This is a genomic window from Mycobacteroides salmoniphilum (assembly GCF_004924335.1).
In the GTDB taxonomy this organism is placed as follows: domain Bacteria; phylum Actinomycetota; class Actinomycetes; order Mycobacteriales; family Mycobacteriaceae; genus Mycobacterium; species Mycobacterium salmoniphilum.
The window spans coordinates 4463188-4575651 of sequence record NZ_CP024633.1; the positions used below are offsets into that span (position 1 = coordinate 4463188).

Below are 112464 nucleotides of genomic sequence, written 5' to 3' on the forward strand. Positions count from 1 at the left end.
ATCGGCGAAGTGGTCGTCAAGGGCGACAACGTCATGCTCGGCTACTGGGAGCTACCCGAGGAGTCTGCGGCCGCCGCCCGGGACGGATGGATGCACACCGGCGACGCCGGGCGGATGGATGAACGCGGGTACGTCTACATCGTCGATCGCATCAAGGACATGGTGGTGACCGGCGGCGAGAACGTCTACTCGGCCGAGGTAGAGAACGCGCTGGCCAAGCATCCGGCGGTAGCGGCGTGCGCGGTGATCGGCATCCCCGACGAACGGTGGGGTGAACGCGTGCATGCCGTCGTCGTCACACAGACGCAATCCGAGTGCTGCGGCGAGGATCTCCAGGAGCACTGCCGCGAACACATCGCCAACTACAAGGTGCCGCGCAGCTTCGAGTTCGTGGACGAGCTCCCGTTGTCCGGTGCGGGCAAGATCCTCAAGCGCGTGCTCCGCCAGAAGTACTGGGATACCCGCGATGCAGGCGTCTCCTAACAAGACCTCATAATCGTGCATAGGTAGTCGTCAGAGGCACTCTTGGCCCCTTGACCACGCACTTTTAGAACGCGTTTCACTTTTTCCGTAAAGCCGCTATCCTCGTCCACGAGAGTGATCTGGTTCACGTGTATCTGGAAGGACTAGCCAGTCAATGAAGACAAAAGGCGCGCTGATTCGCGAGCTCAACAAGCCGATCGTCGTCGAAGAGATCACCTTCGGTGATCCGGCCGAGGGCGAAGTTCAGGTCCAGTTACACGCCGCCGGCATGTGCCACTCCGACTACCACGTGCTGACCGGTGCCACCCCGATGGAGCTGCCGGTGCTGCCCGGCCACGAGGGTGCGGGCATCGTCACCAAGGTGGGCAAGGGCGTCACCTCCGTCCAAGAGGGTGACCACGTCATCTTCGCCTTCATCCCGGCCTGCGGTAAGTGCCCACCGTGTATGCGCGGCTACCGGTCCCTGTGTGACCGAGGCGCAATCCTGCTGGGCGGCAAGGCCATTGCCGACGGCACCAACCGCATCCACGCAGGTGACACCCCCGTCTCCGCGATGAACCTGCTCGGCACCTTCTCGCCGTACGCCGTGGTGCACGAAGATTCCGTCGTCAAGATCGACGACAGTGTGCCCTTCGAGTCGGCCGCACTGCTCGGCTGCGCCGTGCCCACCGGCTTCGGCTCTGCCACCAACATCGCCGAGGTCAGGCCCGGCGAGGACGTCATCGTCATCGGTGTGGGCGGAATCGGCATGAGCGCCCTGCAGGGCGCCGTCGTCTCCGGCGCCCGCTACGTCATCGCGATCGACCCGGTGCCGTGGAAGCGTGAGCAGGCCCTCAAGTTCGGTGCCACCCATGTCTACGCCTCGATGGCCGAGGCCATCATGCCGGTTATGGACCTGACCTGGGGCATCATGGCACAGAAGACCATCATCACGGTCGGCGAGATGAAGGGCGAATACGTCGAAGAGGCCATGATCCTCACCGCCAAGACCGGCACCTGCGTGGTCACCGGTATGGGCGCGATGGTCGATGTGGATGTGAAGTTCAACCTGTTCCTCTTCACGATGCTGCAGAAGACGCTGAAGGGCAATATCTTTGGTGGTGGCACCACGCACACCGAGACCCCACGTCTGGTCGGCCTGTACAAGCAGGGTCTACTCAAGATCGACGAGATGGTCACCAGCACTTACAGCCTGGAGCAGATCAACGACGGCTACCAGGACATGCTCGACGGCAAGAACATCCGTGGCGTCATCAAGTACACCGAAGCCGACTGGTAACCCGACGCTTTCGCCGACAGTAACGCCACGCAGACGATTCCCCGGATTCCCTGCGTGGCGTTACTGTCGATATATGGCTATCGACGTCCGGCGCGCGAGTGAGCGGCTCGCCACCAAGATCTCGTGGCTGGACTCCAAGCACTCGTTTTCCTTCGGTGAGCACTACGACCCACACAACACGCACCACGGATTGCTGCTGGTCAACAACGACGACATCGTGCTGCCGGGCGCCGGGTTTGAGACGCACCCCCATCGCGATATGGAGATCGTCACCTGGGTGCTCCAGGGATCGCTGGTGCATCAGGATTCCGAGGGCAACGCCGGGGTGATCTATCCCGGTCTGGCACAACGAATGTCGGCAGGCTCAGGCATCCTGCACTCGGAGAAGAACGACTCCTGGCGGCTGTCCGGCGAGCGTCACTCCGACCCGGTGCGATTCGTCCAGATGTGGGTGAGCCCCGATGACTCGGGGATTGATCCCGGTTACCAACAGTTGGAGATCGATGGCGAGCTCCTCAGTGGGGGGCTGGTGACCGTGGCCTCGGGGATGCCGCGGCACCGTGATCAGACGGCAATCACCATCGCCCAGAAGAACGCGGCACTGCACGCGGCGCGCATCCCCGCCGGGGACAGCGTCGAGCTTCCGGCGGCACCCTTCGTGCATCTGTTTATCGCCCGCGGCGCCGTGATCCTCGAGGGAGCCGGTGAGCTTGCCGAGGGGGATGCCGTGCGGCTCAGCGACACCGGCGCTGCACGGGTCACCGCGACGACCGATGCCGAAGTCCTCGTATGGGAGATGCACACTCGCTTAGGCGGCTAGCGCACCTCATCGCGACGCTGCCGACGTCCGATCGATCCCCACTTGTTACCAAAGTTGACTGTGTTGCTGCTGTGATTATCGTTGACTATTCAAGATCGTCACAGGAGGGACCGCCGTGGGCATTTCACGCTTTTCGCGTCTTCCGCGAGCCGGTTCCGGACGTCGCCTGCTCAGCGTTGCGTTCGGCGTGATGCTGGCGGCGGCACTGCCCATTCCCACCACCCATAACACCGCCCGGGCCGAGGCGGCCCACGATGCGGTGCTCGCCGCCATCGCCAACACCAAGGGCACCTTCCTGGTCTACAACTTCGGCGGCGGCAACCCGGCCCCCTTCCGCAACGCCGCGGGCAACGAGTACACGCTGGACAATGGCGGCCACCTCATGGTCATCAAGAGTGCCTCGTCCCGACTGCGCGCAAACCTGTTGGTGGACACCCATTCCGGCTATCAGTCCCGGTGTGAACGCGATGCACGCGCCCGCACCGCCGAGGGTCTGTGGCAGGCCTCGGAGACATACAAGCCGATGGCGGCCTGGATGACCATGGGCAAGCCCACGTTCATCATCAACGCCAACTTCTTCGACGTCCGGGGCCAAAAGGGCGGCGACTGGAAGAGCACCGGATGTACCTCACCGCTGGGCGCCTATGTCGATACCGCCAACGGCAGCGCCAACTACAACAAACAGGTCACCGGAACGCGGGTGTACGCGGGCAAGCAGGCACTCTCCGGTGGCGACGAAGTCTGGACAGCGTTGGCCACCATGGTCTTTTCCCCGGGATCGGCGCCGGAGGTCATCGCCTCCGCAGGGCCCAAGGACTACGGGTACGCTACGGGCCCGCTAGAAGGGTTGATGGACAAGGGAGTTCAGTTCGTCGCGGTAAGCGGGTTGAAGTTACTTCTTCCAGGCTTCACCGAGCAGCTGAATGACCCGGGCCCCGCTGCCGCCCGCACCGCGCTCGGCTACAAGTCCGCAACCGATGAACTCATGGTCTTCCAGGGCGGCAGCTACACCCCCGACAACCTCCAGGACCTCTACCGCGGACTGGGCGTCGACAAGGCCATCGCCCTCGACGGGGGCAGCTCCTCGGCCATCGTGCTGCGGCGCGATGCCGGCGGCATGTGGGCGGGATACGGCTCCCCCAAAGGTAATTGCGATACCACCTACACCCTGTGCGATGCCGCGGGCGGCGTCGGACGCGCACTGCCCAGCTGGCTGGGATTCAGTTAAGCCACCTACTTCGGCGGCTCGATCGGGAGCGTCGGTCCACCGTACGGTGTGGGAATGGTGAAGCGTCCCTTGGGAGTCGGGTCGGCCAGCTTACCCAAATCGGCGCCCTTGGGTGGGCCGGCGGTATCGTCATCGGCCGGCCGCGGCGCATTCTTGGCACCGCGTATTAGCACGGCAGGGTCGTCATCTCGGCAGTAGCCCGCATACAGGAACGGCTCCGGGTAATCGGCCGCCGACACCGCGGTACGCGGATATCCGTAGTCACAGGTGTAGCGAGGGTAGATATCGGCGGTGGCCCACACGCCATGGTCGTAAAAGGTGTTGCCCACCGCCTCGATCACCGATCCGCGATACGCGGGGAACAGCGCATTGAGCGCCGGAACGCGCACGTAGGACAACTGCGCCACCGTGGTGAGATTCCCCAGCAGCTGCGCCATGTTGTCGGAGTTGTCGGCGAACACGGCGTCGGTGGTAGCCAACGGCCCGGGCACCCTGTCGATCAGCGTGCGAAAGCCGCCATCCATCCGGGCCACGCCGTTCAGGGACCGATTCAGGCCCTGTGTGGTGGCAGCGAGGCCATTGTTCATCTCCGCGAATGAGGACAACGTCACCCGGCTCTTCTTGAGAACGCTGACCGTTTCCGGAAGCACGGAATCCAGTGTCGACAGAAGGAATACGCCGCCGTCGATGATGTCGGTCATCTTGCGCGGCGCTTCGCGTGAGAGATGGAGTTCCTTCTTGATGATCTCCAATTTCTGCGTATCCGCCTGCGCAAGAGCACCGTCGGCGTTGGCAAGCATCTTCGACAGCGACACGGGAACGGTTGCCTGCCCGCGGGCGATCACACTGCCGTTGTCCAAGTACGGGCCGGTGGTCGTCACCGGCGCGAAGTCGACGTACTGCTCACCCGCCGGAGAAAGCCCGGACACTCGCACCGGACTCCCCACCGGAATCTTCACGTCGGATTCGATATGAATCAGCGCGACCGGTCCACGAGGAGATGGCGTCACCGAGTCCACCCGGCCAATCCGCATACCGCGCAGCGCCACATCCTGGTTGGGGATCAAACCACCGGACTCCGGCAGCTCGATCGACACCTCATAGGTCGAGGCGAATGCCCTGGCGCGCAACGCGCCCACCGCCAGGTAGGTGCACGCCACCACGAGGGTGGCCAGAAGGGCGAGGCCTGACAACCACATGCGGTTGCGGTGCCCCATCTTTACGGCGTCCACCACCGTATTCGCCACTATGTTGATCATCGCGGCGGCCCCTGGGGTACGGGCACAGCGCCCGGTATCGGTTCGATGACGCCGGGCTCGGTCGGACTCGGGCGCACCGGAATTGCCGGAGCGTCGGGCCCTTTACCCACGACACGCTCCTGCAGGCGCCACAGGGTGTACTTGAACGATCCGACCAACTTGGCCCAGTCATAGCGCTTCGGGCCGTGGAGCCCCGGATCGCCCTGGTAGCCGATATCGGGTATCGATCCCAGCACCAGTCTGTCTATTGATACCCGGGCGGCGAATGCCGAGCCTGCCATGATCTTGATAATGGGGGGCATCAGCCGATTGAGTGCGGCAAGGCTGGTGTCGGGACTGACCGCGATGTCATTGAATGAACCCGCCAAGGTATTGAAATCAGCGATGACGCTGCGGCCGCTGGTGTCGGTACCCGCGATCGACGGGAATTTGGAGAGCTGCTTGGTCACCGCACCCACCTGGTCGGCGAGGTCTGCGATATGAGATGCATTGGCTGACAGAGTGTCCGTGGCAGGCGCGGCAGCGACCAAGAGCTCCGAGAGCGTCTCGTGCCGCGTGTTCATCTCAGCGGCAAGCTGTGCGGTGTCCCGCAGCGCGGAATCCAGCTGACCGGAGCGGGCGTTGAGAGTGCCCAGCAGCCGGTTCGACTTTCCGATCAGATCGCCGAACGCCGCACCGTTGGGCCCGGTGGCGCGGCCGAGGCCGTTGACCGTGCCGGTGAGATTGCGTACCGCACCGCCGTTGACGACGATGGCCGCCGAACTCAGCACCGCCTCCACCGTCGCGGCGGCGGTGGTCGAATCCAGACCAATAGTGTCCCCGTCCCGCAGGAGGGGTGCGTTGGCGTCCGCGGGTCGCGGCGGTTTCAGCGCGGCGAACACGTCGCCCAGCGGCGTCGCGGTGCGCAGTTCCACGGTGGTCCCCTTGGGAATCTCCACATCCGAACGAATCCGCATCGTGACCACGGCGGTGTAGTTGGTGGTGCTCATGGAATCGACCTCGCCGACGTCGGCGCCGCCCAGTTTCACCTTGGCACGCGAGGGCAGGTTCAAGATGTTGGTGAACACCGCCGTCAGGCCATAGGTACCACCGGTCAGGCCCGGTGCCGGAAGCGGGAGGCTGGCCAGACCGTTAGTGCTGCAGCCGCTCGTCAGCAGCACAGCGAGCACCACCGCGGGCCCTGCGTATCTTTGCCATCTGTTCATTTCTGCCCCATCGCCGCAAGACCATCGAGCACATACGTCAATCCGAAATCGGGTCCGTAGTCCTGCAGAGTGCCTGTGCTGCATCCCAGTTGGCGCAGGCCCATGAGATTGCAGATCTCCTTGGCGGCCTGGGTGTCGAACAACAACCTGTCCACCGGCACGTGGGCACGCACCACGTTGTTGATCGGGTCGACGATGTTGTAGACGTTGTCCGCCATCAGTGGAAGCAGATCGAACCCTTCCGATAGCTCTCGCCGGTTGTCATATATCGCCTGGGCGATTTGGTTGGAGTTACCGACAGATTGCTTGATGGCATCGCGATTCTGCTCCAGAAGTGAACCCGCCTGCATCAGAATGTTATTCAGCTGCTTTCCGGTAGTGCCCGATCCCAACTGCTCCTGATCGAGCACCTGGGACAGCTGCCGCACCTGGGAGGAGAACTCCCGGATGTTCTGGTCGTTACGTGCCGCGGCATCGAAGAGCGAGCTGAGCCGGGTGATGATCTTGGTCAGCTGATCACGAGTCATCGCACCGCCGTCGGCACTCAGACGAAGCGCCTTGGATAACTCGTCCAGAGATGCCCTCATCAACTCACCGTTGCCGGACAGCGCATTGGCGCTGTTGTTCACGACATCCGCCAGCGGCCCGCCGCCCTTACCGTCGCCCTTCATCGCCTTGGCGAGCCTGTCGATCATGGCGAGCACCCGATCAAACTCCACGGGCGTCTTCGTGCGGTCCAGCCCGATGACGTCTCCGTTCTTGAGCGTCGGTCCACCGCGATAAACCGGTGTCAGTTCGATGTGACGATCGGTAAGAATTGAGGTGGACACCGTAACGGCCTTGGCATCTGCCGGAACCTTGACCTTCGAGTCGACTTCGAATTCAACTTCCATATAGGTGCCACGCGAGGTGATCTTCGTGACCTTGCCAATCGGCATGCCGAGCACCGATACCTTGTTGTCGGGGTAGAGGCCGGAGACCGATTCGAATTGGGCCGTGATGGTGAGCCTGTTGATCCGCTCACGCACGTAGGTCCACCCGACGGCCGCCACCACCACCGCGACCACCACCGCCAGTGCCCCCGCGATCCAGATGACTCGCCGCGTCCGTGTGCTTATCGGTGTGCTCATTGGCAGTCCTTGAAGTACGGGATCATGTTGAACTGCTTGGCCCGTCCACTGATCGCGCACATCCACGAATCCACCGCGAGACCACCCGGCGCGCTCAGCTCGAGTGCGTTTCCGTAACCCGTGAGATTGGTGAAGTTTCGGGCCGCGACCGCCGTCACCTGCAAGATGCTCCGGAACAAGTCATCATGGCCGCCGATCAAATTGCTGAAGGTCTTTACATCGGCGATGAGCGCATCGACCGCGCGCCTGTCCTTGACCACCACCTTGCTCAGGAAGTTCGTCAGCTCGGTCACCGCACGCATCATGGAGTGGAAACTCGCTTGCCGAGAAACGAACTCGCCGAGCAGATCACGGCCCTGAACGATCAGCTTGCCGATGTCGCCCTGTTGCCGGTACAGGGTGCCCGACACCAACTCGGTACTGGCCAGCAGCGTGCCGATCTGATCGCGGCGATGCGATATCACCGACGACAGGGTCTGAATGTTCTCCATGGCCTGCGGCAGTACAGCGGGTAAGCCCTCGAGCTGTTTACCCAGTATCGCCACCGACTCCGCGATCTTGTCCGCGTCTACCTGTTCGAAAGTGGCGGTTGCGTCCTGGAGCGTGGCCTGTAGGTCGTAGGGAACGTCGGTATGCGCAAGATCGATTCGGCGATTGGGCAACACACCCTCACCGCTGTTGCGCAACTCCACATACTGATTGCCGAGAATCGTGGTGATCTTGATCGACGCTTTGGCGTCCTTACGCAAAGTGATGTCGTCGCGGACCCGCATGCCGACTTCGATGTGATCGCCCGCCAGCTCGACACTCGTGACGTTCCCCACCGGAACCCCGGCATACGACACATTGGCACCCGGTTGCAGCGACGCCGCCTGCAAGAACTCCCCGGTGTAGTGGCTGTAACCGATGCCAATCGCCTTCACCAGCAGCATCGCCCCCACCAGGGAGCCGATCACCGCGAGCGCGATGGCGCCCAACCAGATCTTGTTATACGTCTCAACCGGGCGTCGCGAAATACGCTGCCACACTGTGGGTTTATCCATCTGCCAGGTTCCTGCATTTCGGAGTGTATTGAGCCTTGTTACCGGGGGTAGCGGCATTCACGATGATCGGAACGATGTCGTTGAGTCCGGGGAAAAAACCGGTGATGTTGAGATCGCAGACGTATCCGTTGATGAAGGCGCCTTCTTGGGTGGTGCGCGCGACACCCTTGAGGAGTAGCGGCAGGTTGGCGCCGGTGAAGGCAAGCTGGGGTTCGACGGAATTCAGGTGACCGACGAACCCCGGTTCCCGATAAAGTATTTCGTTCAGCTGCGGATACACAGAGTCTGAGATTTTCGACAACCGACGCACCGCGAAACCCGTCGAACCGATCGAATCCACCAACCCCGCCCGGCGGTTGTCCAGGATTGCCACCATCTCACGGGTATGCGTCAACACGCTGTCCAGGTTTTTATTCTGTCCAGCAAGGGTTTTCGTCAGGCCATTGAGGTTGGTGATCACATCGTCGAGAACCTTGTCGCGGCCCGCGAAGGTCTCGGTGAGCTGCGATGTCTGGTCAACCAGGCCGACGATCGAGCCGCTGTCCCCCTGTAGAGACTTGACGACACCGTCGGTGAGATTGTCGACCTCGGCGGGATCGAGCACACTGAAAAGGGGTTCAAATCCGTGTAGCAGCATGCCGATGTCGAAGGACGGCTCCGTCTGCTCCACGGGAATCACGCTCCCCGGCTTGAGCCGATCGGTGCCGCCGGTCTTCCCCAGGGATAGTCCCAGGTAACGCTGACCGACGATGTTCTGGTACGTGATCGTCGCAATCGTATTGCCGTACAACGGCTGCTCGGTCTGTACCCGGAACTCCACCTTGGCCAGATCACCGTCGATCGCGACCGATTCAATGCGCCCAACCCGAACGCCCGCCACGCGCACGTCATCCCCGTCCCGCAACCCGGTGACATCGGTGAACATCGCGGCATAGTCGTAGGTGGATCCGGCGACATCTCGGCGCAGGGTGGAGTACACCAGCCACGTCATCGCCACCGCGATCACCATGAACACCGACAGACCAATTAACGGTCCACGAAATTTCATCGCTGTCCCCCCGACTGAGCCTGCTGGGCAACAACGGGTTTGGTACCGCGCGCGACCGGCCCCAGCAGCAGCTGGGTGGACGAGGTTGCCGCGCTTCCGGTGATCATGCCCAGCTGCTCGCGTTCGGTCGTGCTACCGATCGGCCCAACGGCCCCACCGAACGAGGCGGGTGCAGTCGCAACGGGGGCGGGGGCGGCGCCACCGGGCAATGGTGGCGGTTCGGCGTCATCAGGGTCAGCGGTGCCGGGGATACGTGGCGACGGATTGGGCTGCCACCACGGCAACGGCGGGTTGGGGTCCTGCAAGTTCGGGGAGGGATTGTGCAGCGGCGGCCCGGTGACGATCAGATTCCCGTCCGGTCCGACCTCGGTTCCCGGCGGCGGCGCAAGATCGGGCGGTGGCTTGAAGTTCTGCGGCAGCAGTACTTCGGGGAGATCGGGGCGCACCACCAGCTCGGGTGCGGTGAAGCAGCTCGGCCCCTTCAGCTCCCCGTACCGCGGGCAATCGGCGCGCGTGTACATCGTCGACGGCGTGAAGGACAGATTTCCCCGGATATTGACGACGTCCCTTTCCGGATCCCACACGTCACTGAAGAACTTGTCGGAGAACACCTTCAGTCGCGCCGCGATCGGCAGGAAGTGCACAGAGTTCTGGGCGAGCACGCCGACAACCGGGGTCAACTTGGTGGTGATGTCGATCATCCGGTCGGTCTGGTTGTCCAACGACTGCCGGACGGTGCCGGTGGTGTGCAATCCGGCGTTGAGCAGAGTCTGCAACTGGTCCCGCCTTTCGGCCAGCGTCTGCATGGGCTTAACCGCCTGATGCAGTGCATCGACGAGCTCCGGAGCGGTCGTCTGCAGCCCCTTGGTCGCGTTCAGGAGCGCGGACAGGGTCGACGGGCCCGTATCCGTCGCGACGACGTCGTTGAGTTGGTCGATGATCCTGGTCAGTTGGCCGGCCGCGTTCAGAAGGGTCGCACGCCGACCCTCGGTCGCCGCGGCGATGACGGCGAAGATACCCACCGAATCGTCATCGCGGCCGCGCCCGTTGGCCAGGAGGATGTCACGGAGCTTGCTGATGGTCGTCTGGAACAGCACCGTCGGGAGCTCGGTGTCCTCGCCGATAACGGTTCCATTGGTGATCGCCGCACCGGGTCCGTGGTCTACCAGCTCCACCGAGGAGACCGCGAAGACGTTACTGGGGACCACTCTGGCGGTGACCGACCGCGGAATCGTCGGCGCCAGATCGGGTTTCAGATCGATGTGAACGACATTGGGCCTACCACGCTGCGAGGGGGTCAAATCATTGACCGAACCCACGAGCACGCCCTGGAATTTGACGTCCGACTTCGCGGGAAGGCCGTCTCCTACGTTCGTGAGTTCTGCCACCACACGCACGTAGTTGTTGAACCGGCCGGTCGACTTGATGACCAAGGCGGTACCTATCAGGGCGGCCACGAGGGCGATCGCCAGGCCGCACAGGAGGAGCTGGCGATCCGACGGACCGCGGCCGTCGGACTCAAAGGAGTTCGGCACACAGACCTCCTTCGGCATCTGGACGCACCACGGTGCGGCGCCACCACAGCATCCGAGACATCACCCGGTCCCTTTCGTCAGCAAACGTGGCCTGCAAATATCTACAGGTTCGGTCACGCCAACCCCTCCGATGTGACGGCGATTACAGGAATGTACATGACATACAGTTCTACGTATTACGCTTTACCAAACTTTTCTGAATCCAGATTCATGTTTGCTATCAACTGTCGCCGAACTGCTTGCGCAGCTCGGTTTTGAGAACCTTGCCCGAGGGGTTGCGCGGTAACGCGTCCACGACCACGAGATCCTTGGGGTGCTTGTAGCGCGCCAGCCGCGCGGTGAGAAAGCCATCGAGATCACCGATGGTCAGAGCCTCCCCGTGGATGGCCGCCACCGCGACCGGCACTTCGCCCCACTTCTCATGCGGCCTGCCAATCACCGCCACCTCGACGATCTGCTCGTGCTCAGCGAGCGCGTTCTCGACCTCCGCGCAATAGATGTTCTCTCCGCCGGAGATGATCATGTCCTTCTTGCGGTCCACCACCCATACGAAACCGTCCGCGTCCTGACGGACCAGGTCGCCGGAGTGGAACCAGCCACCCGTGAACGCGTCGGCAGTCGCCTCGGGGTTGTTCCAGTAGCCCTGCATCAGCGTCGGCGCGCGGTAGACGATCTCCCCCACATCACCGACCGGTACATCGTTCATGTTGTCGTCCACGACGCGCGCGGCAACCGTGGGAATCACCCGGCCGACGGAGCCCATCTTCCGGGTTGCGTCCTCCCCCATGAGCATGCAGGTGACCGGCGACATCTCCGTCTGCCCGAACGCGGCCAAGATCTTGGCGTCGGGGAACGTTTCGGACATCGTCCGTAACAACACATCACTGGCGGGGGCCGCGCCCCAGGAGAGCGTCTTGAGCTTGACCTTGCGCGGATTTGCTCGCTGCGCCGCACAGACGGCCTGCCACTGGGCGGGGACCAGGAAGATGCCGGTGACTCCCTCGGACTCCAGAACATCCAGCAGAGCGCCGGGATCAAAGGCGCCGAGGGGGTGAATGACCGTGGGCAAGCCCAACAACAATCCGGTGATCATGTTGCCCACGCCGGCGATGTGGAACATGGGTACGCCGATAAACCCCACATCGGAATTCAGATCAACGGTGGTGCTCAGCAAATAGGTCATCGCCTGCCCGGACAGATTGAGATGGGTCAGCACCGCACCCTTGGGCCGGCCCGTCGTCCCGGAGGTGTACATGATGAGCGCGGGAGAATCGCCGGGCAGATCCACCTCCGTGTGGGCTTCGCCCTCCTCGGCAATGACCTCTTCGTATCCGAGGGCACCGTCCTCGGATACCGAGCCGGCCACAATGACCGTCTCCAGCGCGGGCACCTGTTGGCGTACCGCGGCCGCCACCGGCGCCAGGACCGTCTCGGTGATCGCCACCTTGGCCCCGCTGTTCTCGACCAGGAATGCGACCTCCGGGGGAGTCATGCGGAAGTTCACCGGGATCGCGATGGCTCCGAGTTCGTTGATGGCCAGCCAGGATTCGACGTACTCGGGGCGGTTGAGCATGAGGATGAGCACGCGGTCCCCGAATCGGACACCGCGGCGAGACAGCGCATCGGCGAGTGATTGCACACGCTGATTCAGCTCGCCCCAGGAGATGCTGCGCCCGAGATATCGGATCGCCGTGGCGTTGGGTTGCATAAGCGCATGCCGAGCCAGCTGGTTACACCAGTTCTGCCGCCGCGCGCGGTAAGGCTGATCAAGGCCGGTGGTCACGGCGGTCACATCGATCGTGTCGGTCACAGACTCTCCTACTTACTGAAATTTGGGACGGCGGCCCTCAAGGAATGCGGCGAAGCCTTCTTGGGCGTCGGGTGAGGTCAAGAGCTCGATCTGCCCCTCACGCTCACGGGCAATGGCCTCGTCGAACAGCTTGAGTGACACCGAGTTCATGGCTTCCTTGGTCAGCTGCATCGCGCGGCGGGAACCGTGAGCCAGCTTGCGCGCCGATTTGTCGACGCGCTCGCGCAGCTGATCCCCGGTCAGTACCTCGTTGACCAGTCCGGCCGCACAGGCGTCGGCGGCATGAAGAGGCTGAGCCAGCAGGGCCATCGCATTGGCCTTCACACGGCCAATCGAGGCCGAGACCAACGCGCTCGATCCACCATCGGGCATGAGCCCGATGTTCGCGAAGGCCATCAGAAAGAAGGCAGTGTCGGCGGCGTAGATCAGGTCGCACGCCAGAGCCACCGACGCACCGATACCGGCGGCCGCGCCCGTCACTTCCGCGATGGTGGGGACCGGACAATTCAGAACCGCGCGTACCAGCCGTTCGGCGTTGTCCATGGTCAATTCAGCGGCTTGCAGCGGTGTCAGGTCCCCGGCCCCGGCCGCCAGCTCGGCGACATCGGCACCCGCCGTGAAGGCGTTCCCGGGTGCTCCTCCACTGATGACGACCACCCTCACGTCGCTGCGTTCCTGGACGGATTCCAGCGCCTCGATCAAGCCCGCGGTGGCCGGCCCGTTGAGCGCATTCATTCGATCGGGCCTGGTGAACGTGATCCGCATGATGCCGCCGTCGACGGCTACATCGGGTGCGCCGACCGATTCATGGGAACTCAAGTCGTTGCCTCCTGGATTGTCGCTTCGTCGCGTCAGGTCAAATATATTTGATATGACTTTAGATGCAAGTGCGTCACCACACATGGAAATGGCAGGCAGATCGGATGAATGCTCCCCGGACCCAGATCCGCGAGATCCGTAGGCCGCAGCTGTCCGAGGAGGTTGCCGGCCGACTACGCGCATCGATCATGACAGGCGAGCTGCGCCCGGGTGAGTACATTCGGATGGATGAGACGGCGGCCCAGCTGGGTGTGAGCGTCACACCGGTACGTGAGGCGCTACTCACGTTGCGTGGCGAAGGACTCGTCGAGGCCGTCCCGCATCGCGGTTACATGGCGGCCCCGCTGAGCCGGGCCGATATCGAAGACATCTTCGCCCAACAATCACACCTTGCCGTGGAGCTCGCGAAGACCGCTGCGAAGCGCATCAACCCGGAACAGGTCGACACCCTGGCAGATCTGAACGACACGCTTCGCAACGCCGGTTCTTCTGAGGCGATCTCCATGGCGGAGTTCGAGTTTCACCGATTTCTCAATCACGTCGCCGACCGCCCCAAGCTGGCCTGGTTCCTCCTACAGGCGACGCGGTACACCCCACACCTACTCTTCGCCTCTGACGCCGAATGGACGCGGCACGCGGTCGCGGCGCACGACAAGCTCATCGCAGCGCTGCGCGCCGGCGACAACGCTGAGGTGGTGGCTCAAACCGAGGTTCAGTTCATTGACGGCGCCCGCCGATTGATCGAGTACCTAGACCGCGCCGGGATGTGGTCCGGGGGGTAGATGCGGGTCAGCCGGGGGCTGATGGGCCGGGGCGGGTGCCGGCGGTTGCTGCGGCGCGATGGCCCCCGACGCGATTTGCTCGGCCCGATTTTTCAGCCCCTCGGCCAGGTGCTCGAGGACCTGGTTGGCGAGCTTCTTCACCATCGGCTTGGGGATCGGGAGCTTGGTCTCGACGTCCATATCGACCGTGAGCAGGCAGGTGGGCCCCATCGGGACGATCGAAAACGTCTGTTCCTGCTTCTCGAAGATGTCGCTCTCCAGCAGTCGCGTCGCCACCTGAGCGGCGTTGAGATAGGCGATCTCGGCGACGTTGGTCGAGGCCATACCCGTCATCTCCACCTTCAACCGCACGATGCGGGGGCGTCCGTCCGGGAGACGCTCCAGGATCTCGACGCTGGTGATCTCCTTGTTCCACTCGGGGTAGGCCTCGTAGTTGGTGACAATGGAGACGATCACCTGCGGAGGCGCGGCCACCTCGACGGTCTGACTGACGACTGGCATTGGTTCACTCTACCTTCGTAGTTGGCGGGCGCAGGAACTCACGCACGAGCTCATACACCTCATCCGGGCATTCAAGATGCACGAAATGTCCACCGCCATCGATGATTTCAACGCTGCGGTCGGGCAGATCCGGGCGCGCAGACTCTACCAGTCGCTGCGTCATGCACCCGTCGGCGCGACCATGTAGATAGAGCAGCGGAGTGCGCGCGCCATCCAGGAGGGATCGTTGGGTCTTCCAGTACTTTCGCGACGGAACCAGGGCCCGCCCGATGTTTGCACGGTAGTAGCCGATGACTGCCCTGCGGTTCCCCTTCTGAAGCATCGCATCACCGGTGTACAGCAGATCGGCATGCGCGTCGTACCCCGGCGACCACCGCCGCCAGTACAGGCGAAGTAGCCAGGGCAACAACAGCTCCGGCAGTACCGGAATCTGGTGGAACAACGTGTACCAACTCATCAACAGCTGCCGCCCGAGCACGCGGGGCCAGCCGGTCGGTCCGATCGACGCAAAACTTGAGCCGAGAACCTCAAACGGCGGCACGGCCATGGTGATGATGCTGGCGAACGGCGACAGGGCGCTACGGGCGAGGGCGTTACCCACCAGAGCTCCCCAGTCATGGCCGATGTACACCGCGCGCTCGTCGCCACCCAGCACCGTGTGGATGTCGAGGATGTCCTGCATCAGGGCACCCAGGCCGTATTCGGCGTCGGCCGGTATTTCACTGGGTGAGTAACCGCGGGTGAACGGTGCCACCACGCGCCACCCGTCCGCAGCCAATCGCGGACCGAGCAGGCGCCAGGTGTGGGCGGAGTCGGGAAAACCGTGTCCGCAGATCAGCAGCGGACTGTCCTGCGGACCCCAGGACAGTGCCCGCAGTCTGACATTGGGCAGGTCCAAGGTCAGGATGGAATCAGCGGCCACTACACGTCCGTCGCTACGGTGTGCCGTCAACAGACGTCGACGTCGCCACACCCAACGGATCGTTGATCCGAGTTGCCTCGTCCCGAATCAACCCCCGCAACAGCGTGGTGCTGAACTCCACGGCGATCTCCTGGGCACTGCGACGCCCGCTCGGATTGAGCCAACGGTAGGAGCCGAGAACCATGCCGATGTAACCGAGCGCCATGACATGCGAGTCACACTCGACGAACTCGGAGCTGGCGATGCCCCGTTCGATGATGTTCTGCACCCGTTCCTGCACCATGTCCTCGCGCTTGCGAATCTCGGCGACCTGTTCAGGTGAGAGCCATTCAGAAAGGAACGGGTTCTCCTGGAAGTACACCGCCCCCTGCTCGCGGTTCGAGAAGATGAGCGCGAGCATGCGGCTCGTGCATTGATAGAGCGACTCACGCGCGGACCATCGTGGATCGTCCTGCAGGCAGGCCAGAGTCTCCTCGGCGGCCTTGAAGTAGATCTCGTACAGGATGAGCGCCTTCGAGGCGAAGTAGTGGTACACCGTCGCCTTATTCAGGCCCGCGACATCGGCAATGTCGTCCATCCTGGTGCCGTGATAACCGCGCGCCGCGAACAACTTGGACGCCACCGCCACCAATTCCTCGCGGCGGCCAGCACGGCGCTGCGAGGGATTGCCTGCCTTCGAGGCAGCGGGGACCGGTTGCATGGTGCCTCACTATATGCGCAGGGTTTCCCCACGAGGACGGAATCCCGATCAACTGGTTGGATTAGTGAGGCCCGATGTTCGCCGGCTCAGTCGTCAAAAGCGCGTTAAGCTGCCTCCGTCCATCGCTCCTCCGACACCAGTAGGTAACCACATGATCAGTGGCCTGCGGGCCATGGTGGCACGCGATCCCGCACAACCGCATCGCGCGGCCACCCCGCTAGAACTGCTTTTCGACCTCGTCTTCGTGGTCGCCGTATCGCGCGCCTCCGGAGCCCTGCACCATTTCTGGGCCGAGGGTCATTTCGCCGAGGGACTGGCCGGGTATGCGATCGGCTTCTTCGCCATCTGGTGGGCGTGGATGAACTTCACCTGGTTCGCCAGCGCCTTCGACACCGACGACTGGCTCTACCGGCTGACGGTGATTGTTCAGATGGCCGGGGCCCTCACCGTCGCGGCAGGTGTCGAGCGCGCGATGACCGGGGCCGACTTCGGTATCGCCATCGGCGGCTACGTGCTCATGCGCATCGCCGCGGGCAGTCAATGGGTGCGCGCGGCCATCAGCGACCCCACCATGCGTGCCACCTGCCTGCGCTATGTCACGGGTATCGCCGTCGTCCAAGCGGCATGGGTCTGCTGGGGACTGTTCGCACCGGAACACCTGCGCTTGCCGCTGTTCGTGGTGATCGCACTGGCCGACCTGTCGGTGCCCGTATTCGCCGAGCGCGCCACCACCACGTCATGGCATCCGGAGCACATCGCCGAACGCTACGGGCTATTCACCCTGATCGTGCTGGGAGAATCGATCCTGGCCTCGGCGAACTCAATCATCGGCGGCGCCGAGGAAGCCGACCACACCGGCACCATGATCGGCATCGCGGCGTCGGCCTTGATCATCGTGGCCGCGGTGTGGTGGATCTACTTCGATCAGGAACAAGAGTGCAAGGACACGTCCCTGCGGTCGACCCTGTTGTGGGGTTACAGCCACTACTTCATCTTCGCCGCCGTTGCCGCACTGTCGGCGGGATTCGAGATCGCCGTCGACGAGGGGCTCGGCAAGAGTCACCTAAGTCCCACCGTTGCGGCCTTCACGATCACGGTGCCGTTCGCCATCTATCTGGTGCTGGCGTGGCTGGTGCTGCTCCTGCAACGTCGCGACACCATCCTGAACATCGGGCTACCGGCGATTGCCGTTGCGGCAGTGTTGGTTTCATCACTGCCACATCCGTTGTACTGGCTGGCCGGGTTGGCGGCGCTGGCCGCCGCGCTGGTCACCTGGCGACGTGTCGAGGACGCCGAGCCCTCGGCGTCCCCTTAACGCACCGGGCAGACCGCTTCCAACGCGGCCATGGTGTTGACCACGCGGGCCATATCGTCGCCGGGCGGCTCGAGCACACCGTCCACGGAGGTCGCGGCGGCCATCACGTTGGCGTAGTTCTCCGCCCCCGCAGCGGCGTCCATCGCCCGGTCGCGCACCGCGAGATCGGATGTATCGCCCGCGGCGGTCCGAAGGAGCACGGCGATCACCCGGTTTCGTGCGACAGCCGTCTGACGAACAGCTACCCCGTTCTGCCGTGAAAGGCCGCGGATCTGATCGCGCGCCCGGTCTACCGAGACGCAGTCATGTGGGTCGGCCGCTGCCATCGGAGTCAACAGCGCTGACGCCGCGACGACCGTCGCCATCACCCGGTACATGCGCGAAGCCTACGCCGAAACGCCGAGTGGGAACCCTACGAGGATTCCGATCGGATATCCGCGCGAGGTTCCCACTCGATCGCAAAGAGGTTGAGCTACAGCGCCTTCAGTTCCTCGGTAACCTCAGAGACCGACTTCTTGGCGTCGCCGAACAGCATCGAGGTCTTGTCGCCGAAGAACAGCGGGTTCTCGATACCTGCGTATCCGGAGGACATCGAGCGCTTGAGCACGATGACCGAACGGGCCTCATCGACGTTCAGAATCGGCATGCCGTGGATGGGGCTCGACGGGTCATTGCGCGCCGCCGGGTTGGTGACGTCGTTGGCGCCGATCACGATGGCGACATCGGTGCGGCTGAATTCGCCGTTGATATCGTCCATTTCCTTCATGGCGTCGTACTCGACATCGGCCTCGGCAAGCAGGACATTCATGTGTCCGGGCATGCGGCCCGCCACCGGGTGGATGGCGTACTTGACCTCGACACCCTTGGCTTCCAGCAGGCTGGCCATCTCCTTGACCGCGTGCTGGGCCTGCGCGACGGCAAGACCGTAGCCGGGGACCACGATCACCTGGTTGGCGTATGCCATCTGGATCGCGGCATCGGCGGCGCTGGTGGCCTTGACCGTGCCCTGCTCCCCGCCGGGGCCTGCCGCTGCGCCGGAATCGCCGCCGAAGGATCCGAACACGATCGCCGGGATAGACCGGTTCATCGCGACGGCCATCAGGTTGGTCAGGATCGAACCCGAGGCGCCCACGATCATGCCCGCGACGATCATCGCGGTGTTGTTCAGTGCCAAACCGGCTGCCGCAGCAGACAATCCCGTCAGCGCGTTGAGCAGCGAGATAACCACGGGCATGTCGGCGCCACCGATCGGGAACACCACGAACAGGCCCATGACACCGGCCAGCACCAACACCAGCACGATCGCCCACGCCGGAGTGCCCACTCCGGCGTTCAGACCGATCCACACCGCCGCCGCGACGGCAGCGATCAGCAGCAGGATGTTGGCGGCCTGGAAGATCTTGGCCGAGGAGACAAGTCGCTTCTCGACCTTCTTCGGAATCGACTCCTGCAGCTTGAGGAACGCCACCAGCGAGCCCCAGAACGACACCGAACCGATGATCGCGGCGAACAGCGAGCCGATGACCAGCGCGACGGTGGGGTGCTGGTCGACACGGAATGTCTTGAACCCGTGGGTCTCAATGAATTCCGCCCACGCGATCAAGGCGACGGTGCCACCACCGACGCCGTTGAACAGCGCGACCAGCTGCGGCATCGCCGTCATCTTGGTCTTCTTGGCCGGCGGTACACCGAGCGCGACACCGACCAACAGGCCGACGGCGATGAGTATCCAGTTGATCGGAGCGGTGTCGCGAACCTTGATCAGGGTCGCGACGACGGCGATGGCCATACCGGTAGCCGCGATCCAGTTGCCGCGGACCGCGGTCTTCGGTCCGGTCAGACCCGACAGTCCGAGGATGAAGAGCCCGAACGCGACAATGTAAAGAACGGTGACGAGGTAGTTCATTTGTCAGCCGCCTCCGGCTTAGGGGCTGCCTTGCGGCCCTTGAACATTCCGAGCATGCGGTCGGTCACCAGGAAGCCGCCGATCACGTTCAGCGTGCCGAAGATCAGCGCGACGAACGCGATGATCCGCACGCCCCAATGCGCGTCGGCGGGCAGGTCGCCCAGCACGATCAGCGCACCGAGGACCACGATGCCGTGGATGGCGTTGGTGCCGGACATCAACGGGGTGTGCAGGGTGTTGGGCACCTTGGAGATCACGGCGAACCCGACGAACCCGGCCAGAACCAGGATCGCGAGGTTGGCCAATAGCTGGTCATACATGAGCTATGCGTCCTCTCTTGCACGGGTCACGCAGGAGGACGCGACGATCTCGTCGTCGAAGTCCGGTGCGAGTGCGCCGTCTGTGATGAGCAGGTCCAGCAGGGTGGTGATGTTCTTCGAGTACAGCTCACTCGAATGCTCGGGCATCGTCGCCGGGAGATTGAGCGGAGAAGCAATGGTGACGTCGTGCTTGACGACGGTCTGGCCGGGCTCGGTCAGTTCGCAGTTGCCGCCGGTCTCGCCCGCGAGGTCGACGACGACCGAGCCGGGCTTCATGCCTTCGACCGCGGCAGCGGTCACCAGGCGGGGCGCCGGACGGCCGGGAACGAGCGCCGTGGTGATGACGATGTCGAATCCCTTGATGGCGTCTTCGAGCGCCTTCTGCTGCTGCGCACGCTCATCTTCGGTGAGCTCGCGGGCGTATCCGCCTTCGCCGGCCGCATCGATGCCCAGATCGAGCCACTGAGCGCCCACCGAGCGCACCTGATCGGCGACCTCGGGCCGCACGTCATAACCCGTGGTACGGGCACCGAGCCGCTTGGCCGTCGCCAGGGCCTGTAGGCCGGCCACGCCGACACCGAGCACCAGTACCAGCGCGGGCTTGACGGTCCCGGCGGCGGTGGTGAGCATCGGGAAGAACCGGGTGGACTCGGACGCGGCCACCAACACCGCCTTGTAGCCCGACACATTGGCCTGCGAGGACAGCGCGTCCATCGACTGCGCACGTGAGATGCGCGGAATCGCTTCCACCGCAAAGGCTTGCACGCCGGCACTCTGCAGCGCGCCAATGCTGTTCTCGGCATTGCGGGGCGCCAGGAAGCCAATGAGGGTCTGTCCCTCGCGAAGGCGGGCGACCTCGGCAGCCGAGGGCGGCGCGACCTTCACCACGACGTCGGCAGACCAGGCATCGCCCACCGTGGCACCGGCTTCGGCGTACAGCTCGTCGGGCAGCAACGCGCGCTCTCCGGCGCCGCTTTCTATGACGACGTTCACACCCTTGCCAATCAAGCCGGCGATCGCCTTGGGCACCAGCGCGACGCGGCGCTCGTCCTCACCCGACTCTCGGACAACTCCGATAGTGACTGGTTGATCGGTCATCTACTCGCCCTTCACCCTGTGGTGCAGCATGCCGACGGATACTAAGGAAAGGCATGCTTGTTAACAAGTCTTCCGTTTTTGTAAATCCTGCAAAGGTCGTTAACCAGGGCAATGAACGTGATCTGGCACGCGTTCCGACTCCCTAGGCGCCCCCGGCGGGGTGCCATCTCCGAATGGTCTACCACCCAGTGTCTCGCGTCCATGCGAGGTAAGCCAGTCACGCAGATCCGGCCCCTTCGGGACGATGCGCGTGGGGTTGATATCGGTGTGGACCACGTAATAGTGCTCCTTGATCTGTCCGAAGTCGACCGTGTCACCAAACCCCGGGGTCTGATACAGATCGCGCGCGTACGCCCACAACACCGGCATCTCGGTCAGCTTCTCGCGATTGCACTTGAAGTGTCCGTGGTACACCGGATCGAACCGGACCAACGTGGTGAACAGTCGCACATCGGCTTCGGTGATGGTGTCGCCTACCAGATACCGTTGTCCGGCAAGCCTTTCCGATAGCCAATCCAGCGCCGTGAACAGCCGATCATAGGCGGCGTCGTACGCCTCCTGACCTCCGGCGAAACCGCAGCGGTACACGCCGTTATTGACCTCGGTGTACACGCGACGGTTCACCTCGTTGATTTCGGTGCGCAGCGCCTCGGGATACAGCTGCGGGGCGCCGGGGCGGTGATAGTCAACCCATTCGGTGGAGAAATCCAACGTCATCTGCGCGTAGTCGTTGGTGACGACCTCCCCCGTGGACTCCTCCACCACCGCGGGCACGGTGATGCCGCGTGGATAGTCAGGGAACCGCTTGAGGTAGGCATCACGCAGGAAGTGGATGCCCAAGACGGGGTCTACTCCACCCGGGTCAAGATCGAAGGTCCAACTGCGCTTGTCATGCGTAGGACCGCAAAGCCCCAGTGACAAGACATTTTCCAGTCCGAGAAGCCTGCGAACGATCAGAGTCCGGTTGGCCCAGGGACAGGCACGTGCGGCGACGAGCCGGTATCGGCCCGGTTCTACCGGGTAGCCGTTGCGGCCGTCCGCGGTGATCCGCGATTCGATGTAGTTGGTGTCCCGCTTGAACTCACCGGGCTCGACGTACTTTGTGTTCTCCGGGGTTTGGCTCACACACTCCAGTGTGTCACTGCGCCTCGGAAGTGCGGCCGGGCTCACTGCGCTGTTTTGTCAGGTTCACCCTTCTCGTTCAACGGCTGACCGCCCTTAACGCCCTGGACAATTCCCAAGGGGAATGCCGATGTCGCATTGAGGCCGGCCGTGGGCGCACCCGGTATGGCCAAGCACGTGGTGTCCATCGGGATACTCGGCAGATTCGGCCAGCCCTTGTCCGAGTGATACTGCGCAAACGCGTTGATCTCCATGTTCACGATTCCTTGACCGCCCGGGTCCGGATCCGGGCGGAATGCCGTCAGCTGCGCCATCGCAGCATGCTCGGGGTCGGTCGGTGACTTTTCGAGATTCACTTCGACACCCGACAGTGTTTGTGGGGCACTGACCGATGACATCGGCCGGCTTACCGCGCCGCAGTGGGCATAGGTCAGCACCCATCCGTTCTGTAAGGCCTTCTGTGTCTCGCGGGTGACAACGTCCACGGGGTCACCGTGTGTCAACGACGCAGTCCTGACTACCGCTTGACGTGAGATGTTGTTCAGCCCGTTGTACGAGGCGCCGTACACCTTGGCGGGAGCAAGCCAGGCATCCGCCGCCAGCCGCGCGGATCGCGCCGCGTCCACATCATTGGGTTCGAAGGTCTCGGGGTGCTTGGGACACGACGCGGCTAGCACGAAAACCAGCAACAGCACCGGTGAAAGCCTTAGGCCCTTCACTTCGGGATCACCTCACCCCATGGCCGATAGCGCGTTTCGCCACCGAACGATATTCGGTTGTTGACGAAATCATCCTTCGGGATGGTCATCTTCTGCCCCGAAGAGGGCTCATAGATTTCCAGCGAGTCACCCTGCATTCCTGTCACCAGAACGATGTGGCCGTTCACTCCGCTGCCGACAAACAGCGGAACGGACTGCCCGGACTGGACAGCCGCACTGATCGCTTGGTAGTCCCCGAACGGTCCTAGCGGATTCGCCACCTCGAATCGATACGCGCTGCCGGGGACACCGGGACCACCGGGCTTGCCCATCTCGTCTGCGGCACCCCCTGGGGGTGTTCCCAGCGATTCGGGCCACGTGGTGCCCCAGCCGGGGACGATCGCATTGTTCGTCGAGTCATGCATTTTCCTGGCTTCGTCGGCGAACTTGGACGTGACCTCGGAGGTGGTCATCGACTGTCCCGCCCTTGGCGGATCGGACCCGGCCGCGTCGTACCCGGTGAGCACCTTCATCGCATACACCGGGTCGTTGATCATTTTGGCGACGACAAGCGACGACGATCCACACGTGGTGCCGTCGGGTTGCGTCAGAACGCCCGGATGATTCTTGGCGTACTCCACCGGGTCAAGCTCGCGCACCTGTTGATCATCCATGAGCGCCAACTTGTCCGAGAAGCGTTGCAATGTACTGACATCCGTACCCCTGGCGAGAGCCGAGACAATCCAGTTGCGCCGCGCCTCATCCTTCGCGTTGTCGAGCATCGCCTGCGCCTTGGCCCGATCCTCGGGACTCATCGCCGCCAGGTTTGCATCGGCATGTTCTTGGACGCCCGGCCGCAAACCGGTTCCGTCCCTATGACCATCTGGATCGCCCTTGACGCCCGACCAATTGTTCACCGAACCGATCGCACCCGCCGCGACAGACGTGTGGTCGGGCAAGGTGATGCCCCCCATTGCCTTTCCGAGTTCACCCTTGGCGGTGTTTACCGCCTTGTCGGCGTCCCCATACGCGCCGGCGAGCTCTTCGACACCGTGTACGACGTCGCCCACGAGCTTTCGGACATACGGAATGGCGTCCCACGGGGCCTTCGGAATGTTGTTCCAGTCGACATCGTCCTTCAGCGACGTGAACGCGTTATGCCAACGATCGCGTACCTTTTCCATCGATCCGCCGAAGGTCTCCAGGGAGGTCGCCACCCCTGTTGCCGCCGGACCTATCGTCGTGGATCGTGTCGTGAAGTTCGCGATGCTCGTGCGCGCCTTATCCCCGGTTGTCTCCCCGTTGAGATCACCCGGCGTCCGTCCCCAGACCGTTTCGGGGATGGTGTTCTGAGCCTGCCGAACATCGTTGGCATGCCACTCCCCCATCGCGGGCGCCATCTCCCGCCAGCGCGCTGCGACGTCACGCACGGTCGCCGGATCGGGCGGAGGTGGCTCGGTGGCCACCGCAATCACCTTGCGGACGGCACTGACAACCTTTCTGGCGATTGGCCAGACCGTGCTGATGGTGATCTCACCGATCTGTCGAAGGTCGGCGACTACCTGCTCAAGCTGCTTTTGTGTGTCTCCCAGCGTCATCCCGCACCGGCCCTAGTTGAGCACCGGGAACGTGATTCCGGCATCGCTGAGGTTGCCCGCGTTACGTTGATCCATCTCGACAAGAGCCTTCGTGCACGTCCTGATGTTCTGCGAAATCTCTTTCTGCACAGCCGCAACCGTGCCCAGCGCACCCGACACTCGGTTCCGTGTGGCGTTCATCGCATCGCTGAGGTCACCAAGGTCTTTGCCCTCGGTGGCACGCAGTTTTCCCTTGGCGAACTCGACGTGCGCGTCTGTCGCGTCAAGCTGCGACGCGCATCTCTCCGTCGCTACCGGGTCGATTTTCATGAGTTCCCCCTCCGAACATGCCCCTCTCGCATGTTAGCCCGGAACGCTATCCCCAACCAGCCCCTGGGGATGAGCCGGCTAGCCGGGCAAAACGGCGGTGAGGTAGTTGCCCTGCTTCACCAGTGCGACAACGTCCTCGGGCAGCTCCGGGATATCCACCCCGTAGGCGGCGGCCAGTTCCAGGGCGTGCGCACCCTGCACCGTCCACCCGCGTGCGGCCAGCCACTCCTCGACGTCGGCACGCTCTTCGTCGTAGAACAGTGAACTGATATCCACCTTCGACATGGGATGGCCGTCGTCGGCGTACTTCTTCATGATCTCGCCCCACTTGGCGATATCGGGCGTGCCGCGGGTTGCTTCCACGGCGATCTGGCTTCCCGGTGCCGACAGTGCGACGACCCGCTCGAACAGCAGATCCTGTGCCGCAGAGGGTAAATAGATGATCAGTCCTTCGGCCGACCACGCCGTCGGAACGTCAGGATCGAAACCCGCGGCAAGCAATGCCGCAGGCCAGTCGTCACGGAGATCAACGGCGACCTCCCGCCGATCGCTCGTGAGCGTGGCACTCTGTTCGGCAAGCACCCGGTCCTTGAATTCCAAAACCTGGGGCTGATCCAACTCAAAGACCTTGGTGCCCTCCGGCCACGCCAGCCGATGCGCACGAACATCGAGTCCCGCAGCCAGGATCACGGCCTGTTTGCAACCGGAATTCGTTGCACTCACAAAGAACTCGTCAAAAAACTTGCTGCGCAATCCGATCTGCCGCATCGCGTTAGTGGGATTCGACAAATCAACGGGATTCTCCAGAAGTCCGATCAGATGCGGTTCCCCTGCGGCGCGCACGAAATGCTCCGCGTACCGATCGCGAACCAGGGGCTCGGGCTGCGTGTTCTCAATCGCGCGCGCGGCGGCCACGCCCAGCGCGGTGAACCCGACGCTCGACACGATGTCCCAGGAGTCGCCCTCGCTGCGCGACCAGTCCTTGTCCTCGATATTGGTCATTGTGTGGTCCTTTCAGTCCGACAGCGTGCAGGTCAGGTAGTGCATTGCGCCGGCCAGCTCTCTGATGTCCTCGGGAACCTCCGGATACTGCACGCCATATCGCTCCGCGAGCTGAAACATGTCCAATCCCTGCGTGTTCCATCCGCGAACGGAGAACCACTCGACGGGCGGCGTCTTCTCCTCGTCGTAGAACAGCTCCGTGATGTCGATCTTGCCGAAGGTGTCCTTCTCGGAGCGGTACTTCTGCATGACCTTCGCGAACTGAGCCATACCCAACGAACCCGTGGGCCCCTCGATGGCGGCGCGGCTACCGGGGGCCGACAGTTCAACCATCCGCTCGAACAGCAGTTCTTGCGCTGCCGCAGGCAGATACGGCAGCAGCCCTTCCGCCGACCATGCGGTGGGCAGGCTCGGATCGAATCCGGCCTCCTTGAGCGCGGCGGGCCAGTCATTACGCAGATCCACCGCGACGGCCCGACGATCACACGTCGGTGAAGCGCCTTGCTCGGAGTACACCCGATCTTTGAAGGAGAGAACCTCCGGCTGATCCAGCTCGTACACCGTGATGCCTGCGGGCCACGGCAACCGATGCGCCCGCGAGTCCAGCCCCGCGGCCAGAATTACCGCCTGCCGGATCCCGGAAGCCGCGGCGGCCAGGAAGTACTCGTCAAAGAATCGGCTGCGCATGCCCATCCCACGTAAGTATTCGAACGGAGATGCTTGCGGTGCATCGCGTTTCGTTATCGTCTCGATCAAATGGGGTTCACCCGCCGCGAGCACGAAATGTTTGGCGAATGGGTCGATGATCAGCGCGTCCGGCCGCTCACTCTCCACGGCACGCTGCGCACTGACACCCAGCGCGGTGTACCCCACGCTCGATACGATGTCCCACGAGTCGCCGTCGCTGCGGATCGAATTCTTGTCCTCGACGTCAGTCATGGTGCCCTTTCAGCTTGTTCGGGTAGCGGTGAAAAACTTGGTGCGCAGCAATGTTTCGAACGAGCGTGGTTGCTCACCGAACGGCCGTCCGTATCCGACGGCCGCCTCGACAAGGTCGATTTCCGCAACAACCCAATCTCTTTCGGAAAGCCACGACTTGGTATCACGCCGAGGATCGTCATACCAGAGTTCGGACACCCGCGGACGGCCCGGAGAATCAACACCCGACGGCATGTCCTGCTCAAACTGTGCGATCTCTCCTGGCCCAGGACCCAGCTCCGCCGCAAGCCGGCTCCCCGGAGCCGACAGTGTGTGCAACCGCTCAAAGAGTGCGTCCTGAGCCGCACCGGGCAGGTAGGGCAGCAGCCCTTCCAGAGCCCACGCAGTGGGCTGCTCGGCGTCGAATCTCGCTCCTACCAATGCCTTCGGCCAATCATCGCGCAGATCGACGGCCACCGGTACCCGGCCGGCAGCAGGACCCGCATCAACCCCGGCGAGCACCTGATCTTTGAATTCAAGTACCCGCGGCTGATCCACCTCGAAAACCGTCGTCCCCGCGGGCCAGGGCAATCGGTATGCGCGCGCGTCTAATCCGGCAGCCAGAATGACTACTTGGCGCACGCCAGCACCCGCCGCATCGGCGAAGAAGTTGTCAAAGAACCGAGTCCGCACACCGACCCATCCAGCATTGGCCCCGGCGAAGCCACTGATATCACCGGCACCCACCGCCTCGGCGAGATGCGGCTCGCCAGCGGCGGCAACGAACTTCTCGGCGTACTCATCATGTGCCAGTGGCGGATCCAGCTTGGCATCGAGAGCGCGCGCGGCCGCGACCGCGAGAGCCGTGTAGCCGACACTCGTCACGATGTCCCAGGTGTCTCCCTCGGTGCGCGCCATGGCTACGCGCCGAGCACTGCGGTGAAGTACCGGCTCTGTCCCATGGCATCGGTGAGCTCATGCTCACCGGCCAATGGAGCCCGCTTGTATCGCTTCAACAGTTCACCCGCGGTCGTCGCCTCGACGGTCCAGCCGCGTCCGGTCAGCCATTGCGCCGGATCCTCACGCTCATCGCCGAACCACAGGCTCGACGGGGGCGCATCCTCTTCCACGATGCTCTTGAAAATCCGCTGCAGCGCACCGTCTTCCTTCTCCATCGCGTTCGACATCCGATCCGCCTGGGTGCCGGGGGCGCCGAAGTCCTCCACGGCAACCCGGCTTCCCGGCGCGGACAGGTCAACAATGCGCTGGAACAGCAGGTCCTGAGCGGCGCCGGGCAGGAAGGGAAGCAGCCCCTCGGCCAGCCACGCTGTGGGCCGCGCGGGATCGAATCCCGCCGCGCTGAGCGCCGCAGGCCAATCGTCGCGAAGATCTACGTGCAGCTCATGGACGGTAGCCGTCGCCCGCGCCCCATGCTCGTCAAGAACCCGCTTCTTGAACTCGAGCACCTTCGGGAGGTCTAGCTCGTAGACCGTGGTGCCGGGCGCCCAGGGCAGTCGGTATCCACGAACATCGAGCCCCGCCGCGAGAATCACGGCCTGCCGGACACCCGCATCCCCGGCCGCCACAAAGAAGTCATCGAAGTATTTCGTGCGGGCCCCGAGGTAGCTCGAGAACAGCTGCACGTCGGGCTCCAGAGCGACGGCGGGGTCCTCCAGCAGCTCGGAGAAGATCGGTGCCTCGACCTTGGCCGCGGCGACGAAATGCTGCGCGTAATCGTCTCGCGCGAGCGGCTCCGCCTTACGCGCCTCCACGGCACGCATGGCGGAGACGATGAGCGCCGTCGCGCCCACGCTCGTCACGATGTCCCAGGTGTCACCTTCGGTTCTGGCCACGGCAGGTCTCCCATCAAACGTGCATGTCAGGTGTGCGTACATTTAAAGACGCAGGTCAGTGGGCTTTACCCACGACAAGTTCGCACAACTAACTACAGTACGCCGATTGGCTGGGAGCGCCACCGGCCCCTTTCGTGGAGACCGATCCGACGCGCTACTTGCCCTTCCAGACGGGGGCGCGCTTCTCGGCGAAGGCCTTCGCGCCCTCCTTGGCGTCCTCGGACACGAAGATCGGCATGAGGATCTCGCCCTGCTTGACGAAGGCCTGCTCGGGCGCCCAGCTCGCCGACTCGATGATGATGCGCTTGGTGGCGGCCACGGCCAACGGACCGTTCGCGGTGATCTTGGCGGCCAGCTCCAGCGCGGTATCCAATGCCTGTCCGTCGTCAACGAGCCGGTTGATGAACCCGTACTTGGCAGCGTCTTCCGCGGTGAACGAGTCGCCGGTGAGCGCCAGCTCCATGGCCACCTGGTACGGGATCCGGTTCGGCAGACGCAGCAGGCCACCGGCACCGGCCACCAGGCCACGCTTGACCTCAGGGATGCCGAACTTGGCGCTCCGACCGGCCACCACGAGGTCGCACGACAGCACGAGTTCGGTGCCACCGGCCAGGGCGAAGCCCTCTACCGCGGCGATAATCGGCTTACGTGGTGGCACGTTGGTGAAACCAAGGCACCTCGGTGTGCGACAACGCGATTCGCTTGTTCGGAATGACGCCCGCGCCGCGGGGCCGCAACTCGACGTAACGCGAACCGAGCAGCGTGGTGGTCTTGATCGCGGCCTGCGTATCGGCGCCCAGCTTCACCTCGTCGCGCACCCGCATGTCGACGAGCACCTTGGTGCCATCGAGCACAACGCTTTTGACCTCGCCGACATCCACCCCGGCGACGCTGATGTAGTCACCCTTCTTGAGCTGCGCCGCCTGCGCGAATTCGGCCTTGTATCGCGTGTATCCGAAACCGATCTGGCGGTACAACAGCATCGACGCGATGATCGCGGTAACGACGCCGACGGCGATCATGCCGATCCAGAACTTGCTGCGGTCTTCTAACCTGCGTTCACGGGGGCTCATTCGGTCCCTCGGCATTTCGGTGTGTACTTGGCGACGCCGCCGTTCGTGGCGTGCCGGACGATGGCGGGCACAAGATCATTGAGCCCAGGGAAGAACCCGTTGAGGTTCAGCTGGCAGGCATACGAATTGCCGTACGCGCCATCCTGCATGGTGCGAGCCAGCCCCTTCAGGAGCAGCGGCAAATTGGAGCCCAGGAAGGCGAATTGGTCCTTGTTGGCAAGGATATGCGCGGCAGCACCCGGTTCGCGATAGATAAGCTCCTGCAGCTGCGGGTATACGTTGTCGCCGATGGTCTGGATCCGGCTCACCACATGCGTGGCCGAACCGATGGACGAGACGAGGCTCTGGCGGCGGTTGTCCAGTTCGCCGACGACGTTCTGACTCTGGACCACGAGCTGATCCAGGTTGTCGTTCTGCTTGGCGACGTTCTCCAGCACGGTGTTGAGGTTCTCAATGAGCCCCCCCAGCGACTGATCACGTCCGGCAAAAGATTTCGTGATCTCCGTGGTCTGCGCGACGACATGGGCCAGCGCGCCCTTGTCACCGGCGAAGGCGTCGATGAGCCCGTTGGACAGGTTGTCGACCTGCTTCGGATCCAGCAGGGTGAACAACGGCTCGAATCCGTTGAGCAACGCACCGACGTCGAAGGAGGGTTCGGTGCGCTCCACCGGAATCACGCTGCCTTCAGGCAAACGCTCCGGGCTGCCATCCAGCCCCCGGGACAGCGAGATGTACCGCTGGCCGATGATGTTCTGGTAGGTCACCGAGGCAATCGAGTTGCCGTACAAATTCTGGTTGCTCTTGACCCGGAACTTGAGCTTGGCGAGCGAGCCATCCAGCTCGATCGAGTCGACGCGGCCCACGCGCACGCCTGCGATGCGCACGTCGTCGCCGACACGCACACCGGTGACATCGGTGAAAATCGCGCTATAGCTCTTGGTCGAGCCCGTGGTGTCGCGGAGCAGGGTGCCGTACACCAGGGTCGTCACGCCGATGGCGAACACGACAAACAGTGACAGTCCGACCACCGCGGCCCGGAAGTTCTTCATCGTCCGCCTCCCTGGGCCGAACTGGCTTGGCCGGAATCGGTGTCCGACCCCTCACGACTGACCGAGATGGTTGTCCCACGAGCCACCGGGCCCAGGAGCAACTGCTGTGCGGCGCTCGGGTCCCCACCGAGCGCCCTGCCGAGTTGTGCGCGCTCGATCGCACTTCCCACCGGTCCGACATTTCCGCCGAACGAGGCCGGTGCCACTCCGGCAGGTGCCGGGTTGGGCGGCGGACCGAAGGGCGGCAGCACCGGGTTCGCGGCCCGGTCAACTTCCTGCGGGTTGGGACCTGAGCCGTGCAGCATGATGTCCGCGGCCGTCGGCGGGAAGATGGTTCCTGCCGGCGGAGCGATATCCGGCGGCGGCTTGTAACTACCGGGCTGCAGCACCTCGGGAATGTCGATCCACTGACGGGTCTCGGGTGCGGTGGTACAGCTGGGGCCGGCCAGCTCTCCGTACCTCGGGCAGTCGTCGCGGACATAGGTCCAGGCCGGGCTGAACGACAGGATCAAGTTCAGGCCCAGGACCTGGCGGCCCGGATCCCATCCGTTTGCGAAGATCGCGTCCGAGAGCACCCTGATGCGCGATGCGATCGGCACGAACTGGTCCGTGTGCTGCGCCAGAACACCGACAACCGGCGTCAGGTGCGTACCGATGCCGATCATCTGGTCGATGTGGTTATCAATGGCGGTAGCCGCGGTCCCGGTCGTGTGCAAACCGGCCGAAAGCAGCCCGCGCACATCGGATTGCTTCTGAGCCAGGGTGCGCAGCGGCACCAGGGCGTTCTCCAGGTTGTCCAACAGCCGCGGCGAACTGGTGCTGAGCGCCGCCGACACCTTCTCCAGCGCCGCGATCGTGGAGGGATCGTTGGGGCTGGCGGTCACTATGGCGTTGAACTCGGTGAGGATGGACTGCAGCCGAGCACCAGCGGTCAGCAACTTATCGCCACGGCCTTGGGTGGCCTCGCCGAAGACGCCGATCAAACCGATCGGCGCGTCGCCCCGTTGCCGTTCGGTGGCGGCGAGCACCTGGCGCAGCTTGTTGGTGGTGGTCTGGAACAGCACCGTGGGCAGCTTGGTGTCCTCGGTGATCACGGCGCCGTCGCGCATAGCGGCACCGTCACCGTTGTCGACCAGCTGCACAGAGGACACCGCGAACACATTGCTCGGCACCACGCGCGCCGTGACCGTGCTCGGAATTCCGCTGGCGTGCTCCGACTTCAGGTCGATGTGCACGATGTTCGGCTTGCCATCTTCGGCGGGTGTCACCGACGTGACGGCGCCGACGAGCATGCCCCGGAATTTCACGTCGGCACGCTCGGGCAGACCGTCACCGACATTCATGAGCTGCGCGTTGACCTTGACGGTGTCTTCCAGCAGGCCCTTGGACTTGGCGAGCAGCAGCCCGGTCACCAATCCCAAGATGGCCAGCACGGCGATACCGGAGAGGAGCAGCGCACGATCGGACCAGCCGCGCCCGTTTCCCGAGAATGAACCAGCACTCACGTCAACCACCGAACCTTGCGCCGGCATCGACTCCCCACAGGGCCATGGTGAGAAGCATGTTCACGATGATCACGACGGTGATGGCGGCCCGCATCGCGTGCCCGGCGGCCACACCCACGCCCTCGGGTCCGCCCGAGGCATTGAATCCGAAGTAGCACTGGATGGTTGACGCGATCCAGACGAAGATGACGGCCTTGATCACCGAGTAGACGATGTCGGTACCGCTCAACATCATCGTGAAGTAGTGATTGTAGGCACCACCGATCGAGCCGCCGCTGGAAATCCCGACAAGCAGGCGGCAGGTGATGTAGCTGATGACCAGGCACAGCAGGTACAGCGGAACAACCGCGACGGTGGAAGCCATCAGGCGGGTGGTCACCAGGTAAGGGATGGGCCGGATCGCCAGCGCGTCCAGCGCGTCGATCTCCTCGTTGATGCGCTGCGCGCCCAGCTGCGCGGTGAACCGGCAGCCGGCCTGCATCGCAAAGGCCAGGGCGGCCATCACCGGCGCCAATTCGCGCGTCGACACCAGAGAGGAGATGAATCCGGTGGCCGGGCCCAGGCCGATGATGTTCAGCAGGTTGTAGGCCTCGATACCGATCAGGGCGCCGATCGTGGCGCCCAGCACGGCGGCAACGCCGACCGTGCCGCCACCGGTGACCAGCGAGCCGTTACCCCAGGTGACGTCCGCCAGCAGCCGGAAGAACTCCTTGGAGTAGTAGCGCAGGGCGTTCGGAATGGAGGCCATGGCCTCCACGAAGAACGACAGCATGTGTCCGAGCCGCCGAATCGACTGAGCGACCCGATGCCCGGCGTCGATGATCGGCTGGACGCCTTTAGGACGGTACGTAGAGATAGTCACGGTGCGTCCCTATATCCCGTGCCGGGGGAAGACCATGACGTACACCTGGCTGACGAGCACGTTGATCAGCATCAACACCAGGATGGACTCCACGACCGCGGCATTCACCGAGTTGGCGACACCGGCCGGACCACCCTTGGTCGTCAGCCCCTTGTCGCACGCGACGATGGCGACGATGAGACCGTAAAGAATCGCCTTGAGCAGGGCCAGGATCAGATCGTCAACCCGAGTGAACGAGGCGAAGGTCGCGACGAAGCTTCCCGGTGCGCCGTGCTGGAAGTAGACGTTGAACAAGTAGCTGGCCAGGAAGCCGACAAAACACGTTGTACCCGTGAGGCCGACGCCGACCAGGACGGCCGCGGCGACGCGCGGGACGACGAGCCGCCGGATCACCGACACACCCATCACTTCCATGGCGTCTATCTCTTCACGCATGGTTCGTGACCCCAGGTCGGCGGTGATGGCCGAACCCACCGCGGAGGCCATCAGCACCGCAGCAACCAGCGAGGCGCCCTGGCGCACGATCGCGACACCACTCGCGGCACCTGCCAACGAGGCTGCGCCGACCTGGCCCGCCAGCAGAGCGAACTGGATGGACAAGGTGACACCGATCGGAATGGCCACCAGGAGCGTCGGGACCACGGCACTACCCGCCATGAACGCGCCCTGGTGGATGAATTCCTTCCACGGGAACGCGCGGTGGACGAGGTCCGTGAACATGTACTGCATCGCCCGTACACCGAGGACGATCTGACTGCCTGCGGTTTCTACCGCCTGAACCGGATGCTTGCGGACGTACTCCTTGAGGGCGCCGGATACGGCATCACGGGATGGTGTCGCGGGCCGACCTGCACTGGCCGTGTCGAACGTGGTCATCGCGCGCTCACAATCGAATGCACCGAATACCCCAGGGCAACACGTCCGTGTGCTGGCTGACCCACGTGATGCCCTCTCATCCAAACCTCTCGGGCCCACCATCTTCGCTGGTCACAGAGAATACAGAGCCCGAACTGAGCAGTAACATAACACCTGACTGACGTGATCTACACATCGTCGTAGATCACGGTGAGATTTTCGACACTCTGCGATATGCAGTGTCCAACTTCTTGACAATGGGCGACACACCGACGAGTCGCGATTTCATTGGGCGAGAATGGGTATCACGCCCACAACCGTGTTGACCTTCGCCTTTTCCGCAGGCTGGCCGAAATGCCCTGCGGCCCCAGATCTCTAACGCGGTGTTCCGATTGGCTACGCGATGTAGCGCGAAATCGACTCGGCCACACACGCTGGCTTGTCGGCACCCTCGATCTCGACAGTGGTCACAATCGTCACGTCCACGGCACCGGGCTTCTGCTCAACCTTGGTCACCTCGGCTCGGGCCCGCAGCCTCGATCCCACCCGGACCGGGTTCAGGAACCGAATCTTGTTGTACCCATAGTTGATCCCCATCGCGATGTTGTCGACGCGAATCAGCTGGGACTGGAACTGCGGAAGCAACGACAAGGTGAGCAATCCGTGCGCGATGGTGCCACCGAACGGGCCATCGGCGGCTCGTTCGGTATCGACGTGTATCCACTGGTGATCACCGGTGGCATCGGCGAAGGTGTTGACACGCCCCTGATCGACCAAGAGCCAATCGGTGATCCCGAGGTCACCGACGGCGACCTGGTCAATTCCGTTGAATACCTTGGTACTCACGGTACGAGCACCATCTTTCCGTACACCTTGCCATCGGCGAAGTCCTGGAGTGCCTGTCGGCCTTCCGAGAGCGGAATCCGCGCGCTCACCGGCGGTCGCATACCCTCGGCCACCAGCTTCTCCAGCCCTGCCTGCGTCTCGTACAGGTAGTCCGAATGGGTGCGCAGGAATTCGCCCCAGGCCACACCGATCAGCGAGGCGTTGCGCAGCAGCAGGCGATTCACCTTGATCGTGGGTATCGCACCGGCGGCGAATCCGACGACGAGCAGCCGTCCCTCGGAGGCCAGTGTGCGCACCGCGTCATCGAAGGCGGGCCCACCGATGGGATCCACCACCATGTCGACACCGACCCCGCCGGTCGCCTCGCGCACCGCCTTGGCCCAGCCCTCTTCTAGCGGCAGAACGATATCGGCACCGACACTCTTGACGAATTCCGTTGCGGCAGTCCGGTTAACCACGGCTATTACCTTGGCGCCCATACCCTTGGCAATCTGGATTGCCGCCGTACCGATTCCGCCCGCAGCACCGAGTACCAGCACCGTCTCCCCCGCGCGCAGCTGCCCTCGGCGGGCGTAGGCGAAGTACATGGTGTGGTAGTTGGCAATGAGGGCGACGGCCTCGGCATCGTCCAACTGGGGCGGGGTCGGCAGGATGTTGGACGGTGCCACCGCCACCCGTTCGGCATACCCGCCAATGAAATTGAAGGCCATCACCCGGTCACCGGGATTGATCCCGGAACCCTCCGGGGCCGAGCGCACCACCCCAGCGGTCTCGATACCGGGCACGAAGGGCGGCTCCATTTTCAGCTGGTACTCGCCCTTAGTCATCAGGTAGTCGGGAAAGCAGACTCCCGCGGCCTTGACGTCGACGACGACCACGTTGTCTCCGCGCGGCTCCTCGACATCGGTGTAGACCAACCCCTCCGGGCCCGATAGTGACTGAGCCTGTATCGCTTTCATGCGAGCGACGGGGGGCCGGCCTTGACGGCGTGAGAAAGATCCGCGATCTGCGACCACTTCTCGGCAACCTCGTCCACGGTGGGCGGTGCGTCGAAGTCCGCACCGGCGTTCTCAAACAGTGCGACACGTTGCACCTTGCCGCCCCCGACGACGAAAACCGAACCGTTGTCGGTGCTTTCCTCGGTGCACAGGTATCCGACGACCGGCGCGACGAAGGACGGTGGCAGCTTGTCCAGCACCGCCTCGGGGGCGATATCGGCGGTCATGCGCGTCGCAGCGATCGGCGCGATCGCATTAGCGTGGATGTTGTACTTGGCACCCTCCAGCGCGAGGGTGTTGATGAGCCCGACGAGGCCGAGTTTGGCGGCACTGTAGTTGGCCTGCCCGAAGTTGCCGAACAAGCCGCTGGTCGAGGTGGCGACCACGATGCGGCCGTAACCCTGATCCCGGAAGTGCTGCCACGCGGCACGGGTGATGTTGTATCCGCCGTACAGGTGAACCTGTTGCACCGCATGCCAACTGTCGTAAGTCATCTTGTGGAACGTGCCGTCCCGCAGGATGCCGGCGTTGCTCACCACACCGTGAATGGCACCGAACTCGTCGAGGGCGGTCTTGACGATGTTGGCCGCGCCTTCTTCGGTGGCGACGCTGTCATAGTTGGCGACCGCGCGGCCCCCGGCCGCCTTGATCTCGTCGACCACACTGTCGGCCATCGCCGACCCGGCGCCGGATCCGTCGCGGGCACCACCCAAGTCGTTGACAACCACCGAGGCGCCCTCACTGGCGAGGGTGAGCGCGTACTCGCGGCCCAGCCCCCCACCGGCTCCGGTCACGACAATTACCCGGTCTTGCACTCCCGGCATGCAGAACTCCTATTCACTTGGCACTTCATTGGGTTGCTGAATAATGCGGAGGACGAAAAGCTTTATTACATAAGCTTTTTCATCAACTTCAGGTTCTTCTCCAGGTACGGCGGATACGGCAGCTTGAGGTCCATCTTGGTGCTCTTGTACAGAGTCGACTTGAGATGGCTGAACTCATCGAAACCGGCCTTGCCGTGGTAGGCGCCCATACCGCTGGCACCGACACCGCCGAAGGGCAGGTTCGGGATAACAGCGTGGTAGAGCAGATGATTGATCACCGTGCCACCGGCAGGTACGTCATCGATAAATCGGTTGCCGATCCGCTTCGACTCCGTGAAGGCGTAGGCCGCCAACGGCTTTGGCCGAGAATTGATGAAGTCGATGGCGTCGTCGAGAGAGTCGGCGGTCAGCACCGGCAGGATCGGACCGAAGATCTCGTTCTGCATGAGTGGCTCGTCCGCGCTCGGATCCACCACGATCGTCGGCTCGATGGTGAGCGCGGAAGCATCGGAGGCACCGCCAGTGGCAACCTCACCTTCGGTCGCGGCCAGGTAACCCACCAAGCGATCGAACTGACGCTGGTTGACCACGCGCAGTCCCTTGGACTCCTTGTCGGCCTGGAACTCGGCCCACGCGGCCGTGATCTTCTCGACGAGTTCATCGCGAACCGCCGGGTCGACGAGGACATAGTCGGGAGCCAGACACACCTGACCTGAGTTGAGGCCCTTCATGTATCCGATGCGGCGTGCGGCGACCTCGATATTGGCATCGGCGGCCACGTAGACGGGTGACTTGCCACCCAACTCCAGCGCGACCGGCGTCAGATGTTGCGCGGCGCCTTCCAAGATGCGCTTGCCGATCTCGGTGCCACCGGTGAACAGTGCCTTGTCGAAACCCTGCGCCAGCAGTTCTTGCGTCACCGCACCGTCGCCCTCGACGACGGCCACTGCGTGCGGGTCGAGGTACTGCGGAATGAGTTTGGCCATCAACGCCGATGAGGCGGGCGCGATCTCCGAGGGCTTGATGGCCACGGTGTTGCCGGCCGCCAGCGCGCCAACCACAGGCCCAAGCGTCAGGTACAGGGGGAAGTTCCAGGCACCGATAACGAGCACCGTGCCGTACGGCTCAGGTACCGACCACGCCTTGGCGGGCTGCTGGGCCAGCGGAAGACCCCGCACCCGCTTGCGTCGCATCCAGCGCCGGAGGTTCTTGCGGGCATAGACGACCTCGACGACCGACCCGACAACATCGGCGATCCAGGCTTCGGCCGAGGAGCGCCCCAGGTCCTCGTGCAACGCGGTGGCGATCGCGGCCTCGTTCTCGGTGAAGAGCCGTTCCAGGCCGACGAGCTGCGCCTTGCGCCAATCGTATTCGCGAGTCCTACCCGTCGCGAAGGTCTCGCGCAGGCCCCGAACGATCCCCGGAATGCGTGAGGGCTCGGACGCGGCGTCCTGGTCGGCGGGCGTAGAGATCTCGGTGGTCATATCCGTTCCTCTCGATGGCACGCTCATCAATGAGCACATCTCCGCAGGTCACGTACGCGTACCCGGACGAGCGATGGCAGCTGAGTGAGCTGTATCACCGATGGTAACCAACCAGTTGGGACCTGAGAACCCCGCACCCCCGGGGGCCGAGCTCCGTCAGCCCTTGAGCTCGGCCTCTATCAGGGTGTTCCCGCGCAAGTCCTCTTCGCTGTAAGCCAGGCGGCCCGCATCCGACATCTCCACCTCGGCCGGAATCGCCCGAACCGTCCACCCACGACCGGCGAGCCATTGGGGGACATCGGTGCGGTTCTCGTCGTGGTACATCAGCGATCCGACGTCAAGAGACTCTCCGTCCATTCCCGCCAGCTTGCGGGCCCGGTCGAAATGTTCGCGCATCTTGCTGCGGAACTCGTGTCGCTTGGCGTTGTCCGGTCCGACGGCCTCGACGGCGATCCTGCTGCCCGGAGCGCTCTGATCCACGATCAGTTCGAAGAGCCGATCCTGCGCCTCGGTCGGCAGATACATGAGCAGCCCTTCGGCCAGCCACGCCGTGGGCGATGTGACGTCGAACCCCTCCTGCTGCAGCGCCGCCGGCCAGTCCTGCCGAAGATCGACGGGCACCTCGCGGCGAAGGCAGGCAGAACGCACATCGTGCTCATCGAGTGTTTGGCGCTTGTACTGCAACACGAGCGGCTGATCGATTTCGTACACGGTGGTACCCGCGGGCCAGTCCAGTCGGTACGCACGAGAATCCAGGCCGGCGGCCAGGATCACCACCTGGGTGATCCCCGCGCGCGACGCCCGTTCAAAGAATCCGTCGAAGAATCGAGTGCGGACCGCCTGGTAATCCACCGCGTACTGCATGATGCGGTCGGCTTCGGGGTCGAGCTCGGCGAGCTGCTGGCGCAGCTCATCGCTCGCGATCACTGACCAGGACCCGGCACCCGCACGTTCGACGAGGAGCTGCGCGAACGGATCCTTGATGAGCGGCGTGTCACTACGGGTTTCGGCCGCTCGCGCCGCGGCCACCATGACCGCGGTGGCTCCCACACTGCTCGCGATGTCCCAGCTGTCATCATCGGACCGGGCGGTGGTCGCGTCGGTCACCGCAGTTCTCCCTGGATCAGCTGGCCGCGGAATGTTCCCTGCTCAGCATCCTCGGGCACCGGCCTGCCCAGCCGCGCCATCTCGTCGTGCGCATCAGTCTTGGTCACCGACCATCCGTGTGCCCCAAGCCATTCCGCCGGGTCGGCCCGGTTCTCGTCCTCGTAGATCAAGTTCTCGATCGTGACATCGACATCGATGGCGGTCTTGAACGCGGCACGCACCTGCTCCCGGCGGGCCGCCTCCTCCTCGCTCTCATCCAGGATCAGCTTGCCCTCGTATCCCTCCACGGCAATGTGGCTGCCCGGGGCGCTCAATACACCGATGTTCACGAACAGACTGTCCTGAGCGTCGGCGGGCAAATACGGCAGCAAGCCTTCGGCAAGCCACGCGGTGGGTTGCCCGGAATCGAATCCGGCCGCACGCAGCGCGGCCGGCCAGTCCTCGCGCAGATCGATGGCCACGCCGCGTCGTTGCGCCTTCGGTTGATGGGCGGCAAGCACGGAGGCCTTGAATTCCAGAACCTGGGGTTGGTCGATCTCGAACACGGTGGTGTCGGCAGGCCAGTCGAGCCGGTACGCGCGGGAGTCCAGCCCCGAAGCCAGGATGACGATCTGCCGGACGCCCGCCGCGGTCGCCGCCAGAAAGTAGGCGTCGAAGAAATTGGTGCGCGTGGCCTGGTAGTCGACCATCCGGCCGTAGATCCGGCCCGCCTCGGGATCGGGCCATTCGATGTCGCCGGTCACCAACCGCTCCCAGCCCGTCGATTTACCGGTCGCGTCGACCAGTATCTGAGCGAACGGATCGTTGATGAGCGCGTCGGCACGCAGTGTCTCGGTAGCGCGAGCGGCCGCCACCCCGAGAGCGGTCGCGCCCACGCTGGAAGTGATGTCCCAGCTGTCCCCGTCGACCCGCATGTGGCTCCTCTCACGGCAAACTAGACCCAATAGTGAGCAATGCTACCGATCTCCATCGGTGGCCGGCATTGTGCCGCGGGTCACATTCGGCCTGTTCGGGCGCAGGTGACCGCACCATTCATTCATTTGCCCGCCACTTTGGATAGGCTGTGCTGCAGAACGTCAACCGCCCAGACACACTTGGTCAATTTATGCAGTTCCTACCCGGATCTGGCATAAGGTTCATCATCGAATCCGTTTGATGACCCACCCTGGCGAAGTTCGCTGGCAGAGGGCTTACTAAAATCCGGTCCAAGAGATAGCTCAGATGAAGTTCGAAAGGGGATAGAACGTGCTTGCCACGTACATGTCCACGGGGGGATGTCAATAATGGCCAAACCATCTACCGCAAATGGCGGCTTTCCGAACATCGTCGTGACCGGCATGGCCATGACGACGTCGATCGCACCGGATGTCGAGGGCACCTGGAAGGGACTGCTCGCCGGCGAGAGCGGCATCCGCACCCTCGAAGACGACTTCGTGGCCCACTACAACCTGCCGGTGAAGATCGGCGGGCACCTCAAGGTCCGCGACTTCGACAAAGGCATGACGAAAATCGAGCACCGTCGTCTGTCCTACGTCCAGCGCTTGGCAGCGATTATGGGCCGCCAGGTCTGGGAGGACGCCGGGGCTCCCGACGTCGACCTGGAACGTCTGGCGGTGTCGGTCGGCACCGGTCTCGGCGGCGCCGAGAAAATGGTCGAGGCCTACGACGATATGCGCGCCAAGGGTACGAAAGTCGTTTCGCCCCTGGCTGTTCAGATGTTCATGCCCAACGGAGCGGCCGCCGTCATCGGGCTGGAGCGCAAGGCCCGTGGCGGCGTCATCACTCCCGTATCGGCATGCGCGTCGGGCAATGAGGGCATCGCGCACGCGTGGCGTCAGATCGCCTACGGCGATGCCGATATCGCCATCTGCGGCGGTGTCGAGGCGGCCATCGAGGCCGTCCCGATCGCGGCGTTCGCCAACATGCGCATCGTGATGTCGACCGATAACGACAACCCCGCAGGTGCCTCGCGTCCGTTCGACAAGAATCGCACCGGCTTCGTCTTCGGCGAGGGCGCCGCACTCATGGTCATCGAGACCGAGGAACATGCCAAGGCGCGGGGAGCTCGGATTTACGCTCGCCTACTCGGTGCAGGCATCACGTCGGACGGTTTCCACGTCGTGGCACCGCATCCGGACGGCATCGGCGCCGCCAAGGCAATGAACCGGGCCCTGGAGACCGCCGGACTGGACGCCAAGGACATCGACCACGTCAACGCCCATGCCACCGCAACAAGCGTGGGCGATGTCGCCGAGGGCAAGGCCATCCATAACTCGAACCTGCACCACGCCGCGGTCTACGCACCCAAGGGCGCCCTCGGGCACTCGGTGGGTGCGGTCGGTGCCGTCGAAGCCGTCATCACAGTGAAGTCGTTGCAGGAGGGCATCATTCCGCCCACCCTCAACTATGAGACGCCTGATCCGGAGATCGAACTCGACATCGTCAGCAAGGAGCCCCGCAAGGGCAACTACAAGTACGCGATCAACAACTCGTTCGGGTTCGGTGGCCACAACGTGGCAATCGCCCTCGGCAAGTACTGATCCATTTCTCTTCCCTGACTCGCCGTCTGGCTGCGGATTCGTATCGCACGATTCCGCAGCTAGGCGGCGTGTCGGCGTTCGGGCGCTGGCCTACCGGAACGCCGGGATACCGGTGAGTGCCTGGCCGATGACCAGCGTGTGCATCTCGCTGGTGCCCTCATAAGTCAACACCGACTCCAGGTTGTTGGCATGCCGCATCACCGGGTACTCCCCCGAAATACCGTTCGCACCAAGGATTGTTCTGGCCGTCCTGGCGATCTCGATGGCCTCGCGCACGTTGTTGAGCTTGCCCAGGCTGACCTGCGGTGTGGTCAACGTGTCCGCGTCCTTACGACGGCCCAGATGCAATGCCAACAACAGACCCTTGCCGTACTCGAGTGTCATGTTGGCCAGCTTCTCCTGGGTCAACTGGAATCCAGCGATCGGGCGATCGAACTGTTCTCGGGTCTGGGCGTAATCGAGTGCGGTACGTAGGCATTCACGCGCCGCACCCATCGAGCCGAAGATGATGCCGAAGCGCGCCTCGTTGAGGCATGACAGCGGTGCCTTGAGCCCGATCGCCTCCGGTAGCCGGTTCTTCTCCGGCACCCGCACATCGCTGAGGTTGAGTTCGGCGGTCACCGACGCGCGCAAGGACATCTTGGACCGGATGGTCTGGGCGTTGAATCCCGCTGAATCGGTCGATACCAGGAATCCACGAACACCCTCGTCCGTCTGCGCCCAGATGACAGCGACGTCGGCGATCGACCCGTTGGTGATCCACATCTTGGTGCCGTTGACGATCCAGTCGCTGCCATCGCGCCGGGCATGGGTGCGCATTCCGCCGGGGTTGGACCCGAAATCGGGTTCGGTCAGACCGAAACACCCCAGCTCCTCCCCCGTCGCCATCCGCGGCAGCCACTTCTGTTTCTGCGCATCACTGCCGTAGGCATAGATGGCGTACATCGCCAGTGATCCCTGCACACTGACCAGTGACCGGATCCCCGAGTCGCCCGCCTCGAGCTCCATACACGCCAGTCCGTATGCGAGAGAGGATGTTCCGGAGCATCCATAACCCTGCAGGTGCATACCGAGCACACCGATCTTGCCCAGCTCCAACGCAAGCTTGCGTACCGGTAGGTCACCGTCTTCGTACCAGCGCTGAACGTTGGGAACCACGCGCGCCTGAACCAGCGCACGCACGCTGTTGCGAATCGCGCGTTCCTCGTCGCTGAGCAACGCGTCGATACCGAACAGCTCGTCGGGGTCACTTCGGTCAGCATCCGCAGCCATGTCGCAGACCCTAGCGCCCGGGGGCCTTGCCCCGGCCAGGAACTGAAGCGGTACAGCCGCTCAAACCTGCGGAGCCAGGGAAGCCTACCCTCGGAAATATGTCCTCCCCCGACAGGCCGCATCTGGTTCCCGGCCCGGACCACCCCATCGACATCGCGCCCTCCGGTACCCGCGTCGTGGTCACGTCCGGCGATGTCACCATCGCCGACACCACCCACGCGCTGCGGCTGCAGGAGTCCACCTATCCGCCCGTGTACTACCTCCCACCCGACGCGGTGAACTGGGAGGTGCTCCAGCGCACCGATACCCACACCTACTGCCCGTACAAGGGCGAGGCGTCGTATTACTCGGTGCACACACCAGAGGGAACGATCGAAGACGCCGTCTGGACCTACGAAGACCCGTATCCGGCGGTCTCCCCGATCGCCCGTCATCTGGCCTTCTATCCCGACCGGGTCAACGTCACCGCGCAGTGACCGCACCCGTATGGCGACCCCCTGGTTGCTGGCGTACCTTGTGCGCATGACGACGGTTCAACGGCGAGCTTTCAACGACCAGGTGACGCGGTTCTGGGGCCGTGCCGCCAAGGCATACGACTGGGCACCGCTACAACAATGGGTGTACCGACCCGCGCAGGACGAGATAATCGCCCTACTACGTCAACACAAGTCCCAGCGGGTCGTCGATATCGCCTGCGGTACCGGCATTCTGGCGACACGCATCCAGGAGGAACTCGGACCCGAGCGGGTGCACGGGGTCGATATGTCCGAAGGGATGCTCGCCCAGGCGAAGGCCCGATCGGCGCTGGTCGACTGGCAGTTCGCGCCTGCCGAGAAGCTGCCGTTCGACGACGGTGCGTTGGACGCGGTGGTGTCCACCTCGGCGTTCCACTTCTTTGATCAGCCCGCTGCGCTCGCCGAATTCCATCGGGTGCTGGCTCCCGGCGGATTCACCGCCATCACCACATTCACCCCCGACCGCGCCTCCGCCCCGATCCTGCGCCGAATCTTCGGTGACCGCGTGCCCGCAAGCGTTCCGTCGAAGGCCGAGATGCGTCAGATGTTCGAGACCGCCGGATTCGAGGTTGCGGTGCAGCGACCGGTGCGCCACCCCTTCACTCTCCCCTTCGTGGAGTTCGATCGACTCACGGTGGGCATCAAGCAATGACCCGGTGGCTGCTGCTACGCGGCCTGAGCCGCGAGAAGCGCCACTGGGAGCAGTTCCCGCAAGTCTTCGCCGAATCGCTTGGTGTTCAGGTGGAATGCCTGGACGCACCAGGATTCGGCACCGAGTTCCAGCGCACCTCGCCCGCGAGCATCTCCGCGATCACGGACGACATCCGATCCCGGCTGGACCGTGGCGGTGACACGTGGTCACTGCTCTCCATATCTCTGGGCGGCATGATCGGACTCGACTGGTGCGCGCGTTATCCCGGGGACTTCGAGCGCGCCGTCATCATCAATTCGAGCACCGCCGCGACCCCGGTGTGGCAGCGGTTTCTGCCGTCGTCGATTCCCAACCTGGTGCTCGGACGGTTCCGTGCCGACGTGCCGCGCGAGCGCGCGATCCTGGCGCAGACCGCCAACAACCCCGACCTCGATCTCGAGGCACTGTCCCGGCGGTGGGCCGGGTACCTGCAGACACAGCGCCCCTCCAGCGCCAGCATCGCCCGCCAGATCACTGCGGCCATCGCCTTCCGGATACCGAAACGCATCGATACCCCGCTGTTGGTGCTGACCTCCGCCAATGATCGGCTCGTGAGTTCCTCTGCGTCGGGCACGATCGCCAACACATTCGGCGCCCCCTTGGCGGTGCATACTTCCGCCGGGCACGACCTTCCCCTCGACGACGGCGTATGGATCGCCGAGCAGGTAAGACGGTGGATCGACTAAATTCACCAGCTGTGCCACAACGTCTTTCGGCTTGGCGATTCGTCACCACTTTTGGCGTCATCAGCATGTTCGCCGATATCGTCTACGAGGGCGCGCGCTCGATCACGGGGCCGCTCCTGGCGTCACTCGGGGCAACCGCTCTCGTCGTGGGCGTGGTGACCGGAATCGGCGAGGCCGCGGCGCTGGCGCTGCGCCTGGTGTCGGGCCCCCTCACCGACCGCACCCGCATGTTCTGGAGCTGGACCATCGCCGGTTACGCGCTCACGGTGGCCACGGTCCCGTTCCTGGGTCTGGCCAGCGTGCTCTGGGTTGCCGCCACTTTGGTAATCGCCGAACGTGTGGGCAAGGCGGTACGCAGCCCCGCCAAGGACACCTTGCTCTCGCACGCCACCTCAGTCACTGGCCGCGGCAAGGGTTTCGCGGTACATGAGGCCATGGACCAGGTCGGCGCAATCACCGGTCCATTGGTGGTGGCCGGCATGCTCGCACTCACCCAGGGGAACTACCTGCCGACATTCGCCGTCCTGGCGATTCCGGGAGCCGTTGCGCTGGCCCTGCTGTTCTGGCTTCGCCGGCGGGTACCCCATCCCGAACGGTATGAAGACACTGCGGACACACCTGACACACCGGCCGTGCGCCAGAAACTCCAACTGCCGATGAGATTTTGGCGGTATGCGGGATTCTCCGGGATCACCGTGTCCGGATTCGCAACCTTTGGTGTGCTGTCATTTCACATGATCGACCGGGGCGTCCTCGTACCCGCCGCAGTGCCGTTGGTATACGCCGTCGCGATGGCCGCCGCCGCCGTCGCTGCCCTGTTCTCCGGCTGGACGTACGACCGGATAGGACCGAAAACCCTTGTGGTTCTGCCCATTGTCGGCGCCGCCGTACCGATGCTGGCATTCACGGACTCCTTGGTGGGCATCGTGCTCGGTGCACTGCTGTGGGGCACCGCCGTCGGGATTCAGGAATCCACCCTGCGTGCTGTGGTCGCGGACCTCGTGCCGCCGCCGCGTCGGGCCACCGCGTACGGGGTTTATGCGGCCGTGCTCGGCACGGCAACCGCGATCGGCGGGACGCTCACGGGTTACCTCTATGAGGTGTCCATTCCCATGCTCATCGCGGTGGTCGGTGTGATTCAGTTGGTCGCATTGATCGCCGCCGCACCCACCGTGCTGCGGCACGCCGATCAGGTGTAGGGCAGGCGGCTGCTGGCGTCCTCGTCGACGTGGACACTGCGGCCAATGTAGGGAAACGCACGCTGTGCGCAGGATTCGCGCACGCACACCTTGCAGCCCGGACCAATCGGCACGGCGGTTGCCGGATCGTCGATCGCGATTCCTGTCGAGTACACCAGGCGATGTGCGTGGGCGATATCGCATCCGAGCCCGATCGCGAACGACTTCGGCGTGCTGAGGAATCCACCTGTTGACGTGCTACTGGTGCGCGCGACCCAAAAGTACGTACGGCCATCGGGCATCTCCGCGACCTGGGTCACAAACTGCCCGGGGTTCGAAAACGCCTCGTGCACGACCCACAGGGGGCAGTTTCCACCCACCCTGGAGAAGTGAAATGCCGTGGCGGATTGACGTTTCGAGATATTTCCCGCGCGATCGGTGCGCACCAGGATGAACGGAACCCCACGCATGGAGGGACGCTGCAGGGTGGACAACCGGTGACAGACGGTCTCGTGTCCGACCTCGAACTGCCGTGCCAGGATGTCGACGTCATACCGGCTGGACTCCGCCGCATGGTGAAACTGTTTGTACGGCAAAAGGAATGCACCGGCGAAGTAGTTGGCCAGACCGATCCGGGCGACGCCAAGGGCCTCCGGGCTCAGCTGCTCGGCACCCGAGAGGATTGCCGCCATGGTCTCGGTCTGCGTCAACAGAGCCAATTGGGTGGCCATTTGGAATGCGCGCTGGCCGGGCGTGAGCCAATGCGCGATGCGCAGAACCCCGGCTTCCGTGTCGAACCGGCGCTTGGACGAATCCGAAAGTGCCCCACCCTTGGTCACCGTGGCCGCGATGCCATGATCTTGCTTCAACACCGTGGCCAGCTGCGCGTCGAGCCCGCCGATGTGCAACCCGTAATGCTCGAATAGGTCTTCGGCGGCGGTATCGAGCTCACCGAGATAATTCTTGTGATCGTAGAAGAAGTCGCGAACCTCTTCGAACGGCATAGGACGCAGCGGCTCTCGTATCGAGTCACCGATCGTTGCCGCGTTCTCGGTCGCGCGGTAGCTCTCCAGCTCCGCAGTGACATCTCGCAGCCTGCGGTGCATGCCCACCAGGGTCTGACCCACCGATGGCATTCGGGCGACCAGCTCTTCGAGCTGTAGATCACTCACCTCGCCCACCGCCGCTTCGGTGAATATCTCGCCAAGATCCGCGACGAGCCGCGCATCGGAGTCCGGGGAGAAGTAGTGCGGCGACAGGTCGAACCGTTCGGTGAGCCGCAGCAGCACCGCGACCGTCACCGGACGCGCGTCGTTCTCCAGCTGATTGACGTAGCTCGTCGACAAATCCAGAACGCGCGCGAGCGCCGCTTGCGTCAGGCCACGCTCCTCGCGCAACCTCCGCAACCGCGCTCCGGCGAACGGTCTGGACATGTCGTCAGGATAACTCCATATCTATTTGCAATGTTTGCAAGATATGCCGACTAAGGATACAGAAATACGCATTTACATGGTCTTTCTATCTCCTAACCGCGTGCGTAATGTGCGGATCATGCACGTTCACTCCGTACACACGCGCCGCAGCGCCGACGACTTCCCCCGCGACCAACACCTCGCCTGGAAGATCGCCGAGGTCGCTTCGGACCCCGTTGCCGTTCCCGCCGACACCGAAGCGATGGTCATCAACCGGATCATCGACAACGCCGCCGTCAGCGCCGCCTCGGTCATCCGCCGCCCCGTCACCGTCGCACGCCGCCAGGCGCAGGCACACGCGGTGTCTTCGGGTGGACGCGGCGCCAATGTCTTCGGTGTCAGCGGTGGCTACTCGGCCGAGTGGGCGGCATGGGCCAACGGCGTCGCCGTACGCGAGCTGGATTTTCACGACACCTTCCTGGCCGCCGACTACTCACACCCCGGCGACAACATTCCACCGTTGGTGGCCGTGGCCCAGCAGCTCGGTATCGGCGGAACCGATCTCATTCGGGGTCTGGCCACCGCATACGAAACTCAGATCAACCTGACCCGCGGAATCTGTCTGCACGAGCACAAGATTGACCATGTCGCACACCTCGGCCCCTCGGTGGCCGCCGGCCTGGGCACCATGCTGAAGCTCGACACCGAGACGATCTATCAGGCCATTGGTCAGGCCCTGCACCTGACAACCGCGACCCGGCAGTCCCGCAAGGGGCTCATCTCCAGCTGGAAGGCCTACGCGCCGGCCTGGGCCGGGAAGGTCGCCATCGAGGCCGTGGACCGCGCCATGCGCGGCGAGGGTGCGCCGTCCCCGATCTGGGAGGGTGAGGACGGCGTGATCGCCTGGCTGCTCGGCGGGCCCGAGAAGGTCTACGAGGTTCCGCTGCCGGGTCCCGGCGAGGAGAAGCGCGCGATCCTGGACAGCTACACCAAGGAGCATTCCGCCGAGTACCAGAGCCAGGCTCCCATCGACCTGGCCCGCAGGATGCGCGAGCGCATTGGCGACCTGGAGCAGATCGCAACGATCGTTCTGCACACCAGCCACCACACCCACGTCGTCATCGGCACCGGATCCAACGATCCACAGAAGTTCGACCCCGACGCCTCGCGCGAGACACTCGACCACTCGGTCATGTACATCTTCGCCGTCGCCCTGGAGGACGGCACCTGGCATCACGAGCGTTCGTATGCACCCGAACGCGCACACCGCGCCGAGACGATCGACCTCTGGAACAAGATCAGCACCGTCGAGGATCCCGAGTGGACTCGTCGCTACCACTCGAGCAACCCCGACGAGAAGGCATTCGGCTGCAAGGCCGTCGTCACTCTCAAGAACGGCGAGGTGATCACCGATGAGCTGGCGATCGCCGACGCGCACCCGCTGGGGGCACGCCCCTTCGCCCGGGAGAACTACGTCAACAAGTTCACGGTGTTGTCCGACGGCGTTATCGAACAGCATGAGCAGAATCGATTCCTTTCCGTAGCACAGGGATTGGCCGATCTGAAGGCGGGCTCACTGGGTGCGCTCAATCCGCTCGTGGATGCCGTTGTCCTCGACAAGGCGCCCACGACTCCCGAGGGGATCTTTAAGTGACCTCACTTCTTGCCTCCGCCACGGATGCGGCCGCCAAGCGCGCCGCGTTCCGGGAAGGCTTGGCCTCGGGGGACCTGCTGCGCCTACCCGGAGCGTTCTCGCCGCTGGTGGCCAAGCTGATTCAGGAAATCGGGTTCGAGGGCGTCTACGTCTCGGGCGCGGTGCTGTCTGCCGATCTAGGGCTCCCCGATATCGGTCTGACAACACTCACCGAGGTCTCGGCCCGCGGCCGACAGATTGCCTCGGTCACCGACCTGCCGACGCTGATCGACGCGGACACCGGCTTCGGCGAACCGATGAGTGCTGCTCGTACGGTGACCGTGCTCGAAGATGCCGGGCTGTCCGGCTGCCATTTCGAGGATCAGGTGAATCCCAAGCGGTGCGGGCATCTTGACGGCAAGGCCGTCGTCGAGACCGCGGAGATGGTTCGGCGGCTCCGTGCGGCGGTTTCCGCCCGGCGCGACCCCAATTTCGTGATCTGCGCCCGCACCGACGCGGCGGGCATCGAGGGGTTGCCCGCGGCAATCGACCGCGCAAAGGCCTATGCCGATGCGGGCGCGGATCTCATCTTCACCGAGGCACTCAGCGATATCGGCGAATTCGAGAAGTTCCGTGCCGCGGTCGATGTTCCCCTGCTCGCCAACATGACCGAATTCGGAAAGTCTGAACTCGTGACGGCAGGCCAGCTCCGCGAGGTCGGGTACAACGTCCTCATCTATCCCGTCACGACCCTGCGGCTGGCGATGTTCGCAGTGGAGCAAGGTCTTCGTGAAATCGATTCGGCGGGAACACAGTCGGGCCTGCTGGACCAAATGCAGCATCGCAGTCGCCTGTACGAGCTGCTCCGCTACTCCGAATACAACCAGTTCGACACCGAGATCTTCAATTTCAGCCTCAATGGAGGAGGAGCCCGATGACCACCGCGACCCCGACCATTCACAAGGGACTTGCCGGCGTCGTGGTGGACACCACCGCCATCTCCAAGGTGGTGCCCGAGACCAACTCGCTCACCTACCGCGGATATCCGGTCCAGGACCTGGCCGCCCGGTGCAGCTTTGAGCAGGTCGCCTATCTGCTGTGGCACGGCGAGCTGCCGAATGAGGGCGAGCTCGCGCTGTTCAACCAACGCGAGCGCGCGCAGCGCCGCCTGGACCGCTCCCTGATGTCCCTGCTGGCCAAGTTGCCGGAGACCTGCCACCCGATGGACGTCGTGCGCACCGCGATCAGTGTTCTGGGTGCCGAGGATCCTTCCGAGGACGACAGCACCCCGGAAGCCAATTACGCCAAGTCACTTCGCATGTTCGCGGTGCTGCCGACGATTGTCGCGGCTGACATGCGCCGCCGCCGTGGGCTCGACCCCATTCAGCCCCACAGCCACCTCGGCTACTCCGCCAACTTCCTGCGGATGTGCTCCGGCGAGGTTCCGGACCCGGTGATCGTCACGGCGTTCGAACAATCGATGATCCTGTACGCCGAGCACAGCTTCAACGCCTCGACCTTCGCCGCCCGCGTGGTGACCTCGACACAATCCGATATCTACAGTGCGGTCACCGCCGCCATCGGCGCGCTCAAGGGCTCCCTGCACGGCGGTGCCAACGAGGCCGTCATGCACGACATGATCGAGATCGGGGATGCCGCCAAGGCCGCAGAATGGTTGCAGGGCAAGCGGGCCCGCAAAGAGAAGGTCATGGGTTTCGGGCATCGCGTGTACAAGAACGGCGATTCTCGGGTGCCGACGATGCGTGCCGCCCTGGAGGACGTGGCACGGGTTCGTGATGGTCGTCAGTGGCTCGAGATCTACAAGGTGCTCGAGTCCGAGATGGACGCGGCCACCGGTATCAAGCCCAATCTGGACTTCCCCACCGGGCCAGCCTACTACCTCATGGGATTCGACATCCCCTGCTTTACACCGATTTTCGTGATGAGTCGGATCACCGGCTGGACCGCACACATCATGGAGCAGGCAGCGGCGAACGCCCTGATCCGGCCGTTGAGCGAATACTCCGGAAAGCCTCAGCGCTCACTCGCGTCGTAGGTTGACCGCCGAGTGTGCGGTTTGTGTCGACATTTCGCTGATTATCGACACAAACCGCACACTCGATTCGGTTAGTTCGGCATTCTGTCACACAGCAATTGGATGAACAGCTCATCCGGCGGGGCTGCCTCCGGGTCGATGTTGAGGAAGCCGGTGTAGAGCCCATCTGGTGAGTGCACCGTACGACTAACTTGCCCGGCAATGCCCGTGACAACACCCACATAGCCGCGCATATCGTCCACGCTCAGCCGAGGGTCTGCGAGATCGACTGTCACTCGATCTCCCCGTGACGGAATCGCCGCGCCAAACACTTCCGGCGGCCCGTAAACAAACAGCGTTCGTCGGCCTCGGTCCCGCGCGTCGCGCAGCGCCTCAATGTCACCGTCGGTTGGCTCGACCAACGCGGTCACGCGCAGCCCCACAACCGATCCCGTGATCACCCGCTGCCCGATCTCACCCACCGATGGCTCCTCGGGCCATCGCGTCGCAAGCTCGACGGGTCGGTACTGAAACGATGTCGGCCGATGGTTCATGCAACCGGACTCGTCTCGATACGTGGTGGCCGACACGTCGTACAGTTCCTCAACCACGCCAAGCAGCCGGGGCCAGCTTTGGCTCTCATGCCACGTGGCCCAGAGGATTACCAATCCATTCGCGGGATCTCCGTATGTTGGATCCCAGCTTGCACAACCGTAGGGAAACCGAACAATCTCGCGGTCCTCGTCCCAGTTGACTGCCGCCGCTGACGCAAGTAGGTAGCCATTCTCAGCGGGATAGGCGCAGATCTGCCAATCGACGGCCTGGCCTATCTCGGGAGTCCTACCGCAGCATTGGTATTCCCAACGTGAAATACCCAGGTATACAAGAGATTCGTTCCGAGCCGGAACCCTGTTGATCACTGAAAGCATCGAGTGTTAGGCGAACGGAGCACGAACGCTCCGGACCCGATGTACCGAGCGTAAGGTTAGCCAGCATCGCACCAAGCGTCAACACCGTTCATTCGGGCCGCGACAACAGCCCGCCTACCCACCAATCAGCCGGTTCCTCTCGCCGATACGCGCGCTGGCGCAACAGCCCCTCCATCTCGAACCCGACCGCTTCCGCCACGGCCCGCGAACCGTCGTTGCCGACTACGGCCCACCACTCGATGCGATGGGCGGCCAGCTCATCAAATCCCCACTGGCACAGTCGCCGAATCGCCTCGGCAGTGAGCCCCTTGCGGCGATATTGCGCAGCCGACCAATACCCCACCTCCACCACGCCAGGTGTGATCGACTTGAGCGAACAGGTACCGACGAGCTCGCTTGTCTCCCTGAGAAAGAACCCGAACCCATATCGGGAGTTGTCTGCCCACTCCTGCGCTGACCTGGCCATGAAATTCCGCGCATCCTCACGGGAGTACGGCGCTGGGAGCGGGAGGTAGTACGTGATCTCCGGGTCATTGCACGCTTCGACAATCGCAGCCCCGTCCGCGGCGTTGATGGCGCGCAGAACCAACCGGTCCGTGCGCAACTCGACAGGTTCCATGCGACCAGTCTCGACCACGAATTCGGATGTGGTCAAAGGAATTCCGGGCGACCGCGTTCCGTCAGGCACTCTCGCCGACGGGTGACCAGTACTCCAGCATCTCGGCGAAGGTCTCGAAGGCCGGCCTGGCGAGACCGTATGGTGCTTCGAAATGCACGCTCAAGGGGAAGCCGAGGTCTGCCACGCCGTCGATGACTCGTTTGTAGAGATCGACAAGCTGTGGACGTCTGGCATCAGGTTCGCAGGCAGCGAGCGACTTGACGAAATTCTGTTCGCGCGCAACGGATTCATTGCCGGGATCCTGGATCAGCCAGTCGATGAGCCCGACCTTGGACTCCAGCTTCGGCACGAAACCGAACGACAGCAGAACCTCCGGCCGGTGGTCGCTTGTGCGTGCGAACTCTTGCAGAAAGCCAACCACCGCATCGGAGTACAGCAGCTGGGTCATGGCGAAGGTGGCGCCCTTATCGCATTTGAAGGAAAAGCGACCCTGTTCCCCACTACGGGTTGGGATCAGAATCACTCCCCTGTTCTCGACGATGTCATCGAACTTCGACAACGCGTCGGTCGGTGGAATGCCCGAGCCTTCGCCATCGCTCATGGTGCGCGGTACACCGACGAAGATCACGCCGTCCATCCCGGCTTCGGTCAGGCCGGTCAGCCGGCCCCGCAACGACGTCTCGTCAGAAAAGGATGTGACCTGCGTGCACAGTCCCCGCATGGTCGGCAGCTCGGACCGGATGATCGACCAATAGTCGACGACATCCAGTTTCGGCTTCATCTCCAGTGGGCGATCGCCGTCCTCCACGATCATCGAGGGGATCATGACGTGGTCGATGCGACCGTCGATGCCGAATTCCGCCGAGAACCTGGACAGTTTCTGCAGTTCTTCGGACGCTTTGTCGAGTCCGCCATCGACATTGGGAGGCACCAACTCCAGCGCAACGGTATTCATGGACACCAGGGACCTCCGATTAGTCTCGCTAATGGTTTATACACCAATTAAATTCACGCGCGAGCAGTCCCCCGCGAAGGGGACTGCTCGCGCGCTCATCGCCGAACTAGGCGCCCGCACGCACCTCGGTCGCGGCGGCCACCAGGTTGGCCAGCGAGGCAGTTACCTCGTCAGCCTTCCGGGTCTTCAGGCCACAGTCAGGATTGACCCAGAGACGCTGCGCGGGAACGGCCTGCAGCGCCTCACGTAGCGAATTCGCCATCTCGGCCGTCGACGGCACCCGCGGCGAGTGGATGTCGTACACACCCGGGCCGACGCTATTGGAGAAACCGATCGCGTTGAGGTCATCGAGCACCTCCATGTGCGAACGGGCGGCCTCGATCGAGGTCACGTCCGCATCCAGGTCGGCGATCGCGCCGATCACCTCGCCGAATTCCGAGTAGCACAGGTGCGTGTGGATCTGCGTCGCATCGGATACCCCCGAGGTGGAGAGCCGGAATGCGTCGACCGCCCAGTCCAGGTACGCGGCCTTGTCCGCCGAGCGCAGCGGCAGCAGCTCACGCAACGCGGGCTCGTCCACCTGAATGATGGCTATACCGGCGTTCTGTAGATCCACCGTCTCGTCCCGAATAGCCAGCGCGATCTGGTTGGCGGTGTCCGCCAACGGCTGATCGTCACGCACAAACGACCACGCGAGGATGGTCACCGGCCCGGTCAGCATGCCCTTGACGTACTTCGGCGTCAGCGACTGGGCATAGGTGGCCCACTCGACGGTCATCGGGTTCTGCCGTGCGACATCGCCATACAGGATCGGCGGGCGCACGCAGCGGCTGCCGTACGACTGAACCCAGCCGTTCTGGGTAGCGAAGAAGCCATCCAGCTGCTCGGCAAAGTACTGCACCATGTCGTTGCGTTCCGGCTCGCCATGCACCAGCACATCCAGGCCCAGCTTCTCCTGCAGCGCAATGACATCGGCGACCTCGGCACGCATCCGCCGCACGTACTCGGCGTCGTCGATCTCGCCCTTGGTCAGGGCTTGACGCGCCTTGCGGATCTCGACAGTCTGCGGGAACGACCCGATCGTCGTGGTCGGCAGCTCGGGCAGCTTCAGCCGCTCGTCCTGGCTGCGACGGCGCTCTGCGGCATCGCCACGTGAAACACCCTCCGCCAGAATAGAATCCAGCCGCTCACGAATCTGACCGTTGTTGAGACGCGGATCCGTCTTGCGAGATTCGACGGCCGCATTCGACGCCGCGAACTCCGCGGCAACCACATCGCGTCCCTCGCCCAGTGCCCGCGCCAGCACCACGACTTCCTTGACCTTCTCGTCGGCGAAAGCCAACCAGCTGCGCAGCTGGTCATCGAGTTCGGTCTCCGGTTCCAGCGAGTAGGGCACATGCAGCGTCGAGCACGATGTCGAGACCGCCACCGCACCCGCCGGCCCCAGCAGCGTCGCAAGTGTGCTCAACGCCGATTCGAGGTTGGTGCGCCAGATGTTGCGGCCGTCGACGACGCCTGCCACCACAGTCTTTCCGGTAAGTTCCGGCGCCGATGCCACACCCGAGGCCGAACCGTAGACCAGGTCGATACCGATCGCCTCGATCGGGGTGCGGGCCAACGCCGGGAGTGCGGCACCCAGGTCCCCGAAATAGCTCGCGACGAAGATCGCGGGCCGGTCGGCAACGGTGCCGAGGCGGCCGTACACCCGCTCGGCCAGCTCTGGGCCGTTCGGCAAGATATCGGTGACGAGTACGGGCTCATCGATCTGGACCCAACCAACCCCGGCCTCCGAAAGCTGCACCAGCAGCTGCTCGTACAGCGATACCACCTCGTCGAGGCGCTCGATGGGTGCACCGGCTCCGTCGACAGACTTGCTCAACGCAAGGAAGGTGATAGGACCAACGACAACCGGTCGAGCCGTAATACCTAGGGCTGCAGCCTCTTTCAGCTCACCGAACAGCTTCGTCGGGTTGAGCGTGAACTCTGTGTCCGGTCCGATCTCCGGCACCAGGTAGTGGTAGTTGGTGTCGAACCATTTGGTCATTTCCAGCGGCGTCACGTCGTCATTGCCGCGTGCGGCGGCGAAGTAGCGGTCGAGGTCGTCGGTGATGCCTGCGACGCGGGGTGGGAGCGCTCCCAGCAGCACCGCGGTATCGAGCACCTGGTCGTAGTACGAGAAGGTGTTCACCGGCACGGAGTCGAGCCCGGCGGCCGCCAGTGCGGACCAGTTGTCGCGCCGAAGCCCGGCTGCGACGGTCTCAAGCTCGGTACGACTGGTGCGCCCGGCCCAGTAGCTTTCGGTAGCCCGTTTGAGCTCACGACGCGGGCCGATGCGCGCCGAACCGAGCGTGGTTGCCTTCAATGATGGAGTGGTCATGCTGTCCTCTGTCTACGGCGTGGTGGCCACCGCCCAGGACAAGCAAGCCGAGCCCGAATAACCAACACACACTGGTGTTGGTTGAAACCGATTCGGCCATACGCCCATTCCGCGAGGCGATGATCCGTCGGGCGCGGCGCACCCGACACAGCTGGCAGGTCTTCGGACTTGCAGGCATTACCCGGGCTCAGGTTTTCCTACGGGCCGTCGCTTCCCAGGATCGTTGATAGCTTTCCCAGTGCGTATGACGGCGATCGTTCCTGCATACCGCTGCGGGACAGTCCCGGATTCTCACCGGGTTCCCTCTCATCGCGGGTCCCCATGGGGTCCGCGACTCGACGCCAGTACCGACCGAAGCCGACACTGACAAACCAGCTGCGCCTTACATCATATGCACGCTCGCCCATCCAGTTATTAGTGACTATTCTCTAATATTGTGATCACACGTGACCAGGCACAACAAGTGCTCGAGGCCCAGCCATTCAGTCGCCTCCTGGGTACCTCGATCAGCCGGATCGACGAGTCCGGAGTGCAGCTCTCGCTGGACATCCGCGACGAGCTGCGCCAGCAGAGCGGATTCATTCATGGCGGAGTGCTGAGTTACCTGGCCGACAACGCGATCACCTACGCGTGCGGGCTCGGTCTCGGTGCCGACATTGTCACCAGCGGATACACCATCGAGTACGTGTCACCCGCCCGCGACGGCGTGCGCCTACTCGCCGACGCGTCCCTGGTAAGCGCCGGACGCACCAAGGCTCTGGGCCGCTGCGAGATATCCGTCGAGGACCACGACGGCAACACCAAGCTGGTCGCGGTCGCCCAAGGTACGAGCATGGTTCGGCACCGTGGGGCGTAGACCTCAGTACACCGCCGACGACATTCTCGACGTGGCGCTGAGGCTGGTGACCACGGGAGGGCCGTCGGCAGCCACGGCTGCCGCCATCGGACGGACCCTCGGTGCGCCCTCGGGGTCGATCTATCACCGATTCTCCAGTCGCGACGAGCTCATGGCCCGCCTCTGGCTGCGTTCGATCGCCCGCTATCAGGACGGGATTCTCACGGCGCTCGCATTGCCCGATCCTCAGGAGGTCCTCTCCGCGACCATCGATCACGCCTTCGATTGGACGGGGGCGAACCGTAACGAAGCGCTGTTGCTACTGCAGTACGAGAAGGCCGATCTGGTGGCGCACTGGCCCGGCACCCTCGCCGCCGACCTCACGGCGCTGAACTCGCGGGTCCGCATGGCGTTGCGCGAGTTCGCCGAACGACAGTTTGGTGAAGTCACTACCGAGGTGCTCGACAAGGTGATGTTCGCACTGATCGATATGCCCTACGCCGCGGTGCGGCGTCATCTCCCCGACAAGGGTGAGCCGGCGCCGTGGTTACGCGAGTTCATCCACACGAGCGCGCGGAATCTCCTCTCGCCGCAGAACTAGACCGTGGCGTATTTCTGACGCAGGGCCTTTTTGTCGAGCTTGCCGAGCGCGGTCAGCGGCAGCGAGTCGGCGACGATCACATGCTTGGGCGACTGCACCGAACCCTTGCGGTCCTTGACCGCGGACTGAATCTCGGACGTCATCTTGGACACCGCGTCGCCGCTGCGGTCGGCATCCGCACGCAGCACCACGATCGCCGTGACCGCTTCGCCCCACTTCTCGTCGGGCACCCCGATGACACCGACCTGCGCCACCGAAGGGTGTTCGGCGACAACATCTTCCACCTCACGGGGGAACACGTTAAAACCACCGGTGACGATCATGTCCTTGGTGCGGTCGACGATGAACCAGAAACCGTCCTCGTCCTCGCGCGCGATATCGCCGGTGCGCAGCCAGCCGTTCTTGAAGGTGTCGGCGGTCTGCTCGGGCAGTTCCCAATAGCCGCCCGCCACCAACGGTCCGGCCACGCAGATCTCGCCGGGCTCGCCCTGCTTCACCGGCTGGTCGTTCTCGTCGAGCAGCGCGGTGCGCAGGAAGGCCGAGGGCCTGCCGCAGCTGGAGAGCCGCTGGGCATCGTGATCACCCTTGGCCAGGTAGCTGATCACCATCGGCGCCTCGGACTGGCCGAAGTACTGCGCGAAGATCGGCCCGAACCGCTCGATAGCCTCCGCCAGCCGCACCGGGTTGATGGCCGACGCGCCGTAGTAGACGGTCTGCAGCGAGGACAGGTCGCGGGTGTGCGAATCCGGATGGTCCATCAGCGCGTAGATCATCGAGGGCACCAGCATCGTGGCCGTGATCTTGTGCTCTTCGATCGCGGCCAGCACGGCGCCCGCATCGAACTTGGGCAGGACCACCATGGACCCACCCTTCATCAGGGTCGGCATGAAGAACGCGGCACCGGCGTGTGAAAGCGGGGTACACATCAGGAATTTGGGGCGCTCCGGCCACTCCCACTCGGCCAGCTGGATCTGCGTCATGGTGAGAATCGACTGCGAGGTGCCGATGACTCCCTTGGGCTTACCCGTCGTCCCACCGGTATAGGTAAGGCCATTGATGTGGTCCGGCGACAGGTTGACCGGCACCAGCGGCTTCGCCGCAAAATCCGCGGCCGCGGCGACCAGGTCATGCCCCACCTCGGCCAGCTCGGCGGGGACGGGGCCGAGCGTCAGTACGCGGGTCAGCGTCGGCACCTTCTCCACCAAAGCTGCGGCGCGCTCCACGAACTGCGGGGTGGGGTCGATGACAAGGGTGGTGATCTTGGCGTCGGCCAGCACATACGCATGGTCATCGAGCGACCCCAGTGGGTGCAGCGCCGTACGCCGGGTGCCCAGCAGCTGCCCCGCGCCGATGACCAACAGCACCTCGGGACGGTTGAGTGCCAACATGCCCTGACCATCGGTGGGATCGGGCACCAGCGCGGTGAAGGCCTGGATGTACTTGCTGATCTCGTCGGCCATCTGGGCGCCGGTGAGCGTCACATCTCCGAGCACCAGCGCGGGCACGCTCGCGTTCTTTTTCAGGGCGGCGACCAGCAGGTGCCCAGAGTTGATCGACCCGTGCAGTGGGTCAAATGAGTCAGGCATCGCGCTCCTCAGTGAATGGTCGCCGATCAGGCACTTCGCTCGACGTTAGAACATGTTCTAGTTTTGGGCAAGGATGGGTGCGTTCACCCGCTACGCAGCACCCTGTCCGGTCCCCTGAGAAAGACTCAACAAGCTTGCTAGGCTGGCTAAATGCTCAAGTCCATGGCCACTGGCACACTATTCGTCGCGCTGGCGATGTTTGCCACCGCTTTCGCGAGCGCCGACCCGGCAGACCCCGACCCGTTCAATCCCGGTGATTGCATCGGCAACGCGAATGCGGTCTGCAACGTTGGTCCGTACGGTCCGAACAGCATGTCGAATCCGGCGAATCCCGCCAGCCCGCTCAACCCAAACAACCCGGCGAATCCCGCCAGCCCGCTGAATCCGAACAACCCGGCCAACCCCGCCAGCCCCCTGAATCCGAACAACCCGGCCAACCCAGCCAGCCCCATGAACCCGATGAATCGCCCGGGTTAGATCTGACACGAGCGCCCCTCAGGCCGCGGTAAATCCCTTGGCCCGCCGCGTGTCCTGGGCACTCCACAGCGTCGAGGTAACCTCCGCCTTCACCAGCGGGACTACCTCTTCGGCGAACCGGCGCAGCGTGTCCTGCTGTTCCTCGAAGTCGGCCTCGGGGCTCAACGAAATCGATTGAAACTCGTGGCCGAAGGCCTCATTCCACTGAATGATCTTCTCGGCCACACGTTCCGGCGAACCAGCCAGCACCGGCCCGCGATCTGCCGCATCCTCAATGGATTCAAAAGACGGAAACTTGCCGACAGCCTTCGGATGGTCTTTGAGCTTCGCCATCTGCGCCAGGCGTGCCTCATAGATGGGCCGGTACTGCGCGATGGCCTGTTCGGTCGTATCGGCCAGGTACAGCCCGCCCGAGCCCGCACCCACATGCAGGTTGGCCGGGTCGTGCCCGTTCTGTGCGTACAGCTCCCGATACCTGTCGATGAGAACCTTATAGTTCTCCTTGGGCTGCAAGGCATTTGCGGTGACAATCGGGTCACCCCACTTGGCGGCGAGTTCGACGGCGAACGTCGAGGTCGCCGACCCGTGCCAGATCCGGAACGGTCCGTCGTACGGCCTGGGCAGCGTGGTCGCGTCGGCAAGTGGATGCCGGTGTGCCCCCGTCCAATCCACGTGCTCCTCACGCAGGAGCCGCCGCAGCAACTCGTAGTTCTCCTGCAGATACTCGTACTGTCTGGCGATATCCAGCCCCATCAGTGGGTACTGGCGGTCCTCGTTGCCCTTCCCGATGACGATCTCGAGCCGGCCGCGGCTCAGCTGGTCAATGGTGGCGAAGTCCTCTGCCGCGCGCACCGGGTCCAACAGGGACAGCACCGTGACACCGGTGGATAACAGGATCCGGTCGGTGGCGGCGGCCACCGCTCCCAACAGCACCGTCGGAGCCGAGGACAGCACGTCTCCCGCATGCCGTTCCCCGACCGCAAAGGAATCAAAACCCAGGCTCTCCGCCAGCACGGCGGCCTCGACCACCCGGTTCAGCCGGTCGGCGGCGGGCGCCAACGCCCCCGTCACGGGGTTTGGCAGATGGAAGACAATGTCGAGAAGCTGAAAGCGCACACCACCAGTATGCATAAGCGGACTCCGGTCCGGCAGGGAGGAAATGCTCTGATGATCACCGAACTGGACTCGGTGCTTCTGGACGTTCCAAATCTCGCTGACGCAAAGGCCGCCTACTCGAGGTTGCTCGGCACCGAAATTCCACATCCCCAGCTCTATCTCGGGCTCCCCGAATGGGCGCCGCACCCCGGAATGCTGTTTCGTGTCGGGGACCTGTCGTCCGCGGCTCGGCTGGTCGATCGACGCGGCCTCTCCCTGATTTCTCACGGGGACCTCGCCGCGGGCCAGGCCGACGGACTCACCCTGGGGTTGAGCGAGCGACCCGCTGCGCCTGCACAGTCGGCCCCAGAGAGTGGCCACATCGATCACCTGGTGCTGTTCTCACCCAATCGCGACAGAATCATTGCGACGTTGTGCGGTCGGCTCGGGTTCGACCTGCGCTTGGATCGCATGCAGTCATGGGGTGTGCACCAGTTGTTCTTCCGGTGCGCGGGGCTGGTGGTTGAGGTGGTGTTGCGCGACGGCGACCCCTCCGGCCCCGACTCACTGTGGGGAATCGCCTGGCGCACCGACGATATCGGTACCACCCATGCTCGACTGACGGCCGCCGGTGTCACGCTCGGTGATATCCGCAATGGCCACAAGCCGGGAACGCGGGTCGCCACCGTCAAGGATCCCGGGCTGGCAGTCCCCACAATCTTGATCGAACAGCGCTAGCCGCCTACTAGGTTGGAGTCCATGACGACTCCGAACCCCGGAAGCTGGCAGCCTGATCCCGACGGACGGTTCGAATTCCGCTGGCACGACGGCCAGCGCTGGACGGACCAAGTCGCACACCAGGGCCGGGTCAGTTCGGCGCCGCTCGGAGGCTCCGCACCCGCCGAACCACAGGTCGCGTCGCCGGCCACGGCCGAACAGCCCGCTGCCCAGGCTCAGCCCATTGGCGACCAATTCTCCGGTATCAGTGGAGATTTAGTGGATGGGCGGTTCAGCGAGAACGAAGCCAAGCCGATCTCCAACCAGAACGCAAAGCTGTTGCGCGTTCGCCTTGGCGAACCATTCCTGGCACGTCAGGGATCCATGGTGGCCTACCAGGGCAATGTCGACTTCGCCTTCGAGGGCGGCGGTGCGGCCAAGTTCCTGAAGAAGGCGCTGACCGGTGAAGGACTGCCCCTCATGCGGTGCTCTGGCCAAGGTGACGTGTTCCTGGCCGAGCGCGCCTTCGATGTTCATCTGCTGAATCTGAGCAACGCGGGCCTGTCGATCAGCGGTAAGAATGTGCTGGCCTTTTCGGCCGGGCTGAACTGGAACATCGAGCGGGTCAAGGGCGCCAGCATGGTGACAGGCGGGCTGTTCAACACGACACTGCGCGGAACCGGTTGGGTCGCACTGACCACCGACGGTCCGCCGGTGGTGCTCAATGCCGCCGAGGCGCCGACATTCGCCGACACCAACGCGGTGGTCGCCTGGTCGGCGAATCTGCAGACCCAGCTCAAGACGAGCTTCAAGGCCGGCGCCCTCATCGGCCGCGGCTCCGGCGAGGCGCTCCAAGTCTCATTCCAGGGCCAGGGGTTCGTCATCGTGCAACCGTCCGAGGGTGTCCCCGTCGTCACTGCGGGCTAGGGAGTCACCTCTCCCCCAGTAGCCCGGAAAGCTCCCGAGCCCCTTGCGTCAATGTCGTGATCAGCACTTCCCGCTCCGTACGGGTTGCGCTGGGCAACAGCGGGCCCAGCTGAAGTTCGTACGCGGCATCGGCTCCCGCGAAAATGGGCGCTGCCAGGTAGCTGATCGGCAGCACCTCGTCGGATGTCAGCTCATCGCGCGAGTAGGGGCGCGAGGTGAGCCGGGACAGCTGTCGCAGCAGCCGTTCACGTAGCGCCGCCTCCATCACCTCCGAGCCCACCGAACCAAGAAGGTCCGAGAGCAGGTCGACCATCCCGGTGTCATCGTGGTCGGGCCGGTAGACCACATATCCGCAGTCGGAAACCTGCTGCACGAGCCGCTGACCGGAACGCGCGCTCAAGCCACGCGCAGTACCGAGCCATTGCGCACGTTCCTCGGACGAACGCCAGGGCATAACCGCCGAACCGGCGGGAAAGGCAAGCGGGATGCTCTGGCCCACCGCGAATCCCGCGACGGCCCGGCGCCCCGCCTGTGCCTTGGCGACGATCGTCAACGTCTTCGGGCTTATTCGGCTGACCGTCGCCCCGGCGTGTGCCGCTGCGGCAATTCGGGCCAGCGCATCCTGAATCTCCTGAGGCATGGTGGCCTCGACGGCACGGGGCAGGGCCAACCCGACGCGGTACCGAAGCTCATCATCGCGCACCAACCACCCCGCGGCCACCAACTCGTTCACCACAGCGGTCGCGGTGGCGCGGGAAATGCCCGTGGTTGCGGCAATATCGCTAAGCGATTTGGATTGTGTTGCAGCAGCAAGCATTTCCACGATTCGTACCACACGAACGGTCGGCGGCGAGGTGGCCGGCATGGGTTCTCCCCTCTTGCGCGATGCAAGGTCCAGGTCTACAGTGCATCGACTATTCGCCCCAAGGTAGTCGAATATTCGACATGGAGGTAGACATGATTCTGGACCGTTTCAGGCTCGACGGCAACGTCGCGGTCGTTACCGGCGCGGGCCGTGGGCTCGGCGCGGCGATTGCGGAGGCCTTCGCACAGGCGGGCGCCGATGTGCTGATCGCCTCGCGTACCGAATCGCAGCTGCGGGAGGTCGCGGACACGGTGGAGGCGGCAGGGCGGCAGGCCGAGATCGTCGTCGCCGATCTGTCCGATACCGAAGCATCCGCCTCGCTGGCCCAGAAGGCAGTCGACCGGTTCGGACGACTCGACATCGTCGTCAACAACGTGGGCGGCACCATGCCGAAACCGTTCTTGGACACCACCAACGAGGACCTTGCCGAGGCCTTCTCCTTCAACGTCCTCAACGGGCATGCACTGCTGCGCGCCGCCGTGCCACACCTGCTCAAATCCGACAACGCGTCGGTCATCAACATCACGTCCACCATGGGCCGACTACCGGGTCGGGCCTTCCTGGGTTACTGCACCGCCAAGGGCGCACTGGCTCAGTATACCCGCACGGCCGCAATGGATTTGAGTCCGAGAATCCGAGTCAACGGCATCGCCCCGGGCTCTATCCTCACCTCTGCGCTGGAGATCGTGGCGGGCAACGACGAGGTGCGCGCAACGCTGGAGAAGAACACGCCGCTGCATCGGCTGGGAGATCCGACCGATATCGCGGCAGCCGCCGTCTACCTCGCCTCACCGGCCGGCAGCTTCCTGACCGGCAAGGTGCTCGAAGTCGACGGTGGCCTCATCGCGCCCAACCTCGACATTCCCCTACCCGACCTTTCCTGACCGCTTCCAGAAGGGACTGATATGACGAAGACACGTGTAGCCGTCTGGGGCACAGGCAATGTCGGCCAGCATGCACTCGCCGGCGTGATCACCGACCCGAACATGGAGCTCGTCGGGGTGTGGGTCTCCGGAGCGAACAAAGCCGGAAAGGACGCGGGTGAGCTCGCCGGGCTCGACCCCACCACCGGCGTCTCCGCGACCACCGACCCGGCGGAGATTCTGGCACTCAAGCCCGACTGTGTGGTCTACACCGCCATGACCGACAACCGGCTGATGGAAGCACTCGAGGATCTGCGCTCGATCCTCGCCGCCGGAATCAACATCGCCGCCAGCGCGCCGGTATTTCTGCAGTATCCGTGGGGCGTCCTCCCGGAGAACATGCTGGAACCCATCGAAACCGCGGCCCGGGAAGGTAACTCGTCGATCTTCATTGGTGGAATCGATCCAGGTTTTGCCAATGACCTGCTACCGCTTGCACTCATGGGCACCTGCCAACGCATCGATCAGGTGCGCTGTATCGAGATCGTGGACTACGCCACCTACGACAGTGCAACGGTGATGTTCGACGTCATGGGCTTCGGAAAGCCGATGGACCAGACGCCCATCCTGCTGCAGCCGGGAGTGCTGTCCCTGGCCTGGGGCTCGGTGGTACGACAGCTCGCCGCCGGTCTCGGCATAGACCTGGACGAAGTCACCGAGACATACGAAAAACTGCCCGCGCCCGAGGATTTCGAGATCTCATCGGGGCATATCCCCGCGGGAACGATGGCCGCGCTGCATTTCGAGGTGCGCGGCATGAAGAACGGCAAGGTCGTGACGGTCCTCGAGCACTTCACCCGCCTGCGCGAGGATCTGGCACCGGACTGGCCACAGCCCGCGCACGAAGGTGGCACCTATCGTGTCGAGATCACCGGGGAGCCCAGCTACATCCTGGATTTGGGCTCATTCAGCGCACGTGGCGATCACAACTACGCCAATCTGATCGCGACGGCCATGCGCGTGGTCAATGCGGTACCTGCCGTCGTCGCGGCGGACGCCGGTGTGCGCACCACGCTGGATCTACCGCTGATCACGGGGAAGGGGCGCGCGGGGTAACGCTGCGCATCTGCCGACCCTACTGCGCAGCCGGGCGGGAGGTTACGGCTTGGATTCAGCCGGGATGTACAGCCGAATCAGCTCCGCCAAACGTTGTCCGACGTCATCGAGTGTCTCGGTCGACTGCTCCGCGATCGACATGATGACCGCACCTTCGATCGCGGCGATCATTGTCCTCGCCAGCGAGCGAGCAGTACCCGCGTCCACCCCATACTTTTCCAGGCGTCCGGCGAGAAGCTCATGCCAATCCCGGAAGGCCTCGGCGGCCATCGCGGCGGCCTGCGGCGCCTCGGTACGTCCCAGCACAGCAGCGACGATCGGGCATCCCGCCTGCATCTCGGTTTCGCCGAGTTGCGCCTTCCATAGCTCGATGAACAGCTCAATCCCCCAGGCCGGGTCAATCCCGTCACCGGCCGCCTTGATGATGTCCGTCAGCTCTTGTCCGGCAAGACGAGTTGCCTCGGCAACCAGCTCCTGCTTACCGCCGGGGAAGTTCAGGTAGATGGTTCGCCGTGAAACACCGCTGTCCTCGAGCAGTGCGTTGAGACCGGTTCCCGCGACGCCCCTGCGCCGCACCAGACCCGTCACGCTTGCGATCAAGGTGTCACGTGCCGACATCCTGCCTGCCTCCAAACTTGTCAGGTGTTAACTATACCGCTCAGTCTACCGAGACCTCCCTGACATGGGGCGACTACCGGGATATTGCAGTACACCAATCGGTGTACTAGCGTCGGCCACGTGGCAGACCTACACGATCCCCTCCCCCTTGCCTCGGGCCAGATTCTGCGCAATCGGTTCATGAAGTCGGCCCTCAGCGAGGGTCTCGGCGATACCTCCCAGGGCCCCGACCATCGGCTCGTCGAGCTGTACCGGCGCTGGGGAACCGGCGGATTCGGCCTCGTCGTGACCGGCAATGTGATGGTCGACCGCAGTCACCTGGGCGAGCCGGGAAACGTGGTCATCGAGGACGACCGGCATCTCGACGGATTGTCCCGGTGGGCCAAAGCGACCAAGGACGGCGGCGGCCTGATCTGGATGCAGGTCAACCATCCGGGAAGGCAAGCGAACCCGCTCGCCACGGCATCCCAGCCGGTGGCACCGTCGGCGATCAAGATGAACGTCCCCGGATGGCAGGCACCGCGCGAGCTCGCCGACGACGAGATCGAGAACATCATCGACCGGTACGCCACCACGGCGACGATCGCGGATGCCGCCGGGTTCGACGGCGTTCAGATCCACGGCGCGCACGGCTATCTCGTGGCGCAGTTCCTGTCGCCGCGTACCAACCGGCGCACCGACCGGTGGGGCGGTGACCCCGAACGTCGCATGCGCTTCGTCCTCGAAGTCGTCCGCCGCACGCGGGCCGCGGTGAGTCCCGGCTTCTCGGTCGCCATCAAGCTCAATTCCGCCGACTTCCAGCGCGGCGGCTTCACCGAGGAGGAGTCGCGGGCAGTCATCGCGGCGCTCGGCTCCGAAGACGTCGACCTCATCGAAATCAGCGGCGGTACGTACGAATCGCCGGCAATGGAGGGCAGGCCGCTGGTGACATCGGCGTCGACTCAGGCCCGTGAGGCCTACTTCCTGGAGTACGCGCGCACCGCTCGTGAGGCGGCTGGTGATGTCCCGATTGCCGTGACAGGTGGGTTCCGCACCGAATCCGCGATGTCGGAGGCCGTCCGATCGGGTGACTGCGATGTCGTGGGGCTCGGGCGTCCAACCACCGTCAATCCCGAGTCCGCCGACAGCCTGCTGACGGCACGCCAGGACACGCTCACCGTTCCGGACGCCTCGCTCCCCATGCCCGCCTGGCTCGCGGGAACCGGCAGGGCGAAGTCATTCCTCAGCGCACTGGAACTCCAGTGGCACAACACGCAGCTGCACCGCCTGGGTGCGGGAACCGACCCGGACCCCACCATCGGTCCGTGGATCACCACACTGCGGCTCCTCAAGAACAATGGAGTCGACGCCTTTCGGAGAAGGAGAAGTTCATGACGGACAAGACACTGCGCAAGTTCCGCAGGGAGCGCGCGCTCGGGCGTTATCTGCTGAATCCCACTGTCGCCGTATTGACGAAGCTGGGACTGCGCACAGCGCTCGCCTCCGAGCTGGAAACCACCGGCCGCAAGACCGGCCAGCTGCGCCGGGTCCCGGTCTCGGTCCAGTTCGATGCGACCGGCGCGTGGGTGATCAGCCAGCACGGCACCCGCTCGGGTTGGGGCAGCAATATCGCCGCGAACCCGAACGTCCGGCTGAAGCAGGGAAACAGGTGGCGCACCGGCACCGCCCAGTTCCGGCCCGATGATGACGTCGTCGCACGAGGCCGCAAGTTCGGGGCGGTCGGCTCGCGGGTGGTCAAGGCACTGGAGACCACCCCCGTGTCGGTGCGCATCGACTTCACCGATTAGCACCCTGGCACACTTGCGCAGTTTTGTGCCATTGAGCTAGCGTGGTGCTCATGGTCGATCAGAGCGCCATCACTGGCCCCGTCAGCCTGGACGAAGGGCTCCGGGAAGCAATTCCCATGCCGGTCGATGACAACGCCGACGATTCCGTGGAAACACCGCGGCTGGGAGCCGACTCCCTGGTGTGGAAGTTCTACGGCGACGTCCGAGGCGTCCTCGGGTTCCAGCGGGTGGCCGGCACCGAGAATTGCATCGAGCAGCTGGGCAAGGCCGTCGAAGATCACTCGGTGATCTTCAGTGACACCCTCGGCCGGGCCCGCCGCTCCGGCCCGCCCATCATGAAGACGGTCTACTCCGCGGACCCGCAGAAGTGGGGCCGGACAGTGCGGGATTTCCACAAGCCGATCAGCGGGACCATCAGTGACGGCTCGCGCTACCACGCGCTCAATCCTGAGCTCTTCTATTGGGCGCATGCGACATTCGTCGATCAGGTGCTGTATATGACCGACACCTTCATCCGCAGGCTGTCCTACGCGGAGAAGGTGCGAATCTTTGAGGAGAGCAAGGTCTGGTACAGCCTGTACGGCGTCAGCGCGCGCAATCAGCCGCAGACCTACGACGAATTCGTCACGTACATGGAGGGGATGTTCGACCGGTTCGTACCGACGAAGACGATCCTGTACGCCACGGGGTACATCCGTCAGGGTGTGCCCGGGCCCAAGCAGATTCCCAGGCCCCTATGGCGGGTGTTGTCGGCGCCCTTGAACGCCTTCATCCGGACCGTCATCGTCGGAACACTCCCGCCGCAGATGAAGGCGGTCTGCCGACTGGAGTGGAACGACAAGAAGGAACGCAATTTTCAGCGCTTCGCCAAGGTCATGCGCACGCTGAACCCGGTGTTCAACAGGCTGCCGGTGCGCGCGCTGTACCTGCCGTGGGCTTCCGAGGGCTGGAAGCGTGAAGGAGTCGACCCCCGCCCGCTGTACAACCGGGCGGCATGACCCACACACCGATGAGCAGCGTGCGCGAAGAGGCGAATACTCAAGGGGTGACCATCGCCCCACCCGCCGATGCCGTCCTTGATGCCGCGCGCACCGAGTTCGAGCGACACGGCATGCGCCGCGCCAACATGGACGCCATCGCGCGACGTGCCGGGGTAAGCCGACGCACCCTCTACCGCCGCTTCCCCACCAAGGAAGCGCTGTTCGAGCACCTCATCGAGGCCGAGTGCCTGCTCATATTCGGCCAGCTCGCCGTCGTCGCCAATGGCCAGGATGCGCAAGGTGCCATTGTCGAGTGCTTCACATTGGCCATGCGGCTGATCACCGAAAACCGGTTGGCGGGCACCATCATCGAGAACGAGCCCGAGCTGGTGATCGGACTGAACACCCCCTCTGGCGATAAGGCCATCGTGCGCGCAAGTGCGCTGGTGGCGACCTCTCTTCGGCACAGCGGCGTCACCATGCCCGACGAGGCCGTGCTGGCGGTATCGGAAATCCTTGTGCGCCTTGTGGGTTCGTTGCTCACCAATCGCGCGGGTGTTCTCGATATCACCGACACTGTGGCGGTGCGCCGCTATGCACAGACATATCTCGCACGCATGGTGTGGTGAGTCTTAGTTCAGAAACTGACCACGAGTCGGGATCTGACTAGACTGCTCGCATGGCTACTCGGCGGCAGATGTACGCAGAACAGACTCGTTCCGATCTTCTGGATTCCGCACGTCGGCATTTCACAACCACGGGCTACAACAGCGTGACCGTCGACGACATCGTCAGCAGCATCGAGGTCAGCAAGGGCACGTTCTACTACCACTTCTCCGATAAGCAGGCGATGTTCACCGCGCTGCTCACCGAATGCCTGACCGAGACCGCCGACACCGTCACCACCGCCATCCGCCGTCTGGACAAGCCGGGCCCGAGCGGCCCGCAGGTCGCCGCCACCTCCGCATGGGTCTATTTGTCGCGGTCACTCAACGACACGACCTACCGGGAGCTCATGCGTCAGGCACCGATGGTCCTCGGCGAGGAGACATACCGCCACATCGACGAGACCATCGTGCTACCGCCCTTGGTCACCCTCATGGAAACCCTCGCTGCCCGTGGCGAGCTGAAAGCCGATGTGCACACACACATGGCGGCCCGGATGCTCATGACGATGTTCGTCACGGCCAACAGCATCATCGCCGAATCCGGCGATCCCGCAACAACGATGACCGAAGTCGCCGACACGATCGCCACGATGTTCAGCGGGATTGTTCTCGGAGATGTCCCGCTGGCGCGCGCGGCGGCTAACGGATAGCCAGGAACAACAGCGTGCGCAGGAACGGGCGCACCGCGAACGCCGTCCAGCGCAACGGGAACCAACCGACCCACTTCGGGGTGACCGCCACCGTCCAGCGCACCAGCACCTTGTTGCCCTCAGCGGCCAGCTCCCAGCGTTCGCCGAACGACTTGAGCACCAGTGGAACTGAAATACCGGTCCCGATCGCGACCAGCTTGAGGCCCTCCTCGCTGTGGACCACCTTCTCAGTGATCGCGAACAGCGGCGTGCGGGTCACCACGTGGTCACCCGATCTCACCGGGCCGGACACCAAAGGAATCGACTCCAGATAGCCGCCCTCCGAGACCTGGGTCCACACGCGCTCGACGGGCCCCGGCACGCTGATCTGCGCGGTGACCGCAAATGATGCCGTCTTGTCGAAAAAGTCGGTGTCCGGCATGGTCACCCCAAAGCGACGGGGTCCGCTGTCACCGGAGGCGAGGCCGAAAAGCACTGCTGCTCCCAGCAGGCCCCCGATGGCCAGCACTCCCACGATGATCCCGAACAGCACCGGAGTGGACATGGTCCTCCTTGAATTCGATTTGGCGCTAACTGACCCGAGAGTCAGTTAGCAAGCTAGACCCCTAGTAGCACCCGCAGAAGTGCAAGTGCGGAAGTTAGTGATCGAGACCAGCCTGGGGCCTCATTTCCTGGGGCCAGCCCCCGTATCGCTACCGGCGACCGACACGCAAACTTGCGCCCGCACATCGGGTAGCTCTACTCATGCCATAACCGGGTGGCGACTGCCACTGTGGTCGCATGAGCACATCCGAGCCCACGGTCCGCGCATCCACCGCGTACTACGTCCAATCCGCCATCGCCTTCGCGGTCGCATTCGCCTCGACACTGGGTGGCGTCGCGTACCTGCCGATATCGCCATGGCCCCGTGCGTTCCTGGCGGTGTGCACGCTCTTCCTAGTCACCAGCTGCTTCGGGCTCGCCAAGGTCGTGCGCGATACCCACGAATCGCAACAGGTACGCAACCGGCTCGACGAGGCGCGCATCGAGCAGATCTACGCCGAACACAACCCGCTGAAGTCGGCGGTCTAGGTCAGCAATCGGTCACCCGCGCGCAGCAATGCGCTCGGGACCTCGTGCCCTACTACCGATTGCACCACTCGAGCGGCCTCGATCGCGGCCTCGAGATCAACGTCGACGTCAATATCGCTGTCCCGCAGCAGATACACCAGATCCTCGGTGGCGATATTGCCGGTCGCGCCGGGCGCGAACGGGCAGCCGCCGAGTCCACCGATCGAGGAATCGAGCCGCGTCACCCCGGATTGCACAGCGGCGTAGGCGCTGGCCAAACCGGATCCTCGGGTGTTGTGGAAGTGTGCGCCCAGCGGTGCGTCATCGACAACGGGTCGAACGGCCGCAACGAGATTCGTGACGCGGCGTGGGGTGGCGGTGCCGATGGTGTCGGCCAGGGCGAAACGATCCGCGCCCCCTTCCCGGGCCCGGCGCACGATGTCGAGGACACGATGTTCGGGAGTGGGGCCGTCGAAGGGACAGTCCCACGAGCAGGCCACAATGACTTCCACCGTGGCACCCGCCTCGCGCGCGAGCGCCACGATCTCCTCGATGCGCGCGGTGGCCTCGGCGCTGCTGCTGCCCACGTTGGCGCGACTGTGTCCGTCCGACGCAGAGACCACGTACTCCAGTGAGGTGAGCCCCGCCGCAAGCGCACGCTTGGCACCGTTGGGGCTGGCGACGAGTGCGGAAAACTCGATATCCGGATAGTTGTACAGCTGCGCCGACAGTTCGGCGGCGTCGGCCAGCGCCGGCATTTTGGAGGGTGACACAAATGCGGTGGCCTCTACCTCCCGCACGCCTGTCGCGACGATCGCGTCGAGAAGTTTCAGCTTGTCCGCCAACGCGATCGGTGTCTCGAGCTGAAGTCCATCCCGCAGCAGCACCTCACGGATGGTGACGTGCGCGGGCAGCGGCACGTGCCCCGCGCGCAAGCGGCTCCTCGTGCTCATAGCACCCCCTCGGCACGCAGCTTCTCGATATCGGCGGCGCTCTTGCCCAGCAGCCCCACGAAGACGTCCTCGTTGTGCTGCCCGGGCCGGGCCGGGCCCGCATTCCGGACGCCGCCCGGCGATTCGGACAGCACCGGAACCACTCCGGGTCCCAGCACCGAGCGGCCGAGGCGCTCGTCGAAATGCTCGACGAGCATCTCCCGCGCCTTGAGCTGCGGGTCCTGCACCACATCGGCAACGGTATTGATGGGTCCGGCGATCACGCCGGCCGCGCTGAGCACATCGATGATGTCGGAGGGCAGGCGTTGTGCCGCCCACCCGGCGATGATCGCGTCGAGCTCATCCTGATTGCGGCCACGGGCAACGTGATTGACAAATCGATCATCGATGCTCAGCTCCGGTTGATCCATCGCCTCACACAATCTGCGGAACACGGTGTCCTGGTTAGCGGCGATGACCACCCAACTGCCATCGGCACTCTGGTAGATGTTCGATGGCGCGATGCCTTCCAACCGGGTACCTGACGGGCCCCGTACCACCCCACCCACGTCGTAGTCGGGAATCGTGGATTCCTGGACCGCCAAACAGCTCTCGGTCAACGCCGCATCGACGATCTGTCCGCGCCCGGTAACGGTCCGCCGGTACAGCGCGGCCAGTGCGCCCTGGGCCGCGAACATCCCGGCGAGGGTGTCACCAATCGAGAGCGCCATCCGCGGCGGCGGGCCACCGGGGAATCCGTTGAGATGCCGCAGACCGCTGGCGGCTTCGGCCACCGAGGCGTATCCGGCCTTGTGCGCGTCCGGGCCGGTCTGCCCGTAACCGGAGACGCGGACCAAGATGATGCCGTTGTTGCGTTCGGCCAGGACGTCGTAGCCCAGGCCCCACTTCTCCAGGGTGCCGGGCCGGAAGTTCTCGACGATCACATCCGACTTCTCGACGAGATCGAGGAACAGCGCACGCCCGGCCCCGGTGCGCAGATCCAGGGTGATGGCCTTCTTGTTGCGAGCGTGCACCGTCCAGAACACGTGATGCCCGTCGACTTCCGCCTGGCCCCAAGTCCGCAGCGGATCGGGCGCGCCGGGCGGTTCGATCTTGAGCACCTCGGCGCCCATATCCCCGAGTAACCGCCCCGCGAAAGGCCCGGCGATCAGGGTGCCCAGTTCCAGCACCCGGATCCCATCGAGAGCACCCGTCATTGCAGTGACGCTACCCCGAACCAATGGGCCGTCGGCATCGTGTAACCACCGGCACTACTTCTCATCAGGGGCAGACATCTCACTGCCCTTCGAGGGACGTTTGGGGACGGGACAACCGACGGTGATGACGCAACGTGATCCCACTGCCCGGCGCGGCTTGCGGGCCGTTCCGGGCGGTGACGATCACTACCCGGACTGGCAGTCCGTGTACCAAGACAATGCCGTCTGGGTATATCGCACCATCTACGCACGCGTGGGCAACAAGCCAGATGCCGAGGATCTGACGGCCGAGGTGTTCCTGGCCGCACTGCGCCCGCTACGCCTGGCAGTGACCAAGGCCGAGGTGCGGGCCTACCTGCGGACGGTTGCGCGCACGGTGCTCGCCGCGCACTGGCGCGAGACATTGGGGCGCGAGATCACCTCGATCCCCGACATGCAGGACATCGCCGACCGGCCTCCCGAATCCGAGGAGTTCATCAGCATCGCACCGCAGCACGCGAAGGCCGTATTGGACGCACTACCGGACAACTATCGTCGAATTTTGGAACTGCGATTCCTGCAAAGCTGTTCGATCAAGGAGTCCGCCGCCAAGATGGGTGTCACCGTCGCCAATGCCAAGGTGCTCCAACACCGTGCCTTGCGCCTGGCCGCCCAGATCAACGAACAGGACCTGTCATGAATCCGCGTGGGCTGCGCCGCTACGTCGACGACCTGCTCCGGGGTCGCCGGCCCAAGCCATTCCGCCCCGACGATTTCGAAGCGGCACAGATCCGGACCGCGATCGAGCTGCGCGCGAGCCAACCCGGCGATGATGCTCCGAGCCAGGAGTTCCTCGCACACCTGCAGGGACGCCTGGCCGAGCAGATGGGCGATGCCCCAGTGTCTTCCGGCCAGACGCGGTGGCAAGAACCCACCCGTCGGACTGTCCTCGTCGGCACCTCGGCTGCCGCCGCTGCCGCCGCTGTCGCCATCACCACCGACCGTCTGATTACACAGAAACCCGGGACCGACCCCGAGCAGGACCCGGGCGAGATCGTCCCCAACACCGGGAGTTGGCAGCGCGTCGCCTCCAGCAGTGCCGTCCCCGATGGCGGGGTGCATCCCTTCGACCTCGGATTCGTCAACGGATTCGTGCGACGGGTGAGCGGACGGGTCGAGGCTGTATCGGGCGTCTGCACGCATCAGGGCTGCAAGCTCTGGTTCGACGGGGCGCATGACCGATTGCAATGCCCGTGCCACACCACGTCGTTCACCACCGACGGACGGGTCATTACGCACCAGCTGCCCATCGCGCCCAAACCGCTACCGAAGTTGGAAGTGCGCGAGACCGACGGTCACATCGAGGTGTTCGCCCCCGACCGCCCCGTCTGATCCGGTTGTAACCCCCGCCCCTATCTCTGTGCGGTGGTTCGCGACTCGCCGCGGACTCATTCATGGAAAGGGGCCCACATGCAGATGTCTCGACTGTGCTGCGCCGTGCTGGTTGCGGCGGCGGCTATCCCGCTGGCAGCGTGCTCCGGCAGCGGCCGCACCACATCCGATGCGCCACTGTCGATCACGATCGCTTCTGATGCAACCAGCGCTCCCGGAATGTCCGGGCACAGCATGCCCGGCATGACCTCCATGCCGACAACAGGCGCCGCTCCCTCGTCGCCGGCCCCCGCAGGGCCTGCGGTGAACATCGAGAACTTCGCCTTCAATCCCCCCACGTTGACCGTGCCCGCAGGCACCACCGTCACCTGGACGAACAAGGACGAAGAACCGCATAACGTGGTGGCCGAGGATGGCACGTTCCGCTCCCCCGGGATGGACGCCCAGGGCACCTTCTCGTATCAGTTCGCCACGCCGGGTACCTACCAATACGTATGCGGCATCCACCCCTTCATGAAGGCCACGGTGGTAGTGCGATGACCGCGGAGAAGGAACCTCAGCCGATTCCCGATGTTCTTCGCGCAAGCGGTTCATCTATGTCGCGGCGCCAGCTCATCCGGCACACCGCGTGGTTCGGCGCCGCTGTCGCACTGACTGTCGCTGGCGGAGAGGCCATTTCGCACGTGGCGGGTTCGGCCACCGCTGTCAGCGGCGCCCGCCCGACGCTACGGTTTGCACAGATCAGCGACAGCCATATCGGATTCAACGGCACCGCCAATGCCAATGTCGTCGATTCTTTCGGCCGTGCGATCAATCAGATCAACAATCTGGGCTACACCCCGGACTTCGTCATCCACACCGGTGATCTCACACATCTGGCCACCGATGAGCAGTTCGATCAGGTGAAGCAGATGATGTCCGGGCTCAGCACCCCGCATGTCTTCACCGTCCCTGGCGAACATGATTCGGTTGACGACGCCGGACAGAAGTACCGCGGCGTCTTCGGCGGCGGCACCCGCGGCGACGGGTGGTACAGCTTCGATATTGCCGGTGTCCACGTGATCGGACTGGTCAACACTCTCAACCTGAAGAAGCTCGGACACCTGGGCGGCGAACAGCTCGAATTCATCCGCAAGGATCTGGAACCGTTATCCGCCGACACCCCGATTATCGTGTTCAGTCACATCCCACTGTTCGCGATGTATCCCGAATGGGGTTGGGGTACCGATGATTCTGCACAAGCCCTGAGCTACATGAAGCGGTTTGCGTCCGTGACGTGCCTCAACGGACATGTGCACCAACTATTCACCAAGACCGAGGGAAACGTCACCTTCTACAGCGGTACGACGACGGCCTACCCGTTACCCAAACCGGGCGACGGTCCGGCTCCGAAACCGGTGACGCTGCCGGCCGGTCAGCTGCACGACATCCTGGGGATCCGCGAGGTCAGTTACATGAAAGGCAATCAGGCCCTTGCCATTAAAGAGGATAAACTGACATGAACAGCGCATATCGCTATACCTTGGCCGTGGCAATGGCCGTCAGCGGGTATGCCCACGCCTACTTGTATATGCATGGTTATCAACATATTCCGGCCATCGGCCCCGCCTTCCTGGTACAGGCCAGTGCCTTCCTCGCGTTGGCCGCACTGATCGCCGTGGGCGCGCCCGAGTGGATCATCGCGGTGGCGGGTCTGGGCTCGGCGGGAGCACTCGCGGCCTTCGCGCTGTCCCGCACCGTCGGCCTGTTCGGGTTCTCCGAACACGGATGGGATCCGGCGCCGTATGCGGTGATCAGCGTGCTGACAGAACTGGCCGCCGTCGCCTTGACGGGCGTCCTACTCGCCAAGTACGTACGGCGGCCAGTTCCCGCGACCTCGACGTCCCGGGCGGGGTCGCTATCGCAACGGTGACTACTTTGTGGTGTAGCCGCCGTTGATCAGGATGGTCTGCCCGGTGATCCACCAGCCATCGCTGACGAGGAATCGGATGAACGGAGCGATGTCCTCGATATCGGTCAGTCCGGTCTTCGAGAACGGCGAGAGTGCGGCCGCGGTCTTGTGATACGCGACGGCATCCTCACCCTCTGCCGGGTAGAAGAAAGGCGTGTCCATTGGGCCCGGACCCACCGCGGTCACCGAAATGCCACGCTCCCCGTACTCCTTCGAGGCGGCGCGGGTGAAGTGCTCGACCGGGGCCTTGGTTCCCGCGTATGCCGCGTAGAACGGGGTGTACGCACCCAGCAGCGATGTCACCAGGGTGACGATCTTGCCGTTGTCGTTGACGTGCTTACCCGCCTCCTTGAGGAACAAGAATGCGGATTTGGCGTTGACCGCGCTCGCCGAGTCGTACTCCTCCTCGGTGATTTCAGTAAACGGCTTCTTGATGACCTTGCCGACCGTGTTGATGGCGATGTCGGGGCGGCCTACCGCATCGACGGTATCCGTGAATAGTTTGCTTACTGCGTCTCCAGTGGTCAGGTCACCCTGAAACGCCACCGCCTTAGCTCCAGCCGCTTGGATCGCGGCCACCGTCTCGTCGGCGGCATCCTTGCTCGACGGGCTGTTGTAATGGATCGCCACGGCACCGGCGCCGTTGGCCACGAGATCCCGGGCGATGAGCCCACCCAGATTCTTGCCTCCACCGGTGATGAGAACTGTCTTACCATTTAGCGAATGATCTGTCACTCGATGATCTCCCTTTACATGTGCGTGGACCCGTCATTGCGAGTGGGTTCCACGGCTACCCACATCTCCATACAAAATCGTAGGTTTAGATAGCACAAGGGAAAACCACATTATTCTTGTATAAGCACAAATAGGAGTTGTCATTGCAGATGAGCGCGACGGCCGAAGGTAATTCGCTGGTCAACTTGCTGGATTCCCGGCGATTGTTTCAGTTCGTCGTGGCCGCGGAGGCCCCGACACTGGCCGCCGCTGCGGCGGAATTGTTCATTACCCAACAGGCGCTGTCGTCGGCGATACGCCAACTGGAACGCGACCTTGGCGTCGAGCTGTTCTCACGCGCACAACGCAGTCTGCAACTGACCGACGCCGGCCATGAGCTGTACACCGGCGCAAGACCACTGCTGGCCGGAATACGTGTGCTGGCCCACGCGACACGCAACTTCTCAAATCCTCAGCGGGCTTTTGTTATCGGGCACTCCCCGGCAATATCCAGTGAAGAGGTCTACCGAATCATCGAGCCGACGGTCATCGCGGACCCCACGGTGTCGATCACCGTTCGCCAGGTCTTTCCGGGCACCATGCGCGACGGCCTCCTCGATGGCTCGCTCGACCTGGCACTACGCCGCGGGGTAGACATGCCCACCGACCTGGCCACCGACACTCTGCTCTATCAGCCGCTGCGCATCGCGGTCGTGCGGTCCCATACCCTCGCCGCCAGCGATCGGATCGACATCACCGAGATCGCGGACTATCCCGTCGTGGTGTGGGCCCCACCCCGCCACTCGTTCTACACAGACTTGCTGATCTCACATTGCCGCCGAAGCGGTTTCGAGCCACAACTACTGGTCAATCCGGTGCAGGGCACCCCGCCGTACACGGCGGTACTCGCGCACCCCGATCATTGCGCGTTCGTCACCGACGACCCGGGCGTCATCTACCACGGCAAGGTACGGGTGATCGAGATCGCGGATCCCCCATTGGTTCCCGTTCAGGCGGTCTGGCTCCCACATTCGGTGTCGGCCATCCGCAACCGGCTGTTCGAGGCCGTCCAGCGTGCGGCTGTTGTCAGCGCGACATCGCGGTTGGAAGATGGAGGTATTCGGAGCACGAGCCCAAGTACCTCCTATGTCGCCGACACATCGGATGTTCAGTGATCGCCAGGACGCCGGCCGCGTACTGGCGAGCTTCCTTGCGCCATACAAGATGCAGGGCGTGGTGGTCCTCGCACTACCACGTGGCGGAGTTCCGGTGGGACGGGAGATCGCGGCGGCCCTGAGTGCCCCGCTGGAGGTGCTGGTCGTACGCAAGCTCGGCGTTCCCGGACACGAGGAGTACGCGATGGGGGCCATTGCCAGCGGCGGCGAGGTAATCGTCGACGAAGACATCGTGCGCGCGATGGGAATCAGCCCGGCACAGCTCAGGGAAGTTACCGCCCGTGAGCGTCGCGAGCTTGCCCGCCGTGAACAGACGTATCTGAAACACCGCAGCATCGAAATCGAAGACAAGACAGTCATTCTGGTCGACGACGGCGTCGCCACCGGCGCGACGATGCGTGTTGCATTGCTGGCGATCAGACGGGCATCGCCTGCCCGAGTGGTGGCGGCTGTTCCCGTTGCCCCCAGATCTGCGTTCCACCGATTCGGTTCCCTTGTGGACGATTTCGTGGTCGCGTCATGCCCCTCCCGATTCCAGGCGGTGGGCGATGCCTACGACGACTTTCACCAGGTCGCCGACGACGAGGTCCGCGCCCTGCTCTCGCCACCGATCACCACATAGCGTGACCGGGCGCCTACCGTGGGGACATGCGTACGGTTGTGCTGGCAGCCCTGTCTCTCATCCTTCTCGTGGGTTGTGGCGATCGTGGGCTCGATACGCCGCGGGCAACAGCCGATACCTCGGCCGCCACCCCGACGGAGATTCCACCCGACACCTCATCCGTCGTATTTCAGGACGATGCGCGAATCCTCGGCAGCCGTCCCATGACATTCGACACCTGGAGTCGCTCCGCCGACGGCAACGCCGTGATCGTGCACTTCACCAGCGGCACTCCGCAGTGCCACGGCGTGCACGCAGCCGCCCACGAGACGGACGACGCAGTAGAGATCGCGTTGCGCGGTGGCACACCGCCGGAGGCCGTCGGCAAGGCCTGCATCCTGATCGCCGTACAGGGCAGTCTTTCAGTGCCACTGGATAATCCGCTCGGTGACCGGCGAGTTCTCAGCGTGTCGTGACGGGCGCGACCGGCGACAGCGAGCCCTGGAGAGTGTGGCGCCCGAGCAGTGGTGTCAGGAAAGCCGTGACGGCCGTTTCTGTTTCAGCCGCGTGGGTGATCAGGGGCCAGTGACCGGCCGTATCCAAGATGACCAGTTGCGCGGAGGGGAACGCCTGCAGCTGCTGATGGGCATGCTTTACGGGCAGGAAGTGATCGCGCGCTCCCCAGATCACCAGAGCGGGAATGTCATGCTGGCGCAACAGGTATGCGAGGGGCTCGCCGAACTCCCCCAAGTGATGTGAGGCACGGTACAAACGGATCACCGCATCCCTTGTGTCCGAATCGAAATCGCGTGCCATATGAGCCAGGAACTCGGCGGGCAGCCGAGTGGGCGCGGGCTTGAGAGCGTAACCGTATTGAATGACCAGTTTGAACGCCGCAGTCGTGGTCAGGCGCATGACCAGCTCACCGAGCCGCCGGGTGAGCCAGAGCCGAGCCGGCCAGTGCCAGCGATGCCCTGAGACGGCGCCGGTGTTCATCAGAGTGATCGATGCGACCTGGTTCAGGTGGGCGGCAGCCCAGGTCAAGCCCCACAGTCCACCGAAATCGTGTAGCACCAGGTGGACGTTGGTGATGCCCAGCTCGGCCAGTACGCCATCTAGATGTATTGCATGCCCGACCGCATTCTGCGGAAAACCGCTGGGTTTGTCCGCCTGCCCGAACCCCGGCATGTCCAGGGCCACAGCCCGCGCGTGATCGCCGACCGCCCCGAGCAGTCCGCGGAAGTCGTGCGATGAACCCGGATTTCCGTGAATGAACACCACTGCCGTATCGCCACGATCTGGACCGGCGAGCAGCAGCGGAGACCGCACTCCATCGATGGTCACGTGGCTTGTTCGCAGATCTGCCATGTCTCTCCTCGCGCTGTTGTGACGGGCCGAGCACTCCAGCCGGTGCTCAATTTCGGTAATCTAACATATGGTAGATACCATAATCTATACACTGGCAGGGCTCCGTGCTCATGGCGGAGCAGAAAGGATGGTTGGCCGGTGGCCGTCGCGAAGGCTCCGCAGAAGGTAAGTAGAGGCAAGACCAAGCAGCGGATGCTGTACGCGGCTGTTGAGCTGATGGCCGAGAGAAGCGCGGCCGGAGTCACCGTCGATGAGGTGATTGCCCGAAGCGGCGCCCCGCGTGGTTCGGTCTACTACTACTTCCCCGACGGGCGCGCACAACTGATCAGCGAGGCACTCGAGCTGGCCGGCCAGATCACCGCCGCAACGATCACCGAGGCTTTTACGGTCGGCCCCGCCGGCGGGATCGACCACTACGTCAATTTCTGGATAGAGATACTGCACGACAAAGACTTTGGGGCCAGCTGCCCAATCGCCTCAGCGGCAATCGGGGGCGGCGAGATCGACGGCAGTCTGATTCCACAGGCCGACACCATCTTTCAGTCGTGGCAGGAGCTCATCATGTCGGGTCTCGCCGATATGGGATTTCCACAGAAGCGCGCGGACGGGCTGGCCACCTTGATTGTCTCGGCAATCGAGGGCGGCCTGATATTGGCCCGCGCCAACCGCGATATCGCGCCGCTCGAGAAGGTGCGCAATGAGCTCAATCAACTACTACAACAAGCACTCAACGAGCATTAAAGGCCGGTAAGCAAGTTACTTCACGGGGTTGTGCTTGAAGCTCACCCTGACGATGCCGTGGTCCCCGGTACCGGTCTGCCGGTGATTCTCGAAATTGAGATGGTCATTGTTGATCAGTAGCCCGTCGAAGAGCCACACCCGTTTACGGCTGTGGTCGTAGAACTGCTCGCTGACGAGCACATGGTCGAGTGACTCCCGCAGATCTTGGTGCACGTGGGTGTAGTACACGTCGCGTGTGTCCCGGTACTCCTGCAGTGTCTGCGCCGAGTAGAGCCCAAAGTCGCTGCCACCCTGAGAATCTCCGACGAGATAGCGCGGCTGGCCGGTCAGGATGTTCGCCGTGTTGCTCTCTTTGCCGTCGTTTATGTCGCCCAGCACGATCACCGGAGTCTCCGTGTCGCGCATGACGCCGTTGAGCAGCACGCGCACGGCCACCGCCTCCGCGGTTCGGCGGATGGTTGAGATCCCGTCACCCAGCGCCTGCTGATGTGGCCGATACGTCGCCGAGGACTTCTTGTACCAGGCTTCCTTGCTGATCTGCGTGGGTAGCTTGGATTTGAGGTGCACCACAAAGACTTCCGTGGCCGGTTCGTCGTCACGCAGCTGAACCTGAAAGTTCAGCACCGGCCGGGAAAAGCTCTTGATCGAGACGTCGATGGCGGGCGCCTGCGGGTCCCCGGGGTCATCCCGGGACTCAAGCCGCACGGCCTTGGGGAAGTCGGTTATCCACGTGGGCTTTCCGGTCAAGAGCCCCTTACGAACCAGCGCGGCGCAGGTGATGGATGTTCCTATCGCCGGAGTGGCCAGCACGTCGTAGCCGTCGGCCAGACCCTGTGGGTCTGCCGCTAGAACCGCGTCCAGTGCGCTCTTGCTCCACACTTCCTGCAGCCCTATCACGTCCGCCCCGATGATCCCCAATTGCCATGCTGCCCATTCGCTCTTGCGCTTGAACTCCTCGGGAGTCCATGGCTTCGTCGTGGCGTAGAGCGGCGTGTCCGCGTCCTGCAGGTTGTACATGTTGAACGTCGCGACACTGAACGTGGTGCGGGCCATGACTGCCACGGTATTCCGATGATCTCGGCAGGTCTAGATTGTTCACCCGGATGCCACCCACCCGTCATACCGGAACACCCACCGACCGTGAGCGCGCCAGGTGGGGTTCTCGTGTTGTTTGCTGTCCCGCAATGTTCCGTGGCTAACTTCCAGCCATGGACATGGGTCTGGCGCCCGCGGACGTCATGGATCCGATGTATTGGCTGGGCGAGGGCGGATTGTTCGGTGGCGCCGTACTGGCTGGGGTCATGGTCATCGTCTTCATCGAGACCGGCCTGCTGTTTCCCTTCCTGCCCGGTGACACCCTGCTGTTCTCCGCAGGACTAATTGCCGCCCAGCCGAATTCACCTGTCTCGATCCAAGTCTTGGCGCCATGCGCCGCAGTGGCCGCACTGCTGGGCAGCCAATGCGGCTATTTCATCGGACGCCGGCTGGGTCCGGCGCTGTTCAAGAAGGAAGATGCCCGCTTTTTCAAACAGCGGTATCTGACCGCCTCCCGCGAGTTCTTCGACAAACACGGACCCAAGACACTGCTGGTTGCCCAGTTCATCGGTGTGGTCCGCACCTTCACCCCGGTCATCGCGGGCATGTCGGGGATGCGCTATCCAATGTTCTTGCTGTACAACGCTATCGGTAGCACAGCATGGGGTGTCGGGCTGACGACGGTCGGCTACTTCCTGGGCAACGTTGCCTTCGTCGGCGAGCACCTGGACATCATCATCCTGGTGGTCGCCATCTTGTCGACCCTCCCGGCGGCCGCGACCGCCATCAAGCTGTTCCTGGAGAAACGGCGCGCGGTCACCGATAACGGCTAGGAGCCCGCCACGGTTTGACGGTCGTAATGCCGCTTCACCCGAGCGCGGTTACCACATTTGGGCGTGCACCATTCCCGGCGCGGGTGCTCCTTGACGAAGTAGAGCACGCAGTGTGACGCCAGGCAGGCACGCAGCTGGTGGCGTTCCGGGCCACCGAATAAGTCGACGGCCTGACGAGCGATCAACCCAACGGTCAACCGTGCCTGCGATCCGCGTGCCGTCGCCGTTCTACTGGGCGCTCCGTCCACCGGCCACACCAACTCCGCCCGGGCACGAGCGAGCGTATTGATCGTGGCGACGGCCTGGGTATGCGTCATCCCGGACGTCGGTGGTCTCGGATCCTCGGTGACCTCGGCGGCCAGGCACCGTAACGCGTCGCGCAGGGCGCGTAGGTCACCGGCGACAAACTGCGCATCCTCGAATGAGAAGGCAATCGTGTGGGCACCTGATTCGGCCAGGATCCGATCCGCCATCGCATTGAGCCATGCGTACACCGACTGGTCGCCGTCCAGGGCATCCCGAATATCCCCACGTCCACCACGAACCGTGTTCATCAGTTCCACGGGCAGCGGTTCACCGAGGATGGCGGCGATGGTGCCCGACGTGCTCGTTTCCATGCCACGACTGTAACCCTCCTAATGGATAGCGCTACTTGTAACCATGTGGCCTATCTAACAGTGAAGAGGAAATAACTGCTAATGGTTAGCAGTTCCTCTAAACGTTAGGACTTCTCGACGGTGGAAGGAACCGCCATGAACACTCAGATCACTTCATTCACCCGGTCGGCCATCCGGTCAGCGGTTTCATTCTTGGTGGCAGCCGCAGCGCTCGGAGCGATGGCCGTGGCTTCGTTTGCGTTCAGCGCGCAGGCCTCAGCGTCGGCCGGAGGCGGGTCATCCGCCGCGGACACCGTGGACCAGCTGCAGGCGCAGGGTTACACGGTCCAACTGAACGGCATCGCCGACGCGCCGCTGTCGCAGTGTGTGGTGACCGGCGTCGAGGGGCTGCGCGGTGCCACCGCCTTCTCGACCGTGTATGTCGACATCTCTTGCCCAACGCACAACTGAATAAAACCGAATACGCACACGCGGACCCCCCGGTCATATGGCCATGGGAGTCCGCGTTGTCGCATTCGGTTGTCTTACTCTATCGAACAGGCCAGTCCCCCTGATTATTCCGCGGCGAGCTGACTGACTTATCACAGGCCATCGAGGATGGCGACGGATAGCGCTCACGTTATTAGAAGCATCGCAAGTAGATCTTCAAAAGCATTGGAGCGCAGACACAATGACCGCCATCACCGCCACCTCGAAGGCCATTTCCACTAACGCAAGCCGCGTTGTCGCCGCGGCGGGCATCGGTCTCGCGATCCTGGTGCCAAGTTTCGCGGCCATCGAATTGACGGCCTCTCCCACCTCCGCCGTCGTCGCCGGGGCCGGCAATAACGGCTCGGGGGGCAACAACAGGGATCACGCTCGGCTGGGCACCGGCCAGTACACGATGAACAACTCTGGCCCGCAGATGCGCTACACCCCGCCCGCCAGCGGTCAGTTCATCGGCGGTATCAACTAGCCCGCCAAAGACCAAGGGCCGCTTCCGAATCAGCCTACGGAAGCGGCCCTTTTGGCGTTGAAGGAAAGTCTGCGGAGCCCAACCCGATATCAGCGGACTTCGAAGTATTCGTCGTGGTAGACACCCTTGCCCGCCACCCCGTCACCAACGACAACACCGCGAAATACCGCGTGCACCTTGTTCAGCCAGCGGTACTGGTCACTGCCGGTCTCGAAATGTGCGTGTCCGCGCAAGACCGCTCCGGCCGCGAAGCCCGCTGACATATCGCAGCGGCCATGGCCGTGGATGTAGATCGCCGCGCCGTCAGCGGTCTGCATGGTTCCTCGATAGTCGGCGGTGCCAGTCCCGTCCGGCCCGATAACGAACCAGTCGGCATTCGCGCCGCCCAGAGTCTGCGCAGAAATCCCCCGCCCCTCCAGCCTCCCGTCTGGGATTTCGATGACCACGCGCGTACCGGCCGGGGTGGTGGGCATGACCACGTACCTAGCCACGCGCCATACGCCCCGAAAAAGCGGCACCAGCGCGACTCCTTCGTCAACACCCGGCAGTTTCTCCTCGAACGTCAACATCACTGACCTCCATTCGATGCGCCATACCTTGCAAGATCAAGGTAAGCCCTATACTTTGAAGCGTCAAGGTAAACTCTGGCGCATGAGCCAGCCTCGAACTCGCCGACGCCCCGACGAGGCGAAGTCGTTGATACTCAATGCCGCCGAGGAGCTTCTTGTCGAGTCCGGTCCGCACGCCGTCGAGGTACGCGCCGTCGCCACCCGAGTCGGTATGACCGATGCGGGTATCACCCACCACTTCAAGAACCGCGACGGTCTACTCGTGGCGCTACTGCATCACGGCGGTACCCGGATCCGCGACACAGTCGAGCACGCCACCCACGACTGGGTCAGTCGCGGCGCACAGGTGTCTGAGTTGGTGGACTGCATCGCAGATGTCTATGAAGACGGCTACGGGGAGTTGGCCATCGCCCTTCACGCTGCAGGGTGGCGCGATGACGGTGCCGGTCTACTCAATCCCGTCGTCGATACCCTGCACGCAGCCCGGAAGCCCACGCATGGTCGCCGACCGCCGCGCGATGACACCCGTCTTGCCGTCGCCGCTCTGCATCAGGCGCTGGCCACCGAAGCTGCTTACGGAGCGGCATTTCGCCGCAGTGCCGGCATTCTCGAACCAGACGCGAGCCAAGGCCGCCAACAACGACGATGGTGGGTGCGCACCCTCGTCACCGTTCTGGATATCGACGAGACGCTCTCCATAACGCCCAGTGGCCGCTAGGGCAGGATTGAATCCACGTACCCGCCGTCGGCACGAACCGCGGCGCCCGTTGTCGCGGAAGCGAACGGGGAGCTGAGGTACACGACCAAGTTGGCGATCTCCGCCGGTTCGATCAAACGCTGCAGCAGCGACTGCGGCCGATGCTTCTTCATGAATTCACGCTGCGCCTCATCCCAGGGCAGCGACGTGTCGACAAGCTGATAGACGAAGTCCTCGACGCCCGCGGTGTGCGTGGGCCCGGCGATGACCGAGTTGACGGTGACACCAGAGCCTGCTGCATCCTTCGCGAACCCACGCGTGACCCCCAACAACGCGGTCTTGGAGACCCCGTAGTGGATCATCTCCTGCGGAATGACAATCGCCGAGTCACTGGCGATCTGAATGATGCGGCCCCATCCGGCGTCGATCATCCCCGGCAAGTACGCCCGGATAAGACGCACCGCGGACAGTACGTTCACCTCGAAGTAATTCCGCCACTGTTCGTCGGTGATCTCACGTGCCGGTATCGCACCGAAGATGCCCAAGTTGTTGACCAGGATGTCCACCTCGGGGAGCTGCTCGCGGAGCAGCTGCACTCCCTCGGCAGTGGAAACGTCCGCGGCGACTCCGATGACACTGCCGTTCTGAAGCCCAATCTCGGCAATGGCCGCATCGACGCGGTCCTGCGAGCGACCATTCACCACAGCCCGCGCACCACTGGCGGCCAGCTGCCGAACGATTTCCAGTCCAATACCCTGCGTGGATCCCGTGACTAAGGCGGTCTTACCAGTCAGATCGATGTTCACGTGTCTATTGAAGTCCTACCGCACCCGAGTTCATTCCCGGCGGGCTGTGGTGGCCGCGCAGAGCCTGTTCCCCGCGCGGCCACCGATCCGCTCAGTCCGAGCAGCAGCATCCACCCTGCTGGGCCGACACCAACTCCTCTGACACAACCTCTACCTTGCCGTCAGGACGCCAATCGAACGGGAAGTGCTTGCTCGACTCTCCGCGATGCTCGTGTGACCATTCGAACCCGACGGAGTGGTCCTTCTTGACCACACCCCAGGTCGCAACCTGACCCGGACCCACTTCAGCTCCGGGTGCGTTCGTCGTGGTGACTCGCCGACTGGGGTCGGCCGTAGGGCCGGTCAGGGCCTCGACACGGAGATCCACCTTGCCGGGGATCTCGGCACCCCAACTCGCGAGATCGTCGGCCTTGTCGAAGTTGATCGGGACGTACTCGATACCGCGCAGTTCTTCGATGAGACTTGCGAACTCCGCGGGCCAGCCGCCCTCTTTACCCGTAAAGATTCGCTCGAGCGCGATGCGCTGACGGGCGTCCGCGGACTCATCGATGTAGAACATCAGCTTCATCGTCGCGTCCGGGTCACCTATCCACATGTTCCCCCTGAACTCGCCCTGAGCAATCACCCCCAGATTGCTCAAGTCAACATCGCCCCAATGGCCTTCGTTGACATGCCACACCAAGGTGAAAAGGCAGTCCCCGTGTGTGGGTTCCTGCGCGAAGCTGCACGGGCAGGGCAGCTTGCAGCTGCACACGTCGAACCAATCGCCCTTGAGATTCCAGTCGTAGGTATCCGTCGCCGACATTTCGTCCATTCCTTTCTATACCCCATGGGGGTATCTGACAACCTGAACGTAGCAGTGGTCACCAGGCCTTGGCAAGTACCCCTAGGGGGTATATTTCGGAGCCGTTGCCGCGCTGGGCCGATCAATTGATATAGATAGGTCTATGTCCGCATCAGCTTTCGACCCCGCGCCCGTCAGACAAATCTGGCAGGAGCTGGATATACCGGGGATCGTGGACGTGCACACCCACTTCATGCCCAAATCCGTCATGGACAAGGTGTGGGCCTACTTCGACTCGGCCGGGCCTCTCATCGGGCGCCCCTGGCCGATCACCTACCGCGCCGAGGAGTCGCAGCGGATGCAGACGCTGCGGGAGTTCGGAGTGCTCCGCTTCACCTCATTGATCTACGCGCACAAACCGCAGATGGCTGCCTGGCTGAACCAGTGGGCGACCCAGTTCGCGGCGCAGACCCCCGACTGCATCCACACCGCAACCTTCTTTCCCGAATCCGATGCGCTCGACTATGTGCACGAGGCCATCGAGGCGGGAGCCCGCATCTTCAAGGTCCACATTCAGGTGGGTGCGTTCTCCCCCATCGATCCGCTGCTCCTCCCGGTGTGGGGTCTGCTCGAGGACGCCGGAGTTCCGGTGGTGATCCATTGCGGCTCGGGCCCGGCTCCGGGCGAATTCACCGGGCCCGAACCAATCCGGTTGCTGCTGACGCAGTTTCCGCGACTACGCCTGATCATCGCGCACATGGGTATGCCCGAGTACTCGGACTTCCTCGATATCTCTGCACGGTACGACGAGGTACGGCTCGACACCACCATGGCCTTCACCACGTTCTCCAACGAGAAGGCACCGTTTCCGGAAGCTGCCTACCCACGGCTTCTGGATCTAGGGCACAAGATCTTCTTCGGCAGCGACTTTCCGAACATCCCCTACGGATATGCCGAGGCCATCACCGCGCTGCGGTCCGTGCCCGGCGTCGACGACGGGTGGATGCGCGATGTCCTCTACCGCAACGGCGCAAAGCTGTTCGGCGTTGACGGCTAGATGAGCGAGCCGGCGCGATACGCCTCGCGCACCGTAAGCCGCTGACGTTTTCCGCTGCTGGTCCGGGGAATTGTCCGCGCCGGCACCAGCACCACCTCATCGAGGGAGAACCCAAAGGCTGCGCGTACCCCGCCGGCGATGCGCGTGCGAAGTTCCTCGTACTCGTCGGCCGCGGCCCGTGTTCCGACGACGGCGATCACCGATTCTCGGGCTCGCTGTTCGTCACGCAGCGAAAAGACGACGGAAACACCCCCGGCGCCGGACATCCCGTCGATCTCCCGCTCGATGTCATAGGGCGGGAAATTGCGACCACGCACAATGAGCATCTCCTTGTGACGGCCCACCACGAACAGTTCACCATCGGTGACAAAGCCCCGGTCGCCGGTGTCATGCCAGCCGTCCGCGGGCACCGCGACCCCGCCGTCCGCGGTCAAGTAGCCCAACATCACCGACGGACCGCTCACCTGGATATCGCCCACCACACCGTCGGGCAATAGCTCGCCGTCGGGGGCGACGACCCGAAGGTCCAAGCCATCAACCACCTGTCCGCAGGACACCACAGGCTGACCGTCATCCGGCCTGCGACCAACCCGCACCCTTCCGAAGGACGAAGCATCGGGCGTAGAAGGTTGCAGTGCAACGGTTGTCGCGAGCACCGTCTCAGCCATGCCGTAGCACGGCACCAACACATCTGTCCGCATCCCCAGTGGTGCAAGTCGGTCGGTGACCTCATGCAGCACCGAGAACGGAATGGGCTCGGCACCGACATACGCGTGCCGCAGCGCGGACAAGTCCAGGTCTGCGGGGGCTCCACTACGCGAGACCGCCTCCGATACCGCCCGATACGCGAAGGGCGGGCCTGCGGTGTGTGTCGACCCATGCTGGGACATGTGTCGCGGCCAGGACATCGGATCCCGCAGAAATCCCATCGGCGTCATCACCCCGATGCGCAGGCCGTAGAGCAGTGCGGCCAGCACCTGTATGAACCCCATGTCATGGTAGAACGGCAGCCAGCTGAACACCCGATCACGTCCGCGCAAAGCTCTTGTGCCATAAGCGATTGAGCTGGCGTTGTGCACCACATTGCCATGCGTCAACAGCACCGCTTTGGGAGCCGACGTGGATCCGGAGGTCAGCTGAATGTGGTGGATATCGCCGGGATCGGGCTGCGAACACCGATGCCAGTCAATCGGATCGGCATCGGTCAGTTCGTTATACGTCACGACTGCCCGGTGCGCGACCGCCACCGCCACCCGGGGTTGCGCGATGACCATGGCCGGGTTCAGCACCCCCAGCGCCGCACCCAAGTGCGCCACACCCGCCGAATCCGGGCGCGACGGAGTGGGCGGGGGTGCGATCGCGCACGGCACCGCACCCAGCAACAGCACTGCCAGCAGCGTGGTCAGGTATTCCTCGTCACTCGCCGCGATCATTGCGACCCGGTCGCCACGGCGAAGGCCCCGCGCGGTCAGCGCTGCGGCACGAACCCGCGTGGTAAGAACCAGGTTTACCGCAGGAAGGGTGTACAGATGGCTACGCGAGTCGTAGAAGTCAATCTGTTCTAGCTCCGAGCGCAGCAGCATGGCGTAGTCGATCGCACCGGATGCCATGGCCGGAGCGTTCGCCTCCACATGCTGACGAATCGCAATGTCACTCATGCCTGTTCGCGGCGTTTCGCCTTATCGCTCAGACGTTGACGAATGAACACGCCGATATCACCCACCACGGTGAACGCGAAGGCCTCCTCTTCCGGAATGAAGACCGTGAACCTGTCCTCCAGCTCGTTCATCAACGCCATGAGCACCACGGAGTCGACGGGCAGGGCGAGCAACGGGGAGTCGGCATCAACCGCGGCGAGGTCGACCTGTGTCAGATCTTCCGGGGGAAGTAGCCGGGTCAAGGCATCGCGGAGCGCACCGATGACTTCCGTATCTTCGGGTAGCGCAATGGTTTCGGTCATTGTTCCTCCTTCTCCAGCAGCACGCCGTCTTCAAGGTGCAGCACACGATCAGCGATTCCCGTCAGGCGCAGATCGTGCGTCACGATGACCACCGCCGCCCCTTGAGTCCGCGCGGCGTCCGCAAGTTGCTCGGCCACCTTCTTGCCGGTGGCTGAATCCAGGTTCGCGGTCGGCTCGTCGGCGAGTACCAGGCCGGGGCGCGCAACCAGAGCCCTGGCTGCCGCCACACGTTGTTTCTCGCCTCCCGAAAGCGCAGGCGGGCGATGGTTGGTCCGGTGCGCCAACCCCAGCTCGATTAGCAGTTCCCTAGCCCGCGCCAGCGCGGCATCCTTCTTGACCCCGGCATAACGCAATGGCAGCGCTACGTTCTCCGCGCTGGTCAACGCGTTGAGAAGGTTGTACTCCTGAAATAGGAAGCCCAAGCGCTTCAATCGGATCCGCGCTCGTTCCCGCTCGCCGAGTTCACCAACGTCCTGTCCGTCGATCCGGACGCGCCCCGAGCCCGGGGTGAGCAACAGCCCCATGACAAGAAGCGCGGTGGTCTTACCTCCGCCCGAGGGGCCGACAACCAGCACCACCTCGTGGGGCTTGACCGCCAGATCCACACCACGCAGAGCGCGCACCGCCGCGTCGCCGCTGCCGTACTGATGCTCCACATTCTCAAGTCGCAACACAGGATTCATCGAACTCACCTCCGGAACGCCTGGGCAGGGTCGATCCGTGTCACTCGTCGGACAGGAATCAGTGATCCGATGATCGCCATGACACCGGTGGCCGCCGCCATCGCGGCGAGCATGGTGGGAGTGACCTGCACCGTGACGTCTCCCAGCCGATCCTTCACCAGGAACTGCACCCCATAGGTAATGCCTGCACCCAACAGGTATCCGAGTCCAGCGATCAGGATCGCCTGGGTGATCACGGTGCGGCACAACTGCGCCGGACGAACGCCCAATGCGCGCAACACCGCGAAATCACTCATCTGCTCGGTGGTCACCGCGAGAACGGTCAACCCCACGAGCGCCACCCCCACCAGCGCGGCGATCCCGATCATCGTCTTCAACGGTCGCCCGATCATCGAGATGACAATCGCCCGGCTATTCTCGGCGAAAGTTGCCGCGGTGAGCGCGTCCATCCCGGGAACCGTCCTTCGGACCGAGTCCGCGACCTGCTCGGCGGTGAATCCTTCGGCAGGATGAATCAGGAAGTAGGACGCGCGATTTCCCGCGCGCAGCAGGTGCGCAGCATCCGGCAGGGAGACGAACGCGTAGAAGTTGCCCACGGCAGCGGTCTGGTTGGACAAACCCACCACCGTGAAATCACCGTCTACGAGCTGCACCGTGTCCCCGATGTGGATCTTGTTCTTCTTGGCCAGCACTCGATCGAGTACGACCTCCCCGGACCCATTCACGTTGCGGCCCTCCGACAAAGACCACGGGCCTCCCGCACCGGTGGTCGTGTCGTATCCGACGACAAAGTACGCGGTGTGCCCGCCGTTGTGCACGAAATCGGACGGCAGACCGAGGATCGGTTCTGCCGACTGCACACCGGGAACCTTGAGCAGCCGGTCCTTACCATCGCCGGGCAACCATGACACCGCACGGAACATCTGGGAAACACCCGGCTGAACTACCCAGACCGCACCCTTGGAATGGTCGATGTAGGTGGTGACCTGATTCGTGGTGCCCACAAAAATGCCAGACATCACTAACACCAGGATCACCGCCACGGCGACACCGATCACCGAAAGGACGAATCGGGCGCGCTCGGCAACAAGGTTCTTGACGGCGACGATCATCGGACCATCCCGCCTGCCATCGCGCGTAGCCTCTGCACGGCCCGGGTGGTGGCCGCGATGACTCTCTCGACGTCCTCCTCTGACACGTCCGGCCCCATCGAGAATCGCACCGTGCCCCGCGCCTGCTCCTCTGTCAGCTGCATCGCTTGCAGCACATGAGAAACCGAGTCTTCGCCCGCGTGGCACGCCGATCCGGTGGATACATAGATGCCGTGCATGTCGAGATCGTCGGCGAGGGTGTCGGCACGAATGCCGTCGAAGCGCACACTGACGGTCTCCTCCAGCACCGGCTCGGTCACGTTGAGATGCACACCGCCCAGCGGGCGAAGCCCGTCGATCAGCTGCTCGCGCCGATCCCGCATTGCCAGCCGGTACCCCAATGACGCCGTGCGCAGACACACGTCGGCCGCCGCGGCCATGCCGAGTGCGCCGGGCACGTTCTCGGTGCCCGCACGCAGCCGGTTCTCCTGCGGTCCGCCGCGCATGACCGGCGACAGCTGGTGTCCGCGCCGTACCAGCAGCGCACCCATTCCGCGTGGACCGCCGAACTTATGCGCCGACACCGAGATCATGGTGGCTCCAAGGCTTGTCAGGGCAAGCTTGCCCGCCGTGTGTACGGCGTCTATGTGGAACGCCGCGCCCGATCGCATGGCGATGTCGGCGATCTCCCGGACAGGCTGAATGGCGCCGGTCTCGTTGTTTGCGTGCATCACCGAGACCAGCACGGTATCGCGGCGCAGCGCCCGAGCGACATTCCCCGCAACGACATGTCCCGTCGGTGCGGGCTCCACGAAGGTCACCTCCACGCCCAGGTCCTGCAGCGCATGAGCGTTCGCCACGACTGCCGGGTGCTCAATGGACGAGGTCACCAGGTGGCCCCGAAATCCCACGGCGGCAAAGGTTCCCCACAACGCCAGGGTGTTTGCCTCACTGCCTCCGGAAGTCAGCACCACCTCCTCGGCGTCGGCTCCGAACAGCGCAGCGATGGTGCGGCGGGCATCGGTGAGGGCATCGGCGGCGTCACGTCCGGCACCATGGCGGCTCGACGGATTGCCGACCAGTTGGTGTCCGCTCAATATCGCCTGTGCGGCCCGGGGATGCAGGGGTGCGGTCGCGGCGTAGTCCAAGTAGATCTCAGACGGCGCCACCTGCGCGGGCGGACTAAGTTCCAGGGATGGTGCTGACATCTTCGTCAATTCCGTTGCGGTAGTTGTTGGCTAGGCGTTGCGCGACATCGGCACCGAGGGCGGCGACGTGCTGCTGTTCCGGCGAGAGGCCCCCCGACCATTCAGCGACCTGTGTCGGTTCGATCGTCGCGATCGCCTCCACCGACATACCGGCAAGCCGCTCAGTGAGGATGGACGCGACCGCCAGGGAAGCCGAGCATCCGTAAGCCTCGAATCCGACCCGACTCACGACCTCCTCCTGGATTTGCGCGGTCAACAGGATCTGGTCCCCACACACCGGGTTACCGATAAAGGCGGTGACATCAACCTGCGCCAGTCGGCCCGAGTTACGCGGGTTGGTGAAGTGGTCGACCACCGTCGGACTGAACCGTGGCACTAGGCGCCCGCCCCTTGCGAAGCTCCGGCGGGAACCAGCTCACACTCGGCGACGACTTCCCTTGAGTCGATGTATTTTTCGATACTCACGGCGCAGCAGCCCAGTTCGGCGCCCTGACGGCGCCGGCGGAACTTCACGGTCTGACCGGTGCGGCCGCAGGGGCAATCGCCCTCGTCGACCTCACCGATGTCGTCGGAGAGCAGGAAACCGGGGTACGCGGTGTTCAACGCGTCAAGGATCGCTATCCCGCCGGTCTTACCGGGTTCAAGCTCGACAGTCGCGTCGGTGACGTCACGGATCGAGATGTAGCACCACGGCGGCACATGCTTGCGCTGATGCTCGCACTCGATGGCGAGCATGTTGGACTCGATCATGCCGTACATGTCGCGGATTCGGGTGCGGTCGATGCCCAGCACGCGCTGCGCCTTCTCGTTGAAATCGTCTCGGCTGATCGAGTTTCCGGTGTACTGCTTCCAGCCGCCGAGCATGATGATCAGCGAGTCGGGGTCGAGGGTGAGCGGAATGTCCTCGAGCTCCAGGTATTTGAGGAATCGGGCGATGATGAACGGTGGACCGATCAGGTGCCTGGTCATCCTCCCCTCCCAGCTCCGCAGCTGCGCCAACGCCTCCTCCGGATCAAAGGAATACTCGCGCACGACGTAGCGGTGATCGTCGAGCATGCCGGTGAGAAGATTGAAGATCTTCACCATGCCCATCTCGGGCACCTCGGCGGTGGACGGGCACAGAAACAGCCCTGCACCGTGGGAAATACCGAAGAAGTCCCGGTATCCGCCGAAGATTCCGACCGACGCCCGGGTCACCGTCATCGCATCGCGTCGCGCCACAGAAGGCACGCCGCTCGTGCCAGTAGACCGGATCTCAATCTCGACGTCCTCAAGCCCGCAGGTCATGAGCACATGCGCCCCAGCCTGTTTGAACATGCTGACTGGAAGCAGCGGGATGCGCTGCAGGTCAGCCCAGTCGCGAATGTCATGCGGGGTGAGGCCGACGGCGTCGCACTGGGCGCGATAGAACCCGTTGCCGTCGAAGTGCAACGCGAAGGCCTGACGCACCACGTCGGTAAGCGACCCCCGCCAGTCGTCCCGCGTCGCCCGAAGGGCTTCCCCCGGCATCCCGAGCATGGTGACCAAATCCACTGCGCATCTCCTTTGACTGCCCTGCCCATCAAGGGCACCGGTGGAGTGGTCGAATCATGGTGAGGAAAAGTTCCCGCAGAGTTTCGGGGCATTATGGAAGAGTTCCGTCCATGGCTGATGAACCATTGCGCGCGGACCACGCTGAGCTACTGAGACGACGTGCGCTCACCGAGGACGCGGCCCGCCCCGATGCGGTTGCCCGCCGTCACGCGACCGGTAGTCGCACCGCGCGCGAGAACATCGCCGATTTGGTGGATGCAGGGTCATTCGTGGAGTACGGGCGATTCGCCATCGCCGCGCAGCGTGGGCGGCGCGACATCGCCGACTTGATCGCCCGCACACCCGCCGACGGCCTCGTCGCCGGGACGGCACGAGTCAACGGCGAGATGTTCGGCCCCGACCGCAGCGCGTGCGCCGTGCTGTCCTATGACTACACCGTGCTCGCCGGAACACAGGGCGCGCTCGGACACCATAAGAAGGACAGGCTGTTCGATCTCATCGAACGCATGAAGCTGCCGACGGTGTTCTTCGCCGAGGGCGGCGGCGGACGTCCCGGTGACACCGACTATCCGGTGGTCTCGATGCTCGATGTCCGCGCATTCAAGCTATGGGCCGCACTATCGGGAGTGGTGCCGCGGATCTCGGTGGTCAAGGGTCGGTGCTTCGCCGGCAATGCCGTCATCGCGGGTTGCTCGGATCTGATCGTGGCGACCAAGGACACATCGATCGGCATGGGTGGCCCGGCCATGATCGCCGGCGGCGGACTCGGTGAGGTGCATCCGGACGAGGTCGGGCCGTTGTCTGTGCAATCACCCAATGGGGTCGTGGACGTGGTCGTCGACGACGAGCAGCAGGCCGTCGCCGTCGCCAAACGGCTCATCGGGTATTTCCAGGGGGCAATAGAGCCCGGACAGGCAACGGACCAAACCGTCTTACGGACAATGATTCCCGAGCGTGCACGGAGGGCTTATCCGGTGGCACCGATCATCGAGACGCTCGCCGATGAAGGCTCGGTGACGTTCCTGCGGGAGAAGTTCGCGCCCGAGATGGTGACGGCCCTCGCGCGTATTGAGGGCCGCACCGTTGGCGTCCTCGCCAACAATTCGATGGTGATGGCGGGAGCGATCACCGCCGCCGCATCGGATAAGGCCGCCCGGTTCCTGCAGCTGTGCGATGCCTTCGGATTACCGATGCTCTCACTAGTCGACTGCCCGGGGTACATGGTGGGTCCCGCCGCGGAGGCCGATGCACTGGTCCGGCGTGCATCGCGCATGCTCGTCGCCGGGGCCGCGCTACGCGTACCGCTTGTTTCGGTCATCCTGCGCCGCGGGTATGGCCTTGGCGCACAAGCCATGACCGGCGGCAGCCTGCATGAACCACTGCTGACGGTCGCATGGCCGGGCGCGCATCTGGGGCCCATGGGTCTGGAGGGCGCGGTGCGACTGGGGCTGCGTAAGGAATTGGAAGCGATTCCCGACGAGGCTGCCCGGGAGGAAGCCGTGCGTCAGGGCACCGCCGCGGCCCAAGAGAATGCCAAGGCACTCAACGCCGCTCAGATCTTCGAGATCGACGATGTGATCGACCCGGCCGAAACGCGATCCCTCATCGCCTCGACATTCGCTGCCGCCATGCGAGAACCGCTGCCGCCGCGCCGATCCGTCGTCGATACGTGGTAGTGGCTCAGCCGGCGCTCGGAACCCCGTCGCCGTGGAATCCGCTCGGCACCCGATGGCGCATTGTGATTCTTGCGAACAGATGTGAACCCGTTACTGCGCCGCCTCCACGAACTCACGCCTTCCGTACCGGATGGTGGCGTCCTGCCAGCGGCCACCGGCAGCCTCGACCAGTCGTCGCGCCATGTCCACGTCTTTGATATCCGCGATCAGGACCAACCACCCGTCTTCGGTCACCGACCCGCCGGCCAACGCCTCGCGCGCAGTCCCGTCCGCGGCTAGCGCGTCGTGCAGCCGCACCCGATCGATGCCCGGAGCCTCCACGGCCACAGCATTGATCCCTGCGTCCCCGGCCGGCAGATATTCGAAGGTGAGCACCGATTCCTGACCGAACTGCCGACCCACCTGCTCGCCGATGCGTTGTAGATCATCGCGATCCACGCAGGCAAGTTCGAAGGCGCGCGACCGCTCGTAGGTCATGCGGTTGTTGTCCTGCGACCAATACACCCCGTCGACCGGCGTCGACCGCACGGGCAGCACCAGATTCTGGACGGTCATCGCGCTGACTTCTAGCGAGAAGTCATCGAGTGGGTCCAGCAGACGCCTATCGGCAGGGTCGGTGATGATCGCGGTGTTGTTGGTCGCGAACAGCTCGGCCTGGGGGCGAGCCGGATCCCCTGCGACGCACGACTCTGGATCGGCGCGGGCGTATCCCGCGGGCGACCCACCCGCGACGAGCGTCAGCATCGCAATTCCGATCGCGAATACGCGAGTCACCCGATGCATTATTCCGGCACAAAGCCTCTCGGCGGAAGTGCGAATTTGACCTCAAGCGCGGTTGAGATTCTAGGTTGTGGACTCATGACCTCGATCCACGATCCATCCGTCCGCCAGTTCCTCGATTCGAGTCCCGCGCCGGTGGGGCAGCTGGGATACCTCGGAACCGATGGACGCCCGCTCGTTCTGCCCATCTGGTATCGGCTCGCCGACGATCACCTGCAGTTCGTCACGCATGTGGACACCCTGAAAGTCAGGGCTTTACAACGGGACCCACGCGCCGTCATCACCGTGGCCACGTCGACCGAGCCCTATCTGTACGTCCAGATTCAGGGTGAAGCCACGCTGGAACCGGACGCGTCCGAGGTTCGCACCACCCTGATCGACATCACCGCCCGGTACCTGGGAGCCGAGCGCGCCGTGGCTTACGTGGACGAGCATCACAGCGCACCCGGTGAGGCGATCGTGCGGGTACATCCCGTCCGCGTTCACGCCGCTCTCTGATATCACCCCCTCTGACAATCGAGGAGACTCACGATGTACACCATCACCATCAATGGTGCGCAGCTCACCTTCGACGATCAGGGCCTGGACGACGGCCCCGCAATCCTGCTGCTCACCGGGTGGGGGCATGACCACCGCGCTTACGACGAACTGTTGCCTTACCTCGTCCCCCACCATCGCGTCATTCGGATGGACTGGCGGGGTCACGGCATCGACCGCACGGCCGTGGCCGACTTTGGTCTTGCGGAACAGGTTTCAGATGTCATCGGCTTGCTCGACGCCCTCAGCGTGCAGTCGGTAATCCCCGTGGCTCATGCCCACGCCGGATGGACAGCGCTGGAGATCGCCGAACGTCTCGGCGCAGCGCGGGTGCCGAGCGTCGTCATCGTGGATCTCATCATGTCGTCGGCCCCCGCCGAATTCCTCAGCGGCATCAAGGCATTTCGCGATCCGCTGCGCTGGCAATCCAGCCGCCTCGAGTTCCTCCGCGCGTGGCTGGCCGGTAGTGGCAACGATGCCGTCAACCGGCACATACGCTCCGAGATGGGCGGATTCGGGTTCGACGTATGGGCACGAGCCGGACGGGTCATCGAGGATGCTTACGCCACGTGGGGCTCGCCCATGTCGCGCATGGAGAAGCTGACCGAACCGCGGCGCGTTCACCACATCTTCTGCAAGCCGGAACACACCACCTACGACGATCTCCACGACGAGTTCCGATCACGCAATCCCTGGTTCAGCTACGCGCGCCTGTCCGGCACCACACACTTCCCGCAGCTGGAGTTGCCCGCACAGGTCGCAGAAGAGATCACGGATCTGCTCTCGTAACTACTGGCCCGTCATTGTTTTCAGGGTTGATCGACAACACTCGTGCACCCTAATTATGTTGTGGCACATAAAGATTGGATACTATTAGATCTCGACGGAGTCCGCTTCTGCGGGAGCTTCATCGGCGGGTGACGGCCCGGGATTCGGCGCCAGCACCGACGCGGGGATCACCTCGGGGCCCTCCGCATGGGCAGGCACATCCAACGGGGTGGCGCCAGCCTCGTCCGCGTTGTCCATCGGCAGGTACATATGGCGCTTGAACTGCGACTGGTAAGCGCCGCCACCGCCGATCCTGACGCCACCTCCCTCGCCGCTGGAGACGGCGGTACCGTCCGGCAGTGTGACAGCGGTGTGCCCGCCGTTCCAGCCAATCACCAGCGCACCAGGAGCGGTGCCGTACTTGAAACCACGTGCGAGTAGCGCGCGCTCCTGGTTACCGGTGTTGAACCGAGAACCGAAGGCGGGGCGATCGGTGGCGACGTTGGACACCCAGGAGGCCAGGCCGGAGCAGTCGGTGCCCCGTGCGGAATCTCCGCCCGAGACATACGGCGTACCCGAGACCTGATGGATAAACGCCAGCAAAGCAGCGAGATCAGACATGAGACCGGACGCTAACAACGAGCTTGACGGCCTACCAAAATATGTGGCTTGCGTCATATTTGCTGGAAATTATGACGGGAATTACTCTCCGCCAACCGCTTACTGATTACGGTAGTGCATTCACGACCGTACGTCCATTCCAATAAACCTGCAGGACATAGTCGGTTTGTTGAATGCTTTCTGACATCGATCCGTAATTTGCTGCGCGCTACCCACATTGGTCACTTTTCCCATACATCCGAGCATCTCTTGTATTAACGCAGGAAGATTTCTGTTACCCATCCCACCTTTTCCGCGATGCGCGTCCCACTCTGTGGGATGGCTTGTGCGCTACTTCATTCGGTGCCGCACATGCCTTCGATAGGGCTAAAACTGGACGAAACGCCTACTTTTTCGGAGGTTGAACGGCCAGCGCCGAAAACCCGAAAGCTCACCCATGATGTCGGCCACCGAACCGCCCCGCGCGTTTCTGAATCCGCTTCCCGCCCAGACATTTGTGGCCTGCGGATCCGCTGTCGCCCGAACAGGGCTCGTCAGATAATGCACTTCGGTGTATCCCCGTGGGGCGTGCGCTTCACGCTCATCGATGAACCTGCTCCGTAACCCTCGTGCGTAACGCCACGAAAATTGCTTATTCACAACGGTTTCAGAGAACACCGGACTATTCGGTGCAGTGCGGTGACCGGGCTACTACCCGCTCACCGGCCAAAGATGCATCGTATCTAGTTGTGTCGCAACAGCTCCCGCGCAATCATCGGCTGCCACAGCTGTCGGACATGAAGCGAACCGCCGCCACGGTCAGGTCTTCATATCGAGGACCACGCGGAACCTTGCGGCGCCGGAGAGCATGTGTTCGTATGCCCGTGGTACTTCCGATAGGGGCATGATCTCGTTCATCGAACGAATACCATGGTGCTGAGCCAGATTCAGGTTGTCCTCGTTCTCTATCGAGCTACCCGTTAGCGATCCGACAATAGAGCGGGTTCCGAAGATGAGTTCAGGGATCCTTGCCTCGATGGGCTCCGAGTCGGCCCCCACGACTATCAGCTTGCCATTGGGGGCCAACCCCGCGATCAACGGTGACATCGAGGACCCGCTGGATGCCGTCGCGATGATTGCGGTAGCTCCGCCCAACGCGCGCAATGCCTTCGCGGGATTCCCTGCAGTGCTGTCGATGTACTCGTCGGCACCGAGTTGCGTTGCAAGGTCTACCTTTCCGGTACCCCGGGCGATGGCGACAACCCGATAGCCCAGCGCCTTGGCATATTGGATACCGAGGTGACCGAGCCCGCCGATGCCCTGGATGGCTACCAAAGAGCCCGGCCGGGCGTTCGCAGTCAACAATGCGCGGTACACGGTAAGGCCCGCACACAGCAGCGGGGCCACCTCACGCGGATCGACACCATCCGGCACGCGGACGAGGCCGCTGGCCCGGGCATACGCCACCTCGCTGTAGCCGCCGTCGACGGTGGTCCCTGTTTGATTCTGATTGGTGCAGTTCACAAAATCTCCGCGGCGACATTGCTCGCACTCGCCGCAGTGCCCGTTGAGATACCCGATACCAACCCGTTCACCGACTTGCCAGGCATGCACTCCCGCACCCACGGCATCGATCACACCCACGATTTCATGGCCGGGCACTATGGGTTTCGATGGATCCGCTCGCAGGCCCTCGGCGGCGAAGGCGTCGGTGTGGCACACCCCGCACGCCTCGACCCGAACTCGAACCTCACCCGGATGAGGTTCGGTAAGTTCTCGTTGCACCAACCGAAAGTCCCGCTGGCCGACCACTTCGAATGCACGGTATGTGGACACGCTGCCTCCTCCAGATACTCGCCCAGATCCCGTCACGCACGGCAGCGGGACGCACACACAGTGGCACATATCGCCGGACGGCGATACTTGCATACGAGGGGACGGTAGATGCGGCGAGGTGGCGGATTACTACTCATCGCGACCTCGCGGGGTGGGAGTCAGATCGACCCGCGAACTCAATCTTCATCGGAGTAGTGGCGACACGGTGTGAGGATCGTTGACAGATCACTCACCGCCCGGTGTCGCCACCACCCCATGGGGTAACTAGCAGGCCAGCGTGACGTACGCGACCTTTTGTCCTGCGGTGGGAACAGTCGTCGGCTGGTTGCGCATGTTGCGCCCCGGCTGCACATTCTGAACACCTGACTGCTGTGACACTCCCTGAACGGTGCACTGCGACGGATGGTCCGACCCCACCTTGGTGATGATCACTCGGTACCCGTTGGACTTGAGGTCATTGATGACGGAGTCCGGGTCCGCCGCGGGACCGGCCAAGGCTGCGCCGGCTGTCGCCAGGGACAACCCCGCGGCAGCGAGTAACGCCGCCGCGGTCGCGATCTTCTTCATGATTGTTGCTCCTTCTGCGTCGTCGAAGATGAAGCTGAGTTACATCTAGTTACGAAGCGTTGTTCTTGTTGGTGCCATAGGGGACGTGCGGGTTGGTGCCCAGCGGGACCAATGGGTTGGCGCCCTCGTAGGTCGGCTGGTGCGCGCCCTGCTCGTAGACGACATCGCCCGGAGCCAGGCACGGACGCAGCTCCGTGGCGTTGACACTGGTCTCGCTGGCGTAGCAGACCGGAGGAGGTGTAGGCCCTGCCAGGGCGACAGGGGCGCCCATGACAGCGACGGCCACAGCTACGCCGGCGCCTCCGAGGATTGCAGCGAGTGACTTTTTCATGTGGTGTTTCCTTTCCGCTCGGTCATCTTGCTAATGGCCTAGGAAGCGAACATCACTTGCCAAAGACATCAACGTTGATGCATTCACCCTGTTCAACGGCTTCAAGGTTCACCTGGTTCCCAATTTATGAGATCCTCGGCTGATTCTCAGCTAAATCTCAGAGTACCCCATGGGGGTTAGGGTCTGAGAAAGATGGTGTATAGCCGTTAACGCATCGTTAACCTGCGCAAATGTGCATATGATCCTAGATCAACTGATCTAGGATTCGATCATGCGATCTAAATCTGATCATGAGCGCACCTTCACCGAGGTCGCTCGCCGCGATCAGATCGTCGCGTGCGCCATCGAGGTCATCGCGGAGGTCGGTTACCCGCAGACCTCAATCCGAAAGATCGCCGAGCGCGCCGGCATCGCGATGAGCGTGGTGCTGTACCACTTCGGCTCCAAGGACGGGCTGATCGAGGCGGTGATCGCATCGATGTACCGGTCAGGCATTACCGCTGTGGTCCCCGAGGTTGATCGGGCACGGACTCAGACCGACAAGCTTGCGACCTATATCCGCTCCAGCATCAGCTATTTCAATACTCACCAGATTGAGCTGGCCGCGCTGGCGCAGCTCGGAACGAGTTACAAACCCCGCGACGGAAGACGTCTCGGCGACCTGGGCCTCACCCCCGAGCTGACCCAACAATTGACCCAGCTCGACCCGTCGGCCATTCTCCGCGCGGGCCAGAAGACCGGTGAATTCTCCTCCTTTCCAGTCGATTCCACTGCAATCGCACTACGCGGCGCCGTCAATGTCGTAGTCGAGAAGATCCTGCAGGACCCCGAGTTCGACGCGATGGGGTACGCGGAGGATCTCGTGAAGATGTTCCGCCGAGTGGTACGGAGGGTGTAATGGCTCGTATCGTTATCGCCGCTATCGGCAGCCACGGTGATGTCGCACCGTTGACCGGCATCGGTACTCGCTTACGTCAGGCCGGGCACCATGTGACACTCGCCGCGTATGAACGCTTCAACTCTTTGATATCCAACGCTGGCTTGGATTTTCGTGGCATCCCGGAACCGGCCACGCCATCGGAGAATGCCGATGTCAACGTCACGAAGGAGCTCGCCGAGTTCCTCGCTCCGCGAGGTATGCGATCGCTCGGCACCGCGCTGCTAAGTGCCATTCACGACGTGCCCGCGGACATCCTGCTGCTGTCGCCGTTCTCCGAGCTGGCAGGGCATCCCCTCGCTGAAGCGAAAGGCATTCCCTCCATGGGGATCCGGCTACAGCCCTGTTCGGCCACCGCCGAGTTTCCCCCGGCGACCCTCGGGTCCTGGTCCGCAGGGGCGGTGGGCAATCGTCTGGCGTCCCACGCCGGGGCCTGGCTCGTCGATCACCTCTATGGTGGAGTGGTGTCCGGGTTCCGGCGAGACCTCGGTCTGCCGAAGGCATCGACCAGGCAGCTACGCCGGAACAGGTCCGAGACGGAATGGCCTGTTCTGCATGGCTTCTCACCACACATCGTGCCACGACCACAGGACTGGCGGCGGGGCCTGGAGGTCACCGGATACTGGTGGCCGGAAGCCGATCCGCAGTGGCAACCCTCCCCCGCGTTGGTCGACTTTCTCACGGCGGGTGATCCTCCGGTGTTCATCGGCTTCGGGAGCACGCTGACCTCGGCCGCTCAGGCAGCACGCATGTCGGAGCTCGTGCGGGAGGCGCTCCGGCGGGCGGGTATGCGGGGCATCGTGCAAACCGGTTGGGCAGGAATCAATGCCGATGACGATGGCGTCGTGACGGTGGGCGAGCTGCCGCACAACTGGCTCTTTCCCCGGATGGCGGCGGTGGTGCACCATTGCGGCGCTGGGACAACCGCCGCGGGGCTGCGTGCCGGGGCACCTACTGTCGCCGTGCCCGGCCTAGGCGATCAACCCTTCTGGGCTCGACGGCTCCGGGATCTCGGACTCAGCGCCGGCACCATCCCGCAACGAACCCTGACGGTTGAGCGGCTAGCCGACGCCATCCGCACCGCCGTCACCGACCAAGAGCTCCAGGACCGAATCCGCCGGGTCGCAGACCTCATCGCCGCCGAAGACGGCGCCACGGAAGCTGTCATGACTGTCGATCGATTACTGGGCTGAGGGCGTTGTCGCGAGAACTTGTCAGGGTGACCGAGGAAGTCCGCGACACCCCTCATGAGTCCGTCCACGTCAACAGCGCGGGGTGAACTCGGTCGCGGTTCCCTGGTCATGCCTGCGAAACAATTACGGCGACAGTGTTGCCGTAATTGCCCCGTGGTGTCAAGAGGGACATACTGGCCGATGTGACGGACGAGCGACGAACGCGCGGCCGCCCACGCGTTCCGATGGATTCGATCATCGACGCGGCGCTGCGGATCGTGGACGAGGAGGGCGGCGAGGCGCTGTCCATGCGCGCGCTGGCACGCCGGCTCGATTCCGGGACCGCTACGATCTATCGGCATTTCGAGAACCGCACTGAGCTCGTCGCGCATGTCGTCGATCGGGTATTCGGCGAGGTCGAGTTCGACGACGGGAAACTCGCGGAACTCCCCTGGCAGCGCGCGTGCACCGTCACCTCACGTGCTTTGTTCGATGCCATGCGACGCCATCCGAATGTCGCCGCATTGCTCACCGATCAACTGCCCGTCGGGCCGAAGGTTTTCATGCTGCGTGAGCGCACGCTCGCGCTGTTTGTGAATGCAGGATTCTCACCGGTCGATGCGGCCCGCATATATACGACCGTGGGCCGATACGTCCTGGGCTTCGCGACTCAATTAGGCATGGAACACAGGAGCCGCAGCACCGATCCCGCGCTCCTGATGCGGCTTGTACAGGGCCTCGATCTGTCGAACTTCCCGATGACACTCGCGATCGGGAATTCCCTGGCCGTTTCGATCGAGGATGATTTCGAGTTCGGACTCGAGCTCCTCGTCACCGGCCTTGAGCACCTGCACGACAAGTAGCCGGTCGCGGCGATGGCGACATCGCCACAGCAGTAGGGTCGAGTGATGACCAGCGCCGGATACGTGCTCAGCACCGACACTGCGGTAACACTTCTCGCCGCCGGGCTCATCTTCTTACTCGCCCTTGGATTGGGTGTGTGGAAGTACCGCCAAATGGTCACGAGCCCAAATCATCTCGCCCATCCGTATGTCGATACCGCGCATAGGGCCGCACTGCTTTATGCGTTCGCCACCCTGCTCACCGCGGCGTTCGTCGAGTTGAGTGCGTGGCCCGGCTGGGTAAACCTCACTGCCGCAATGGTGCTGGTGTTCTTCTTTCTGGCAGCCATCGTGAGCTACATGGTGCACGGGGCGCTACGCGACACCACCAATCAATTCGAAGAGCCCAACCCCGGCATGCATGTGGCGATGGTCTTACTGATTATCGGCGAAATGGGCGGGTTCGCGGTTCTGCTTACCGGATTCTTACGTGCCCAATGGTTTTCGTAAGAGTCACCACACATACGGCACCAGGCGATAGCGCGCCGTCTGCGCGTACTCTCGGTATCCGTCCAACTGTTCGACGAGCAGCCTCTCTTCGTCGCGGATGCGCACGACGAGTGCGACCAGGCCGGGGATGACCGAGACCAGTCCCCAGTACGAGCCGAGTGCCAGCGGAAACCCCACGACGGTGATCACGTTGCCGGTGTACATGGGGTGGCGCACCAACCCGTAGAGGCCGGTGGACACCACGGTCTGTCCCGTCTCCACCTGCACCGTGGAGGCCGCGAAGCTGTTCTGAATGACCACAAGGCTCGTGACACCCAGCCCAACAGCCACCAGAACATCACCCATGACGCATATCGCCGACGGCACCGAGGACCAACCGAAGCGATGATCCAGCGCACTGATCACAATCATCGCTGCCAGCGACACGTACCAGCCGCCGATAAGGACCTTCTGCACTGTGCGGGTCTCTGCCACCGGCCCCGCGTGCTTACGCCGCTCGTGCGCAGCCGGATTGGCCTGCTGCAAATACGCAGTGGGTATCCATGTCGAAAGGGCGAACACCGCCAGAAAGACCCACACCTGCCAGTAGTCGAAGGTTCCAGCGAGCAAGAACAGCACCGAGCCGAACACGGCAAGTTCAACGAGCCCCAGCCCCACAACTCGCGCCATCGCTTTCACTGATCCTCCTGGTCACTCATCGAGTGGGACAGTTTGCCAACTGCTGGGCCAAACTTCTGACTGATGGCGCGTCGAACAACGCGAGCATCGTCAGGTTCGCGTCCAGGGCCGTGTTGATCGCGGCAACCACACGCATTGCCCCAAGCGAATTGCCACCCAGGTCAAAAAACGACTCTTCAACCCCGACCCGGTCCACACCCAGCACATGAGCGAAGATGCTGGCCAGGATCTGCTCGTTCAAGGTAGCCGGGGGACAATAGGCGCCGTTGGTCTCGAAGACCTCGCCCACCGAAACCTCAGCCGGCGGCACGGTCTGGTCGGTCCACCCACTCCACCGCGTGCGCCCGGTCTTGTCCGATAGGTTCAGGGACGACAACGTGCGCCCCGGGTGGGAGGTCATCCACACCAGCACCTGTATGAACCGCTCGATCAGCTCTTCAATGCTGTCCGCGTCGAACACATCCATGTCGTACTGAACCCGAAGGTCCAATTCACGGCCGGGGCCGGCCTGCACAGCGATCGGATAATGGTAATAGTCACGACTGCTGAAGCCTGTGATGGCCAAACCGTCGATCTCCGACGTCGTCCCGCTATCGGTCGGATAGTTCTCGTAGACGAAAACGGTGTCGAACAGTCTCTCCTGACCGGTGATGCGGTGAATATCGCTGAGCGCCAGGTGCTGGTGATCGAGAGTGTCGTTATGCGCACTCTGCAACTGATGCAATAGATCTGAGGTAGTGGTATCCGCGGCGACGGTCGCCCGCACCGGCACCGTGTTGATCAAAAGTCCCACCATCGATTCCGCACCGAGCACCTCGGCCGGACGCCCCGAGACTGTCGAACCGAAGGCGACATCGTGCTGGCCGGTTACCGAACTCAGCAGCAACGCCCACGCGCCCTGCAGGACGATGTTGACGGTGGTCTGGTGCGAGCGCGCCAGCTTGGTGAGCGCACGCGTGGTCTTGGAAGGCACCCTAAACGAATCGACGCTTCGCCGTCCAAACTGCAACTTCTGCTGCGGGCCAACCAGAATGGGCGTGTCAAAACCGTCCAATGCCTGACGCCAGGCCGCATGTGCAGCGTCGTGATCACGTTCTGACAGCCAGGTCACGAAGCTGCGGTATGACGCGGCCGGGGGCAGTCGCAGCCCGTGATAGCCGGCGAAAATCTCCTGCATGAGGATCGGCATCGACCAGCCATCGAGCACGATGTGGTGATTGGTAAGCACAAACCGATGCCGGTCGTCCGCGATACGGATGAGCACAGCCCGGAATGCCGGTTGCTCGGCGAGATCGCAGACCGCGGCGCGTTCGGCGACGCATATCTGTTCGATCTGCTCATTGATATCCAGATCGGCTCTGTCGTTGTCCAACTCGATGTATCGCCAGGGAGCTGTGGGATCGGCAGGAATTATTTGCACCGGATGCTCGAACTGTTCGGAGAAGCGAGCCGCCAGGTGCGGATGCCGTCCGACCACGGCCTGCACCGCATCGCCGAGCCGCGCCGCGTCGAGCGAGCCGCTCATCGCGATATCGAACTGCACCGCATACACATCGTCGCCCGAGCTGTTCGCGATACCCGCGTGATAGAGCAGACCCTGCTGCAAGGGGGTCAGCGGTAGCACGTCGGCGATCGGGAATTGATTCTGCAGCCCATCGATCTGCTGCTGGCTGAGCCGGGCCGGGACGATATCGGACGGCGTCAATCCGCCTCCGCCCCTTCGTACATACGCGCAAATTCCGGCCAGCGCGTCAAACCACAGCCGGTTGATCCGGGTGACCGCCATGCGATCCAGTGCGGTCGGCGCCCAGGTCCAGGTGGCGTTCAGATGTGGGCCAGTGTCCGTGTCGATGGTGACGGCATTGAGCTCCACGGTGTGTGGCAGCGCGATGGGCATCGCCCCGGCGGCGCCGGTCAGGGACAGGCCTTCTTGACTGAAGCGCCATACATCTCCCGACGCATAGGCCGCCGGAGCCCCCAGCCGCCCGAGATAGTTGAACCCGATTGCCGGGTCGGATGCAGGAAGCTCCACATCGGGGTTGAGGTAGCGCAGCAGACCGTAGGTCAGTCCGTCCGGTAGATCGCGAAGCTGCTCCTTGGCATCTTTGATTGCCGTTCCCAGCGCCGTGTCTCCGGCCACCACCTGCGTCCAGCGCAACCCACCGACCGCCAACGACACCGGGTACTTGGTGGTGAACCACCCCACCGTGCGTGACAGGTCGATACTGCGATCCGCGGCGCCGTCTAGATCCGCCAATTCCTCCTGGCGCCCATGGCCCTCGACATCGATGGCGATCGGAGCACCGCCGGTTCCCAAGTGTTGTGCCCACGCCAAGGCAAAGGCGATCAACAGGATCTCGTGTACCCCGGTGTGAAATGCCGCCGGTACCTCACCCAGGAGCATGTGCGTTGTCTCGGCATCGAGAAACTCGGTGAGGTATCCGGCCGTGGCGAACGTATCCTCGCTCGGTTGCGGAGCAGCCAGGCCCGAAGGGATCGCCCCCACTCGCCGCCACGCATCCGCCTCACGCACTACGTCGGGCCGGCGCGCGTGTTCGGCCAGTCGATCGGCCCACCGCTGGAACGACGTCCCCGCCGGCGGCAACAGCACCTCTTGCCCACCACGCAACTGGGTCGAGGCGATGGTCAAGTCCTCCAACAGAATCCGCCACGACACCCCGTCGACGGCCAGATGGTGAACGATCAACACCAGCTGGCTGGTGGCAGTTACCCACAGCGCGCGAAGCATCACCCCGGCGGCTGGGTTCAACCGCGACCGCGCCGCCACCACTGCCTCATCGGTCAATATGTCCACCGATTGCAGACACTCGTGTGCGTCGACCGCACCCGGCTCGGGCACCGTCAACAACCAGCCCCCCGCACCATCGCCCTGGGCGCGCAGCCGCAACATGCCGTGTCGATCCAGCAAGGCCTGCAACATGATGAGGACGGCCGCCTCCGTCACACCGGTGGGTGATTGCAGCACCACAGTCTGGTTGAACTCGTCAATCGGTCCGTCAATCCCCTTCAACCACTGCATTATCGGGGTTGCCACCACCGGTCCGAGGCCCTCGTCGACCACGCCGCCGGTACTGTCGGCCATCCTGACCACTCGGGCCAGTCGGGCCACGGTCTGCTGCACGAAGATGTCGCGCGGCCGACCGACCAAGCCGGCGCCATGAGCGCGCCACACCACCTGAATCGCGGAAATGCTGTCCCCACCGAGGTCGAAGAATGAGTCGTCGACGCCGACCCGGTCCAGCCCCAGAACCTGAGCGTAGATGCCGGCCAGTATCTCCTCGACGAGGGTGGCCGGGGCCCGATAATGATCCACATCGGTGTATTCCGGTGCGGGCAAGGCCTTCTTATCGATCTTGCCGTTGACCGTCAATGGCAAGGCTGCCAGGGCGACCACCGCGGCCGGCACCATGTAGGTGGGGAGAGACTCGGCCAGCTGAGCACGGACCTTGCCCGAGTCTGCGGTACCGGTGATGTAGCCGACCAGACGCTTATCACCCGGACGATCCTCCCGGGCGATCACGACCGCCTGTTCCACTCCATTCAGATCCGTTAATGCCGAATGGATTTCACCGAGCTCAATGCGATGTCCGCGGACCTTCACCTGCTCATCGGCACGTCCCGCGTACTGCAGCTCGCCGTCATGCCCCCAGCACACCAAGTCCCCGGTGCGGTACATCCGCGAACCCGGCGTCCCCCACGGGCAGGCCACAAACCGCGAGGCGGTCAGGCCGGTCCTGCCCACATAGCCATGGCCCAAACCGGCGCCCGCCACGTACAACTCGCCCACTACACCCACCGGGACCGGCCGTAACCATCCATCGAGCACGGAAAACGCGAGATGGGCCAGCGGCACACCGATCGGGCTGACCGTGCTCTCAAGATCGGCGGCGGTGATCTCACGGAACGAGGCGTGCACCGTCGTTTCGGTGATCCCATACATATTGATCAACCGTGGCAACACCGGGTGCCGCTCCCGCCACGACTTCAACCGCTGCGGTTCCAACGCCTCCCCTCCGAACACCACCACCTCAACACCGAGCTGGCCGGCGGACTCCGCGGCCATCGCATCCACAGTCTGCAGTGCGTAAAACGCTGATGGCGTCTGGCTCAACACGCTGACCTGCTCGTCCACCAGTAAGGCATGGAACTCTTCGGGCGATCGGACCACCGATTCGGACACGACCACCAGCCGCCCACCATGCAGCAGGGCGCCGAAGATCTCCCACACCGAGAAATCGAAGGCCAATGAATGGCTCTGCGCCCACACCTGGCCCGCCGACAACTCCAGGTCGGCATCAAGCGCCTGCAGCAGACGGGTCACATTCCGATGGGGAATGGCAACACCTTTGGGCACACCGGTCGTGCCTGAGGTGTAGATCACGTAGGCGACATCTTCGGCGGTCGGTCCCACCGCCGGCACGCAGACAGGCTGCGCCTCGATCGCCGGGTCATCCATGTCGATAACCGCGACCCCGTACCCATCCAACCGATCCACCAGATCGGCGGTCGTCACCGCGACAACCGGCTCGGCATCGGCGATCACGAATTCCAGCCGTGCATCCGGCACCGCCGGATCGATGGGCACGTAGGCCGCACCGGTCTTGAGAACTCCCAGGATCGCCACGATCGCCTCAACCGACCGCGAGAACAGCAGGGCCACCCGCTCTCCCGGGCCCACGCCATACTGGACAAGTAAGTGCGCCAACCTGTTCGACGCCTCATCCAACTCCTGGTACGACAGATGGCAGCCGACAAAACAGACTGCCACCGCCCCGGGCACCCGAGCCACCTGCTGCGCGAACAGCGCGGGAATCGACACCGGGATCGCGGGCCTGACCAACTCGGCTCGATTGCCCCAGCCGTCCAACTGCGCAAGCTCCTCGGCATCCAGCACGTCGATCGCCGACAACGGCCGGGTCTCGTCGGCAGTCATCGCCTCGAGCACCCGTTGCAGCCGATCGATCAGGACCTCGACACTGCCTGTGTCGAACACATCGGTGCGAAACTCCACCGTTCCCGAAATCCCGGCGGCCTCGCCTGATTCGGCCCAAGATTCGGACAATGAAAACGACAGATCCATGCGGGCCGAGTGAGTATCCAGCGGCAGTTGAGTGAGCTGCAGATCTGCCAACGCCAATGCCCCGCGAGAGTCGCCGATCTGTCCGGGCACGTTCTGCCAAGCCAGCATCACCTGCACCAAGGGGTGATGGGTCAAGGATCTAGTCGGGTTCAATCGCTCGACGAGCACCTCGAATGGCACGTCCTGATTTTCGAAGGCACCCAAACTGCGTGTTCGCACCTGAGCCAGCACCTCGGTAACACTGGGGTCCCCGGTCAGGTCGATCCGCAGCACCAACGTGTTGACGAAGAACCCAACCAGTTCATCGAGCGCCGGGTCGCGACGTCCGGCAATCGGGAATCCCACCGCCACATCGGAACTCGCGCTGAGTTTGGAGAACAGTACCGCCAGGGCGGCCTGCATGACCATGAAACTCGTCGCGTTATGTTCGCGGGCCAATCGATTGACCTGCTGCTGCAGATCGGCCGGCCAGCTCACATCCACCCTGGAGCCACGTTGATCAGCCACCAACGGATAGGGCCGGTCGGTCGGTAGCGCCAAACGCTCGGGCATCTCGGCCAGCGCCTCTTCCCAGAAGGCCAACTGCCGGGAGATGCGGCTCTCGCTGTCATCGAGCACACCCAGCTGCGCGCGCTGCCACAGTGTGTAATCGGCGTATTGGACGGCCAACGGCTTCCAATCGGGTGCCTGCCCCGCACACCGACTGGCGTAGGCCACGCCCAGGTCGGCCACCAGCGGGGTAATCGACCAACCGTCAGCGGCGATATGGTGCACCACCGCCACCAGCACGTGATCATCCTCGGCAGTACGGAAAAGCCGTGCCTTCACCGGGATCTCGGTCGATAGATCGAAACTGTGCCGCGCCGAATCCGCAATCGATTCCTCCAGCCGCCCTGCGGGCCAACCGGAAGCATCCACGACGTCCCAGCCGAATTCGATCTCCTCGACAGCAACAACCCGTTGCTGCGGCTTCCCGTCGACCGCAGGGAACAGCGTGCGCAGACTCTCATGGCGATTCAGCACGTCCGTGAACGCCGCGCCCAGCGCATCCTCATCAAGGGAGCCCCGCAGGCGCAGCCCCATCGCCAAATTGTAAACCGGTGAAGGACCGTGTAATTGGTCGATGAACCAGAGTCGGCTTTGCGCAAAAGACAATGGCATCACGGCCGGCCGCTCACCGGCCACCAAAGGTTCCAGCCGGCCCTCGTCACCTCCGATCCGGAGCATCAGCTGCGCCACCGTGGGAGC

At 63.6% G+C, this 112464-nt stretch carries 115 protein-coding genes, 3 pseudogenes and 1 riboswitch (2 of these 119 cut by a window edge); of the genes and pseudogenes, 48 read left to right on the top strand and 70 right to left on the bottom strand.

Annotated elements, in window-relative coordinates; genetic code table 11:
• The 4 genes from DSM43276_RS22000 to DSM43276_RS22015 form a co-directional block, all read left to right on the top strand.
• A protein-coding gene (locus DSM43276_RS22000) for an acyl-CoA synthetase (RefSeq protein WP_078328604.1) crosses the window boundary here: on the top strand, positions 1-483 show its 3' portion. Its footprint begins 1074 nt before the window's first position; the window shows 483 of its 1557 coding nt (coding positions 1075-1557); the start codon falls outside the window, past its left edge; its stop codon occupies positions 481-483.
• 154 nt (positions 484-637) lie between these two features.
• Positions 638-1762, top strand: a complete 1125-nt coding sequence (locus tag DSM43276_RS22005) for an NDMA-dependent alcohol dehydrogenase (protein ID WP_078328431.1) — start codon at positions 638-640, stop codon at positions 1760-1762.
• A 73-nt stretch (positions 1763-1835) separates the two neighbouring features.
• The gene (locus DSM43276_RS22010) at positions 1836-2582 is read left to right on the top strand and encodes a pirin family protein (RefSeq protein WP_078328432.1); all 747 of its coding nucleotides are present in this window, start codon (positions 1836-1838) and stop codon (positions 2580-2582) included.
• Positions 2583-2697: 115 nt separating this feature from the next.
• Entirely contained in the window at positions 2698-3810 is a 1113-nt protein-coding gene (locus DSM43276_RS22015) for a phosphodiester glycosidase family protein (protein WP_078328433.1), read from the top strand.
• A gap of 5 nt (positions 3811-3815) precedes the next feature.
• On the opposite strand, the gene DSM43276_RS22020 is transcribed toward DSM43276_RS22015, so the two are convergent.
• The 8 genes from DSM43276_RS22020 to DSM43276_RS22055 all read right to left on the bottom strand — a co-directional run bounded on the left by DSM43276_RS22020 (position 3816) and on the right by DSM43276_RS22055 (position 13659).
• A complete protein-coding gene (locus DSM43276_RS22020) occupies positions 3816-5069 on the bottom strand; it encodes an MlaD family protein (RefSeq protein WP_078328434.1) in 1254 nt (417 codons plus the stop codon).
• Positions 5066-6274 (bottom strand): MlaD family protein, encoded by a 1209-nt coding sequence (locus DSM43276_RS22025; RefSeq protein WP_078328435.1) that lies wholly within the window; start codon positions 6272-6274, stop codon positions 5066-5068. The genes DSM43276_RS22020 and DSM43276_RS22025 overlap by 4 nt, the downstream gene beginning before the upstream one ends.
• A complete protein-coding gene (locus tag DSM43276_RS22030; RefSeq protein ID WP_078328436.1) occupies positions 6271-7404 on the bottom strand; it encodes an MCE family protein in 1134 nt (377 codons plus the stop codon). The genes DSM43276_RS22025 and DSM43276_RS22030 overlap by 4 nt, the downstream gene beginning before the upstream one ends.
• Entirely contained in the window at positions 7401-8447 is a 1047-nt protein-coding gene (locus DSM43276_RS22035) for an MlaD family protein (RefSeq protein WP_078328437.1), read from the bottom strand. The genes DSM43276_RS22030 and DSM43276_RS22035 overlap by 4 nt, the downstream gene beginning before the upstream one ends.
• Entirely contained in the window at positions 8440-9495 is a 1056-nt protein-coding gene (locus DSM43276_RS22040; RefSeq protein ID WP_078328438.1) for an MCE family protein, read from the bottom strand. Before DSM43276_RS22040 ends, DSM43276_RS22035 begins: the two co-directional genes overlap by 8 nt.
• Complete coding sequence (locus tag DSM43276_RS22045) at positions 9492-11030, bottom strand: MlaD family protein (RefSeq protein WP_078328605.1); 1539 nt, start codon at positions 11028-11030, stop codon at positions 9492-9494. Before DSM43276_RS22045 ends, DSM43276_RS22040 begins: the two co-directional genes overlap by 4 nt.
• 220 nt (positions 11031-11250) lie before the next feature.
• Positions 11251-12840, bottom strand: a complete 1590-nt coding sequence (gene fadD5 / locus DSM43276_RS22050; RefSeq protein ID WP_078328439.1) for a fatty-acid--CoA ligase FadD5 — start codon at positions 12838-12840, stop codon at positions 11251-11253.
• 12 nt (positions 12841-12852) lie between these two features.
• Entirely contained in the window at positions 12853-13659 is an 807-nt protein-coding gene (locus DSM43276_RS22055) for an enoyl-CoA hydratase-related protein (RefSeq protein ID WP_078328440.1), read from the bottom strand.
• A gap of 104 nt (positions 13660-13763) precedes the next feature.
• On the opposite strand from DSM43276_RS22055, the gene DSM43276_RS22060 reads away from it, so the two are divergent.
• Positions 13764-14441, top strand: a complete 678-nt coding sequence (locus tag DSM43276_RS22060) for a GntR family transcriptional regulator (protein ID WP_078328441.1) — start codon at positions 13764-13766, stop codon at positions 14439-14441.
• On the opposite strand, the gene DSM43276_RS22065 is transcribed toward DSM43276_RS22060, so the two are convergent.
• Genes DSM43276_RS22065 through DSM43276_RS22075 form a run of 3 tightly spaced genes read right to left on the bottom strand, consistent with a single transcriptional unit; the run spans position 14409 to position 16564 of the window.
• On the bottom strand, positions 14409-14942 hold the full coding sequence (locus tag DSM43276_RS22065; protein WP_234802964.1) for an SRPBCC family protein: 534 nt from the start codon (positions 14940-14942) through the stop codon (positions 14409-14411). The two genes, DSM43276_RS22060 and DSM43276_RS22065, sit on opposite strands and share 33 nt — an antisense overlap.
• 4 nt (positions 14943-14946) lie before the next feature.
• Positions 14947-15864, bottom strand: coding sequence for an alpha/beta fold hydrolase (locus DSM43276_RS22070; RefSeq protein ID WP_078328442.1), 918 nt, complete (start codon positions 15862-15864; stop codon positions 14947-14949).
• Between the two features lie 13 nt (positions 15865-15877).
• On the bottom strand, positions 15878-16564 hold the full coding sequence (locus DSM43276_RS22075) for a TetR/AcrR family transcriptional regulator (RefSeq protein WP_099051645.1): 687 nt from the start codon (positions 16562-16564) through the stop codon (positions 15878-15880).
• A gap of 151 nt (positions 16565-16715) precedes the next feature.
• Between DSM43276_RS22075 and DSM43276_RS22080 the strand changes: the two genes are divergently transcribed.
• Complete coding sequence (locus tag DSM43276_RS22080; protein ID WP_078325851.1) at positions 16716-17879, top strand: low temperature requirement protein A; 1164 nt, start codon at positions 16716-16718, stop codon at positions 17877-17879.
• Here DSM43276_RS22080 and DSM43276_RS22085 read toward each other — a convergent pair.
• The 24 genes and pseudogenes from DSM43276_RS22085 to DSM43276_RS22200 all read right to left on the bottom strand — a co-directional run bounded on the left by DSM43276_RS22085 (position 17876) and on the right by DSM43276_RS22200 (position 40220).
• The gene (locus DSM43276_RS22085) at positions 17876-18256 is read right to left on the bottom strand and encodes a hypothetical protein (protein ID WP_078328443.1); all 381 of its coding nucleotides are present in this window, start codon (positions 18254-18256) and stop codon (positions 17876-17878) included. The two genes, DSM43276_RS22080 and DSM43276_RS22085, sit on opposite strands and share 4 nt — an antisense overlap.
• A 95-nt stretch (positions 18257-18351) precedes the next feature.
• Positions 18352-19785 (bottom strand): NAD(P)(+) transhydrogenase (Re/Si-specific) subunit beta, encoded by a 1434-nt coding sequence (locus DSM43276_RS22090; protein WP_078328444.1) that lies wholly within the window; start codon positions 19783-19785, stop codon positions 18352-18354.
• Complete coding sequence (locus DSM43276_RS22095; protein ID WP_078294109.1) at positions 19782-20105, bottom strand: NAD(P) transhydrogenase subunit alpha part 2; 324 nt, start codon at positions 20103-20105, stop codon at positions 19782-19784. The genes DSM43276_RS22090 and DSM43276_RS22095 overlap by 4 nt, the downstream gene beginning before the upstream one ends.
• 3 nt (positions 20106-20108) lie before the next feature.
• A complete protein-coding gene (locus DSM43276_RS22100; protein ID WP_078328445.1) occupies positions 20109-21203 on the bottom strand; it encodes a Re/Si-specific NAD(P)(+) transhydrogenase subunit alpha in 1095 nt (364 codons plus the stop codon).
• A gap of 99 nt (positions 21204-21302) precedes the next feature.
• Positions 21303-22328, bottom strand: a complete 1026-nt coding sequence (locus DSM43276_RS22105; RefSeq protein ID WP_078328446.1) for a glutathione S-transferase family protein — start codon at positions 22326-22328, stop codon at positions 21303-21305.
• A 41-nt stretch (positions 22329-22369) separates the two neighbouring features.
• Positions 22370-23044 carry a hypothetical protein gene (locus tag DSM43276_RS22110; protein ID WP_078328447.1) on the bottom strand — a complete coding sequence of 225 codons (675 nt, stop codon included), beginning with the start codon at positions 23042-23044 and terminating at the stop codon, positions 22370-22372.
• Positions 23041-24621: a hypothetical protein gene (locus tag DSM43276_RS22115; protein WP_078328448.1), complete on the bottom strand. Its 1581-nt coding sequence runs from the start codon at positions 24619-24621 to the stop codon at positions 23041-23043. The genes DSM43276_RS22110 and DSM43276_RS22115 overlap by 4 nt, the downstream gene beginning before the upstream one ends.
• A 12-nt stretch (positions 24622-24633) precedes the next feature.
• Entirely contained in the window at positions 24634-24930 is a 297-nt protein-coding gene (locus DSM43276_RS22120; RefSeq protein WP_078328449.1) for a hypothetical protein, read from the bottom strand.
• Positions 24931-25008: 78 nt separating this feature from the next.
• Positions 25009-25932, bottom strand: a complete 924-nt coding sequence (locus tag DSM43276_RS22125) for a class I SAM-dependent methyltransferase (protein ID WP_078328450.1) — start codon at positions 25930-25932, stop codon at positions 25009-25011.
• A gap of 12 nt (positions 25933-25944) precedes the next feature.
• Entirely contained in the window at positions 25945-26871 is a 927-nt protein-coding gene (locus DSM43276_RS22130; protein ID WP_078328451.1) for a class I SAM-dependent methyltransferase, read from the bottom strand.
• A gap of 9 nt (positions 26872-26880) precedes the next feature.
• Complete coding sequence (locus tag DSM43276_RS22135; RefSeq protein ID WP_078328452.1) at positions 26881-27768, bottom strand: SAM-dependent methyltransferase; 888 nt, start codon at positions 27766-27768, stop codon at positions 26881-26883.
• A gap of 2 nt (positions 27769-27770) precedes the next feature.
• Entirely contained in the window at positions 27771-28703 is a 933-nt protein-coding gene (locus tag DSM43276_RS22140; protein ID WP_078328453.1) for a class I SAM-dependent methyltransferase, read from the bottom strand.
• A 154-nt stretch (positions 28704-28857) separates the two neighbouring features.
• Positions 28858-29382: pseudogene (locus DSM43276_RS22145) on the bottom strand (crotonase/enoyl-CoA hydratase family protein); the annotation flags it as partial.
• Positions 29348-29791 (bottom strand): MlaD family protein, encoded by a 444-nt coding sequence (locus DSM43276_RS22150; protein ID WP_337678164.1) that lies wholly within the window; start codon positions 29789-29791, stop codon positions 29348-29350. The pseudogene DSM43276_RS22145 and the gene DSM43276_RS22150, both read right to left, overlap by 35 nt.
• Positions 29773-30825, bottom strand: a complete 1053-nt coding sequence (locus DSM43276_RS22155) for an MCE family protein (RefSeq protein ID WP_078328463.1) — start codon at positions 30823-30825, stop codon at positions 29773-29775. Before DSM43276_RS22155 ends, DSM43276_RS22150 begins: the two co-directional genes overlap by 19 nt.
• Positions 30822-32330 carry an MlaD family protein gene (locus tag DSM43276_RS22160; protein WP_078328464.1) on the bottom strand — a complete coding sequence of 503 codons (1509 nt, stop codon included), beginning with the start codon at positions 32328-32330 and terminating at the stop codon, positions 30822-30824. Before DSM43276_RS22160 ends, DSM43276_RS22155 begins: the two co-directional genes overlap by 4 nt.
• A 1-nt stretch (position 32331) precedes the next feature.
• Positions 32332-33192 (bottom strand): MlaE family ABC transporter permease, encoded by an 861-nt coding sequence (locus DSM43276_RS22165; protein ID WP_078325830.1) that lies wholly within the window; start codon positions 33190-33192, stop codon positions 32332-32334.
• A 9-nt stretch (positions 33193-33201) separates the two neighbouring features.
• Entirely contained in the window at positions 33202-34068 is an 867-nt protein-coding gene (locus DSM43276_RS22170; RefSeq protein ID WP_078328465.1) for an MlaE family ABC transporter permease, read from the bottom strand.
• Positions 34069-34443: 375 nt separating this feature from the next.
• Positions 34444-34893 (bottom strand): MaoC family dehydratase, encoded by a 450-nt coding sequence (locus tag DSM43276_RS22175; protein WP_078328466.1) that lies wholly within the window; start codon positions 34891-34893, stop codon positions 34444-34446.
• Positions 34890-35852, bottom strand: a complete 963-nt coding sequence (locus DSM43276_RS22180) for an NADPH:quinone oxidoreductase family protein (protein ID WP_078328467.1) — start codon at positions 35850-35852, stop codon at positions 34890-34892. The genes DSM43276_RS22175 and DSM43276_RS22180 overlap by 4 nt, the downstream gene beginning before the upstream one ends.
• Positions 35849-36715 carry an SDR family oxidoreductase gene (locus tag DSM43276_RS22185; RefSeq protein ID WP_078328468.1) on the bottom strand — a complete coding sequence of 289 codons (867 nt, stop codon included), beginning with the start codon at positions 36713-36715 and terminating at the stop codon, positions 35849-35851. The genes DSM43276_RS22180 and DSM43276_RS22185 overlap by 4 nt, the downstream gene beginning before the upstream one ends.
• Before the next feature lie 65 nt (positions 36716-36780).
• On the bottom strand, positions 36781-38199 hold the full coding sequence (locus DSM43276_RS22190; RefSeq protein WP_078325825.1) for an aldehyde dehydrogenase family protein: 1419 nt from the start codon (positions 38197-38199) through the stop codon (positions 36781-36783).
• Positions 38200-38355: 156 nt separating this feature from the next.
• The gene (locus DSM43276_RS22195; RefSeq protein ID WP_078325824.1) at positions 38356-39306 is read right to left on the bottom strand and encodes an SAM-dependent methyltransferase; all 951 of its coding nucleotides are present in this window, start codon (positions 39304-39306) and stop codon (positions 38356-38358) included.
• On the bottom strand, positions 39303-40220 hold the full coding sequence (locus tag DSM43276_RS22200) for a class I SAM-dependent methyltransferase (protein ID WP_078328469.1): 918 nt from the start codon (positions 40218-40220) through the stop codon (positions 39303-39305). The genes DSM43276_RS22195 and DSM43276_RS22200 overlap by 4 nt, the downstream gene beginning before the upstream one ends.
• Before the next feature lie 369 nt (positions 40221-40589).
• Between DSM43276_RS22200 and DSM43276_RS22205 the strand changes: the two genes are divergently transcribed.
• The gene (locus DSM43276_RS22205) at positions 40590-41846 is read left to right on the top strand and encodes a KasA/KasB family beta-ketoacyl-ACP synthase (protein ID WP_078328470.1); all 1257 of its coding nucleotides are present in this window, start codon (positions 40590-40592) and stop codon (positions 41844-41846) included.
• Between the two features lie 90 nt (positions 41847-41936).
• Here the strand turns inward: DSM43276_RS22205 and DSM43276_RS22210 are convergent, their stop codons facing one another.
• Positions 41937-43118, bottom strand: a complete 1182-nt coding sequence (locus DSM43276_RS22210; RefSeq protein ID WP_078328471.1) for an acyl-CoA dehydrogenase family protein — start codon at positions 43116-43118, stop codon at positions 41937-41939.
• A gap of 98 nt (positions 43119-43216) precedes the next feature.
• On the opposite strand from DSM43276_RS22210, the gene DSM43276_RS22215 reads away from it, so the two are divergent.
• The 4 genes from DSM43276_RS22215 to DSM43276_RS22230 are packed head-to-tail and all read left to right on the top strand — an operon-like array spanning position 43217 to position 46209.
• On the top strand, positions 43217-43594 hold the full coding sequence (locus DSM43276_RS22215) for a DUF427 domain-containing protein (RefSeq protein ID WP_078328472.1): 378 nt from the start codon (positions 43217-43219) through the stop codon (positions 43592-43594).
• A gap of 46 nt (positions 43595-43640) precedes the next feature.
• Positions 43641-44285 (top strand): class I SAM-dependent methyltransferase, encoded by a 645-nt coding sequence (locus DSM43276_RS22220; protein WP_078328608.1) that lies wholly within the window; start codon positions 43641-43643, stop codon positions 44283-44285.
• Complete coding sequence (locus tag DSM43276_RS22225) at positions 44282-45010, top strand: alpha/beta fold hydrolase (RefSeq protein ID WP_078328473.1); 729 nt, start codon at positions 44282-44284, stop codon at positions 45008-45010. The genes DSM43276_RS22220 and DSM43276_RS22225 overlap by 4 nt, the downstream gene beginning before the upstream one ends.
• A gap of 11 nt (positions 45011-45021) precedes the next feature.
• Positions 45022-46209, top strand: coding sequence for an MFS transporter (locus DSM43276_RS22230; protein ID WP_078328474.1), 1188 nt, complete (start codon positions 45022-45024; stop codon positions 46207-46209).
• Here DSM43276_RS22230 and DSM43276_RS22235 read toward each other — a convergent pair.
• Positions 46200-47621: a short-chain fatty acyl-CoA regulator family protein gene (locus tag DSM43276_RS22235; protein ID WP_078328475.1), complete on the bottom strand. Its 1422-nt coding sequence runs from the start codon at positions 47619-47621 to the stop codon at positions 46200-46202. The genes DSM43276_RS22230 and DSM43276_RS22235 overlap by 10 nt on opposite strands.
• 118 nt (positions 47622-47739) lie before the next feature.
• On the opposite strand from DSM43276_RS22235, the gene prpD reads away from it, so the two are divergent.
• Genes prpD through DSM43276_RS22250 form a run of 3 tightly spaced genes read left to right on the top strand, consistent with a single transcriptional unit; the run spans position 47740 to position 51289 of the window.
• On the top strand, positions 47740-49254 hold the full coding sequence (prpD, locus tag DSM43276_RS22240; protein WP_078328609.1) for a 2-methylcitrate dehydratase PrpD: 1515 nt from the start codon (positions 47740-47742) through the stop codon (positions 49252-49254).
• Positions 49251-50171: a methylisocitrate lyase gene (prpB, locus tag DSM43276_RS22245; RefSeq protein ID WP_136629147.1), complete on the top strand. Its 921-nt coding sequence runs from the start codon at positions 49251-49253 to the stop codon at positions 50169-50171. Before prpD ends, prpB begins: the two co-directional genes overlap by 4 nt.
• Positions 50168-51289, top strand: coding sequence for a bifunctional 2-methylcitrate synthase/citrate synthase (locus DSM43276_RS22250; RefSeq protein ID WP_078328476.1), 1122 nt, complete (start codon positions 50168-50170; stop codon positions 51287-51289). Before prpB ends, DSM43276_RS22250 begins: the two co-directional genes overlap by 4 nt.
• A gap of 71 nt (positions 51290-51360) precedes the next feature.
• Here DSM43276_RS22250 and DSM43276_RS22255 read toward each other — a convergent pair whose 3' ends face one another.
• The 4 genes from DSM43276_RS22255 to metE all read right to left on the bottom strand — a co-directional run bounded on the left by DSM43276_RS22255 (position 51361) and on the right by metE (position 56148).
• Positions 51361-52197, bottom strand: a complete 837-nt coding sequence (locus DSM43276_RS22255; protein ID WP_078328477.1) for a DUF6578 domain-containing protein — start codon at positions 52195-52197, stop codon at positions 51361-51363.
• A gap of 88 nt (positions 52198-52285) precedes the next feature.
• Positions 52286-52816: a GNAT family N-acetyltransferase gene (locus tag DSM43276_RS22260; RefSeq protein WP_078328610.1), complete on the bottom strand. Its 531-nt coding sequence runs from the start codon at positions 52814-52816 to the stop codon at positions 52286-52288.
• Positions 52817-52877: 61 nt separating this feature from the next.
• Positions 52878-53777, bottom strand: coding sequence for a mycobacterial-type methylenetetrahydrofolate reductase (locus DSM43276_RS22265; RefSeq protein ID WP_078328478.1), 900 nt, complete (start codon positions 53775-53777; stop codon positions 52878-52880).
• A 100-nt stretch (positions 53778-53877) separates the two neighbouring features.
• Positions 53878-56148 (bottom strand): 5-methyltetrahydropteroyltriglutamate--homocysteine S-methyltransferase, encoded by a 2271-nt coding sequence (gene metE / locus DSM43276_RS22270; RefSeq protein ID WP_078328479.1) that lies wholly within the window; start codon positions 56146-56148, stop codon positions 53878-53880.
• Between the two features lie 136 nt (positions 56149-56284).
• A riboswitch (cobalamin riboswitch) is annotated at positions 56285-56509 on the bottom strand.
• Between the two features lie 75 nt (positions 56510-56584).
• Between metE and DSM43276_RS22275 the strand changes: the two genes are divergently transcribed.
• On the top strand, positions 56585-57004 hold the full coding sequence (locus DSM43276_RS22275; RefSeq protein ID WP_078293723.1) for a PaaI family thioesterase: 420 nt from the start codon (positions 56585-56587) through the stop codon (positions 57002-57004).
• On the top strand, positions 56994-57584 hold the full coding sequence (locus DSM43276_RS22280) for a TetR/AcrR family transcriptional regulator (RefSeq protein ID WP_078328480.1): 591 nt from the start codon (positions 56994-56996) through the stop codon (positions 57582-57584). Before DSM43276_RS22275 ends, DSM43276_RS22280 begins: the two co-directional genes overlap by 11 nt.
• Here the strand turns inward: DSM43276_RS22280 and fadD8 are convergent.
• Positions 57581-59170, bottom strand: a complete 1590-nt coding sequence (gene fadD8, locus DSM43276_RS22285; protein WP_078328481.1) for a fatty-acid--CoA ligase FadD8 — start codon at positions 59168-59170, stop codon at positions 57581-57583. The genes DSM43276_RS22280 and fadD8 overlap by 4 nt on opposite strands.
• Before the next feature lie 150 nt (positions 59171-59320).
• Here fadD8 and DSM43276_RS22290 point away from each other — a divergent pair, with 150 nt between their 5' ends.
• Positions 59321-59647 carry a hypothetical protein gene (locus tag DSM43276_RS22290; RefSeq protein ID WP_078328482.1) on the top strand — a complete coding sequence of 109 codons (327 nt, stop codon included), beginning with the start codon at positions 59321-59323 and terminating at the stop codon, positions 59645-59647.
• 18 nt (positions 59648-59665) lie between these two features.
• On the opposite strand, the gene DSM43276_RS22295 is transcribed toward DSM43276_RS22290, so the two are convergent.
• Positions 59666-60763, bottom strand: a complete 1098-nt coding sequence (locus DSM43276_RS22295) for an LLM class flavin-dependent oxidoreductase (RefSeq protein ID WP_078328483.1) — start codon at positions 60761-60763, stop codon at positions 59666-59668.
• 51 nt (positions 60764-60814) lie between these two features.
• Here DSM43276_RS22295 and DSM43276_RS22300 point away from each other — a divergent pair, with 51 nt between their 5' ends.
• Both DSM43276_RS22300 and DSM43276_RS22305 read left to right on the top strand, forming a co-directional pair.
• Complete coding sequence (locus DSM43276_RS22300; protein WP_078328484.1) at positions 60815-61480, top strand: VOC family protein; 666 nt, start codon at positions 60815-60817, stop codon at positions 61478-61480.
• 21 nt (positions 61481-61501) lie between these two features.
• Complete coding sequence (locus DSM43276_RS22305; RefSeq protein ID WP_078328485.1) at positions 61502-62386, top strand: AIM24 family protein; 885 nt, start codon at positions 61502-61504, stop codon at positions 62384-62386.
• 4 nt (positions 62387-62390) lie between these two features.
• Here DSM43276_RS22305 and DSM43276_RS22310 read toward each other — a convergent pair whose 3' ends face one another.
• Entirely contained in the window at positions 62391-63251 is an 861-nt protein-coding gene (locus DSM43276_RS22310) for a MarR family transcriptional regulator (RefSeq protein ID WP_078328486.1), read from the bottom strand.
• A gap of 92 nt (positions 63252-63343) precedes the next feature.
• Between DSM43276_RS22310 and DSM43276_RS22315 the strand changes: the two genes are divergently transcribed.
• Both DSM43276_RS22315 and DSM43276_RS22320 read left to right on the top strand, forming a co-directional pair.
• Positions 63344-64135 carry an SDR family oxidoreductase gene (locus tag DSM43276_RS22315; protein ID WP_078328611.1) on the top strand — a complete coding sequence of 264 codons (792 nt, stop codon included), beginning with the start codon at positions 63344-63346 and terminating at the stop codon, positions 64133-64135.
• Positions 64136-64156: 21 nt separating this feature from the next.
• Positions 64157-65230, top strand: coding sequence for an NAD(P)H-dependent amine dehydrogenase family protein (locus DSM43276_RS22320; protein WP_078328487.1), 1074 nt, complete (start codon positions 64157-64159; stop codon positions 65228-65230).
• A gap of 42 nt (positions 65231-65272) precedes the next feature.
• On the opposite strand, the gene DSM43276_RS22325 is transcribed toward DSM43276_RS22320, so the two are convergent.
• Complete coding sequence (locus DSM43276_RS22325; RefSeq protein WP_078328488.1) at positions 65273-65848, bottom strand: TetR/AcrR family transcriptional regulator; 576 nt, start codon at positions 65846-65848, stop codon at positions 65273-65275.
• Positions 65849-65968: 120 nt separating this feature from the next.
• Here DSM43276_RS22325 and DSM43276_RS22330 point away from each other — a divergent pair, with 120 nt between their 5' ends.
• From DSM43276_RS22330 to DSM43276_RS22350, 5 genes are all read left to right on the top strand, one after another.
• Entirely contained in the window at positions 65969-67222 is a 1254-nt protein-coding gene (locus DSM43276_RS22330) for an NADH:flavin oxidoreductase/NADH oxidase family protein (RefSeq protein ID WP_078328489.1), read from the top strand.
• Positions 67219-67635: a nitroreductase family deazaflavin-dependent oxidoreductase gene (locus tag DSM43276_RS22335; protein WP_078325800.1), complete on the top strand. Its 417-nt coding sequence runs from the start codon at positions 67219-67221 to the stop codon at positions 67633-67635. The genes DSM43276_RS22330 and DSM43276_RS22335 overlap by 4 nt, the downstream gene beginning before the upstream one ends.
• Positions 67636-67685: 50 nt before the next feature.
• On the top strand, positions 67686-68633 hold the full coding sequence (locus DSM43276_RS22340) for an oxygenase MpaB family protein (RefSeq protein WP_078328612.1): 948 nt from the start codon (positions 67686-67688) through the stop codon (positions 68631-68633).
• 11 nt (positions 68634-68644) lie between these two features.
• Positions 68645-69244: a TetR/AcrR family transcriptional regulator gene (locus tag DSM43276_RS22345; protein ID WP_078328614.1), complete on the top strand. Its 600-nt coding sequence runs from the start codon at positions 68645-68647 to the stop codon at positions 69242-69244.
• 68 nt (positions 69245-69312) lie between these two features.
• Positions 69313-69933, top strand: a complete 621-nt coding sequence (locus DSM43276_RS22350) for a TetR/AcrR family transcriptional regulator (protein WP_078328490.1) — start codon at positions 69313-69315, stop codon at positions 69931-69933.
• Here the strand turns inward: DSM43276_RS22350 and DSM43276_RS22355 are convergent.
• Entirely contained in the window at positions 69923-70477 is a 555-nt protein-coding gene (locus tag DSM43276_RS22355; RefSeq protein WP_078328491.1) for an SRPBCC family protein, read from the bottom strand. The genes DSM43276_RS22350 and DSM43276_RS22355 overlap by 11 nt on opposite strands.
• A 236-nt stretch (positions 70478-70713) precedes the next feature.
• Between DSM43276_RS22355 and DSM43276_RS22360 the strand changes: the two genes are divergently transcribed.
• On the top strand, positions 70714-71004 hold the full coding sequence (locus tag DSM43276_RS22360) for a YiaA/YiaB family inner membrane protein (RefSeq protein WP_078293681.1): 291 nt from the start codon (positions 70714-70716) through the stop codon (positions 71002-71004).
• Here DSM43276_RS22360 and DSM43276_RS22365 read toward each other — a convergent pair.
• Both DSM43276_RS22365 and DSM43276_RS22370 read right to left on the bottom strand, forming a co-directional pair.
• Positions 71001-71903: a hydroxymethylglutaryl-CoA lyase gene (locus DSM43276_RS22365; protein ID WP_078328615.1), complete on the bottom strand. Its 903-nt coding sequence runs from the start codon at positions 71901-71903 to the stop codon at positions 71001-71003. The two genes, DSM43276_RS22360 and DSM43276_RS22365, sit on opposite strands and share 4 nt — an antisense overlap.
• A 29-nt stretch (positions 71904-71932) precedes the next feature.
• Positions 71933-73132, bottom strand: coding sequence for a CaiB/BaiF CoA transferase family protein (locus tag DSM43276_RS22370; RefSeq protein ID WP_078328492.1), 1200 nt, complete (start codon positions 73130-73132; stop codon positions 71933-71935).
• Positions 73133-73256: 124 nt separating this feature from the next.
• On the opposite strand from DSM43276_RS22370, the gene DSM43276_RS22375 reads away from it, so the two are divergent.
• From DSM43276_RS22375 to DSM43276_RS22395, 5 genes are all read left to right on the top strand, one after another.
• Positions 73257-73811 carry an RNA polymerase sigma factor gene (locus DSM43276_RS22375; protein WP_078328493.1) on the top strand — a complete coding sequence of 185 codons (555 nt, stop codon included), beginning with the start codon at positions 73257-73259 and terminating at the stop codon, positions 73809-73811.
• Positions 73808-74503 carry a QcrA and Rieske domain-containing protein gene (locus DSM43276_RS22380; RefSeq protein WP_078328494.1) on the top strand — a complete coding sequence of 232 codons (696 nt, stop codon included), beginning with the start codon at positions 73808-73810 and terminating at the stop codon, positions 74501-74503. The genes DSM43276_RS22375 and DSM43276_RS22380 overlap by 4 nt, the downstream gene beginning before the upstream one ends.
• Positions 74504-74581: 78 nt before the next feature.
• On the top strand, positions 74582-75043 hold the full coding sequence (locus DSM43276_RS22385; protein ID WP_078328495.1) for a cupredoxin domain-containing protein: 462 nt from the start codon (positions 74582-74584) through the stop codon (positions 75041-75043).
• Positions 75040-76005 (top strand): metallophosphoesterase family protein, encoded by a 966-nt coding sequence (locus DSM43276_RS22390; RefSeq protein WP_078328496.1) that lies wholly within the window; start codon positions 75040-75042, stop codon positions 76003-76005. The genes DSM43276_RS22385 and DSM43276_RS22390 overlap by 4 nt, the downstream gene beginning before the upstream one ends.
• Entirely contained in the window at positions 76002-76415 is a 414-nt protein-coding gene (locus tag DSM43276_RS22395; RefSeq protein WP_078328497.1) for a hypothetical protein, read from the top strand. Before DSM43276_RS22390 ends, DSM43276_RS22395 begins: the two co-directional genes overlap by 4 nt.
• Here the strand turns inward: DSM43276_RS22395 and DSM43276_RS22400 are convergent, their stop codons facing one another.
• Positions 76416-77189: an SDR family oxidoreductase gene (locus DSM43276_RS22400; RefSeq protein WP_078328498.1), complete on the bottom strand. Its 774-nt coding sequence runs from the start codon at positions 77187-77189 to the stop codon at positions 76416-76418. It abuts the gene before it with no gap.
• Positions 77190-77338: 149 nt separating this feature from the next.
• Between DSM43276_RS22400 and DSM43276_RS22405 the strand changes: the two genes are divergently transcribed.
• Genes DSM43276_RS22405 through DSM43276_RS22415 form a run of 3 tightly spaced genes read left to right on the top strand, consistent with a single transcriptional unit; the run spans position 77339 to position 79420 of the window.
• Positions 77339-78343, top strand: coding sequence for a LysR family transcriptional regulator (locus tag DSM43276_RS22405; protein WP_078328499.1), 1005 nt, complete (start codon positions 77339-77341; stop codon positions 78341-78343).
• A complete protein-coding gene (locus DSM43276_RS22410) occupies positions 78333-78965 on the top strand; it encodes a phosphoribosyltransferase (protein ID WP_078328501.1) in 633 nt (210 codons plus the stop codon). Before DSM43276_RS22405 ends, DSM43276_RS22410 begins: the two co-directional genes overlap by 11 nt.
• Positions 78966-78991: 26 nt before the next feature.
• Positions 78992-79420 carry a hypothetical protein gene (locus tag DSM43276_RS22415; protein ID WP_078328502.1) on the top strand — a complete coding sequence of 143 codons (429 nt, stop codon included), beginning with the start codon at positions 78992-78994 and terminating at the stop codon, positions 79418-79420.
• On the opposite strand, the gene DSM43276_RS22420 is transcribed toward DSM43276_RS22415, so the two are convergent.
• Positions 79407-80312, bottom strand: a complete 906-nt coding sequence (locus DSM43276_RS22420; RefSeq protein WP_078328503.1) for an alpha/beta fold hydrolase — start codon at positions 80310-80312, stop codon at positions 79407-79409. The genes DSM43276_RS22415 and DSM43276_RS22420 overlap by 14 nt on opposite strands.
• A gap of 138 nt (positions 80313-80450) precedes the next feature.
• Here DSM43276_RS22420 and DSM43276_RS22425 point away from each other — a divergent pair, with 138 nt between their 5' ends.
• Positions 80451-81053, top strand: a complete 603-nt coding sequence (locus tag DSM43276_RS22425) for a TetR/AcrR family transcriptional regulator (RefSeq protein WP_078328504.1) — start codon at positions 80451-80453, stop codon at positions 81051-81053.
• 15 nt (positions 81054-81068) lie between these two features.
• On the opposite strand, the gene DSM43276_RS22430 is transcribed toward DSM43276_RS22425, so the two are convergent.
• The gene (locus tag DSM43276_RS22430) at positions 81069-82106 is read right to left on the bottom strand and encodes an endonuclease/exonuclease/phosphatase family protein (RefSeq protein WP_078328505.1); all 1038 of its coding nucleotides are present in this window, start codon (positions 82104-82106) and stop codon (positions 81069-81071) included.
• A gap of 155 nt (positions 82107-82261) precedes the next feature.
• On the opposite strand from DSM43276_RS22430, the gene DSM43276_RS22435 reads away from it, so the two are divergent.
• Complete coding sequence (locus tag DSM43276_RS22435) at positions 82262-82921, top strand: DedA family protein (RefSeq protein WP_078328506.1); 660 nt, start codon at positions 82262-82264, stop codon at positions 82919-82921.
• Here the strand turns inward: DSM43276_RS22435 and DSM43276_RS22440 are convergent.
• Entirely contained in the window at positions 82918-83538 is a 621-nt protein-coding gene (locus DSM43276_RS22440) for a CGNR zinc finger domain-containing protein (RefSeq protein ID WP_078328507.1), read from the bottom strand. The genes DSM43276_RS22435 and DSM43276_RS22440 overlap by 4 nt on opposite strands.
• A gap of 135 nt (positions 83539-83673) precedes the next feature.
• On the opposite strand from DSM43276_RS22440, the gene DSM43276_RS22445 reads away from it, so the two are divergent.
• Both DSM43276_RS22445 and DSM43276_RS22450 read left to right on the top strand, forming a co-directional pair.
• Positions 83674-83988: a hypothetical protein gene (locus DSM43276_RS22445; RefSeq protein ID WP_078328508.1), complete on the top strand. Its 315-nt coding sequence runs from the start codon at positions 83674-83676 to the stop codon at positions 83986-83988.
• A 220-nt stretch (positions 83989-84208) separates the two neighbouring features.
• The gene (locus DSM43276_RS22450) at positions 84209-84493 is read left to right on the top strand and encodes a hypothetical protein (protein ID WP_078298108.1); all 285 of its coding nucleotides are present in this window, start codon (positions 84209-84211) and stop codon (positions 84491-84493) included.
• 89 nt (positions 84494-84582) lie between these two features.
• Here the strand turns inward: DSM43276_RS22450 and DSM43276_RS22455 are convergent, their stop codons facing one another.
• A complete protein-coding gene (locus tag DSM43276_RS22455; protein ID WP_078328509.1) occupies positions 84583-85062 on the bottom strand; it encodes a DUF3237 domain-containing protein in 480 nt (159 codons plus the stop codon).
• A gap of 82 nt (positions 85063-85144) precedes the next feature.
• Here DSM43276_RS22455 and DSM43276_RS22460 point away from each other — a divergent pair, with 82 nt between their 5' ends.
• On the top strand, positions 85145-85780 hold the full coding sequence (locus tag DSM43276_RS22460) for a TetR/AcrR family transcriptional regulator (protein ID WP_078328510.1): 636 nt from the start codon (positions 85145-85147) through the stop codon (positions 85778-85780).
• Here DSM43276_RS22460 and DSM43276_RS22465 read toward each other — a convergent pair.
• Both DSM43276_RS22465 and DSM43276_RS22470 read right to left on the bottom strand, forming a co-directional pair.
• Complete coding sequence (locus tag DSM43276_RS22465) at positions 85777-86565, bottom strand: SDR family NAD(P)-dependent oxidoreductase (RefSeq protein ID WP_078328511.1); 789 nt, start codon at positions 86563-86565, stop codon at positions 85777-85779. The two genes, DSM43276_RS22460 and DSM43276_RS22465, sit on opposite strands and share 4 nt — an antisense overlap.
• Before the next feature lie 91 nt (positions 86566-86656).
• Positions 86657-87370, bottom strand: coding sequence for a DUF1326 domain-containing protein (locus tag DSM43276_RS22470; protein WP_078328616.1), 714 nt, complete (start codon positions 87368-87370; stop codon positions 86657-86659).
• 142 nt (positions 87371-87512) lie between these two features.
• Here DSM43276_RS22470 and DSM43276_RS22475 point away from each other — a divergent pair, with 142 nt between their 5' ends.
• On the top strand, positions 87513-88406 hold the full coding sequence (locus DSM43276_RS22475) for an amidohydrolase family protein (protein ID WP_078328512.1): 894 nt from the start codon (positions 87513-87515) through the stop codon (positions 88404-88406).
• On the opposite strand, the gene DSM43276_RS22480 is transcribed toward DSM43276_RS22475, so the two are convergent.
• From DSM43276_RS22480 to DSM43276_RS22510, 7 genes are read right to left on the bottom strand one after another with little or no spacing between them, the layout of a single operon-like run.
• Positions 88403-90037: an AMP-binding protein gene (locus tag DSM43276_RS22480; RefSeq protein ID WP_078328618.1), complete on the bottom strand. Its 1635-nt coding sequence runs from the start codon at positions 90035-90037 to the stop codon at positions 88403-88405. The genes DSM43276_RS22475 and DSM43276_RS22480 overlap by 4 nt on opposite strands.
• A 23-nt stretch (positions 90038-90060) precedes the next feature.
• Positions 90061-90366: an acyl carrier protein gene (locus DSM43276_RS22485; RefSeq protein ID WP_078328513.1), complete on the bottom strand. Its 306-nt coding sequence runs from the start codon at positions 90364-90366 to the stop codon at positions 90061-90063.
• Positions 90363-91049, bottom strand: coding sequence for an ABC transporter ATP-binding protein (locus tag DSM43276_RS22490; protein WP_078328619.1), 687 nt, complete (start codon positions 91047-91049; stop codon positions 90363-90365). The genes DSM43276_RS22485 and DSM43276_RS22490 overlap by 4 nt, the downstream gene beginning before the upstream one ends.
• 5 nt (positions 91050-91054) lie before the next feature.
• The gene (locus tag DSM43276_RS22495) at positions 91055-92161 is read right to left on the bottom strand and encodes an ABC transporter permease (RefSeq protein ID WP_078328514.1); all 1107 of its coding nucleotides are present in this window, start codon (positions 92159-92161) and stop codon (positions 91055-91057) included.
• A complete protein-coding gene (locus DSM43276_RS22500) occupies positions 92158-93348 on the bottom strand; it encodes a cysteine desulfurase family protein (RefSeq protein WP_078328515.1) in 1191 nt (396 codons plus the stop codon). The genes DSM43276_RS22495 and DSM43276_RS22500 overlap by 4 nt, the downstream gene beginning before the upstream one ends.
• Positions 93323-93724, bottom strand: a complete 402-nt coding sequence (locus DSM43276_RS22505; RefSeq protein ID WP_078328516.1) for an iron-sulfur cluster assembly scaffold protein — start codon at positions 93722-93724, stop codon at positions 93323-93325. The genes DSM43276_RS22500 and DSM43276_RS22505 overlap by 26 nt, the downstream gene beginning before the upstream one ends.
• Positions 93724-94881: a LuxE/PaaK family acyltransferase gene (locus DSM43276_RS22510; protein ID WP_078328517.1), complete on the bottom strand. Its 1158-nt coding sequence runs from the start codon at positions 94879-94881 to the stop codon at positions 93724-93726. The genes DSM43276_RS22505 and DSM43276_RS22510 overlap by 1 nt, the downstream gene beginning before the upstream one ends.
• 110 nt (positions 94882-94991) lie before the next feature.
• Between DSM43276_RS22510 and DSM43276_RS22515 the strand changes: the two genes are divergently transcribed.
• Positions 94992-96557, top strand: a complete 1566-nt coding sequence (locus tag DSM43276_RS22515; RefSeq protein ID WP_078328518.1) for an acyl-CoA carboxylase subunit beta — start codon at positions 94992-94994, stop codon at positions 96555-96557.
• Positions 96558-96647: 90 nt separating this feature from the next.
• Here the strand turns inward: DSM43276_RS22515 and DSM43276_RS22525 are convergent, their stop codons facing one another.
• Complete coding sequence (locus DSM43276_RS22525) at positions 96648-97301, bottom strand: hypothetical protein (RefSeq protein ID WP_109555959.1); 654 nt, start codon at positions 97299-97301, stop codon at positions 96648-96650.
• 114 nt (positions 97302-97415) lie between these two features.
• On the opposite strand from DSM43276_RS22525, the gene DSM43276_RS22530 reads away from it, so the two are divergent.
• Positions 97416-97835, top strand: a complete 420-nt coding sequence (locus DSM43276_RS22530; protein WP_078328519.1) for a TIGR03618 family F420-dependent PPOX class oxidoreductase — start codon at positions 97416-97418, stop codon at positions 97833-97835.
• A gap of 33 nt (positions 97836-97868) precedes the next feature.
• Entirely contained in the window at positions 97869-98663 is a 795-nt protein-coding gene (locus tag DSM43276_RS22535; RefSeq protein ID WP_078328520.1) for an alpha/beta fold hydrolase, read from the top strand.
• Between the two features lie 221 nt (positions 98664-98884).
• Here DSM43276_RS22535 and DSM43276_RS22540 read toward each other — a convergent pair.
• The 5 genes and pseudogenes from DSM43276_RS22540 to DSM43276_RS22560 all read right to left on the bottom strand — a co-directional run.
• Positions 98885-99320: pseudogene (locus tag DSM43276_RS22540) on the bottom strand (hypothetical protein); the annotation flags it as partial.
• Positions 99321-99629: 309 nt separating this feature from the next.
• Positions 99630-100028 (bottom strand): annotated as a pseudogene (locus DSM43276_RS22545) (nitronate monooxygenase); the annotation flags it as partial.
• Between the two features lie 33 nt (positions 100029-100061).
• Positions 100062-101078, bottom strand: coding sequence for an alcohol dehydrogenase catalytic domain-containing protein (locus DSM43276_RS22550; RefSeq protein WP_234802965.1), 1017 nt, complete (start codon positions 101076-101078; stop codon positions 100062-100064).
• Positions 101079-101342: 264 nt separating this feature from the next.
• Entirely contained in the window at positions 101343-101645 is a 303-nt protein-coding gene (locus DSM43276_RS22555; protein WP_099051637.1) for a hypothetical protein, read from the bottom strand.
• Positions 101646-101694: 49 nt separating this feature from the next.
• Positions 101695-101976: a hypothetical protein gene (locus DSM43276_RS22560; protein ID WP_078325777.1), complete on the bottom strand. Its 282-nt coding sequence runs from the start codon at positions 101974-101976 to the stop codon at positions 101695-101697.
• Positions 101977-102247: 271 nt separating this feature from the next.
• Here DSM43276_RS22560 and DSM43276_RS22565 point away from each other — a divergent pair, with 271 nt between their 5' ends.
• The 4 genes from DSM43276_RS22565 to DSM43276_RS22580 all read left to right on the top strand — a co-directional run bounded on the left by DSM43276_RS22565 (position 102248) and on the right by DSM43276_RS22580 (position 105437).
• Entirely contained in the window at positions 102248-102874 is a 627-nt protein-coding gene (locus DSM43276_RS22565) for a TetR/AcrR family transcriptional regulator (RefSeq protein WP_078328522.1), read from the top strand.
• Positions 102874-104106, top strand: coding sequence for a glycosyltransferase (locus DSM43276_RS22570; RefSeq protein WP_078328523.1), 1233 nt, complete (start codon positions 102874-102876; stop codon positions 104104-104106). The genes DSM43276_RS22565 and DSM43276_RS22570 overlap by 1 nt, the downstream gene beginning before the upstream one ends.
• Positions 104107-104330: 224 nt before the next feature.
• Entirely contained in the window at positions 104331-104948 is a 618-nt protein-coding gene (locus DSM43276_RS22575; RefSeq protein WP_078328524.1) for a TetR/AcrR family transcriptional regulator, read from the top strand.
• Between the two features lie 45 nt (positions 104949-104993).
• Complete coding sequence (locus tag DSM43276_RS22580) at positions 104994-105437, top strand: hypothetical protein (protein WP_078328525.1); 444 nt, start codon at positions 104994-104996, stop codon at positions 105435-105437.
• Positions 105438-105440: 3 nt separating this feature from the next.
• Here DSM43276_RS22580 and DSM43276_RS22585 read toward each other — a convergent pair whose 3' ends face one another.
• Together DSM43276_RS22585 and DSM43276_RS22590 are read right to left on the bottom strand one after the other, a co-directional pair.
• Complete coding sequence (locus DSM43276_RS22585; RefSeq protein ID WP_078328526.1) at positions 105441-106115, bottom strand: methyltransferase family protein; 675 nt, start codon at positions 106113-106115, stop codon at positions 105441-105443.
• 16 nt (positions 106116-106131) lie between these two features.
• Positions 106132-112464, bottom strand: the 3' portion of a protein-coding gene (locus tag DSM43276_RS22590; protein ID WP_109555944.1) for a non-ribosomal peptide synthetase. Its footprint extends 1815 nt past the window's final position; the window shows 6333 of its 8148 coding nt (coding positions 1816-8148); its start codon lies beyond the right edge, outside the window; it ends in the stop codon at positions 106132-106134.

What these genes read in the sequence shown, in the direction of transcription:
- DSM43276_RS22490 (WP_078328619.1), bottom strand. Translation starts at nt 91,049, where the DNA reads ATGAATCCTGTGTTGCGACTTGAGAATGTGGAGCATCAGTACGGCAGC.
- DSM43276_RS22060 (WP_078328441.1), top strand. Translation starts at nt 13,764, where the DNA reads ATGAATGCTCCCCGGACCCAGATCCGCGAGATCCGTAGGCCGCAGCTG.
- DSM43276_RS22450 (WP_078298108.1), top strand. Translation starts at nt 84,209, where the DNA reads ATGACCGCCATCACCGCCACCTCGAAGGCCATTTCCACTAACGCAAGC.
- DSM43276_RS22190 (WP_078325825.1), bottom strand. Translation starts at nt 38,199, where the DNA reads ATGACCACCGAGATCTCTACGCCCGCCGACCAGGACGCCGCGTCCGAG.
- DSM43276_RS22130 (WP_078328451.1), bottom strand. Translation starts at nt 26,871, where the DNA reads ATGACTGACGTCGAGGACAAGAATTCGATCCGCAGCGACGGCGACTCG.
- DSM43276_RS22120 (WP_078328449.1), bottom strand. Translation starts at nt 24,930, where the DNA reads ATGAAAATCGACCCGGTAGCGACGGAGAGATGCGCGTCGCAGCTTGAC.
- DSM43276_RS22005 (WP_078328431.1), top strand. Translation starts at nt 638, where the DNA reads ATGAAGACAAAAGGCGCGCTGATTCGCGAGCTCAACAAGCCGATCGTC.
- DSM43276_RS22565 (WP_078328522.1), top strand. Translation starts at nt 102,248, where the DNA reads ATGCGATCTAAATCTGATCATGAGCGCACCTTCACCGAGGTCGCTCGC.
- DSM43276_RS22575 (WP_078328524.1), top strand. Translation starts at nt 104,331, where the DNA reads ATGGATTCGATCATCGACGCGGCGCTGCGGATCGTGGACGAGGAGGGC.
- fadD8 (WP_078328481.1), bottom strand. Translation starts at nt 59,170, where the DNA reads ATGCCTGACTCATTTGACCCACTGCACGGGTCGATCAACTCTGGGCAC.
- DSM43276_RS22420 (WP_078328503.1), bottom strand. Translation starts at nt 80,312, where the DNA reads ATGGCAGATCTGCGAACAAGCCACGTGACCATCGATGGAGTGCGGTCT.
- DSM43276_RS22205 (WP_078328470.1), top strand. Translation starts at nt 40,590, where the DNA reads ATGGCCAAACCATCTACCGCAAATGGCGGCTTTCCGAACATCGTCGTG.
- DSM43276_RS22560 (WP_078325777.1), bottom strand. Translation starts at nt 101,976, where the DNA reads ATGAAAAAGTCACTCGCTGCAATCCTCGGAGGCGCCGGCGTAGCTGTG.
- DSM43276_RS22335 (WP_078325800.1), top strand. Translation starts at nt 67,219, where the DNA reads ATGACGGACAAGACACTGCGCAAGTTCCGCAGGGAGCGCGCGCTCGGG.
- DSM43276_RS22260 (WP_078328610.1), bottom strand. Translation starts at nt 52,816, where the DNA reads ATGGAACCTGTCGAGTTGCGCACGGACCGGTTGGTTCTGCGCGCCATC.
- DSM43276_RS22445 (WP_078328508.1), top strand. Translation starts at nt 83,674, where the DNA reads ATGAACACTCAGATCACTTCATTCACCCGGTCGGCCATCCGGTCAGCG.
- DSM43276_RS22095 (WP_078294109.1), bottom strand. Translation starts at nt 20,105, where the DNA reads ATGTATGACCAGCTATTGGCCAACCTCGCGATCCTGGTTCTGGCCGGG.
- DSM43276_RS22495 (WP_078328514.1), bottom strand. Translation starts at nt 92,161, where the DNA reads ATGATCGTCGCCGTCAAGAACCTTGTTGCCGAGCGCGCCCGATTCGTC.
- DSM43276_RS22350 (WP_078328490.1), top strand. Translation starts at nt 69,313, where the DNA reads ATGTACGCAGAACAGACTCGTTCCGATCTTCTGGATTCCGCACGTCGG.
- DSM43276_RS22085 (WP_078328443.1), bottom strand. Translation starts at nt 18,256, where the DNA reads ATGTACCGGGTGATGGCGACGGTCGTCGCGGCGTCAGCGCTGTTGACT.
- DSM43276_RS22525 (WP_109555959.1), bottom strand. Translation starts at nt 97,301, where the DNA reads ATGCTGACGCTCGTCGCGGGTGGGTCGCCCGCGGGATACGCCCGCGCC.
- DSM43276_RS22135 (WP_078328452.1), bottom strand. Translation starts at nt 27,768, where the DNA reads ATGGCGCGCACCGAGGGAGACACCTGGGACATCGTGACGAGTGTCGGC.
- DSM43276_RS22460 (WP_078328510.1), top strand. Translation starts at nt 85,145, where the DNA reads ATGAGCCAGCCTCGAACTCGCCGACGCCCCGACGAGGCGAAGTCGTTG.
- DSM43276_RS22090 (WP_078328444.1), bottom strand. Translation starts at nt 19,785, where the DNA reads ATGAACTACCTCGTCACCGTTCTTTACATTGTCGCGTTCGGGCTCTTC.
- DSM43276_RS22485 (WP_078328513.1), bottom strand. Translation starts at nt 90,366, where the DNA reads ATGACCGAAACCATTGCGCTACCCGAAGATACGGAAGTCATCGGTGCG.
- DSM43276_RS22185 (WP_078328468.1), bottom strand. Translation starts at nt 36,715, where the DNA reads ATGCCGGGAGTGCAAGACCGGGTAATTGTCGTGACCGGAGCCGGTGGG.
- DSM43276_RS22345 (WP_078328614.1), top strand. Translation starts at nt 68,645, where the DNA reads ATGAGCAGCGTGCGCGAAGAGGCGAATACTCAAGGGGTGACCATCGCC.
- DSM43276_RS22235 (WP_078328475.1), bottom strand. Translation starts at nt 47,621, where the DNA reads ATGTCCAGACCGTTCGCCGGAGCGCGGTTGCGGAGGTTGCGCGAGGAG.
- DSM43276_RS22225 (WP_078328473.1), top strand. Translation starts at nt 44,282, where the DNA reads ATGACCCGGTGGCTGCTGCTACGCGGCCTGAGCCGCGAGAAGCGCCAC.
- DSM43276_RS22200 (WP_078328469.1), bottom strand. Translation starts at nt 40,220, where the DNA reads ATGCGGGTCGACGGGGACAGCTGGGACATCACTTCCAGCGTGGGCGCG.
- DSM43276_RS22360 (WP_078293681.1), top strand. Translation starts at nt 70,714, where the DNA reads ATGAGCACATCCGAGCCCACGGTCCGCGCATCCACCGCGTACTACGTC.
- DSM43276_RS22170 (WP_078328465.1), bottom strand. Translation starts at nt 34,068, where the DNA reads ATGACCACGTTCGACACGGCCAGTGCAGGTCGGCCCGCGACACCATCC.
- DSM43276_RS22030 (WP_078328436.1), bottom strand. Translation starts at nt 7,404, where the DNA reads ATGAGCACACCGATAAGCACACGGACGCGGCGAGTCATCTGGATCGCG.
- DSM43276_RS22440 (WP_078328507.1), bottom strand. Translation starts at nt 83,538, where the DNA reads ATGGAAACGAGCACGTCGGGCACCATCGCCGCCATCCTCGGTGAACCG.
- DSM43276_RS22415 (WP_078328502.1), top strand. Translation starts at nt 78,992, where the DNA reads ATGCGTACGGTTGTGCTGGCAGCCCTGTCTCTCATCCTTCTCGTGGGT.
- DSM43276_RS22040 (WP_078328438.1), bottom strand. Translation starts at nt 9,495, where the DNA reads ATGAAATTTCGTGGACCGTTAATTGGTCTGTCGGTGTTCATGGTGATC.
- DSM43276_RS22315 (WP_078328611.1), top strand. Translation starts at nt 63,344, where the DNA reads ATGATTCTGGACCGTTTCAGGCTCGACGGCAACGTCGCGGTCGTTACC.
- DSM43276_RS22025 (WP_078328435.1), bottom strand. Translation starts at nt 6,274, where the DNA reads ATGAACAGATGGCAAAGATACGCAGGGCCCGCGGTGGTGCTCGCTGTG.
- DSM43276_RS22115 (WP_078328448.1), bottom strand. Translation starts at nt 24,621, where the DNA reads ATGACGCTGGGAGACACACAAAAGCAGCTTGAGCAGGTAGTCGCCGAC.
- DSM43276_RS22310 (WP_078328486.1), bottom strand. Translation starts at nt 63,251, where the DNA reads ATGCCGGCCACCTCGCCGCCGACCGTTCGTGTGGTACGAATCGTGGAA.
- DSM43276_RS22020 (WP_078328434.1), bottom strand. Translation starts at nt 5,069, where the DNA reads ATGATCAACATAGTGGCGAATACGGTGGTGGACGCCGTAAAGATGGGG.
- DSM43276_RS22035 (WP_078328437.1), bottom strand. Translation starts at nt 8,447, where the DNA reads ATGGATAAACCCACAGTGTGGCAGCGTATTTCGCGACGCCCGGTTGAG.
- DSM43276_RS22370 (WP_078328492.1), bottom strand. Translation starts at nt 73,132, where the DNA reads ATGACGGGTGCTCTCGATGGGATCCGGGTGCTGGAACTGGGCACCCTG.
- DSM43276_RS22290 (WP_078328482.1), top strand. Translation starts at nt 59,321, where the DNA reads ATGCTCAAGTCCATGGCCACTGGCACACTATTCGTCGCGCTGGCGATG.
- DSM43276_RS22580 (WP_078328525.1), top strand. Translation starts at nt 104,994, where the DNA reads ATGACCAGCGCCGGATACGTGCTCAGCACCGACACTGCGGTAACACTT.
- DSM43276_RS22390 (WP_078328496.1), top strand. Translation starts at nt 75,040, where the DNA reads ATGACCGCGGAGAAGGAACCTCAGCCGATTCCCGATGTTCTTCGCGCA.
- DSM43276_RS22300 (WP_078328484.1), top strand. Translation starts at nt 60,815, where the DNA reads ATGATCACCGAACTGGACTCGGTGCTTCTGGACGTTCCAAATCTCGCT.
- DSM43276_RS22430 (WP_078328505.1), bottom strand. Translation starts at nt 82,106, where the DNA reads ATGGCCCGCACCACGTTCAGTGTCGCGACGTTCAACATGTACAACCTG.
- DSM43276_RS22375 (WP_078328493.1), top strand. Translation starts at nt 73,257, where the DNA reads ATGACGCAACGTGATCCCACTGCCCGGCGCGGCTTGCGGGCCGTTCCG.
- DSM43276_RS22100 (WP_078328445.1), bottom strand. Translation starts at nt 21,203, where the DNA reads ATGACCGATCAACCAGTCACTATCGGAGTTGTCCGAGAGTCGGGTGAG.
- DSM43276_RS22570 (WP_078328523.1), top strand. Translation starts at nt 102,874, where the DNA reads ATGGCTCGTATCGTTATCGCCGCTATCGGCAGCCACGGTGATGTCGCA.
- DSM43276_RS22325 (WP_078328488.1), bottom strand. Translation starts at nt 65,848, where the DNA reads ATGTCGGCACGTGACACCTTGATCGCAAGCGTGACGGGTCTGGTGCGG.
- DSM43276_RS22455 (WP_078328509.1), bottom strand. Translation starts at nt 85,062, where the DNA reads ATGTTGACGTTCGAGGAGAAACTGCCGGGTGTTGACGAAGGAGTCGCG.
- DSM43276_RS22530 (WP_078328519.1), top strand. Translation starts at nt 97,416, where the DNA reads ATGACCTCGATCCACGATCCATCCGTCCGCCAGTTCCTCGATTCGAGT.
- metE (WP_078328479.1), bottom strand. Translation starts at nt 56,148, where the DNA reads ATGACCACTCCATCATTGAAGGCAACCACGCTCGGTTCGGCGCGCATC.
- DSM43276_RS22410 (WP_078328501.1), top strand. Translation starts at nt 78,333, where the DNA reads ATGTTCAGTGATCGCCAGGACGCCGGCCGCGTACTGGCGAGCTTCCTT.
- DSM43276_RS22395 (WP_078328497.1), top strand. Translation starts at nt 76,002, where the DNA reads ATGAACAGCGCATATCGCTATACCTTGGCCGTGGCAATGGCCGTCAGC.
- DSM43276_RS22080 (WP_078325851.1), top strand. Translation starts at nt 16,716, where the DNA reads ATGATCAGTGGCCTGCGGGCCATGGTGGCACGCGATCCCGCACAACCG.
- DSM43276_RS22125 (WP_078328450.1), bottom strand. Translation starts at nt 25,932, where the DNA reads ATGACCAATATCGAGGACAAGGACTGGTCGCGCAGCGAGGGCGACTCC.
- DSM43276_RS22215 (WP_078328472.1), top strand. Translation starts at nt 43,217, where the DNA reads ATGTCCTCCCCCGACAGGCCGCATCTGGTTCCCGGCCCGGACCACCCC.
- DSM43276_RS22355 (WP_078328491.1), bottom strand. Translation starts at nt 70,477, where the DNA reads ATGTCCACTCCGGTGCTGTTCGGGATCATCGTGGGAGTGCTGGCCATC.
- DSM43276_RS22380 (WP_078328494.1), top strand. Translation starts at nt 73,808, where the DNA reads ATGAATCCGCGTGGGCTGCGCCGCTACGTCGACGACCTGCTCCGGGGT.
- DSM43276_RS22155 (WP_078328463.1), bottom strand. Translation starts at nt 30,825, where the DNA reads ATGAAGAACTTCCGGGCCGCGGTGGTCGGACTGTCACTGTTTGTCGTG.
- DSM43276_RS22340 (WP_078328612.1), top strand. Translation starts at nt 67,686, where the DNA reads ATGGTCGATCAGAGCGCCATCACTGGCCCCGTCAGCCTGGACGAAGGG.
- DSM43276_RS22405 (WP_078328499.1), top strand. Translation starts at nt 77,339, where the DNA reads ATGAGCGCGACGGCCGAAGGTAATTCGCTGGTCAACTTGCTGGATTCC.
- DSM43276_RS22010 (WP_078328432.1), top strand. Translation starts at nt 1,836, where the DNA reads ATGGCTATCGACGTCCGGCGCGCGAGTGAGCGGCTCGCCACCAAGATC.
- DSM43276_RS22180 (WP_078328467.1), bottom strand. Translation starts at nt 35,852, where the DNA reads ATGAAAGCGATACAGGCTCAGTCACTATCGGGCCCGGAGGGGTTGGTC.
- DSM43276_RS22255 (WP_078328477.1), bottom strand. Translation starts at nt 52,197, where the DNA reads ATGCTTTCAGTGATCAACAGGGTTCCGGCTCGGAACGAATCTCTTGTA.
- DSM43276_RS22475 (WP_078328512.1), top strand. Translation starts at nt 87,513, where the DNA reads ATGTCCGCATCAGCTTTCGACCCCGCGCCCGTCAGACAAATCTGGCAG.
- DSM43276_RS22435 (WP_078328506.1), top strand. Translation starts at nt 82,262, where the DNA reads ATGGACATGGGTCTGGCGCCCGCGGACGTCATGGATCCGATGTATTGG.
- DSM43276_RS22250 (WP_078328476.1), top strand. Translation starts at nt 50,168, where the DNA reads ATGACCACCGCGACCCCGACCATTCACAAGGGACTTGCCGGCGTCGTG.
- DSM43276_RS22305 (WP_078328485.1), top strand. Translation starts at nt 61,502, where the DNA reads ATGACGACTCCGAACCCCGGAAGCTGGCAGCCTGATCCCGACGGACGG.
- prpD (WP_078328609.1), top strand. Translation starts at nt 47,740, where the DNA reads ATGCACGTTCACTCCGTACACACGCGCCGCAGCGCCGACGACTTCCCC.
- DSM43276_RS22150 (WP_337678164.1), bottom strand. Translation starts at nt 29,791, where the DNA reads ATGCCGAGGGACCGAATGAGCCCCCGTGAACGCAGGTTAGAAGACCGC.
- DSM43276_RS22385 (WP_078328495.1), top strand. Translation starts at nt 74,582, where the DNA reads ATGCAGATGTCTCGACTGTGCTGCGCCGTGCTGGTTGCGGCGGCGGCT.
- DSM43276_RS22535 (WP_078328520.1), top strand. Translation starts at nt 97,869, where the DNA reads ATGTACACCATCACCATCAATGGTGCGCAGCTCACCTTCGACGATCAG.
- DSM43276_RS22320 (WP_078328487.1), top strand. Translation starts at nt 64,157, where the DNA reads ATGACGAAGACACGTGTAGCCGTCTGGGGCACAGGCAATGTCGGCCAG.
- DSM43276_RS22515 (WP_078328518.1), top strand. Translation starts at nt 94,992, where the DNA reads ATGGCTGATGAACCATTGCGCGCGGACCACGCTGAGCTACTGAGACGA.
- DSM43276_RS22470 (WP_078328616.1), bottom strand. Translation starts at nt 87,370, where the DNA reads ATGTCGGCGACGGATACCTACGACTGGAATCTCAAGGGCGATTGGTTC.
- DSM43276_RS22065 (WP_234802964.1), bottom strand. Translation starts at nt 14,942, where the DNA reads ATGCCAGTCGTCAGTCAGACCGTCGAGGTGGCCGCGCCTCCGCAGGTG.
- DSM43276_RS22555 (WP_099051637.1), bottom strand. Translation starts at nt 101,645, where the DNA reads ATGAAGAAGATCGCGACCGCGGCGGCGTTACTCGCTGCCGCGGGGTTG.
- DSM43276_RS22220 (WP_078328608.1), top strand. Translation starts at nt 43,641, where the DNA reads ATGACGACGGTTCAACGGCGAGCTTTCAACGACCAGGTGACGCGGTTC.
- DSM43276_RS22075 (WP_099051645.1), bottom strand. Translation starts at nt 16,564, where the DNA reads ATGCAACCGGTCCCCGCTGCCTCGAAGGCAGGCAATCCCTCGCAGCGC.
- DSM43276_RS22210 (WP_078328471.1), bottom strand. Translation starts at nt 43,118, where the DNA reads ATGGCTGCGGATGCTGACCGAAGTGACCCCGACGAGCTGTTCGGTATC.
- DSM43276_RS22500 (WP_078328515.1), bottom strand. Translation starts at nt 93,348, where the DNA reads ATGTCAGCACCATCCCTGGAACTTAGTCCGCCCGCGCAGGTGGCGCCG.